The sequence below is a fragment of the Lewinella sp. IMCC34183 genome, from assembly GCF_003390915.1.
GTDB lineage: Bacteria > Bacteroidota > Bacteroidia > Chitinophagales > Saprospiraceae > Neolewinella.
On the sequence record NZ_QMEM01000003.1, the window covers coordinates 115,343 to 229,859 of the forward strand.

At 63.1% G+C, this 114,517-nt stretch carries 102 protein-coding genes and 1 pseudogene (2 of these 103 cut by a window edge); 66 read left to right on the forward strand and 37 right to left on the reverse strand.

All coding sequences use genetic code 11. The features are described 5' to 3' along the window. On the forward strand, positions 1-1,839 hold the 3' portion of the coding sequence (locus tag DQG19_RS07995; RefSeq protein ID WP_157974393.1) for a ComEA family DNA-binding protein. 201 nt of this gene lie to the left of the window's left edge; only the last 1,839 of its 2,040 coding nucleotides appear in the window; its start codon lies off the left edge, out of view; it ends in the stop codon at positions 1,837-1,839. A 46-nt stretch (positions 1,840-1,885) separates the two neighbouring features. Next, positions 1,886-3,553: an AMP-binding protein gene (locus DQG19_RS08000; protein WP_116125737.1), complete on the forward strand. Its 1,668-nt coding sequence runs from the start codon at positions 1,886-1,888 to the stop codon at positions 3,551-3,553. 4 nt (positions 3,554-3,557) lie between these two features. Here the strand turns inward: DQG19_RS08000 and DQG19_RS08005 are convergent, their stop codons facing one another. Both DQG19_RS08005 and DQG19_RS08010 read right to left on the reverse strand, forming a co-directional pair. Next, positions 3,558-4,019 (reverse strand): VOC family protein, encoded by a 462-nt coding sequence (locus tag DQG19_RS08005; RefSeq protein ID WP_116125738.1) that lies wholly within the window; start codon positions 4,017-4,019, stop codon positions 3,558-3,560. Positions 4,020-4,453: 434 nt separating this feature from the next. Beyond that, positions 4,454-5,656 (reverse strand): acyl-CoA dehydrogenase family protein, encoded by a 1,203-nt coding sequence (locus DQG19_RS08010; RefSeq protein ID WP_116125739.1) that lies wholly within the window; start codon positions 5,654-5,656, stop codon positions 4,454-4,456. A 114-nt stretch (positions 5,657-5,770) separates the two neighbouring features. On the opposite strand from DQG19_RS08010, the gene DQG19_RS08015 reads away from it, so the two are divergent. After that, positions 5,771-6,625: a DUF6624 domain-containing protein gene (locus DQG19_RS08015; RefSeq protein WP_157974394.1), complete on the forward strand. Its 855-nt coding sequence runs from the start codon at positions 5,771-5,773 to the stop codon at positions 6,623-6,625. A gap of 92 nt (positions 6,626-6,717) precedes the next feature. On the opposite strand, the gene DQG19_RS08020 is transcribed toward DQG19_RS08015, so the two are convergent. Genes DQG19_RS08020 through DQG19_RS08030 form a run of 3 tightly spaced genes read right to left on the reverse strand, consistent with a single transcriptional unit; the run spans position 6,718 to position 9,235 of the window. Beyond that, positions 6,718-7,335, reverse strand: a complete 618-nt coding sequence (locus DQG19_RS08020; protein ID WP_116125741.1) for a hypothetical protein — start codon at positions 7,333-7,335, stop codon at positions 6,718-6,720. Positions 7,336-7,381: 46 nt separating this feature from the next. Beyond that, positions 7,382-7,927 (reverse strand): hypothetical protein, encoded by a 546-nt coding sequence (locus DQG19_RS08025; protein WP_116125742.1) that lies wholly within the window; start codon positions 7,925-7,927, stop codon positions 7,382-7,384. Positions 7,928-7,933: 6 nt separating this feature from the next. Beyond that, complete coding sequence (locus DQG19_RS08030) at positions 7,934-9,235, reverse strand: hypothetical protein (RefSeq protein ID WP_116125743.1); 1,302 nt, start codon at positions 9,233-9,235, stop codon at positions 7,934-7,936. A 400-nt stretch (positions 9,236-9,635) separates the two neighbouring features. On the opposite strand from DQG19_RS08030, the gene DQG19_RS08035 reads away from it, so the two are divergent. Further along, positions 9,636-11,162, forward strand: coding sequence for a hypothetical protein (locus DQG19_RS08035; RefSeq protein WP_116125744.1), 1,527 nt, complete (start codon positions 9,636-9,638; stop codon positions 11,160-11,162). Between the two features lie 46 nt (positions 11,163-11,208). Here DQG19_RS08035 and DQG19_RS08040 read toward each other — a convergent pair whose 3' ends face one another. Together DQG19_RS08040 and DQG19_RS08045 are read right to left on the reverse strand one after the other, a co-directional pair. After that, the gene (locus DQG19_RS08040; protein WP_116125745.1) at positions 11,209-12,240 is read right to left on the reverse strand and encodes a phosphotransferase family protein; all 1,032 of its coding nucleotides are present in this window, start codon (positions 12,238-12,240) and stop codon (positions 11,209-11,211) included. 50 nt (positions 12,241-12,290) lie between these two features. After that, positions 12,291-12,956, reverse strand: a complete 666-nt coding sequence (locus DQG19_RS08045; RefSeq protein WP_116125746.1) for a hypothetical protein — start codon at positions 12,954-12,956, stop codon at positions 12,291-12,293. A 69-nt stretch (positions 12,957-13,025) separates the two neighbouring features. Here DQG19_RS08045 and DQG19_RS08050 point away from each other — a divergent pair, with 69 nt between their 5' ends. Genes DQG19_RS08050 through DQG19_RS08060 form a run of 3 tightly spaced genes read left to right on the forward strand, consistent with a single transcriptional unit; the run spans position 13,026 to position 14,570 of the window. After that, on the forward strand, positions 13,026-13,544 hold the full coding sequence (locus DQG19_RS08050) for a CIA30 family protein (RefSeq protein WP_116125747.1): 519 nt from the start codon (positions 13,026-13,028) through the stop codon (positions 13,542-13,544). Between the two features lie 33 nt (positions 13,545-13,577). Next, the gene (locus DQG19_RS08055) at positions 13,578-14,075 is read left to right on the forward strand and encodes a hypothetical protein (RefSeq protein ID WP_116125748.1); all 498 of its coding nucleotides are present in this window, start codon (positions 13,578-13,580) and stop codon (positions 14,073-14,075) included. Positions 14,076-14,102: 27 nt separating this feature from the next. Next, positions 14,103-14,570 carry a hypothetical protein gene (locus DQG19_RS08060; RefSeq protein WP_157974395.1) on the forward strand — a complete coding sequence of 156 codons (468 nt, stop codon included), beginning with the start codon at positions 14,103-14,105 and terminating at the stop codon, positions 14,568-14,570. Between the two features lies 1 nt (position 14,571). On the opposite strand, the gene DQG19_RS08065 is transcribed toward DQG19_RS08060, so the two are convergent. Next, positions 14,572-15,816, reverse strand: coding sequence for an ADP-ribosylglycohydrolase family protein (locus DQG19_RS08065; RefSeq protein ID WP_232826461.1), 1,245 nt, complete (start codon positions 15,814-15,816; stop codon positions 14,572-14,574). Between the two features lie 680 nt (positions 15,817-16,496). On the opposite strand from DQG19_RS08065, the gene DQG19_RS21180 reads away from it, so the two are divergent. Both DQG19_RS21180 and DQG19_RS21185 read left to right on the forward strand, forming a co-directional pair. Then, positions 16,497-16,718, forward strand: coding sequence for a hypothetical protein (locus DQG19_RS21180; RefSeq protein ID WP_198661687.1), 222 nt, complete (start codon positions 16,497-16,499; stop codon positions 16,716-16,718). A gap of 27 nt (positions 16,719-16,745) precedes the next feature. Next, a complete protein-coding gene (locus DQG19_RS21185; RefSeq protein WP_198661688.1) occupies positions 16,746-17,171 on the forward strand; it encodes a DUF1080 domain-containing protein in 426 nt (141 codons plus the stop codon). 72 nt (positions 17,172-17,243) lie between these two features. On the opposite strand, the gene DQG19_RS08075 is transcribed toward DQG19_RS21185, so the two are convergent. Further along, on the reverse strand, positions 17,244-17,720 hold the full coding sequence (locus DQG19_RS08075; RefSeq protein WP_116125751.1) for a DUF1572 domain-containing protein: 477 nt from the start codon (positions 17,718-17,720) through the stop codon (positions 17,244-17,246). 202 nt (positions 17,721-17,922) lie between these two features. On the opposite strand from DQG19_RS08075, the gene DQG19_RS08080 reads away from it, so the two are divergent. Then, positions 17,923-19,374, forward strand: a complete 1,452-nt coding sequence (locus DQG19_RS08080; protein ID WP_116125752.1) for an arylsulfatase — start codon at positions 17,923-17,925, stop codon at positions 19,372-19,374. Positions 19,375-19,378: 4 nt separating this feature from the next. On the opposite strand, the gene DQG19_RS08085 is transcribed toward DQG19_RS08080, so the two are convergent. Beyond that, the gene (locus DQG19_RS08085; RefSeq protein ID WP_116125753.1) at positions 19,379-20,485 is read right to left on the reverse strand and encodes a hypothetical protein; all 1,107 of its coding nucleotides are present in this window, start codon (positions 20,483-20,485) and stop codon (positions 19,379-19,381) included. 183 nt (positions 20,486-20,668) lie between these two features. Further along, positions 20,669-21,352 carry a porin family protein gene (locus DQG19_RS08090; RefSeq protein ID WP_116125754.1) on the reverse strand — a complete coding sequence of 228 codons (684 nt, stop codon included), beginning with the start codon at positions 21,350-21,352 and terminating at the stop codon, positions 20,669-20,671. A 189-nt stretch (positions 21,353-21,541) separates the two neighbouring features. Here DQG19_RS08090 and DQG19_RS08095 point away from each other — a divergent pair, with 189 nt between their 5' ends. The 3 genes from DQG19_RS08095 to DQG19_RS08105 are packed head-to-tail and all read left to right on the forward strand — an operon-like array spanning position 21,542 to position 23,406. After that, positions 21,542-22,492: a carbon-nitrogen hydrolase family protein gene (locus DQG19_RS08095; RefSeq protein WP_116125755.1), complete on the forward strand. Its 951-nt coding sequence runs from the start codon at positions 21,542-21,544 to the stop codon at positions 22,490-22,492. Continuing rightward, a complete protein-coding gene (locus tag DQG19_RS08100) occupies positions 22,480-22,986 on the forward strand; it encodes a hypothetical protein (RefSeq protein WP_157974396.1) in 507 nt (168 codons plus the stop codon). The genes DQG19_RS08095 and DQG19_RS08100 overlap by 13 nt, the downstream gene beginning before the upstream one ends. Before the next feature lie 51 nt (positions 22,987-23,037). After that, positions 23,038-23,406, forward strand: coding sequence for a hypothetical protein (locus DQG19_RS08105; RefSeq protein WP_116125757.1), 369 nt, complete (start codon positions 23,038-23,040; stop codon positions 23,404-23,406). 20 nt (positions 23,407-23,426) lie between these two features. Here DQG19_RS08105 and DQG19_RS08110 read toward each other — a convergent pair whose 3' ends face one another. Next, the gene (locus tag DQG19_RS08110; protein WP_116125758.1) at positions 23,427-24,203 is read right to left on the reverse strand and encodes a transporter; all 777 of its coding nucleotides are present in this window, start codon (positions 24,201-24,203) and stop codon (positions 23,427-23,429) included. A 483-nt stretch (positions 24,204-24,686) separates the two neighbouring features. On the opposite strand from DQG19_RS08110, the gene DQG19_RS08115 reads away from it, so the two are divergent. The 8 genes from DQG19_RS08115 (at position 24,687) to DQG19_RS08150 (ending at position 33,559) form a co-directional block, all read left to right on the forward strand. Further along, on the forward strand, positions 24,687-27,065 hold the full coding sequence (locus DQG19_RS08115; RefSeq protein ID WP_116125759.1) for a TonB-dependent receptor: 2,379 nt from the start codon (positions 24,687-24,689) through the stop codon (positions 27,063-27,065). Between the two features lie 77 nt (positions 27,066-27,142). Next, complete coding sequence (locus DQG19_RS08120; protein ID WP_116125760.1) at positions 27,143-28,255, forward strand: PepSY-associated TM helix domain-containing protein; 1,113 nt, start codon at positions 27,143-27,145, stop codon at positions 28,253-28,255. Positions 28,256-28,363: 108 nt separating this feature from the next. Then, a complete protein-coding gene (locus DQG19_RS08125; protein WP_116125761.1) occupies positions 28,364-29,308 on the forward strand; it encodes an alpha/beta hydrolase in 945 nt (314 codons plus the stop codon). A gap of 24 nt (positions 29,309-29,332) precedes the next feature. Further along, positions 29,333-29,764, forward strand: a complete 432-nt coding sequence (locus DQG19_RS08130) for an FKBP-type peptidyl-prolyl cis-trans isomerase (RefSeq protein ID WP_116125762.1) — start codon at positions 29,333-29,335, stop codon at positions 29,762-29,764. A 156-nt stretch (positions 29,765-29,920) separates the two neighbouring features. Next, the gene (locus DQG19_RS08135; protein ID WP_157974397.1) at positions 29,921-31,105 is read left to right on the forward strand and encodes a PQQ-dependent sugar dehydrogenase; all 1,185 of its coding nucleotides are present in this window, start codon (positions 29,921-29,923) and stop codon (positions 31,103-31,105) included. A gap of 36 nt (positions 31,106-31,141) precedes the next feature. Continuing rightward, positions 31,142-31,705, forward strand: coding sequence for a hypothetical protein (locus tag DQG19_RS08140; protein WP_157974398.1), 564 nt, complete (start codon positions 31,142-31,144; stop codon positions 31,703-31,705). 173 nt (positions 31,706-31,878) lie between these two features. After that, positions 31,879-32,739, forward strand: a complete 861-nt coding sequence (locus DQG19_RS08145) for a hypothetical protein (RefSeq protein WP_116125765.1) — start codon at positions 31,879-31,881, stop codon at positions 32,737-32,739. A gap of 67 nt (positions 32,740-32,806) precedes the next feature. Beyond that, on the forward strand, positions 32,807-33,559 hold the full coding sequence (locus DQG19_RS08150; RefSeq protein ID WP_157974399.1) for a hypothetical protein: 753 nt from the start codon (positions 32,807-32,809) through the stop codon (positions 33,557-33,559). 54 nt (positions 33,560-33,613) lie between these two features. Here DQG19_RS08150 and DQG19_RS08155 read toward each other — a convergent pair whose 3' ends face one another. Continuing rightward, positions 33,614-33,799, reverse strand: coding sequence for a hypothetical protein (locus DQG19_RS08155; RefSeq protein ID WP_116125767.1), 186 nt, complete (start codon positions 33,797-33,799; stop codon positions 33,614-33,616). Between the two features lie 191 nt (positions 33,800-33,990). Here DQG19_RS08155 and DQG19_RS08160 point away from each other — a divergent pair, with 191 nt between their 5' ends. Continuing rightward, a complete protein-coding gene (locus DQG19_RS08160) occupies positions 33,991-34,494 on the forward strand; it encodes a MarR family transcriptional regulator (protein ID WP_116125768.1) in 504 nt (167 codons plus the stop codon). On the opposite strand, the gene DQG19_RS08165 is transcribed toward DQG19_RS08160, so the two are convergent. Beyond that, positions 34,491-34,742 (reverse strand): YgjV family protein, encoded by a 252-nt coding sequence (locus DQG19_RS08165; protein ID WP_116125769.1) that lies wholly within the window; start codon positions 34,740-34,742, stop codon positions 34,491-34,493. The genes DQG19_RS08160 and DQG19_RS08165 overlap by 4 nt on opposite strands. A gap of 204 nt (positions 34,743-34,946) precedes the next feature. On the opposite strand from DQG19_RS08165, the gene DQG19_RS08170 reads away from it, so the two are divergent. From DQG19_RS08170 to DQG19_RS08195, 6 genes are all read left to right on the forward strand, one after another. Further along, complete coding sequence (locus tag DQG19_RS08170) at positions 34,947-35,453, forward strand: DUF4262 domain-containing protein (RefSeq protein WP_157974400.1); 507 nt, start codon at positions 34,947-34,949, stop codon at positions 35,451-35,453. Between the two features lie 72 nt (positions 35,454-35,525). Next, positions 35,526-36,428 (forward strand): formylglycine-generating enzyme family protein, encoded by a 903-nt coding sequence (locus tag DQG19_RS08175; RefSeq protein ID WP_116125771.1) that lies wholly within the window; start codon positions 35,526-35,528, stop codon positions 36,426-36,428. 224 nt (positions 36,429-36,652) lie between these two features. After that, positions 36,653-37,966, forward strand: a complete 1,314-nt coding sequence (locus DQG19_RS08180) for a Gfo/Idh/MocA family protein (RefSeq protein ID WP_116125772.1) — start codon at positions 36,653-36,655, stop codon at positions 37,964-37,966. A 40-nt stretch (positions 37,967-38,006) separates the two neighbouring features. After that, positions 38,007-38,921 carry an FAD:protein FMN transferase gene (locus DQG19_RS08185; RefSeq protein WP_157974401.1) on the forward strand — a complete coding sequence of 305 codons (915 nt, stop codon included), beginning with the start codon at positions 38,007-38,009 and terminating at the stop codon, positions 38,919-38,921. A gap of 34 nt (positions 38,922-38,955) precedes the next feature. Then, a complete protein-coding gene (locus DQG19_RS08190) occupies positions 38,956-39,486 on the forward strand; it encodes a DUF7010 family protein (protein WP_116125774.1) in 531 nt (176 codons plus the stop codon). A 143-nt stretch (positions 39,487-39,629) separates the two neighbouring features. Next, complete coding sequence (locus DQG19_RS08195) at positions 39,630-41,429, forward strand: acyl-CoA dehydrogenase family protein (protein ID WP_116125775.1); 1,800 nt, start codon at positions 39,630-39,632, stop codon at positions 41,427-41,429. 267 nt (positions 41,430-41,696) lie between these two features. Here DQG19_RS08195 and DQG19_RS08200 read toward each other — a convergent pair whose 3' ends face one another. Then, a complete protein-coding gene (locus DQG19_RS08200; protein ID WP_116125776.1) occupies positions 41,697-42,086 on the reverse strand; it encodes a hypothetical protein in 390 nt (129 codons plus the stop codon). 207 nt (positions 42,087-42,293) lie between these two features. On the opposite strand from DQG19_RS08200, the gene DQG19_RS08205 reads away from it, so the two are divergent. From DQG19_RS08205 to DQG19_RS08230, 6 genes are all read left to right on the forward strand, one after another. Next, the gene (locus DQG19_RS08205) at positions 42,294-43,964 is read left to right on the forward strand and encodes an AMP-binding protein (RefSeq protein WP_116125777.1); all 1,671 of its coding nucleotides are present in this window, start codon (positions 42,294-42,296) and stop codon (positions 43,962-43,964) included. A 31-nt stretch (positions 43,965-43,995) separates the two neighbouring features. Further along, a complete protein-coding gene (locus tag DQG19_RS08210; RefSeq protein ID WP_116125778.1) occupies positions 43,996-44,373 on the forward strand; it encodes a hypothetical protein in 378 nt (125 codons plus the stop codon). Positions 44,374-44,412: 39 nt separating this feature from the next. Continuing rightward, entirely contained in the window at positions 44,413-45,036 is a 624-nt protein-coding gene (locus tag DQG19_RS08215) for a DNA-3-methyladenine glycosylase (protein ID WP_116125779.1), read from the forward strand. Next, entirely contained in the window at positions 45,033-46,415 is a 1,383-nt protein-coding gene (locus DQG19_RS08220; protein ID WP_116125780.1) for a DUF5103 domain-containing protein, read from the forward strand. Before DQG19_RS08215 ends, DQG19_RS08220 begins: the two co-directional genes overlap by 4 nt. A gap of 92 nt (positions 46,416-46,507) precedes the next feature. After that, positions 46,508-47,956, forward strand: coding sequence for a TolC family protein (locus tag DQG19_RS08225; protein ID WP_157974402.1), 1,449 nt, complete (start codon positions 46,508-46,510; stop codon positions 47,954-47,956). 24 nt (positions 47,957-47,980) lie between these two features. Then, positions 47,981-49,327: an efflux RND transporter periplasmic adaptor subunit gene (locus tag DQG19_RS08230; protein WP_116125782.1), complete on the forward strand. Its 1,347-nt coding sequence runs from the start codon at positions 47,981-47,983 to the stop codon at positions 49,325-49,327. A 325-nt stretch (positions 49,328-49,652) separates the two neighbouring features. Here the strand turns inward: DQG19_RS08230 and DQG19_RS08235 are convergent, their stop codons facing one another. Continuing rightward, positions 49,653-50,084 (reverse strand): phosphoheptose isomerase, encoded by a 432-nt coding sequence (locus DQG19_RS08235; protein ID WP_099105161.1) that lies wholly within the window; start codon positions 50,082-50,084, stop codon positions 49,653-49,655. A 116-nt stretch (positions 50,085-50,200) separates the two neighbouring features. Here DQG19_RS08235 and DQG19_RS08240 point away from each other — a divergent pair, with 116 nt between their 5' ends. Further along, positions 50,201-51,001: an SDR family NAD(P)-dependent oxidoreductase gene (locus tag DQG19_RS08240; RefSeq protein ID WP_116125783.1), complete on the forward strand. Its 801-nt coding sequence runs from the start codon at positions 50,201-50,203 to the stop codon at positions 50,999-51,001. 45 nt (positions 51,002-51,046) lie between these two features. Continuing rightward, positions 51,047-53,827: a 2-oxoglutarate dehydrogenase E1 component gene (locus tag DQG19_RS08245; RefSeq protein WP_116125784.1), complete on the forward strand. Its 2,781-nt coding sequence runs from the start codon at positions 51,047-51,049 to the stop codon at positions 53,825-53,827. An 18-nt stretch (positions 53,828-53,845) separates the two neighbouring features. Here the strand turns inward: DQG19_RS08245 and DQG19_RS08250 are convergent, their stop codons facing one another. From DQG19_RS08250 to DQG19_RS08275, 6 genes are all read right to left on the reverse strand, one after another. Then, positions 53,846-54,973: an energy transducer TonB gene (locus tag DQG19_RS08250; protein WP_116125785.1), complete on the reverse strand. Its 1,128-nt coding sequence runs from the start codon at positions 54,971-54,973 to the stop codon at positions 53,846-53,848. An 8-nt stretch (positions 54,974-54,981) separates the two neighbouring features. Next, positions 54,982-56,706, reverse strand: coding sequence for an ABC transporter substrate-binding protein (locus DQG19_RS08255; RefSeq protein WP_157974403.1), 1,725 nt, complete (start codon positions 56,704-56,706; stop codon positions 54,982-54,984). A gap of 612 nt (positions 56,707-57,318) precedes the next feature. Next, a complete protein-coding gene (locus DQG19_RS08260) occupies positions 57,319-58,290 on the reverse strand; it encodes a septal ring lytic transglycosylase RlpA family protein (RefSeq protein ID WP_116125787.1) in 972 nt (323 codons plus the stop codon). A gap of 202 nt (positions 58,291-58,492) precedes the next feature. Continuing rightward, entirely contained in the window at positions 58,493-59,125 is a 633-nt protein-coding gene (locus DQG19_RS08265) for an inorganic diphosphatase (RefSeq protein ID WP_116125788.1), read from the reverse strand. Positions 59,126-59,174: 49 nt separating this feature from the next. Further along, a complete protein-coding gene (locus DQG19_RS08270; protein ID WP_116125789.1) occupies positions 59,175-60,365 on the reverse strand; it encodes a hypothetical protein in 1,191 nt (396 codons plus the stop codon). 39 nt (positions 60,366-60,404) lie between these two features. After that, on the reverse strand, positions 60,405-61,253 hold the full coding sequence (locus DQG19_RS08275; RefSeq protein ID WP_116125790.1) for a zinc-dependent peptidase: 849 nt from the start codon (positions 61,251-61,253) through the stop codon (positions 60,405-60,407). 132 nt (positions 61,254-61,385) lie between these two features. On the opposite strand from DQG19_RS08275, the gene pepT reads away from it, so the two are divergent. From pepT to glgB, 4 genes are all read left to right on the forward strand, one after another. Further along, a complete protein-coding gene (gene pepT / locus DQG19_RS08280) occupies positions 61,386-62,618 on the forward strand; it encodes a peptidase T (RefSeq protein WP_116125791.1) in 1,233 nt (410 codons plus the stop codon). 35 nt (positions 62,619-62,653) lie between these two features. After that, positions 62,654-63,049: a hotdog fold thioesterase gene (locus tag DQG19_RS08285; RefSeq protein WP_116126078.1), complete on the forward strand. Its 396-nt coding sequence runs from the start codon at positions 62,654-62,656 to the stop codon at positions 63,047-63,049. 220 nt (positions 63,050-63,269) lie between these two features. Then, the gene (locus DQG19_RS08290) at positions 63,270-64,043 is read left to right on the forward strand and encodes a helix-hairpin-helix domain-containing protein (protein WP_116125792.1); all 774 of its coding nucleotides are present in this window, start codon (positions 63,270-63,272) and stop codon (positions 64,041-64,043) included. 206 nt (positions 64,044-64,249) lie between these two features. Continuing rightward, a complete protein-coding gene (gene glgB / locus DQG19_RS08295) occupies positions 64,250-66,241 on the forward strand; it encodes a 1,4-alpha-glucan branching protein GlgB (protein WP_116125793.1) in 1,992 nt (663 codons plus the stop codon). A 10-nt stretch (positions 66,242-66,251) separates the two neighbouring features. Here glgB and DQG19_RS08300 read toward each other — a convergent pair whose 3' ends face one another. From DQG19_RS08300 to DQG19_RS08310, 3 genes are all read right to left on the reverse strand, one after another. Beyond that, positions 66,252-67,346 (reverse strand): lactonase family protein, encoded by a 1,095-nt coding sequence (locus DQG19_RS08300; protein ID WP_157974404.1) that lies wholly within the window; start codon positions 67,344-67,346, stop codon positions 66,252-66,254. Positions 67,347-67,403: 57 nt separating this feature from the next. Next, positions 67,404-69,389 carry a TonB-dependent receptor family protein gene (locus tag DQG19_RS08305; RefSeq protein WP_116125795.1) on the reverse strand — a complete coding sequence of 662 codons (1,986 nt, stop codon included), beginning with the start codon at positions 69,387-69,389 and terminating at the stop codon, positions 67,404-67,406. Between the two features lie 333 nt (positions 69,390-69,722). Continuing rightward, positions 69,723-70,979 (reverse strand): arginine deiminase family protein, encoded by a 1,257-nt coding sequence (locus DQG19_RS08310; RefSeq protein ID WP_116125796.1) that lies wholly within the window; start codon positions 70,977-70,979, stop codon positions 69,723-69,725. Between the two features lie 138 nt (positions 70,980-71,117). On the opposite strand from DQG19_RS08310, the gene DQG19_RS08315 reads away from it, so the two are divergent. The 6 genes from DQG19_RS08315 to DQG19_RS08340 all read left to right on the forward strand — a co-directional run bounded on the left by DQG19_RS08315 (position 71,118) and on the right by DQG19_RS08340 (position 77,049). Then, positions 71,118-72,476, forward strand: a complete 1,359-nt coding sequence (locus DQG19_RS08315; RefSeq protein ID WP_116125797.1) for a glucosaminidase domain-containing protein — start codon at positions 71,118-71,120, stop codon at positions 72,474-72,476. Positions 72,477-72,485: 9 nt separating this feature from the next. Next, positions 72,486-73,265, forward strand: coding sequence for a hypothetical protein (locus DQG19_RS08320; RefSeq protein WP_116125798.1), 780 nt, complete (start codon positions 72,486-72,488; stop codon positions 73,263-73,265). 1 nt (position 73,266) lies between these two features. Further along, complete coding sequence (locus DQG19_RS08325; protein ID WP_116125799.1) at positions 73,267-73,965, forward strand: ComF family protein; 699 nt, start codon at positions 73,267-73,269, stop codon at positions 73,963-73,965. 65 nt (positions 73,966-74,030) lie between these two features. Next, positions 74,031-75,512 carry an IMP dehydrogenase gene (gene guaB, locus DQG19_RS08330; RefSeq protein WP_116125800.1) on the forward strand — a complete coding sequence of 494 codons (1,482 nt, stop codon included), beginning with the start codon at positions 74,031-74,033 and terminating at the stop codon, positions 75,510-75,512. A 552-nt stretch (positions 75,513-76,064) separates the two neighbouring features. Next, positions 76,065-76,538 (forward strand): FKBP-type peptidyl-prolyl cis-trans isomerase, encoded by a 474-nt coding sequence (locus DQG19_RS08335; RefSeq protein WP_116125801.1) that lies wholly within the window; start codon positions 76,065-76,067, stop codon positions 76,536-76,538. Beyond that, positions 76,510-77,049 carry a TrmH family RNA methyltransferase gene (locus DQG19_RS08340; protein WP_116125802.1) on the forward strand — a complete coding sequence of 180 codons (540 nt, stop codon included), beginning with the start codon at positions 76,510-76,512 and terminating at the stop codon, positions 77,047-77,049. The genes DQG19_RS08335 and DQG19_RS08340 overlap by 29 nt, the downstream gene beginning before the upstream one ends. Here the strand turns inward: DQG19_RS08340 and DQG19_RS08345 are convergent. Next, positions 77,026-78,441: a tetratricopeptide repeat protein gene (locus DQG19_RS08345; RefSeq protein ID WP_116125803.1), complete on the reverse strand. Its 1,416-nt coding sequence runs from the start codon at positions 78,439-78,441 to the stop codon at positions 77,026-77,028. The two genes, DQG19_RS08340 and DQG19_RS08345, sit on opposite strands and share 24 nt — an antisense overlap. Before the next feature lie 244 nt (positions 78,442-78,685). Between DQG19_RS08345 and DQG19_RS08350 the strand changes: the two genes are divergently transcribed. Continuing rightward, positions 78,686-80,032, forward strand: coding sequence for a peptidoglycan-binding protein (locus tag DQG19_RS08350; protein ID WP_157974405.1), 1,347 nt, complete (start codon positions 78,686-78,688; stop codon positions 80,030-80,032). Between the two features lies 1 nt (position 80,033). On the opposite strand, the gene obgE is transcribed toward DQG19_RS08350, so the two are convergent. The 3 genes from obgE to DQG19_RS08365 all read right to left on the reverse strand — a co-directional run bounded on the left by obgE (position 80,034) and on the right by DQG19_RS08365 (position 82,377). Next, positions 80,034-81,071, reverse strand: coding sequence for a GTPase ObgE (gene obgE / locus DQG19_RS08355; RefSeq protein ID WP_116125805.1), 1,038 nt, complete (start codon positions 81,069-81,071; stop codon positions 80,034-80,036). 36 nt (positions 81,072-81,107) lie between these two features. Continuing rightward, complete coding sequence (locus DQG19_RS08360) at positions 81,108-81,692, reverse strand: adenylate kinase (RefSeq protein WP_116125806.1); 585 nt, start codon at positions 81,690-81,692, stop codon at positions 81,108-81,110. A 61-nt stretch (positions 81,693-81,753) separates the two neighbouring features. Next, a complete protein-coding gene (locus DQG19_RS08365) occupies positions 81,754-82,377 on the reverse strand; it encodes an NUDIX hydrolase (protein ID WP_157974406.1) in 624 nt (207 codons plus the stop codon). 20 nt (positions 82,378-82,397) lie between these two features. Between DQG19_RS08365 and pyrE the strand changes: the two genes are divergently transcribed. Genes pyrE through DQG19_RS08380 form a run of 3 tightly spaced genes read left to right on the forward strand, consistent with a single transcriptional unit; the run spans position 82,398 to position 84,984 of the window. Then, entirely contained in the window at positions 82,398-83,045 is a 648-nt protein-coding gene (pyrE, locus tag DQG19_RS08370) for an orotate phosphoribosyltransferase (protein WP_116126079.1), read from the forward strand. Positions 83,046-83,074: 29 nt separating this feature from the next. Next, on the forward strand, positions 83,075-84,160 hold the full coding sequence (locus tag DQG19_RS08375) for a M42 family metallopeptidase (protein WP_116125808.1): 1,086 nt from the start codon (positions 83,075-83,077) through the stop codon (positions 84,158-84,160). Positions 84,161-84,171: 11 nt separating this feature from the next. Next, on the forward strand, positions 84,172-84,984 hold the full coding sequence (locus DQG19_RS08380) for a hypothetical protein (RefSeq protein WP_116125809.1): 813 nt from the start codon (positions 84,172-84,174) through the stop codon (positions 84,982-84,984). Here the strand turns inward: DQG19_RS08380 and DQG19_RS08385 are convergent. Then, positions 84,981-86,315: a gluconokinase gene (locus DQG19_RS08385; protein WP_116125810.1), complete on the reverse strand. Its 1,335-nt coding sequence runs from the start codon at positions 86,313-86,315 to the stop codon at positions 84,981-84,983. The genes DQG19_RS08380 and DQG19_RS08385 overlap by 4 nt on opposite strands. A gap of 92 nt (positions 86,316-86,407) precedes the next feature. Here DQG19_RS08385 and DQG19_RS08390 point away from each other — a divergent pair, with 92 nt between their 5' ends. Then, on the forward strand, positions 86,408-89,152 hold the full coding sequence (locus DQG19_RS08390; RefSeq protein ID WP_116125811.1) for a prolyl oligopeptidase family serine peptidase: 2,745 nt from the start codon (positions 86,408-86,410) through the stop codon (positions 89,150-89,152). Here DQG19_RS08390 and DQG19_RS08395 read toward each other — a convergent pair whose 3' ends face one another. Next, a complete protein-coding gene (locus tag DQG19_RS08395) occupies positions 89,153-89,914 on the reverse strand; it encodes a biotin--[acetyl-CoA-carboxylase] ligase (RefSeq protein WP_116125812.1) in 762 nt (253 codons plus the stop codon). It lies immediately after the preceding gene. Between the two features lie 83 nt (positions 89,915-89,997). On the opposite strand from DQG19_RS08395, the gene rsfS reads away from it, so the two are divergent. The 8 genes from rsfS (at position 89,998) to aceK (ending at position 101,044) form a co-directional block, all read left to right on the forward strand. Then, positions 89,998-90,390, forward strand: coding sequence for a ribosome silencing factor (gene rsfS, locus DQG19_RS08400; protein WP_232826464.1), 393 nt, complete (start codon positions 89,998-90,000; stop codon positions 90,388-90,390). Positions 90,391-90,455: 65 nt separating this feature from the next. Further along, positions 90,456-92,447, forward strand: a complete 1,992-nt coding sequence (gene ftsH, locus DQG19_RS08405) for an ATP-dependent zinc metalloprotease FtsH (protein WP_116125814.1) — start codon at positions 90,456-90,458, stop codon at positions 92,445-92,447. Positions 92,448-92,563: 116 nt separating this feature from the next. Continuing rightward, entirely contained in the window at positions 92,564-95,143 is a 2,580-nt protein-coding gene (locus DQG19_RS08410; RefSeq protein WP_116125815.1) for a sigma 54-interacting transcriptional regulator, read from the forward strand. Positions 95,144-95,206: 63 nt separating this feature from the next. Further along, positions 95,207-96,271, forward strand: coding sequence for a zinc-binding alcohol dehydrogenase family protein (locus tag DQG19_RS08415; protein ID WP_116125816.1), 1,065 nt, complete (start codon positions 95,207-95,209; stop codon positions 96,269-96,271). A gap of 42 nt (positions 96,272-96,313) precedes the next feature. Next, entirely contained in the window at positions 96,314-97,108 is a 795-nt protein-coding gene (locus DQG19_RS08420; protein ID WP_116126080.1) for an SDR family oxidoreductase, read from the forward strand. Positions 97,109-97,115: 7 nt separating this feature from the next. Next, positions 97,116-98,450 carry an L-fucose:H+ symporter permease gene (gene fucP / locus DQG19_RS08425; RefSeq protein ID WP_116125817.1) on the forward strand — a complete coding sequence of 445 codons (1,335 nt, stop codon included), beginning with the start codon at positions 97,116-97,118 and terminating at the stop codon, positions 98,448-98,450. 11 nt (positions 98,451-98,461) lie between these two features. Further along, positions 98,462-99,289, forward strand: a complete 828-nt coding sequence (locus tag DQG19_RS08430) for an MBL fold metallo-hydrolase (RefSeq protein WP_116125818.1) — start codon at positions 98,462-98,464, stop codon at positions 99,287-99,289. Between the two features lie 18 nt (positions 99,290-99,307). Further along, positions 99,308-101,044: a bifunctional isocitrate dehydrogenase kinase/phosphatase gene (gene aceK, locus DQG19_RS08435; protein ID WP_116125819.1), complete on the forward strand. Its 1,737-nt coding sequence runs from the start codon at positions 99,308-99,310 to the stop codon at positions 101,042-101,044. Between the two features lie 4 nt (positions 101,045-101,048). On the opposite strand, the gene DQG19_RS08440 is transcribed toward aceK, so the two are convergent. After that, a complete protein-coding gene (locus DQG19_RS08440; protein WP_157974407.1) occupies positions 101,049-101,885 on the reverse strand; it encodes a DUF4380 domain-containing protein in 837 nt (278 codons plus the stop codon). A gap of 276 nt (positions 101,886-102,161) precedes the next feature. On the opposite strand from DQG19_RS08440, the gene DQG19_RS08445 reads away from it, so the two are divergent. Further along, complete coding sequence (locus DQG19_RS08445) at positions 102,162-103,433, forward strand: hypothetical protein (RefSeq protein ID WP_116125821.1); 1,272 nt, start codon at positions 102,162-102,164, stop codon at positions 103,431-103,433. On the opposite strand, the gene prmC is transcribed toward DQG19_RS08445, so the two are convergent. Then, on the reverse strand, positions 103,430-104,275 hold the full coding sequence (gene prmC / locus DQG19_RS08450) for a peptide chain release factor N(5)-glutamine methyltransferase (RefSeq protein ID WP_116125822.1): 846 nt from the start codon (positions 104,273-104,275) through the stop codon (positions 103,430-103,432). The genes DQG19_RS08445 and prmC overlap by 4 nt on opposite strands. Positions 104,276-104,309: 34 nt before the next feature. Beyond that, positions 104,310-104,846: a dCTP deaminase gene (dcd, locus tag DQG19_RS08455; protein WP_116125823.1), complete on the reverse strand. Its 537-nt coding sequence runs from the start codon at positions 104,844-104,846 to the stop codon at positions 104,310-104,312. Positions 104,847-104,931: 85 nt separating this feature from the next. On the opposite strand from dcd, the pseudogene DQG19_RS08460 reads away from it, so the two are divergent. Next, positions 104,932-106,326, forward strand: a pseudogene (locus DQG19_RS08460) (Nramp family divalent metal transporter); the annotation flags it as partial. Between the two features lie 205 nt (positions 106,327-106,531). Beyond that, positions 106,532-108,496, forward strand: coding sequence for a hypothetical protein (locus DQG19_RS08465; RefSeq protein ID WP_116125825.1), 1,965 nt, complete (start codon positions 106,532-106,534; stop codon positions 108,494-108,496). On the opposite strand, the gene DQG19_RS08470 is transcribed toward DQG19_RS08465, so the two are convergent. Continuing rightward, a complete protein-coding gene (locus DQG19_RS08470; protein WP_116125826.1) occupies positions 108,493-109,185 on the reverse strand; it encodes a hypothetical protein in 693 nt (230 codons plus the stop codon). The genes DQG19_RS08465 and DQG19_RS08470 overlap by 4 nt on opposite strands. Before the next feature lie 154 nt (positions 109,186-109,339). Between DQG19_RS08470 and DQG19_RS08475 the strand changes: the two genes are divergently transcribed. The 3 genes from DQG19_RS08475 to DQG19_RS08485 all read left to right on the forward strand — a co-directional run bounded on the left by DQG19_RS08475 (position 109,340) and on the right by DQG19_RS08485 (position 112,039). Continuing rightward, the gene (locus DQG19_RS08475; RefSeq protein WP_116125827.1) at positions 109,340-110,617 is read left to right on the forward strand and encodes an asparagine synthetase B; all 1,278 of its coding nucleotides are present in this window, start codon (positions 109,340-109,342) and stop codon (positions 110,615-110,617) included. A 264-nt stretch (positions 110,618-110,881) separates the two neighbouring features. After that, the gene (locus DQG19_RS08480) at positions 110,882-111,370 is read left to right on the forward strand and encodes an asparaginase domain-containing protein (protein ID WP_198661690.1); all 489 of its coding nucleotides are present in this window, start codon (positions 110,882-110,884) and stop codon (positions 111,368-111,370) included. Positions 111,371-111,382: 12 nt separating this feature from the next. Then, positions 111,383-112,039, forward strand: coding sequence for a 1-acyl-sn-glycerol-3-phosphate acyltransferase (locus tag DQG19_RS08485; RefSeq protein ID WP_116125828.1), 657 nt, complete (start codon positions 111,383-111,385; stop codon positions 112,037-112,039). On the opposite strand, the gene DQG19_RS08490 is transcribed toward DQG19_RS08485, so the two are convergent. Together DQG19_RS08490 and DQG19_RS08495 are read right to left on the reverse strand one after the other, a co-directional pair. Beyond that, positions 112,040-112,441 carry a GxxExxY protein gene (locus DQG19_RS08490; protein WP_116125829.1) on the reverse strand — a complete coding sequence of 134 codons (402 nt, stop codon included), beginning with the start codon at positions 112,439-112,441 and terminating at the stop codon, positions 112,040-112,042. A 136-nt stretch (positions 112,442-112,577) separates the two neighbouring features. Next, complete coding sequence (locus DQG19_RS08495) at positions 112,578-113,777, reverse strand: acetyl-CoA C-acyltransferase (protein WP_116125830.1); 1,200 nt, start codon at positions 113,775-113,777, stop codon at positions 112,578-112,580. Positions 113,778-114,085: 308 nt separating this feature from the next. Between DQG19_RS08495 and DQG19_RS08500 the strand changes: the two genes are divergently transcribed. Continuing rightward, positions 114,086-114,517, forward strand: the 5' portion of a protein-coding gene (locus tag DQG19_RS08500) for a hypothetical protein (protein ID WP_198661691.1). It continues 96 nt past the right edge of the window; 432 of the gene's 528 nt are visible here — the first part of the coding sequence; its start codon is at positions 114,086-114,088; its stop codon lies off the right edge, out of view.

Sequence of the window (114,517 nt, forward strand, 5' to 3'; positions counted from 1 at the left end):
GCCACGGCCGAAGAACTGGGTGCCCTCTACCTGCTGTCGCCCCCGCAGATCGACCGCCTGATCGACCACCGCGACCGGGTCGGCGGCTTCCTCAGCATCTATGAACTGCAGGCCGTGGAGGGGCTGGACCTGGAAACGATCCGGCAGCTTCTTCCCTACGTGACCATGGAAAAGGGGCTGGACGACGTGAGTGTACCCTTACGCACCCTGTTTTCCGCAGGTACGCGGGAAGCCTACCTGCGCGGCACCACCCGACTGGAAACGGCCCGCGGCTACCGGGCCCCCGACCCCGCCTACGCGGGCGATCCCCTGCGCCTGTACGCCAAATACCGCCAGCGCTACGGCGACCAGCTCAGCCTGGGCGTAGTAATGGAAAAGGATCCCGGGGAGGCCCTCTTCGCCGATGGTCGGCCCGTGGATTACTACAGCGCTCATCTCTTTCTGCGCCGCCTTAACCGAAGAGTACGGGCCGTAGCGCTGGGCGACTTTACGGTGAGTTTCGGACAGGGACTGATCCTCTATACGGGCTTCGGCTTCGGCAAGAGCAGCTACAGCACCAGCGTAGCGCGGCGCTCCTCTACCCTGCAGCCCTACGCCAGCGTCAACGAATTTAACTTCATGCGGGGGGCCGGCGTGACCCTGGCCCTGGGAGACAAGCTGGAGGCCACCGTATTCGCCAGTCGCCGCCGCCGGACGGCCAACCCGACCCGCGACTCCCTGGGCGTGACCAGCCTCAGCCTCAGCGGTTACCACCGCACCGCGGGCGAGCGCGCCGACCGGAACGCCCTGACCCAGTCGAGCTACGGCGGCAGCCTGCGCTACCGCCCGCTACGCCGCCTGGAAGTGGCCGTGAACGTGCTGGGGGAGCACCTCAGCCGGCCGTTGCAGCCCACGCCCCGGCCCTACAACCGGTACTACTTCCGCGGGGCGGAGCTGCTCAACGCGAGCGTCGACTACCGGTACCGGCTGCGCAACTTTTCGTTCTTCGGCGAGGTCGCGGGCAGTCCCGGCCAGCAATCCGGCAGGGCCATGCTGCACGGGGTGAATATTGGGCTCGATCCGCGTGCCGACGTGGCCCTGGTATACCGGAAGTACGACCGCGATTACCGCGCCCTCAGCGCCCGCCCCTTCGGTGAGACCAGCGGGGGACGCAACGAGGAAGGCATCTACGTGGGAGTGGACCTGCGCCCCGCCGCCCGCTGGCGGATCAACGCCTATTACGACCTGTGGCGGCACGACTGGCTGCGCTATCTCGTCGACGCTCCCAGCAGCGGTCGCGAAGCCCGCTTGCGGGTGGGGTACACCATCAAACGCAAGCTGGACAGCTACGCAGAGCTACGCCACGAAAACAAGGGGCGGGGGCTGGCGGGCGAGCGCACCGATCCGGTGGTGCCCCGCACCCGGACCCAGCTGCGCCTGCACGCCGGCTACCACCTTACGCCGGCGCTGGAGTGGCGTAGCCGGCTGGACCTGGGCCGCACCGCGGACCGCAACGACGGGGTGCAAGCGGGCGTCATGCTCTTTCAGGACCTGCACTACCGCCCGACCGGCCCGTTCAGCTTTTCCGCACGTCTGGCCGGCTACCGTACCGACGGCTACGACGTACGCTTCTACGAATACGAAAACGGGCTGACCTACAACGCCTTCGTGCTTCCCTACTACGGGGAGGGTATGCGCGGATACCTGCTCCTGCGCTACAAGGGACTGCGCGGTCTGACCGTCGAAGCCCGGATCGCCCGGAGTCAGCGTTTCGACGGGGGCACCTTCGGGAGCGGCCAGGAGGCTACGGGCCTGAGCCACCGCACGGAAGGGGGAACCCAGCTGATCTACCGCTGGTGACCACCCCCGCACCTGCGGCCCCGCCCCAGTAGCTACCTTGCGCACCATGTACGACCGCACCACCTTGGAATCCTTCTACGCGAAGGAGGCCGCCCAGCCCGATAAGCCCTTTCTGCACCAGCCCTTCGGTGAACGCTGGGAAACCTACTCCTGGGGGGAGACCGGACAGATGGCCCGCCGGATCGCGGCCTACCTGCGGGACCAAAATCTGGCACCGGGCAGCCACATCGGACTGGTGTCCAAGAACTGCCGGGAGTGGATCATCGCCGACCTGGCGATCATGATGGCGGGCCACGTGAGCGTACCCTTCTTCGCCACCCTGACCGGCGAGCAGATTGCCGAGGTGCTCGAACTGGGCGACGTAAAGCTGCTCTTTGCGGGCAAGACCGAGGTATGGGACGGCATGAAATCCGGTGTGCCGGACGACCTGCCCGTGATCCGCTTCCCTCACTACGCCGACAACTCACGGGTGGAACGCGGCACCGCCTGGGAGGAGATCCTGGAGCGGTACGAACCGATGTCCGGAACGCCCGTGATGCCCCGTGACGGCCTGTGGACACTCATTTTCACCTCCGGCACCACGGGTACCCCCAAGGGCGTGATGCTCACGATCGAAAACCAGATCGCGCTGATGCGGGAGCTCTACGACCGCAACCCGCTGGAGAACGACTACCAGGGCAATAACCGCTACTTCTCCTTCCTGCCGCTCAACCACGTGGCCGAGCGCGGTACCGTCGAGACGATGTGCCTGACCCACGGCGGTGAGATCTTCTTCACGGAGAGTATCGAGCGCTTCGCGGCCAACCTGCAGCACGCGCGGCCGACCTTCTTCTTCGCCGTGCCGCGCATCTGGACGAAGCTGCAGCAGGGCGTGCTGAAGAAATTGCCGCAGGAAAAGCTTGACACACTACTGAAGATCCCGGTAGTGAGCTGGTTCATCAAGCGCAAGATTCGCAAGGGACTGGGCCTGGATCAGTCGCGCTGCAACGTTAGCGGGGCGGCCCCCATCGCCCAGGGGACCAAGGCCTGGTTTGCCCGCATGGGCATTCCGATCTCCGAGGCCTATGGCATGACCGAAAACGGAGCGGTGAGCCACATGATCTTCGCCGACCAGGACCGCCCCGGCTCCGTGGGCCAGCCCCTGCCCGGTACCGAGTGCCGCATCGATCCGGAAAGCCAGGAGGTGTTGACCCGCTCCCCGAACACCATGCCCGGCTACTACAAAGAGCCGGAGAAAACCGCCGAAACCATCGACGCCGACGGCTGGCTGCACACCGGCGACCAGGGGCGGATCGACGACGGCTTCCTCTACCTTACCGGTCGGGTGAAGGACACCTTCAAGACGGCGAAGGCCAAGTTCATCGTCCCGAACGAGATCGAGGAGAAATTCGCCGGCAACCCCGACGTGGACCAGCTCTGCATCCTCGGACTCGGCATGCCGCAGCCGCTGCTGGTGGTCTCGCTCTCGGAGACGGGCCTGGAAAACGACCGCGAGACGGTTCGCGCCCGCCTGCAGCAGCAACTGGACGCCGTGAACGACAAACTACCGAGCTACAAGAAGGTCGCCACCATCGTCGTAGCCGAGGAGCCCTTCAGCGTCGAGAACGACCGCCTCACTCCCACCCTGAAGGTGAAGCGCCCGCAGGTACACACCTTCTACCGCGACCGCATGGAGGGTTGGATCATGGGCACGGAGCGGGTAATCTTCGAGTAGTGGCCTACGTTTTGGCAATGTTCGCAGGGTAGTAGCGATACGGCTCCCCTCCGTAGGCTTTGTCCGTAAAGATCGCCGGATCGATCCCGTCGCGGTCCTCCGGTTCCGAGGTGATCTCCACCAGATTACCCGAAGGATCGCGTACGTACATCTGCAGCGACCGGTCCGGTAACTCGCGGATACGGCCCCAGGGCTCGGAGTCCAGTACGCCCAGGGCTTTCATCCGGTGGAATACGGCGCTGAAGTCCGCTACCCGCAAACAAAAATGGCTCCGGAAAGCCGGCGCGTCTGACGGCAGTTGTGCCAGGTGCAGTTCCTGCCCCTCGTTGATCACCAGGAACGCACCCGGGTAGTCGAGCCCTTCCACCTTCCGCTCGCTGAATCCGAATTCACGGACGTAGAAGTCCCGGGCGGCGGCCAGGTCGCTTACGATGAGGTTGACGTGTTGGATGCGTGGAAGGGCCATTGATGGATTGATGGATAGGTGGCGTGCGCGGCAGCCCGCAATACTCCTGCAACGCAAGTATGCCACCGGGAGGTTCTCACGCAAGACTCATCTCAAGGCTTAAAAAAGCGAGTATGGATGCGGGCAGTCCCGCGGGCCAATTGTAAATGGTACATAGTAAATCGTATATTCAGCACGCAGTACATCGTACTAAGCTGCACTGTCAGGGGCAGCCGGGCCGCCCGAGCCCAGCGAGCAGAGCCGTGCGGTAGCCAGGGAGATATACAATTTACCAAGTACGAGCTACCATTTACAATGGCCCGCGTCCTTCAACCCGCACCGGTATGCAGTAACAGCTACGGTCGTGCCGTACGAGCGAAGCAAGCATACATGCGGGCAAGTCCTGCGGGGCAGTCCCGCGGGCAAATGGTAAATGGTACATGGTAAATTGTAAATTACAACTGCCTAATCACTTCCCGCCCCAACTGATACAAATGCACCTCATCCGGCCCATCGGCCAAACGGATGCTGCGGGCGTAGACGTAGAAGTCCGCAAGCGGCAGATCGCTGGATACTCCGAGGCCGCCGTGCAGCTGGATGGCGCGGTCGATGATCCCGCAGGCCATGCGCGGGCACACGATCTTGATCATGGACACCAGGTCTTTGGCTCCCTTGATGCCGAGCCGGTCGATGTGGTCGGCGGCGGAAAGGGTCAGCAGCCGCGCCTGCTCGATCTCGCAGCGGCTCAGGGCGACCTCCTGCCGTACGCTGCTGAACTTGGCGAGCTCCCGTCCGAAGACGGTGCGCTCCCCCACCCGCTTCACCATCAGCTCCAAAGACCGCTGGGCAGTACCGATCAGCCGCATGCAGTGGTGGACGCGGCCCGGGCCCAGTCGGCCCTGCGCGATCTCGAAGCCCCTACCCTCGCCAAGCAGCAGGTTGGCGGCGGGCACGCGAACGTCGGTGAACCGGATCTCGGCGTGGCCGTGGGGACTGTCGTAGGTACCGAAGGCCGTGAGCGGCCGCACCACCTCCACCCCGGGGGCGTCGGCGGGCACCAGGATCATGCTCTGCTGCCGGTGGCGGGGCGCTTCCGGGTCGGTCTTACCCATCACCACATAGAGGCGGCAGTCGGGGTGCATGGCGCCGGTGCTCCACCACTTGTGGCCGTTGATGACGTAGTCGTCGCCTTCGCGGACGATGCGGGTCTCGATGTTGGTAGCGTCGGAACTGGCCACGGCGGGCTCCGTCATGAGAAAGGACGAGCGGATCCCCCCGTCGAGAAGCGGGAAGAGCCACTCCTGCTGCTGGGCGGGCGTGCCGTACTTCGCCAGGACTTCCATATTGCCCGTGTCCGGAGCGCTGCAGTTGAAGATCTCGCTGGCCCACAGCACACGTCCCATGATCTCGGCAAGCGGCGCGTACTCGAGGTTGGTAAGGCCGGGACTGAGGTCGCCGTAGTCTTCGGGCAGGAAAAGGTTCCAGAGGCCGGCGGCGCGCGCCTTTTCCTTAAGCCCCCCCATGGCGGGGTACACTTCCCACGCGTGCTCGGCGGTCCAGCGGCGGTAGTCGTCCTCCAGCGGGTACACGTGCTCGGCCATGAAGGCCGAGAGGTGGCGGATGTTGTCGCGGGTCGTTTCGCTGTATTCGAAGTGCATGGTCGGAGGTTGGGCGGGGACGCAGGTGCAAGGTACTAGCTGCGCAGCAGTGGTCCCGGGCCGGGGTTGCCCCGTCCTTATCCGGAAAATCCACCACGGACTACCTTCGCCTCCATGCGCGCACGCTTATACCTCTCTCTGTTGCTGTTCGGCGCCTGTGGCGACGAGCCGTCTCCGCCTCCCCCGAACGTTAGCCTGGTAAGCCAGGAAGAAATGATCGCCCGGGCGCTCCGGTTCGACTATCCCGATCCGGACCGGATCACTTTCCTGAATGACCGTGGCGATACCATTTCGTTCGATTCCCTCCAGCGGATCGTCAACGCCGAAGGCTTGTTCCTGGACTACTACGCCGGTGACGACAGCTCCATCGTTCAGGCCGTCGTTCGTGCCTCCACGCCGGCCGATCGGGAATTTCAGGAGCGCTACCTACGCGCCGTCAATGATGGGCCCCCACTGCAGCGGGTGGAGGTGGACTGCGCCGACAAGGTGGCATTCCTGCAGGAGGTGTTCGACCGCGACCAGGCTTCCCGCCGTGCGGGCAAAGTGGATTTCCGGACTGATCACGAAAACCTGGAGCGCATCACCAGTTTCCTCGACAAATGCGGAGTGCCCGTCAGGACGGAGATCAATGAGGAGCAACTCGCCGGCATCTGGGCGGTTCTTCAGCACGGAAACCTGGCTACCCGCGAACAATACCTGCCGATACTCGTCACGGCGGCGGAACGCGGCGACCTGCCCTGGGGCACCATCGCGATGATGCGCGACCGCAATCTCGTGGAGCGGGGGGAACCCCAACTGTACGGCACCCAACTGGGCGTCAGCCCGGCGGGCGAAAACTTCCTGCACCCCGTCGCATCGCCCGAGGCGGTGGATCAGCGCCGCGCGGAAATGGGAATGGGGCCGCTACAGGAATATCTGGACCGGTGGGGGATCGTTTTTGACCCGCTCTCCGGGGGAGCTTCTGATTGAAGACGGTGGGGCCACCGGGCTCGGGTATGGTTCTTATTCTGGCCGGGCAGGTTTCGCTACCGGAGGCAGCATTGAACCGGAGTGGCCGGTGATCAGAAATTACTGCGCAGGCTGACGGAGAACGCCCGGTTCTTGTTCACTATGTCGAAACCGCCATCGTAATTATTGGTCAGCCCGTGGTAGTACAGCCCCTCGATGCCGAAGCGCCCGACGCGAATCGTCCCGCCCAGCGATGCACCTAATTCTAACCCTTTGAAGGTACCGAGGTCCCGGGTTTCATCGACCCCGTCGCCCGTGTATTTGACGTTGGCCGATCCACCCCAGCCTGCCAACAGGTTAACGTCGAGCGCCAAAAAATTTACCGGGGCGAGCCGGGCGCCGTAGTGGGTAAGCACGTAGGTCAGGTTGCGGTGAGCGACCGCGGCGGCGCCATCGAGGTCCGTTTCGTACTTGCTGCCGAACTGCTGCACCGTTACTCCCCCTTTCCACCGTAACCAGGAATCCGAGGCCAGTACGTATTCGTACCCCAGTCGCCACCCCAGGTCGGCTTCCGTTGCGTAGTAGCTTTCCCAGTGGTAGGACAGTCCGGCGAAGATCAGGCCGTATCCGTCGTCATTCGTGTCCTCCTCCGCGTCCGCGGTTTGCGCGGCTAGGGGGAGGGTTAGGGTCGTGAGGATAATTAGTAAGCTATATACGTAAGCGGCACGCATGACGATCGGGTTTTACGGGGAGGGAATCAGGGTCGGGCCTTTGCCCTTAGTCCAGCGTAAGCGGCAGGTTATTGAATACCCCGTCGGTGAGGGTGATCAGCTCACCATTCGTATCGTAGACATTGGCGGAAAAGGTGCCGGAGACGTATCCGTCCTCGCTCTCCTGGTAAGCATCCAGATTTATTTCCACACTGCCGGGATAGCTGGTATTCGTGCTTCGGTAGGCATATGCGGAACCCAAGGCTCCGCTGGCGTAAAAGGCACTGACGCAGGGGGACAGGGCCGTATTCGAGCAACGGCCGCTGGTGGCGTACTGACGCGTGGTGAGCTCTCCTCCCGACTCCGGGGTGATGGCCAGCAGAATGGCGTAGGAATCGGAATTGTCGTCTACATATGTCGCCTCGATCTGCAGGAACCGGTCGCTTTCGTAGTACACGGCGGTAGGCGCGACGGCCTCCAGATCGAGTGTCCCGTCGACGGTGACGCGCAGGAAGGTTTCCCCGCGGTCATCGTTATCGTCGCCACAGGCCAGCAGCAGCAGGGGAAATAGGCAATACAGCAGGTGGTATCGGTAGAAAGGATGGTACTTCATGAAAGCCTATTTTTTGGCGCTGACAATAGCCGGGGCGAAGGTTTGAATGGGCTCGAAGGTTCCGCGTTCCTTAAAGAGGTTGACGGCCTGGTAGCCGGCGTTCTTTCCCAGATCGACGACCGCCTGCTGGCGGCTTTTCTCCGGAGACTCCCAGGCGGGCTCCGGACTCAGGCGTTTACGGTCCCGCTTCTTCAGGGCATCCTTGTTTCCGGTGTAGGTATACCAGTACTGGGTGGTGGTATGGCTGCCGCTCGTGGTCGTACTGAGTATTTCCTGACCGGTGGTTCCGTCCACGACTACTGTCTTACCCTGACTGGTAGCGCGGATGGATTTGCTGTGGGAGATGAACTTGGCCCGTAACACCTGATCGTCGACCTCGGTAGTCCGCTCCTTGACGTCCGGCTCATCTACTTTCCGTTCACTACTGACATCATCCACGATGATGTGGACGGCCAGGTTGCCATCGGTAGTCACCGGCGTGAAATAGGGGGTTTCGGCTAGGCCGGGGCCGATCGTGGCATCGTACCCGCTACGCACCAGCGACGCTACTCCCTTGCCACCTCCTGAGGTGCTGGTTACTCCTTTAAGGTATACGCGACCCGACGCGGAAGGCAGGGAGGCAGTACGCAGCTCGGCCAGGCCCGGATGCGACCGGTCAAAGAACAGCCCCCGGTCACAGGCCAGCACAACCTGCAGATGGCTGCGCCGGCTCCCGTCCACCGGAAGACTGCGGGCGTACCGGTAATAAAGTTCGGCCACCTGCCGGTGAGCGGCCTGCAGCGAGTCGGCGGCTTCAGCAATCCTGGGGGAGTAGTCAATCAGTTCCGCCAGGTGGCGATCCACGACCGGAGAATGGCGGTCGGCGGGAAGGTTCTCAAAGGCCAAACGGATGTCCTCGAACTTCCGGTATTCACAGCCCAGGTGCGCACGGTGGACCAACGTCGATTCCCCGACCACCACGCGGCCCATGTCCAGTAGCCGCTGTAGGCGATCCGATTCCTGGATAGCGTAGGGGAAGAGAGCCTCCAGTTCTTCCGTGGCCTTGTTGATTTGCTTCTTTCGCTTTTCGGTGGCGAGCCGGTACAGGGCATACACGGCTGCATCCTGGTAATCACCCGCCTTAGCGGCCCGCCCCGCGTTGCGCTGGTAGTAGCCGTTCTTTTTGTCGGTGTCCGGCCGCTGGCACGGGTTGCCCGCGTCGTATTGTGCGGACAACGGGACAACCGCGGCGATGATCAGAAGGAGGAAGAAATGACGGAATAGGTGCGGACCCCGCATAGCGGTTCCGTAGCAGTTGATGCGTTTCATAGTGTTCAGTACTTGAAGTAATCCCAAACCCGGTATGCACGATATCTCGCCCTTACCGGTACCTGACAAACTTACCTATTCACGATTGCAGTTCAATGCGACAGAATTTCTGTTTTGACAGCGTGCTCATAAGGTTACTTATTAGCCTATAGCGCATTAAAAGAAGGTACACACCCCATAAAATCGACTCATATCTAGCTGAAAGTGAAGCATTGCGCGCCCATTTTCTATCCATTTCGAAATTTATCAAAGATTAGCTGCGACAGCATATTTATTCAAGCTCCGGTTCGGCATTTTGAATACAATAAATTCTATTGCGATATATCACCCCCGCATATCCAGTACCCATTGACCATAGCATACCGCCCGCCCCACCGTATATAACCCCAATGTCAGTCAAATGCAGTGTATTGAATTCAGATACCGGGACAAAATCATTTGGAGTAAGCAGGCGCTATTACTCCGGGACTGGCTGGACCTTATCCTGCCCGATAGGCTGGAAGCCTTCCGGCGCTACTTGGCTTCACCCTACCTCGTCAACCAGGCAAGTGGCCAAGCCGACCTGCTGGCGACAATCGTCGGGCACCGGAGACGGTCGGATGTGGCAGTGCTTGACGTGGCCGTGCTCCTGCGACACTCATTTGGCCGGGAAGATTTCAGACGCGACCGCCAGAAGCTGCTGAACGGTATCAAAGACCTTCTGGAGCACCTGGCCGCTTTTCACGCCCACGAATGGTTGCGGACCCAACCCGTCGAGCGCTGCCGGCAGCGCGTGGAATCACTACGGCACGCCGTGCAGGGGCGGCTGCGGGCGCGGGCCATCGGGGAATACGAGTCGGCCGCGGCACGCATTTCCGGAGGCAAACACGGCGCCTTTCACCGCTGGGCCGCCGCCGATGCCGCATATCACCACACCCTGGCGCTGCCGGCGCAGCCCGAGCTGGTACGGCTTTCGGCCAGCGCCAGCCGTCGGAAAGCGATGCTCGGCAATATCGCGACCGCGACCTACCGCTGCGAAGGCATCACCCGGCCTCCGGTCCGCAGAAAAGCTGAACCGATGACCCAGGCACCAAACACGGCGGAGGAACTCGACGCCCGACTGCTGCGACTGCACCAGATGATGCAGTCGCTCCGGCAGTCGAAGACCCACGACCCCATTACCTACCGTCGCCTCGTGCGCTCGTTCGTACGCCTCGCCCCCCGACTGGAACGTGACCAACGCGCACTGCTGTACCTGTCTCTACGGGATCATATGCTGCGCCGCTACCGGGACGGTACGCCGCTACCGGCAGCGGAAGTAGCGGCCTGGCCGGTCAGGTTACTCCGGCGGGACGCTTACGCCGAATATCGCCCCCTGCCACCGGGCTTCGTTACCGACGAGTTGCACCTCATGCTCACCGGTGGATTAGCAGCGGAGTCGGTGCCCGTCCGTAAGGCCCTCATCCGGCACCTGCACCCCGATCACCGGGAGCAGACTCGCCGGCTGGCGGTGATTGCGGAGTACTTCCACCTCGGTAAGCTGGAGCGGGCGCTGGACGAAATCATCTCCTTCACCCAGCTTGGCCTGCGGCTCACCGCCCAGGATGATCTCCGGCTGAAGTCGTACAGGCTCCGCATCGGACTGGAATTATTTAGACAAGACCGGCAGAACCAGCACCGCAAACAGGCCAGGGCCGCACTCCGAACCCTCGAGAAACACGTGGAGCGAAAGGCCGGAAAAGAACGACGCGCAACCTCCCCGTCACTCAAACACTTCCTGCGCATCTCACGCCTCCTACTTACCCACATCGACCCCTATTCCCGCCGGCCGCGCCCCCTGGAGGAGATTCGCCGGCTCGTGCAGCAACCGCGGAAACTGTACGCCCGTCAGTGGCTGCAGGACTTCCTGGCTCGTATAGAGGAACGCGGCGCACCTTCGGATCGGTAGTACGGCGTGATGCGGGTAGTACTTCCGGTATACTCGACCGCTTCCCCTATCGCCCTTGGCCCAGTTTCTGCACCCCCAGCGCGGCAAAGGCACGCGCCGCGTCGCCGAATTTGCCCATCCGCTCGTCCTGGGTGCCCCCGTCAACGTACCGCCGGTACAGCTGCTGCGCGATCACGGCCGTTTTGAGGCAGGCAAAGGCCTCGTACCAGGGCATGCGCCCCAGATCGTAGCCGGTGTATTCCGCGTAGCGCGCTTTGAGGTAGGCCTTGTCGGGCCAGTAGCCGCGCAGCAGGGGGATCGGCATGGCCCCGGCGTCGATGGTGGGTTCCGGCCAGAAGCTGAGGGTCCCGGCCAGGTCGACCAGCGGGTCACCCAGGGTGGCCATGTCCCAGTCAAATACCGAGGTGACCCGGTCCGGATTTTCCGGCTGGAACTGGCAATTATCGAACTTGAGGTCGCCGTGTACGATCGATACGGCCTGCGGCTCCGGGATATCGCGCGGAAGTTCCCGGACGAGCATGTCCATATCGGCGTTCGCTTCGGTCCTGGACAATTCCCAGCGCTTGGTCCAACCACGCAGTTGGCGTGCGGCGAAGCCCGTGGGTTTGCCCAGATCGGCCAACCCCACCGCGTCTACGTCTACTCGGTGCAGGTCGGCCGTCGCCCGCATCAGGGCGTCGGTCAGGCGGTATTGCACATCGGATGTTCCTTGGAAGACCTCGGGCAGCGCGTAGCGGACCACCGTCCCGTACCGTCGTTCCATGACCACGAAGTCGGCACCGATCACCTGCGGGTCGGTACACAGCAGGAGGGCGCGGGGCGCGGGTGCGAAGGCTTCCGGCAGGCGCGAAAGAACTTGGTATTCCCGACGCATGTCGTGGGCGCCGGGCGCGATCGTACCGAAGGGCGGGCGGCGCAGTACAAAGGCGCGGTGACCGAAAGTAAGTTCGTAGGTCAGGTTGGCGTGACCACCGCGGAATTGCGTGACGGAGAGCGCACCTTCCGCCCCCGGTAGGTTTTGGCGCAGGTAGGGTTCGAGTGATTCGAGGGGCAGTTCTTCTCCGGGGCGGGTGTCCATTTTGGAAAGGTCGGAAAAGCCCGCGGTTTTCGCCGTGGGCCCCCGCGCCCCTATTCCGCGCCGTAGCGGTCGGATACCCATTCCGCCCCCGCCTGCCGCACCGCCCGTCGCAGGTCCACCAGGTAGCCGCGGGTAAAGCGACGGGTAGACAGGCCCGGATTCAGTACCGGGTCCAGGCCGGTAGCGAACAGGGCCCGTCCTGCTCCATGGCTATCCGCCATTGTGTAGGAGAACTCTAGCGGCGCCTCGCCGGGTATGATTCCCTCCACCTCGCTCGTAGTGTAGGCAACCAGCAACACCAGCACCGCGCCGCGGTCCGTAAAGACGAATCTTGCGGGCAGCTGCTCGAAACGGACGGTCACCCCACCGTCCGGCCGGTCGCGAATGCCTAGGCTATCGGCCGCCGCGGTCGCCCCCTCGGCGAACCAGTCCGCCAACAGGGGGGCCGGCAGGGTACAGTCGAGGGTAGCGTTCCAGCCCCAGTACAGTACGGCGGGGATGAAGCGCGCGTGGATGACTTTCACGTCTAGCTCTGAGGAGAGGCTATCGGGCAGGGATAGGGATAGCCAACTTCCTTCCGCCCGGCCTACGGGAACGGACAGGGCCGCCACTTCTTCCTCTAGAATTCGGGTATACTTCTTATGCCCTACACAACCGAACAGCAAGAGTGGCAGGTACAGGCAGATAACAGCGATAGGGGGGTAAAAACGGTCCATGGGCGCACGAAGGTACTCCGTGCAGGTTACCGCGGACAAGGGGAACTTTAGCCGGTAACACGACCTTTTATGCGGTACCAAAAACAGTACATCATGCAGCCACCCGTCGAACTCTACGTATTCAATGCCTACTCCGTTGCCGCCCTTTGGAAGGTGGTAGACGACATCGTCATGGGCGGCCACTCCGAGGGTCACTTCGCGGTGACCGAAGAGCACCACGGGCGCTTTTACGGCGACGTATCTACGGACGGAGGTGGTTTCTCTTCCGTGCGGCACGCCCTGCGCGAGCCGGTGGATGCCACGGGGCGCAAGCAGCTGTTCCTCCGCGTCAAGGGCGACGGTAGCGAGTACCAGTTCCGGATACGTGAGGACGTCAATGCCGAATTCTCCTATACCTATCCCTTTACGACCAGCGGCGACTGGCAAATCATCGAAATCCCCTTGGAAGAGATGTACCCCGTGCGGCGGGGCGACCGCCTGGACCGCCCCAATTTCGCGGATGGGAGGATCGCCGAGATCGGCTTTCTGATCGCCAACGGCCGCGATCAGGCGTTTAGCTTACTCGTCGACCGGATCGAAATTTTGTAGCGCATTTATCTCGGGGAACGTGTATATTCGGCTATGCCCACCCGCCAGACCCTCCATTCATACCAGCCTTTCCCGCGCGCCTGCGTCCGGTTTTTGGTGGTGGGCTGCGTCGTATATTTTATCAGTTTATTCGTCGACGGTGCGTTTACCCTGTACGACCTTCTCCGGGCCTCCACCGTGTTCGGGGTATCCGGGGTGATCGTCTATCACTGGCAGCACCTGCTCACGACGGGTATCGGGCTTACGACCGAGCATGTCTATCATCACACCTTCCTGCCGGGTAGCCTGTGCCTGCGGCTCGACCGGCTGCGGCTGGTAACCGTCCAAGAAGAATACACCGCCTTTAGCGATAGCAAGACAATCCTCACCCTCTATACGCCCGACGGTCCGGTGCGGCTGCGGATTTCTCATTTAGTCGACCCGGAGAATTTTCTCGACGTACTCGGCGAGCGGCTGAGCGCCTACCCGGTGGAACTCAGGTTTCTCGAGGGCGACACCGTATCCACGCGCAGTCTGCGTGAGGGGATCTGATATGCCGGGGCCAACCGCGCACGGGGTATGAAGCGGTCCGTAGGTTGGATCCTCGGGGCACTATTCTTTGTGGCCCTCCTGTGGATCGACGGAGGCCTAGATGTACAGGACCTGCGCCGCATCCTGATTGTATTCACTCTCGTAGGCGTATGGTGGTACTTTGTAGGACGCCAACCGTCCGGCCCCATTCGCCTGGAAGCCCGGTCCATTGTGTGGAAAGAAGTTTCGGGCACTACCCGAAGAGTCCACCTGTCGACCATCCGCCGGGTGATCGTACAGCAGGAATTTGATGATTCCTCGGGGGCACACCGCCGCTTGTACCTCAAGCTCTTCACTCCGGAGCGGGTGTACAAGGTTCCTATTCACCACGTACAGAAGTTCAACCGCTTCATCCACAAAGTAGAAATACAGCTGGCGGCGCGCGATATCAACGTCCTGTATCTCGACCCCGGCGGCAGGATCGCCAAGTCGGCACGGGAGGACCGCAGCCAGTAGGCTAGCGCGGCGCGGGTACGATCCACCTTCCCCGGTCGCAGTCTACCTTGCCGCCCGCCGCAGAGGTGACCACCCGGTCGACGATCCCCACGCCCTCCGCGGCCATGCGGGGGAAGGTATCCAGGCCGCCGCGCGGAAAGCCCCGGCGGGTCCGGTGGATATTAAAGCGGTCGGAAAAGGTGCGACCGAAGGCCTGCTCCACGCCTCCCCGCCCCAACAGGAATCCGAGCAGGCCTCCCCAGGTGGCCGTGGGATTATCGGAGTCCCAACCGGCCAGCGTCCCGATTTTGATGGTTTCCACAATATCCCCCTCGCCATAGAACAGGCTCACCATTCCCGCCGCGAAGTTGATACCCGCCGCAAAGCAGCCGTTGCAGTAAAGTCCGCGAGAGGTAACGTCGTATCCGTCGGCCTGCCGTACCTGGTAGCGTTCGTACAGGGAGTCACGCGTCGCTTCCCACGGAGTGCCCGCCAGGTATTCATCCAGGACGAAATCATACATGGCCGCGGCGTAGCCGGTATCGGGCAGGACGGGGCGGGCCGCGGCGGCCAGTTCAAGGACTTGGTCGCGCGGAGACAAGCTATCCGGCACCACGGCCGCCAGAGAATACATCGTTACGTAAAGCTCGGCAATGTGGGCAGCCTCGCCCGACGCTACGGTCCGGATAGGCAGGTACGCCATACTGCGCGCGATGTCCGGCCGGCCGGGGGCGAAGAAGCCGAACACCTCCGTGGTGAGTTGGGCGTCAATCATGTCGTAGTGCTCGTTGTTTACGGGTGACCCCGTGTCGGGGGGAAGCATGCCTTCCCCCAGCAGATCGAGGGCCCGCTGGTTGGCTACCCAGAGGTAGTTTTCCTCGTCCGGGCGGATGTGGGTCAGCCATCCTTCGCGGATCATTTCCGGCGTGAGAAAAGCAGTATCGTACCGCGCCAGCAGGTGCTGGTACATGTACTCGATATCGGTGTCATCGTCGGCTCCCCATACCTCATCCGCCCCGCGGAAGACGAAGTCTATGGTCGGGGAAAGGTCGCTCGGCACTCCCTCCGCCCAGATACTCGGTTGGTCCGGTTGTCCCCAGTCGGCGCGGGTGTAGAACGCGCCGGTCTTCACCTCCCCCACGTTACCGATTTTGTCCATCTCGGTGACCAGACCGGTCCAGTTGGCAATACATTGTCCGAGCCAGAACCCGTACAGGCGGTCGGCGTAGCGGGTACGGTCAATGGTGACCCAGTCGGCTTGGGCCACGATCGTGCTGGTGGGTGGGCAGGGGGGCACGGAATCCATCGCGGGCGAACAGAACGGCAACAGAGATAGCAGGAAACATAACGACGACATAAACAACGGGCAATGATCAAGTACCCAAGGTAATTCCCGCCGGGCCAAGGGCGAAGTCGCCGGTGCAGGAGTCGCCGGTGCAGGAGTGGCCGGTCGACTAGTCGACCGGCCACTTAGCGTACGGACCAGTTTGGGATCCTTAACCTGCAGTTAACATCACTCTACGGATAATGGACCCGTAGGGCGTAAACCTGCCCCGATAATGGCGCGGCGAATTGTTCGTCCCGCGTCACGGGGAAGCGAGCAATGGCGTTGTTTGAGCCATCGCGGGTGTTACCTGCCCTCCGAAGTACCGGGCAATGGTAAATCCTCGCCGCCGGACACCTACTATCGGCACAGCCGAACTCCGTGATCTACACCCAACAAATATCCCCCCGGCCAGTGCTTTAAAGTATGTCCCGGCTCCTTCGTGGGTCGGATATACTCCGTATGCGGCACGTGTACCTGCGCGTCCCCCCTGCCCTACCAGCGTAGCCGACGAGACAGTACAGCGAAACGATCAACCCCGGCGGCCGGGCCGAATCACCGCAACCGGGCTACCGGCGGCCATCTCCTACCTTAGGGGGGGCACCGTACCCTCCGGCTCTCCTATGCTCCGTCCTCTTGTCTTCCTGCTCCTGCTCTCCATCTCTGCCTGCTCCGCCGATTCGCCCTCCGGGTCATCGATCCCCGGCGGTGGCACAGAGATCTTCAACGGTACCGACCTGACGGGCTGGGAGGGCGACCCCACCTACTGGCGGGTTGAGGACAGCGTGTTGATCGGGGAAATCACCCCCGAAACGGTAGTCGACCGCAATACCTTCCTGATTTGACGCGGCGGCCGACCGGAGGATTTTGCATTGCAGGTAACCTACAGGATCTCCCCGGGCGGAAACAGCGGGATCAACTACCGCAGCGAAGCGGTAGCCGGATTGGCGTACGCTCTGCGCGGCTACCAAGCGGATATCGACTACGCCAACAAGTATACGGGTATGAACTACGAGGAACGGGGGCGTACCACCGTGGCACGTCGCGGCGAGCACGTAGTGCTGCCGCCGGTGGATACCTCCGCACCTGCCAACGGGCCGGAAGATAACCGGTGGCCGGCCCGCCAGGTGGTAGCTTCCTTGGGTGACGATGGGGCACTCCGGGCGGCCATCCGCGACAACGACTGGAATACGTACCGGATCCTAGCCCGCGGCAACCGGCTCCAACACTACGTGAACGGCGTGCTGATGAGCGACATCACCGACAGGGACCCCGTCCACCGCCGCCGGGGGGGCTGATCGGGGTACAGGTACACGTAGGCCCGCCCACGAAGGTGGAGTTCCGGGACTGGCGGCTGTCGGTCGATACCCCTAGCCGGAGGCCTGCGCGCGTATCAGTTTCTTAAGCAGGGATATCTGCCCCAGGTGGTAGTAACAGTGCTCGAGGATACCGTGAAAGTTGCGGTGGTAATCACCATACTTTTCCTCCGTAAATACTTCCGACAGCTTCTCCGGGGGATAGGCCGCCACCAGGTCCGCAAAGGTGGTAGCGTGCAAGTAGGTATCTCGTAGCAATTTCTGCCAGTCGTCTTCGTCGGAGATGATGGGATGATCGAAAGAAAATTTATCGCGAATCTCCAACTTCCCGCCGCGCAGCACGGGGATTACGCCGGCGAAGTAGTAGTCGACGTGGTACACTAAAGCCGCAATGGAATGGTGATCGCCAATGCGGGTAGTGGCCTCCCGCCAGGTGACGTCGGCGAGTTTTTCCTTGAAGGATACGGAGGTCCAGTTGCCGCCTTCGAAGGCTTCGCGGACTTTTTGGGCGAGGGTACGGGAGAGGTGCATGAAGCGAAAAGTACCGCATTGTCCGGTAGCGGGCAAGATGGATTGCGTCAGCTTTGCCGGCCGGGCGGTAGACGGGCCCGCCACCCCGTGAAGGTATACCGGTCGGGATCTAAAACGGGTATACCCCGGCTATCCTGCCCCAGACAGCGGTCGGGCGGGATTCCCGGCCCAGCAATGGCGTATTCGATATATTACGGAGGATATGCCCACCCCTACCGACCCGTTATTGGCCTGCTTGCTGCTTTTGTACTTGGCGTGCGGCTCGCCGGAAACCCCGGGGCCCACGGAAGACGCGCCCGCCAGACCGCCCAACGTCGTCTACATTCTGGTCGACGACCTTGGCTACGGCGACCTGAGCAGCTACGGCCAGCGGCGCTTCACCACGCCCAATATCGACCGGCTGGCGGAGCGCGGGATTCGTTTCACCCAGCACTATGCGGGCAGTACGGTCTGCGCGCCCTCCCGCGCTTCCCTGATGACGGGCCTCCACACGGGCCACACCCCTATCCGCGGCAATAAGGAAGTGCAGCCCGAGGGGCAGTGGCCGATCCCCGACAGTATCCGTACCCTGGCCGAGCTGATGGCGGAGGCGGGCTACGCCACCGGCGCATTCGGGAAATGGGGCCTCGGCTATCCCGGCTCCGAGGGGGCGCCCGGCCGACAGGGGTTCGGGGAGTTCTACGGCTACAATTGCCAGCGGCTGGCGCACAATTACTACCCCTACTACCTCCGGGAGGATCAGCAGCGGGATTCGCTGCCCGGCAACGCGGGCACCGGTACCGCCACGTTCGCCCCTACCCGCATTCACGAGCGGGCGCTGGCCTTCATTGAGCGGCACCGCGACCGGCCCTTCTTCCTGTTCTACCCCAACGTGATGCCCCATGCGGAACTGGCGGCCCCCGATTCGCTCGTTACCCACTTCGCGGAACAGTTCGGCCCGGAAGAAGCCTGGCAGGGTCGCGACAGCGGGCCCGGCTACAAGGACGGAGCCTACGGCTCGGTAGCACGGCCGCACGCCACCTTTGCCGCCATGGTCTCCCTCATCGATCAACAGGTCGGTGAGATTGTCGACAAACTGGACGATCTCGGGCTTACGGAGAACACCCTGGTCATCTTCACCAGCGACAACGGGCCGCACGTGGAGGGCGGGGCCGATCCGGATTTCTTTCTTAGCAACGGTCCCTTCCGGGGCTACAAACGCGATCTCTACGAGGGCGGCATCCGCGTGCCGATGATTGCCTCCTGGCCGGGAACCGTTCCGCAGGGGCGGACCTCCGATCACATATCCGCGTTCTGGGACGTCTACCCCACCCTGGCGGAGCTAACGGGCCAACCCGTCGACAAAAACCTGGACGGCATCTCCTTTTTGCCCGTACTGGAAGGCCGGCCGGCCGAACAGCGGCAGCATGGCCACTTATACTGGGAGTTCCACGAACGCGGCGGTCGTGTCGCGGTACGGGAAGGACGGTGGAAGGGAGTTCGCTACGGGGTGCTGGAAGACCCTGCCGCCGCCCTGGAACTTTATGACCTGCAGACCGACCCCGGCGAACAGCACGATCTGGCCGGCCAGCACCCCGCTGTGGTGGCGCGGCTGGATTCCCTCATCCGGGTAAGTCATTCGGAGTCGTCAGTCTTCCCCTTTGTCGCCAGGTAGTGGTCTACTCGATCACGTCTACCTCGAGGTAATTGTCCGCCCCCGCCAGGCGCCCTCCCTTCAGCTCGACCACGGATACGGGAAGCGTGAAAGTGATCCCGTCCTCCACGTCGATAAAGACGTGGTAGGTAGTCCAGTCCTTTCCGGAGACGGTCAGCAACCCCTTATCGAGGTCCAGCACGTAGCTGCCTTCCAGGATGATGTGGTCGTCGGACAGGAACATGACCGTACCGTCATCCAGGAAGCTGGCACTGATCAGCCCCAGGTCGCCCGGGTCAATGTAGCTGCGGTTGGGGATGCGCTTGGGTTCGTCGAGGATCCGCTCGGGCTCCGGCTCCAGCAGCAGCCGGCTCTGGGAATATCCGCTGTTGACCGCAGCTACAAAGGACTCCGCCGTATAGTCGCCCGGCAGCAGCGGCGCGGCACGGAACAACAGGGTATCCGGAAAATTACTGTCCGCTCCCTGGAACGTCCGCCCACCGAAAAAGTCGGTCCCGACCGTATCGATCAGCACCGCTACGGTGCGGCCGTAGGTCAGGCCGTTGCGTTCGCTGAGCATCAGGATGGGCTGTTCGTATCCGGTATAGAGGGAGTACTCCGAAAATTCAAGTCCCGGTTCGGTACCGGCATAATCCTTGATGTGATTGACGAAATCGAGCGCCTTGTCTCGCTTGCGGAAATTGTCGCCGCTGTAGGATGGCTCGAAACTGGTCCAGTAGGTCCGCCCCTCCGCCGTGTACGTGAACGGGCGCGAGAGCAGTAAGGCGGTATCGAGCGGCTGGTTGGGGGGATCAAGGTGGAGCAGCTGCGAGGGATACTGTCCCAGCTGGCCGGTACGGAGCAGCAGGGTCTCGATGGGCAGCAGCAGCAGATTGTCTTCGATATGATCCAGGTTGATGACGGAGTCCCGCCGCTGCACCAGATTATGCAGGACCAGCAGCTTGCCCTGCAGGCGGAGCAGGTCGCCGTGGACCAACTTGCCCTCGCCCATACCCGCCCCCATGTAGAGCCAGGTGCCGCGCTTGGCCGCCGTCCCGCCCCGGGGGCGGTCGCAGCTCGCAAGGGTAAGGGCGCAGAGGAAGAGGATATAACAAAGGAATCGGTAGGGCATATGCGCGGTTTCGGGCCCGTACGGGTCGGGCCACCGGTCTGTAAGGCGCAGCGGGCGGCGGGGTTCAACCGTGGGACGTCAGATTCCCATCATAATCGCGCCCGCCGCCCGGTACCCCTATGCAACACCCGGCGGGCCGCTGGGTTAACCCCCGACATCGGATGTGCGGTGTCGGGGTGGAGTTTACAGAGCGAAACTTACGCCGGCACCTACGTTCCAGCCCTGAAATCCGACCTTGTCCTTGATCACGGGCACGTCGTACGGCTGGCTGAGGCCGTGCTCGTAGCGGGCCTCCAGAAAGAGGCTGCTGAATTCGCCCAGCCGGGCCTTCAGGCCCGCCCCGCCGATCAGTCCCACGTTGAAGCGGTCGTAGCGGATCGCATCCAGGTCCACTGGGGTGGAATACAGGTTCAGTTCGATGATGGCCTTGGCCGACGTGGTCAGCTTACCGCCCGTGGCGTAGCCGACGGTTGGCCCGGCAATCAGGTAAGGACGTACGCCACGCTCCGTGGGCAGGGTATACTGGAGCAGCAGGGGTGCGTCAATGTAGTTGAAACGCGTCTTGGCGCGGGCACCGATCGGTAGCTTCACGCCGAGGAGCTCGACGTCGTCGGTAAGCCCCACGCTCGTTCCGCGGCTGCTGTACTCCAATCCGGGCCGCAGGGTCAGGTCGGGGGTTAGGGGTACTTCCACAAAGGCCCCGAAGGAAGTGGTTCCAATGGCGTCCATCCGGTCCGTCAGCATGTCAAAGGTTTCTCCGGAGCGAATGTCGGTTTGACCGGCACCGACGCGAATGCCCCAGCTGGTCTGGGCCGCAACGGTTCCGGTGAGTAATAAAGCAAAGAGAGCAAGCAGTTGGGTTTTCATGGTAGTCAATTTGCTTCCTCAAACGGACAGCGATGACGGACTGGCGCAAAGGATTGGTTAAAGCAGTGGTTAAGGTTAGTTAAGGGGCCGGTGGCGCGCGGGTGCGGGGTCCGTCCCGTTCCGAAAGGTCCCTGGGTTCGTGACCCAAGGATTGCTGACCCGGTCTTACCTTGGTCAACAAAAGCAGGTATGCCACCCAGGATGGTCAAAGTCGGCGTCGTACAGGCCACCCCCGAGTTGTTTGACCTCGCGGGGTCGGTCGCGCGCGTGTGCACCTGGATCGCCACGGGGGCGGCCGCGGGCTGCGAACTGTTGCTTTTCCCCGAATCCTTTATACCCTGTTACCCCCGCGGACTCACCTACGACGCCACCGTAGGTCAGCGAACCGCTTCCAGCCGGGAGCAGTGGCTGGACTACTGGACCAACAGCATCGAAGTACCCTCCCCGCACACCGACACGATCGGACGGGCGGTTCGGGCGGCGGGCATCTTCGTAGCGGTCGGCGTCACCGAACGCGAGCCCACCGGCGGTTCGCTCTACTGTACGCTGCTGTACTTCGCCCCCGACGGCCAACTGATCGGAAAGCACCGAAAACTGAAACCCACCGGACTGGAACGCTACCTCTGGGCGGAGGGCGACGGCAGCACGTTGACCACCTTCGCTACGCCGCTGGGCCGGGTGGGCGGACTGATCTGCTGGGAAAACTACATGCCCCTGGCCCGGATGGCCATGTATCAGCGGGGGGTTCAAATTTACCTGGCGCCCACCGCCGACGCGCGGGAGTCGTGGCAGGCCACGATGCGGCACATCGCCCTCGAAGGCCGGTGCTTCGTACTCGCCGCCAATCAGTACGTACGCCAATCCGACTACCCGGAACGGTACCGCACTGCACTCGCGGAAGCGCCCGATATAATGAGCGCCGGCGGCAGCGTGATCCTTTCCCCCCTGGGGGAGGTCCTGGCCGGTCCACTCTGGAACGCCGAAGGTTTGCTGACCGCCGACCTCGACTTCGGCCTGCTCGCCAAGAGTAAACTGGATTTCGACGTAGTGGGCCACTACGCGCGCCACGACGTATTCGCCCTCACGGTGAACGGTCAGCCGCCGCTGCAGCACATAGAATTTCCACCGTGCAACGAGTGATGGTCATCGGCTGTTGCGGAGCGGGCAAGTCCACCTTCGCTCGCCGACTCGGCACCGCGACGGGCCTTCCCGTAGAACACCTCGACCGGCACTACTGGCTCCCGGAATGGACGGCCGCCGACCCCGACCGGTGGCGGAGCACCGTCACCGCGCTGGCCGCACGTGAGCGCTGGATCCTCGACGGCAACTACGGCGGCACTCTGGACCTTCGTCTCGCCCGTGCGGATACAGTCGTATACCTGGATTATTCCACCGCAACCTGCCTCTGGCGAATTACGAAACGAAGTCTCAGCTACTTCGGCCGCGCCCGCCCCGACGTGCCCCCCGGTTGCCGGGAACGCTTCGACCCGGACTTCTACCGCTACGTAGCTACCTTTAACCGCCGCCGCAGAGGCCCGCTGCTCGACAAGTTGGCCCGCCACCGGCCTGGCCAATCGGTCCGTATCTTCCAAAACGACGGGGAAGCGGAGCGTTATCTGGCCACTCTCCGGTAAGTCGGCCGCGGTCGGCGGCAACCCGGACCCGCGGCCGGGGGTTACGGATGCATGCAACAACGCGACCTACTCAAGGAAGAAGCCGAACGGCTGGGCAAGGTGCTGGGTAAGCTGATGACGCTGCTTTTGCGCCACGCCGACGAAGCGGGCGGCGGGGCGGCGGTCGACGCGGCCGACGCCGAGGTAGCCACCGAAACGAACCTCGATATCCCGCATCTCCTGACGCTTGACAAGCCGGCTGTACAGGCTTACCTGGAGGACCGGGTCATTCCGGTCGCGGCCTACTCCCCACTGGCCGACTACCTGGAGGCGGCGGGAGTACGCGTGCCGGGAAAAAGCGATCGCTACTGCACGGCCGCGGAGTGGATCCGGCAGTTGCGGGATGAGGAGCTCGGAGAGATACCGTTGTATCGTATCTGAACGACAGGAGTGGGTAAGGTCTATTCCGGCAGCATCGACCTCCTGCCGTTGATCCGAAAGGAAATGCCGAAATCGAGGAAGTAATCGTTGAGGCCGTCCTGACCCTGCCAGCCCGCGGATACGTCCGCGGCCACGTCGTCGGCGATCAGAAAGGCGAAGCCGCCGTCGTAGTTGGCGGTCACGGTTTCGCTGAGGGCCCCGTAGACTTCCATATAGGTGCTCCAGCGGTCGGATAGTTCCATCCCGAGGGTAGTCACGTACTCCGTGTTTTGAGTGCCATCTCCATTGTAGCTGCGCAGCAGATTGGCGGTTACGAGCAGGGCTTCGGAGAATTCCCAATCGGCGATCAGCGTAAAGCTGCTGCCGGTGCGGGGCCGACGGAAGTCCTCGTCCTGGGCGGTCAGCAGCAGGTGGCCCTGTACCGCCAGGGCGGGTCGCCACCCCCGTTGCTCGAAAACCTGGTAGCGGATGCCGATCTCGGTGTTATTGATGCCCCGGTCGCGGTGGTTCGGCCCATCCGCCGGAGCGAGTACGCTGGCCCCGGAGACGTCGACGTTGACTTCCAGCCGCTCGAGGACGCCGACGCGGATGGTGGTGGTTTCCGCGTAGTCGGCGATCTGGTTGCCCCCCTCCCCTATCCAATTGATGCTAAGGCCCGTTTCGAGCTGGTAGATATCTCGCCCGACCGGAACCGCCCCGATCGACTGCCCCGGCCGGCCGGAGTTGATTGTTTCGCTGTACTGTCCTGCCAACAACGCCGGCAGCGCAAGCAGACCGAACACGTACACGTGCTGCATACTAAGTATATCCGCCCGACGAAGGAGCCGGGGCTTTCCCTATAGCAGTGGCTAAAAGCTATTTGTTTGGTGTAGTTCATGGAGTATCGGTTTGCCATTGTGGGGTGGCCAACGGCATGGACATAACAGTGTCCAGTGCTTCGGAGGGCAGGTATACCCGGAATTCGCTAGGCTCCTGGTTACTCGCATCCGCTCAACGAGGCAGGGCGAATACACGGCGGCCAATCCTTGGATCGTAAAGACACCTTAGGAGTCTACTCTCTGGATAGTGATGTTAACTGTAGGTTAAGAATCGGCAACTGGTCCGTACGGTAAGTGGCCGGTCGACTAGTCGACCGGCCACTACTCCACCGGCCACTCCGGGCACGTCCTGCGGAACAGCCTCTTTAGATATTTTCTAAATAAAATATTCCCTCAGGCTGGCATAGTCAGGATGGCACTTCTACCTTTGACCTATCTGTAATTAGTCTAAATAAATCCAGCGTGACCCGTCGTTTACTTCTTGCCGTCCTCTCTCTTACCTCTGCGCTCCTCACCGGACAGACCCACACGGTTCGGGGAACGATTACTACCTCCGGGCAACAGACCATTCCGTACGCCAACGTCTGGCTGGAGCCCCTGGGCCGCGGCACCTCGGCCGACGTGGATGGCCGCTTCTCTCTGGCGGACGTCCCGGAGGGAAAGTACCTGCTGCGCGTTTCGGCGGTGGGTTACGCACCGACCCAGGACTCGTTGACGGTCGCCGCAAACGCCGCCCCGCTTACCCTGCACCTGCGCTCCGGCGCCAACCTGCAGGAAGTGGAAGTATTTGGTTCGCGCTATGGCCACCCCGATAAGATCGAGGCCCTCACCCGACTGCCGCTGGAGACCTACGAGCAGATCCAGACCATCAGTGTGATCTCGGAAAAGGTGATCGAGCAGCAGGGCGCCCTGACCATCGCGGATGCGACGCGCAACGTGCCCGGGGTGTACACCTTCGCGACCTACGGCGGCCGCACCGAGAGCATGTCGGCCCGCGGATTTCGCGGTATTCCGATGCTGAAGAACGGGGTGCGGGTCCACAGCGACTTTCGCGGGCAGGGCTTCCTGACCGATATGCAGGGCGTAGACAACATCCAGGTACTGAAGGGCGCCGCGGCGATCACCCAGGGAGTCGCTACCGACCTGGGCAGTCCGGGCGGGGTCATCAACATCGTGACGAAAACGCCGCAGTACGTCCCCGGCGGGCAGGTCAGCCTTCGCGCCGGCTCCTTCGGGCAGGCCCGGCTGACCTTCGATACCTACGGCCCCCTGAACGAGGACAAGACCCTCGCCTTCCGCGTCAACGGTGCCGTGGAACGGGCCGATGGCTACCGCACGGGTCTTTCTTCCCAGCGCTTTTACGTCAATCCCTCCGCGGAGTACAAGCTGGATGCCCGCTCCACCCTGACCCTCGAACTGGAGTACTTCGACGACAGCCGCACCCCGGACCTGGGGACCGTCAACCTCGCGGAAAACGACATCAACGCGATCTACGATCTGCCCACCGACCGCTTCCTCGGCTACGCTAATGACCGCAACGTGCTACGTACGCTGAACTATTCCGCCCGCTTCCGCCGGGAGCTGAGCGATCAACTGAGCCTGCGGGCCGCCTGGTACCGGTCCAAATACAACTCCGACAACAAGGGCGCCAGCCTGGGCGACGCACTTGACGTAGCCGGTGAAGTGCGGTACAACCTGCGCGGACGCGGGTACTCCACCTCCACCCGCGACGACCGCAACAGCGTCCTGCAACTCGACCTGATCGGCACCGAATTGCGCACCGGACGCTTGCTGCACACCTTCCAGATTGGTACCGACTACCGGACGGCCGACTTCAGTACCGCTTCGCGCAGCGCGTCGGGACTGGATACCATCGACGTATTCGGTGCGGTGAACAACCAGCTACCGGACGGTCTGGCCCTGGGGGGGCCCCGCACCGGCGGATCGGAGTCGCGCAGCATCGGCGTGGTGGCGCAGGACGTCATCACCATCAACGGCTGGCTGAAGACCTTCCTCGGGGCCCGCTACAGCGTGACCGAATCGATCACGGAAGACGAAACCACCCACCGCGGCGCCCTCAATCCTCTGGCGGGCGTGATCGTAACACCCATCGAGCAGGTAAACCTCTTCGCTTCCTACACGAACAGTTCCTACCCGCGTACGGCCACCCGGCTCGACGCGGACGGCCGCGAACTCGGCAACGAGCGCTTCGACCAGCTGGAGGCCGGCGTAAAGACCCACTTCCGCGACGGTCGTTTCCGGGCCAACCTCACCCTGTACCGCATCAACAACCGGAACATCAACCTGCCGGTCTACGACGAAAACTGGGTAGCTACCGGCTTCTACGCCAAGGGCGGCAACGACCAGCGGCAAGGGATTGAACTCGAACTTACCGGCCGCCTGACGCGGCAGCTGGAGGTCATCGCCGGCTACGCCTACCTGGACGCGCAGTACCTGGAGCACACCTCCTTCGTTTACGGCTCCGCTCCGCTGAACACGCCCAAGCACACCTTGAACGTGTACGCGAACTACGATCTCGCCCCCCTCGTGGAGGGACTGACCGTGGGCGGTGGCATCTACTACACCGGGGCGCGGCCCATCAACGACTGGAGCGCGGGGCCCGTCACCCACGAGGGCATCGTACCCAACCAAGAGCCCTTCAACGTAGCCGCCTACACCACGGTTAACGCTCAAATTGGCTACCGCCTCAACGACCACTGGCAGGCCCGCGTGCTGCTCAACAACCTGACGAACACCATCGGCTACAACGCCTACCGTACCCGCTACATCAACCAGACGGACCCGCGCAACTTCGCAGCCGTCGTGAGCTACCGCTTTTAGATCTACGTATCCGTTACCAGCGTGTCCCCTACCGGCCTACGGAGTCGGTCGGGGCACGCGTCTTTACCCTCCCTGCCATGGCAAAGAAAAAATCCTACACCTTCCGGTCGCTGATGAACGACCTCCACCTCTGGCTCGGCCTGGCCAGCGGCATAATTCTGTTTCTCGTCTGCCTGAGCGGCACGGTACTCACCTTCGAGCACGAGATCAAGGCCGCCGGCGCGGAACCGGTAACCGTCACGCCTGAGGGGGAACCGCGCGCCGTGGCCAGCCTGATCGAGCTGCTGGAGACCGCGGACTACGGTACGGTCACGGGCGTGGCCCTGCCCGCGGAACCCACGGAGCCGTGGTCGTTCACGGTCAAGCAGGACCCCGGCGAGCGCCGCGGACGCACCGTCCTGGTCGACCCCTACACCGGCGCCATCCACGAAGCGGGGGAGAGTGCCTACGCCGGGCTCTTCCGCAGCATGTTCTTCCTGCACCGGTGGCTGCTGCTGGACACGGAGGTCGGCCGGCCGATCGTGGGCGTAGCGACCGTCATCTTTCTCTTCCTGGCCCTATCGGGCCTCGTGCTGTGGTTCCCCCGCCGGCTGCGGTGGAAGAACCTGCGGCAGGGCCTGCGCGTCAAGACCGACGGCAGCCGCAAGCGGCTCAACCACGACCTCCACAATACCCTGGGTTTCTACGCCTGTGGCCTGCTGATCGTGATGTGCCTCACGGGCCTGTGCTGGTCGTTCGAAGGGTACCGGGAGGGACTGAGCCGCGTCATCGGTGCGAAGGTGTTCGACCGCGGCGGCCCTGAATTACCGACGCTGACCGGCGAAACGGCTGTGGGGCCCGCCGGCGCCATCGCCCTCGCGCAGGCGGCCTTCCCCTACCCCGGCGAGTTGAATGTCAGTTTTCCGGGGGCAGCCGATGAGCCCTACCGCATCCGCAAATACGATGCTGCCTCCTGGTCGCCCGTCGTCTACGACCAGCTTTACCTCTCGGCGAGCGGGACCGAACTAGCGCGGGTGAACTACGCCGACAAGTCCCTGGGCGAGCGCATCGCCGGGGCCATCAAGCCGCTACACACCGGTGAGATCTTCGGCTGGTGGTCGAAGGTGCTGTATTTCCTAGCCTGTCTGATCGCAACCAGCCTGCCGGTCACCGGTACCCTGATCTGGTGGGGTAAGCTGCGGCGGCGGTAGCCCAGGTGCCGGTTGCGACAACGCGCTTAGCAGAAAAAGTAGCTGCGATAAACCGTACAGTCCCGCAGGTTTCAGCTATATTTAGCGCAACACTATCGATTGCGCAAAATGAAATCTTCCCTCCTTATCCGCTCTGCGGTCCTCTTCTTCCTACTGGCCACGGCCGCCCCGGCTGCTGCCCAGGACGGCACCATCTACCCCCTCGACGCGCCGGACGAGCCCAACGCCATTCCGCTCAATACGGGCGGGGTCGACGACCAGCCCGCATCCGAAAGCTGGTTCCGGCAGTGGGGCGATCCCATGGCGCGCAACATTACCACCGCCACGCTTACTCCCTTCCTCCCGGACCCGGATAAGGCCAACGGCACGGCGGTCATCGTAGCGCCCGGCGGCGGCTTTATGTGGCTGTCGATGGGCAACGAGGGCTGGGAAGTTGCCGAAGCACTGGCCGAGCAGGGGATCGCCGCTTTCGTACTCAAGTACCGCCTCCACCCCACCCAGGAATCGCTGGATGATTTCTCGGCCTGGATGAACCGCCCCCGTACTCCTGCCCCCTCCGATTCTTCGTCCACCGACGCGCCGCCGGCACGCCGGCCGCAGCGCGACCTCTCCGACCAGCTGGAGGATGCCGAGGCCGCTTACGCCATGATCGTGGACCGCGCGGACGAATGGGGCGTGGACGTGAACCGCATCGGCATGATCGGCTTCTCGGCGGGTGCCGGCCTGACCATGCACGCCACCCTGAATTCCGAGACGATGAAGCTGGCCTTCATCGGCCCGATCTACGGCGGTATGGGTCCGGTCGACGTGCCCGCGGATGCCCCCCCGATGTTCAGCGCGATCGCCTCCGACGATTTCCTCTTCGGCGGTCAGTTCGGGGTGATCGAGTCCTGGTACAACGCGAAGATCCCCGTAGAATTCCATCTCTACCAGAACGGCGGCCACGGCTTCGGCCTGGGCAACCCCGACCGGACCAGCAACCAGTGGTTCCCCGCCTTCACCCACTGGCTGGACGTCAACAAGTTCCTCACGCCCGCCACCACCGGTAAATAGGTACCGGCCCGACCGGCCGACCCCGTGAAGAAGCCTACCAAAGCCAAGCTCCGGGCCCGCGCTACGGACCGTATCGCTTTCGCCCAAACTGTCCGCCAACAGTACCTGGACGGGGAAGTGGAACCTATCCGCACCCCTTCCGGGCTCGGCTACGTTATGCACGAATCGGGCGAGGGTCCGGCAACCAAGCGCGGACAGCGGGTGGAGGTCCACTACGTCGGACTGCTGGCAGATAAGCCGGTGGTCTTCGAGGAATCCTTCAGTACCCCCCGGGGCGTACGTTTCCTCCTGGGCAAAGGTGAGGTAATGGCGGGCTGGGAGGAGGCTATTGCACTTCTTCGCCGGGGCGACGAAGCCTCCCTCTTCATACCCGCGACCCTAGGCTACGGTCCGAAGGGCCGGGGGCAGGGCATTCCCCCGAACAGCGACCTGATCTTCTACGTCGAGATCGAATAATCAGCATGGTGAGACTACCTCCGGCGGCGCGATTCCGTGCGCCAACCGGATTTTGGTCAGTTGCGGCGCGGCATCGGTCGAAGGAACTTGCGGCGGGGCGGTTCGCCGCTGACCTTCGTCCCCGATACCGATATTGACCTGTAACACTTCTCAATCGTGATTCGCTTACTTATCCTGCTAGCCCTGCCGATGATCCTGGGTACACTTGCCTGTCAAAACAGCCGCGTCGAAGTCCCGCCCTCCCCCTACCCCCTTAGTGCGGACCGCTTCACGGTAGATACCCTTGCCGGGGGGTTCGTCATTCCCTACGGCGCGGCCGTCATCGGGGATGATGAGTACCTGATCACCGACCGGGTAGGTAAACTGTATCACTACACCAACGGAACCCTCCAGGAGATTCAGGGAATGCCGCAGGTCGGCAGCTTCGGTATCGACGGCATCCCGGCCATCCTCCACGGCGGGTTGATGGAGGTGAGCCTGCACCCCGATTACGCCAGTAATAAGCTGGTCTACCTCTCCTACCTCGATCCGGACGGGCTGGCCCGGGTGGTTCGCTTCACGTTCCGCAACGACACGGCCACGCGGTTCGACACGATCTTCACGACGCGCAACCTCAGCTGGACGGGCAACGGTATGCGGATCGTGTGGCAGGACAGTAGTCACCTCTTCCTCGGGGTGGGCAACGCCGACTTTTCCACCGCCGATCAGCCCCTGCTGTACGCCCAGGACTTCGAAAACGACGCCGGAAAGATCCACCGGCTGCTGGCCGACGGCAGCGTCCCCCCCGACAATCCCCTGATCGGCAACAGTGCCGCGCCTACCACCATCTGGAGCTACGGCCACCGCGACGTGCAGGGGCTGGTGTACGATACCGTTACCCACACGCTGCTCGGCATCGAGCACGGTCCGCAGGGTGGCGACGAATTCAACGTCATCGAAGCGGGAAAGAACTACGGATGGCCCCTCTTCAGCTACGGGATCAACTACGACGGACGCCCCGTATCTACCATATCGGAGGATTCGGCGGCCACCTTTACCGTCCTGCCGGAACACTACTGGACCGTGCCTACCGACTACGGCGGACAGGCGGTCGCCCCCGCCTCTCTGCTAAAGGTGGAAGGCAGCAAAGTGGCGGACTGGAACGGCAATTACCTCTTTGGTTCCCTGGCTTACCGGCGGCTGATGAAGTTCAACCGCGAAACGGGAGAAACCTTCGGAACGGAGATCGAAGGGCGGGTGCGGACCCTGCGGCAACTGCCGGGCGGCGACATCCTCGCGCTGGTCGAGCGCAACGATCTCACGCAGGCCAACGGAATGCTCCTGCGGATCGGGCGCCAATAAGCCGTAGATTCGGCAGTGGGTCCACCGGCCCCGAATATGGTAAAGAAACTCCTACTTACGGTCGCTTCTGTTTTTTTGCTCTGGCAATCGCTAAAGCTCACCGGTTCGTTGCTGCATTTGCGGCCCGACGGTGTTCTCGGCCTGCTGTTCCTGGCCTGGGTGATCAATATGTTCATCACGGGCGTGGTGGCCTTTGCGGGCTTCGCCTGGCCTACGCAACGCCTGCTGCCCGAGACCTACTACCATATACACCGCCCCGCACGGCTGATGCGCGTGTACCGTCTCCTGGGGGTAGGCCTCTTCCGGCGCATGCTATTGGCTACCCTCTGGAGCAGCGCGGCGCAGCGGGCGCGCTACTTCGACGGCCGGCGCGGGGGAATGAACAGGCTAGACGTGCAGTCGCGCAAGTCCGAATTCGGGCACCTGCTCCCCCTTATCGCCATTACCGGGGTCGCGGGCTATCTCCTTCTACACGGCAGGTACCGGCTGGCGATCCTGACGCTCATCGTCAACGTGGCGGGTAATTTTTATCCCATACTGCTGCAGCGCTATCACCGCCTCCGGATCGCCCGGTTACGGGCGCGATTTCCGCGGGGTTGATCGGCGGCGGTGCGGAACTGTCCTGTGTTACGTACGCACTGGGTTGCGAAAATCCCCCCGCGTCGCTCCGGACGCGATCCGGAGAATGTCCTTCCCCGGTCCAATCGCAACGGGTATAGGGTGGCTTCGGGGGACATCGGTAACTTACGCGGGCTCACAAAATTGTCTCTCTGGTGATCTACCTGCTCTCCCTGTTGCTGCTGGCCAGCCTATCGGCCTGTTCCCCCAAGGTCGTCGCGACCCCCCTAGCTCCGGAAGCCAGCAGCCGCGCGCACCTCGACTACGCGCCCTTTGCCCTCTTCGAACGGGACACCCTGGACCGCTCGCGGGTGACGGTGCTCGGGCGGGTGGAGATCAAGGACGGCAGCCTGTCCCTCAACTGCGACTACGCTACCGCCCTGCAACTGGCCAAGGCGGAGGCCCTGCGGATGGGGGGAAATGGCCTGATCGTGACCCGACACCAGCCACCGAACGCCTGGAGCACCTGCCACCGGATCACCGCCGACGTCATCTCCCTTCCCGACCCGGGACGGTACGAGGACGAGATCCTCTGGCACCCCGCCCGGCGGCTCGCCATTACGGACTTCAAGGGGGGCACCGAGAAGCGCCCGGCCACGGCGGCTACCTTCAGCACCTTCCGCTACCGGACAGAGGGGAGCCCCGTTTTTCCGAATCGCTATACGGTCGTGGCGGAAACTTACTTCGATACGCGTTCCTCCTACTTCAAACCGTCGGAACTCGACAGCTTCGTCCTGGCCCACGAGCAACTTCACTTCGACCTCTCGGAACTGTACGTGCGCAAATTTCTGGCGCGCGTAGACAGCAGCGGGGCCAACCTTCCGCAATTTGTGGCCCAGGCCGATGCGCTCTTTCAGGAGGTCAGTCGCGAACTCCAGCGCAAACAGGACGCGTACGACGCCGAGGTGTACGACGCGCCCGACCGGCAGGCAGACTGGGCGGAGTGGGTGGCCACGCAGTTGAGGGCGTACAAAGCATACGCCGAGAAGGTGCTGCAGGTCGACCGCCGTCCCTGACACAACAAGCAGGCCCGTAATCGTTGTTAGTCAGCATGCGTGCCCTTCCATGTCTCACCCTAGCCGAATGCTCACCCCCTTTCTTCGCGCGTTGTCCGCCGCCGTCTCCCTCTTGGTGCTGAGTCACTGCGGCACACCCGCCGCCCTCTACGAGGAACCTTACGAAAGCCCCCTCGCGGAATACCGCTACAGCTGTCGCCCCATCGATTCCGCGATCGTGGCCGCCGTACTGCCGGAGCTTGAGGAACGCTTCGGGCGTAATCTGGAAGCCGACATGTACCGCGACAAGATTCTGGCCGCGCTCTCCTTCTACCCCAAACTACGCACGCAAAAGATCCGCCTGGTCCGGAAGAGCTTGCGCACCTCCATGGCGGCCCGCCCCAAACTCCTCAGCGGAGGCCGGCGGCGGCGTACGTACACCATCTTCACCGACGATGTGAGCGACAAACCGTCCGACTTCCGCAACGCGTCTTACGCCGCCCAGGTGGGGTGCTTCATTCACGAGCTGGGCCATATCTCCTATTATGCGGACCGCTCGGACCTCCAGCTGACGGGAGACGGCCTGGCCTACGTCACCAATCAGCGCTTCAAGAACCGCTACGAACGGGTAGCCGACAGCCTGGCCATCCGCAATGGCGGCGGGTACTATGTTTATCTATATCGAACGTTCACATTCGAGGAGGCGGATCTGCCGGACACCTACCTCGCCTTCAAACGGAGAAACTACACCGACAACCGGCGGCTGCTGGTGTTGCACCTACGCTACTTGCGGGAAAACAGCGTGGACAAGTGCCAGGACCTGAAGCCCTACACCCCGTAACGATGGCCACAACCGGGCAGGGCGCGGACGCGGGTGCAAGGGTTTCCGGGGGGGCTACCCGGCTACTTCCTCCTTGCCGAAGAGCAAAAAGAAGGAAAAAGCGGCAAAGGTGCCCAGGAGGCCGCCCCCGAGAAGCAGATCGGTCCACACCGACTCCTGACCGGTCGTCGCATGCAGGGAGGCGCCGGAAATGATGAGCAGAACGGAAATCAGAAAAAGGAGTTGGTAAATTTTTTTCATACTAGTGGGATCGGGTCAGGTGGGAAGAATAATCACAATGACCAACAACGCTTCCCGCAAAAAAGGTCTGCTTCCGGCCCCCAAAACCAACTTTTTCTCGGCCAGCACCGTGTTACACGGTACGGGCCCGGGCGAGTTGTCTGCGGTCTGTCCGGGGCTGCGTACATTCCCGTAACCAATTACTTAATTTTATGGACGAGGACTTTATGGCCGAGATGGGCTACAACGGGGTGACCGCCCGGCTGAAGCGGCTGAGCGACGCCTTCCTGTACCAGACCAAGGACTTCTACAACGTCCGGGAAGCCGGCATCGAACCCAACTGGCATATGGTCTTCCTGTTGCTGGAAAAGCACGAACAGCTCACCGTTACCGAGATGGCCACCAGCCTAGGCCTCTCCCACCCCGCGCTGGTGAAACTCACCAAGAAGATGAAGCGCAAAGGCTACCTCACCTCCGTCGAGGATCCCGACGACGGCCGCAAGTATCAGTTGACGCTGTCCAAAAAGGCGCGGGCCGAACTTCCCCGCCTGCATGCGTACTGGGAAGCCAGCGAACGAGTACTCGCGGAAATGATGGGCTATTCGACCCGATTGCTTGAAGAACTCAGTATCGTGGAAGGACAGATGCGCGACGCCGACTTCCACGAGCGGATGGTGGCGGAGTTATCCACCGGCGACTATCCCGATGCCGGCTAGGCGCCGCGGGGGCGTCGGGGCCGGCGAACCGTAAAGCAGCCGGCCCGCTGCAGGTGGTACCCGTGCACAAGTACGAAGATCACGCCGGAAATGATCAGTGGTCCCGAGGCAAGCAGGATGCCATAGAAGATGTAGAGGAAATTGGAGAGGAGGTGCCAGAGGCGAAAGCCGTTCATGGCTTTACGGGTGATGGCAAAAAATCCGGCGGCGATGGCCAGGTATCCCAGAAGCTCGGTCAGTTCGTGCATAGCGGATGCAGTTTAGGAACGGGGACTGCCGCAGACCCGGAGGCAACCTCCGCTGATCTACGTAACCAGTTACACAAAGGTAAACCCACAACTACGTAACCCGTTACATGGTTACCTGATTTTTTTTCGCTGCCCGATCCTTGTTGTTTAAACAAGTTACCTTGTAGGGTTCATTGACCAATAATCGCTCAGCCTATACCTCCCGTGGACGAAGCCCCTTACCGACACCATCGCGCCGCGGAGGCGCACATTCAGAATTACGTAGCGCGCTTCGGCTGGTTCATCGCGGTGCATCCACCGAATCATTCCTACCCAACCCGGGCGTACACGATTGGTCTCTGGAATAATTCCCGACACCCCGAGTTCTTCGCCGCCGGCCTGTCGCCCGACGAACTGCACGGGCTGCTCTCGCAGCTGGCCGGGATGGTCCGCGCGGGCACGCCACCGCCCCGGAAGGAATTTATGCCGGGCTTGCTCAGGAATCGCCTGGTTGACCTGCGCGAGTTGACGTCCCCCAGCACCTGGGAACGCCTGCCCTATGCCGCCGGTTACCACGGCTACGTTGGGTTTACCGCCGTCGAAGTGGCGTGGTCGGATAGCGAAGACGGCCGCGGCCCGGATTTGTCCGGGACAAGCGTCGTAACTGAACAGCCGCAGTGGCCTGGCGACCCCCGAAGGTCGGGCAGGTATCAGGCATTTGGTATTAGGTAAATCGATTTAGAATTGGGACATTCTGCCCGGAAGTGGTATTTTGGCTGGCCGCGCTGAAACCCCGCCCCATTCATGCATATCCTGACGTCCCTTACGTTCCTGCTTTTCCTTGCACCCGCGCTTGCCGCCCAGTCCGATCCGGAAACGGTGAACATTCCGGGTACCGAGATCTCCTTTACCCTGGTGCCGCTGCCGGGGGGTACCTTCTCCCCCAGTGGGGAGGAAGCGACCGTTACCCTTTCCCCCTTTGCCATTTCGGCCCACGAGGTGACCCACGACGCCTACCGAATCTTTCAGGAACGGGAAAACGACACGCCCCTGGCCGCCGCCGAGGGCTGGGACGCCGACGCTGTGAGCCGCCCGTCCCCACCCTATCTTGACTTCACCTACGGCATGGGCACCCGCGGGGGGTACCCCGAGGTCAACATCACGCAGCAGGCCGCCCTGCGGTACTGCGAGTGGCTCTACGAAAAGACCGGCCGCTTCTTCCGCCTGCCCACCGAGGCCGAGTGGGAATACGCCTGCCTGGCTGGTGAGGAACCCGACCCCGCCGACCTCCAAGACCTCGCCTGGCTCTACGAAAACGGCGAAGAGACCTACCATAAGACGGGGGAAAAAGCCCCGAATGCCTGGGGCCTCTACGACATGATCGGCAACGTCAGCGAGTGGACGCTTGACGAGTACTACGACGATTACACCGCCCGCCTCGGCGACGGACAGGACCCCTGGATGCGCCCCGACGGAAAACATTCCCGCACTGTCAAGGGCGGCTCCTTCGACACCTACACCGAGGAGGCCGGCTGTACCACCCGGGAAAAATCCAGCCCCCGCTGGCAGGCCCGCGACCCGCAGATTCCCAAAAGCAAGTGGTGGAACGTGGACAGCCCCTTCCTGGGCTTCCGGCTCGTCTCGCCCGAAAAACAACCCTCGGAAGAGGAAGTCGAGGCCTTCTTCGCAGAAGCTATCGTTGATTAGTGACTAACCCGCACTGCATTCCCGCAACCGAGCGAAGCGAGCATCCCCCGCAGGACTACAGAACTACAGAACTACAGAACTACAGAACTACAGAACTAAAAGACTACCATTTCCCCCCCCCCACGAGCACAGCGAGCAAAGCCGCCAATTTCAAATGGTAAATGGTAAATTGTAAATCGTACTTCCATCCACTTACCAAAACCCAAAAAAAATAACTCCCGATCATGCCATTAGATAGAAGATCCTTCCTGCAGAAGACCACTGCCCTCGCCGGCGGCTTGGCCATTTCCTCCCAGCTGCGCGCCAACGCGCACATCGACGGAGCCGACGTAATCCGCATCGGCCTCATCGGCTGCGGCGGGCGTGGTACGGGAGCCGCCACCCAGGCGCTTTCCACCGAACAGAACGTAAAGCTCGTCGCCATGGCCGACGCCTTCCGCGACCGCCTCGACCAGGCCTACAACGGCATCAAGGGGCAGCTGGCCGATAACGAACTGGACGCGGACCGTCTCGACGTACCCGAAGAGCATAAGTTCGTGGGCTTCGATGCCTACCAGCAGGTGATCCCACTGGTCGACGTGGTGCTTATCGCCACGCCCCCGGGCTTCCGGCCGATCCACTTCGAGGCGGCCGTGGATGCCAATAAGCAGGTCTTCATGGAAAAACCCGTGGCCGTAGATGGCCCGGGCGTGCGCCGCGTACTTAAGGCCGCCGAAAAAGCCAAGGAGAAAAAGCTCAACGTCGTGGTCGGCCTGCAGCGCCACTACGAGAAGCTCTACACCGACGGCTGGATCGACATGCTGCAGAACGGCGCGATCGGTGACATCACCACCAGCTACGTCTACTGGAACAGCGGCGGCGTGTGGGTACGGCCGCGCGAAGAGCAACAGACCGAGATGGAGTACCAAATGCGCAACTGGTACTACTTCAACTGGCTCTGCGGCGACCACATCAACGAACAGCACATCCATAACCTCGACGTAGGCAACTGGGTGAAGCAGGACTACCCCGCCACGGCCAGCGGCTTCGGCGGCCGCCACATGCGCAACGGCAAGGAGCACGGCGAGATCTTCGACCACCACGCCGTTGAGTATGTCTACGCCGACGGTAGCCGCATGATCAGCCAGTGCCGCCACTGGCCCGGATGCGCCAACAAGGTGACCGAGGAGTTCCAGGGTACCAACGGATCGGCCCCCGCCCCCGGCAAACTGATGACCAAGTCGGGCTACGTACTGCTCGACCACAACGCCCGCCGCGACCCCAACCCCTACCAGGCGGAGCACGACATGCTCTTCAAGGCTATTGCCGACGGCGAGTACAAGTTCGCCGACGCGGAAAACGGCGCCAAAAGCACCCTCACCGCCCTCATGGGCCGCATGGCTACCTACTCCGGCCAGGTCGTGAGCTGGGAGGAGGCGATGAATTCCGACCTCGACCTCTCCCCCGCCACCTACGCCTTCGACGCGCCGCCGCCGATCCTGCCCCTGCCCAGCGGCTACTACCCCGTACCGGTACCCGGTGAAACCAAGGTGATGTAGGGCCCCGCACTTCGGGGACGAGTAAACCGACTACACAATCGTGAGAATTACGCTGGTGGCCCTGCTCCTGGTGTGCGCACCGTTCCTGGTCGCCCAGCACCGCGTCACGGTCGAGCGGGCGGCCATGGGTACGCCGTGGGCGATGACCGTCTACGCCCTCGATACGGCAGCCGCCCGGCGTGCGATCGATTCGGCCTACGCCCGCGTGGAGCAGATCGAGCAGTCGATGAGCGACTACCGGGCCGACAGCGAGATCAACCGCCTGGCGCGCCTGCCCCCCCGCCGCTTTTATCCGGTGAGTGCCGACCTGTACCGGGTGCTGCGCTTCTCCCGCACCCTCGCGCGTCGCAGCCGGGGTGCCTTTGACCCTACGGTAGGGCCACTGACCAAAGTCTGGCGGCGCGCTTTCCGGCAGCAACGCTTCCCCGGAAAGGAAACCGTTCGGGCGGCACGGGCGCGGGTGCAATGGCAGTGCCTGCGGCTGGGCCGCGGTGACCGGGTTTGGCTGGGCCGGGATAGTATGCAACTCGACCTGGGAGGCGTAGCCAAGGGGTACGCCCTGGATGCTGCCGCGGCCGTCCTGGTGGAAGCCGGACTGCCCCGCTTCCTGATCGACGGCGGCGGTGACCTCCTGCTCGGGGATCCGCCCCCGCAACGGGCCGGCTGGCGGATCAGGGTACCCGCCGGCCCGGTGGATACTTCACGGGTAGCCGTAGCTACCTCCGGGTCGCGGTTCCGGTACCTGGAGCACGACGGCCAGCGGTACAGCCACCTCATCGATCCACGGACGGGCTACGGACTCACCGATCCGCGGGAAGTAACGGTCGTGGCCCCTACCGCGATGGTGGCCGATGCACTGGCGTCGGCGGCCAGCGTGATCGGGGAGGGGAAGAAGAGGCGCGTGGCGGCCCTTTTTCGATCCGCCAGGGTATATTGGTTTCTGCCCGAACGATAATTTCGGGTAACCCGCCCCACCTAACCGTCTGCCTATTGAATTCAACGCGGCCCAGCGCGACATAAATGACGCCTTTCTCGGGGGCGCGCCCGGTGTGCTGGCTTCCGGGATCGTTTGGCTGGTGGCGGGCCTGCTGGCGTACTGGACCATCCCCACTACCAGCCTGCTTGCTTTCTTTTTCGGGGGCATGCTGATCCATCCTGCCGGAGTTGCTCTCTGCCGCCTCGGTGGGCGCAGCGGGAAGGCGGATGCCGAAAATCCCCTGACGGGCCTGGCGATAGAATCGACGGTCCTGCTCTTCGTGGGACTCTTTCTGGCCTGGCTCGTCTTTCAGCTCCGGGAACCGTGGTTCTACCCCACCATGCTGCTCGTCATCGGAACGCGCTACCTCCTTTTCCGGAGTATGTACGGAAACCGCACGTATTGGGCGCTCGGCGGTGTACTGATCGCCCTAGGAGTCGTGTGCCTAGTGACCGGCGTGCCGCTGTACGTATCCGCGCTGCTGGGTGGGGGTACGGAAGTACTATTTGCGGGCTACCTCTACCGGAGGCAGTCCAGCCGGTAACGGTTCCCGACGGTATCGCGGTGCTTCCCGAGTAGCGCTGGAAAGCGAAAATTCGCTAAAAAGGCAACTCCGCCTTTCTTCCCTCGTTATTAGGGAGTAACTTCACAGCGAATTTTCGCTAACCATATTCAATCCCACCGCTTATGTCCGCCACGCTCACCCGTGAGAACGTCCTGAAAGGAGGAGAATTCCTCATTGCCGACGCCGATTACCAGACCACCTTCGTTCCCGAGGAGTTCAACGAGGAGCAGCAGATGGTACGGCAGATGGTGCAGGACTTCATCGATCAGGAGATCAAGCCCAATCTGGACAAGATCGAGAAGCAGGAAGACAACATCGCCCCCCGCCTGCTCGAGAAGATGGCCGAATTGGGCTTGCTCGGCAGTCACATGCCGGAGCAGTTCGGCGGCATGGAAATGGATACCAACTCCAACACCCTGATCTGTGAGGTCATGGGGGGCAGTTCGGGATCCTTCACCGTATCCTATGCGGCACACACGGGCATCGGCATGTTGCCGATCCTGTACTTCGGCACGGAGGAGCAGAAAGAGAAATACCTGCCCCGCCTGATCAACGGCGAGCTCAAGGCCGCCTACTGCCTGACCGAACCGGGCTCCGGGTCGGACGCCATGGGTGCCAAAACGACCGCAAGGCTGGACGGTGACGCCTACGTCCTGAACGGTCAGAAGATGTGGATCTCCAACGCCGGCTTTGCGGACGTATTCATCGTATTCGCGCAGGTAGACGGCGACAAGTTTACGGGCTTCATCGTGCCCCGCAACCTGGAGGGGCTTACCCTCGGCGCGGAAGAGGACAAGCTCGGCATAAAGGGCAGCTCTACCCGACAGGTGTTCTTCGAGAACGTACGCGTACCGAAGGGCAACAGCCTCGGAGAGATTGGCAAGGGCCACCTGATCGCCTTCAACGTCCTGAACGTCGGTCGCTTCAAACTGCATGCCCTCAGCGTGGGCGGCGCCAAGCGCGCCTTGGAAGTGGGCATCCGGTACGCCAACGAGCGCGTACAGTTCGGACAGCCCATTGCCAACTTCGGGGCCATGAAGTACAAGATCGGCGAAGCGGCCATCCGCATCTTCGCCGGCGAGAGCGCCCTGTACCGGGTCAGTCAGCAGATCCAGGACATGAACAAGCAGCTCATGGCGGAGGGCAAGACCTTCAGCCAGGCCAAGCTGCTGAGCGCGGAGGAGTACGCGATCGAGTGTGCCCTGCTCAAGTTCCTTGGCTCCGAAACGCTCGACTATACCGTAGACGAGGTCGTGCAGATCCACGGCGGCATGGGGTACAGTGAAGAAACCCTGGCACCGCGCATGTACCGCGACAGCCGCATCAACCGCATCTACGAGGGTACCAACGAAATCAACCGGCTACTGAGCGTCGACATGCTGCTGCGCCGCGCCATGAAGGGTGCCCTGGACATCGTGGGTCCCGCCTGGAACGTGCAGAAGGAACTGAGCGGCATGCCCAGCCTGGAACGGCCGACGGGAGACTACGGCGAGGAGATCAAGGCCGTAGCTGACTTCAAGAAACTCATCCTCATGGTCGCCGGTGCCGCCGCTAAGCAGCAGATGGAGGGCAAGCTCAACCTGAAGAGCGAGCAGGAGATCGTGATGAACGTCGCCGACATGCTTGGTGAGTTGCTCCAGGCCGAAAGCACGCTGCTGCGCGTGCGCAAGCTGCGGGAAGCCGGCACCGGCCAGCACCCGCAGGACATCTACGACGCCATCCTGCGCACCTACCTGCACGACGTCACGGCCCGCATGGCCAAAAACGCGACCGATGCCGTGGCCAGCTTCGTAGAGGGCGACCTGCTGCGGACCTTCACCATGGGCATCAAGCGCTTTACGAAGTATCCCCCGCAGAACGTGAAGAAGCTGCGCCGGATGGTGGCGGACTTGCTGATCGACGGTGACGCTTACAATCTTTAGAGACACAAGCTTGCTGCGCTCGCTATGCGGTAGACGCGCTGCGCGCTGTGTTAGTGAAAAACTCGCTCCGCTCGTTTTTTGGTAGAGCGCTTCGTTCGCGGGAGACACGCCCAAACAACGAGACCCGATTTGCTTCTGCAAATCGGGTCTCCTTGTTTGGGCTCTACTGGCCGCGAGCGAAGCGAGCAGCTCTCTACCGCGCGAAGCGCTCTATTCCAGGTCAAAGGCCGTCTACCGCACAGGAACGTAGCGACCGTGCCTCTAATCCTAGATCTTAACCACTTCCGCCTGGATCGGGTAATCGGCCAAAATGCGGTTCGTGAAAGCCATGTGCCCCCGGGGGACGGCCAGGTACAGCTTACCGTGCTTATAGGCGGCCAGGCTGCTGAGGAGGCGCCACTTGGTGACGAGTTCGCGTTCGTCGTCGGTCTTGAGGCCGAGTTCGAAATAGCTTTTGCGGCCGTTGACCTCACCGGTGACATCGGGAATGAAGTATTCTTCGGTGTCTTTGCTGCGTCGGATCTTGGCGGGGGTTTCGTAGCCTTCCGCGTTGGCCTTGATGTTGTCAAAGCCCTTTTTGGTGACGATCTTATCGAGCAGGGTCTGGATCAACTCAGCGTCTTTCTGCTGAGCGTCGGTGAGGATTCCATTTTCCATTGTAGGTAGGGAAGTTTAACTAGATTGTGTGGATAGCGAATATGCGCAAAAATCGCGAGAGCTACGGTTACGTACCACCGTTTCGGGGCGACCGCCGTTTCTCGGATGCTTTATGTAGAACGCTTTGAGCGGTCCCGGGGTTGTCCCTACACATAATTCAGCCATCCGCGTTACTTTACCACTCACCTAGCTTAAAATCGAATTTCCATGACTACCGACCAGCGCCCGTGGCTCGCCCATTATCCCGCCGGCATCCCCGCGAACGTCGATACCGACGCCTACCCCACCCTCGTAGCGATGCTGCGAGCCAAGATGAAGGAGTTCGGGAAAAAACCTGCCTTCTCCTCCATGGGCCGTGATATGAGCTTCCGCGAACTGGACGAACTCGGCGACGCCTTCGGCGCCTATCTCCACTACCGCGGGTTACAACCCGGAGACAAGGTGGCCGTCATGATGCCCAACCTGCTGCAGTACCCGGTGGCCCTGCACGGCATCCTCAAGGCGGGGCTCGTCATCGTAAACACCAACCCGCTCTATACCCCGCCGGAAATGAAGCACCAGTTCAACGACAGTGGGGCCAAGGCCGTCGTGATCGCGGAGAACTTCGCCAGCAACCTGCAGCAGATCATCAAGGAAACCCAGATTACCACCGTGATCACCACCAGTATCGGCGAAATGCTGGGCTGGATGAAGGGCGGGCTCACCAACTTCGTAGTACGCAACGTCAAGAACATGGTGCCGAAGTACGACCTGCCCGGCGCCGTCACTTTCCAGACCGCCCTCGACGAAGGTAAAAAGCACCAGCTCCCCACCTTCAACGGCCAGCCCGACGACACCATCGCCCTGCAGTACACCGGCGGCACCACCGGCGTATCGAAGGGGGCCATGCTCACCAATGCCAACCTGGTCGCCAACGCCCAGCAGATGTACGCCTGGCTCACCCAGAAACTGGAAGTCGGCAGCGACGGCCGCATGCTGTGCCCCCTGCCCCTCTACCACATCTTCGCCTTTACGGTTAATGCCGTAGCGGGCTTCGGCCTCGGTATGTGCAACGTGCTCATCACGAACCCCCGCGACCTGAGCACCGTAGTTAAGGCATTCAAGGACAACCGCATCGAAGCCATGACGGGGGTCAACACCCTCTTCAACGCCCTGCTCAACGACGCGGACTTTCAAAAACTTGACTTCCGCCACATGAAGCTCACCGGCGGCGGCGGTATGGCCGTCCAGCGCGTGGTAGCCGAGAAGTGGCAAAAGATCACCGGCACCCCCCTGAGCGAGGGCTACGGACTGACGGAAACGAGCCCCGTCGCCACCATGAATCCCTTTAACGACAAGATGCGGATCGGCACGATCGGATTACCCATACCCAATACGGCGGTCCGCATCTGGCACGAGGAGGAAAACCGGGTGGCTACCTCCGAAGAGCGGGGAGAGATCCAGATCAAGGGGCCTCAGGTGATGAAGGGCTACTACAACCGGCCGGCCGACACCGCCGCGGTCCTTGCCGACGGCTGGCTGAGTACCGGCGACATCGGCATGATGTCGGAGGATGGCTTCTTCCGCATCGTGGACCGGAAGAAAGACATGATCCTGGTCTCCGGTTTCAACGTCTACCCCAACGAGGTAGAAGACGTAGCGGCCGCCCACCCCAAGGTACTCGAGTGCGCCGCCGTGGGCATCCCCAGCGAACGCTCCGGCGAGGTAGTAAAACTGTACGTCGTCAAACGGGACAAATCGCTGACCAAGGACGAGCTGGTCGCCTACTGCCGCGAACACCTTACCGGCTACAAGATCCCCAAGGAGGTAGAATTCCGCGACGATCTGCCCAAAAGCAACGTGGGCAAGATCCTGCGGCGGGAACTGCGGGAAGCCTGATCGCCACGTCCTACCCAGACAAAGCACCGCAGTGGATTGGAAAAGTACCCTGCTTTACCTTGCCGCCGCCGCGCTGCTTGTCGAAACCGTTAGCCTGATCGCGCCCCTAACGGAGCGCTCCCTGGAGCGGGAGTGGGAATCGTACACCTGGATTACGACGGCCGACTCGCTCAACACGACAGTTGAGTCGCTCCGGTTTCAGAACGGCGTGGGCCTGGTCAACGGATACCTGGCCTTCCCGCTGTGTAGGGTCTGCGTCGACCACCGGGAATGCTACAGCCGCTGCATAGACGACGTGATCGCCGTGGGAAACCGACTAGTCAAGCGGGGAGATACCATCTTGCTGTACGCATCTCCGGCCGTCCCCCGCGCCGATACCTTTTTCGCCCAACCCTACTTTTCGCGGTGAGCCGCCGCCCACCGTCCCGTATTTTCTCACTCCCCCACGATGGACCCGTCCAACTTCAGAAAATTCCTGCGCGGAGCCGATCCGGTGGCGATCGCCCGTGGCCTGCTCGGTGCGGAGATCGTGACCCAGATCGACGGCACGGAAACCGGCGGCCGCATCACCGAGACCGAAGCCTACTGGGCGCCCGACGACCGTGCCAGCCACGCCTACGGGCACCGCCGCACGCCGCGAACGGAGCCCTTCTACGCCGACGCCGGTACCAGCTACGTATACCTGTGCTACGGGATCCACGAACTGTTCAACGTGATCACCGGACCCCGGGAGACGCCCCACGCCGTCCTGATCCGGGCGGTCGAGCCCACGCGGGGCCTCCCCGCCATGCTGGCCCGCCGTCATATGGAAATCTTAAGGCCGAAACTAAGCGCGGGACCCGGCGTTGTGACCAAAGCCCTGGGGATATCGCGGGCCCACAATGCCCTTGACCTGCTCGATCCGACCGGGGAGGTGTGCCTGCTGCCACCGAACGAACGCGTGCCGGAGGCGGAAATCGCGGCCACTCCCCGCATCGGGATCGACGGAGCCGGACCCGACTGGGCCGCCCGCCCGTGGCGCTTCTACCGACGGGGCACCCGCTTCGTGAGTCGACTTAACGCTTTTTCATGAACCAACGGATTGCCAACTTTCCCCTGCACCTGCGCACCGCCGCCCTGCTGCTCTTCCTGGCGCTGGCGGGCGGGCTGACCGCCCAGCCGAGCGAGTACTTCTTCTACGATAATACCTACGTAGACAACATCAAGACCGTACGGCTGCACATTGCCGGCTTCCCCCACTCCTACCCCGTCATCGACCTCAACGGCGGGGCCCGGCTCCAGCTTACCTTCGACGACCTGGCCCCGGAAGTGCACCGCTACGCCTATATGTTCATTCACTGTAACCGCGACTGGCGGCCGTCCAACCTCGGCCAGCTGGAGTACAACAGCGGCTACGCCAACGACTACCTGGAAGACTACGACTTCAGCCTGCGGACGCTGATGCAGTACACCCACTATAATCTCACCTTCCCCAACCGCAACATGCGCCTGGAGAAGAGCGGGAACTACCTCCTCGTGGTGTACGACACCCAGGACAACGACCGCCCCATCATTACCCGGCGCTTTTTGGTGTCCGAAAACCTGGTAGGAGTGACTGCCCAGGTGACCCGCCCCTCGGTGGTCGACAAGATCCAAACCCACCAGGAGGTCAGGCTCACCGCCAATACCAAGCAGCTGCAGCCGCGCTCGCCGCTGCAGGAGCTGTCGGCCACGGTCCTCCAGAACGGCCGCTGGGACAACGCCGTCACCGACGTGCCCCCGAATCTGCTGGGCCGTGAGAACGTGCAGTTCACTTACCAGGACCGCATCATCTTCCGCGGCGGAAACGAATTCCGCAACCTGGACGTGCGCTCCGTCCAGGCGCCCCGCACGCAGGTGAGCAGCATCACCAACGAAGGAACCTTCTACGCCATGCTGCTCGCCCCGGAGGAATCGCGGGCCAACAGCGTCTACCTGCAGTACTTCGACCTGAACGGGGACTTCGTCAACTTCCGTACGGACCGGCCGGTGGTCAACCTGGCGGACGAATTTCTCCAGGAGAACTACGAGCGTTTCGGGCTGGACTATACGGGCGAGTATATCGAGGTGACCTTCATCTTTAAAACCCGCAACGGACTGCCCATTGACCGCGATCTCTATCTCTTCGGTTCCTTCTCCGAGTGGCAGACGAAATACGATTACCGCATGGTCTGGAATCCGAGCATCAACGCCTACGTCGGGCGGGTGCTCCTAAAGCAGGGCTTCTACAACTACTACTACGTGACCGACCTAGCCAAGGAGGCTCCGGCCGGCCGTCAATTCGCGCGCCCCGGCGACCGGGTAGGCTACGACGAAACCGAGGACAGTTTCGACGTTACCGAAAACGATTACCTGGGCCTGATTTACTACCGTCCGTTGGGCGGACGCTACGATCGGTTGGTCGGCTCCACGGTGACCAACAGCAACCTGTAGCGGCGGCCGGTCTAGGAGTTTCGGCCGTTGATAGATTAAATTTGGCTCCCCTGCCCGAAACCGTAGTTTTGCTGACCGATAAAATCAGTAGCATGCGGTTCAAAGCTCACCTCTGGATAGTACTCTTTTTCCCTCTTGGCCTGGCGGCCCAGTCGACGGATACCTGGACCCTGGAGCGGGCGGTTACCTACGCCTGGGAGAATAACCTTCAGGTCCGCCGGTTGGACAATGCCACTTCCCTGGCGCGGCTCAACCTGCGGCAAAGCCGGCTGAGCCGCCTGCCGACGCTTAGCGGCGGTACGGGCTTCAACCTCCAGCTCGGCCGGACCATCGACCCCACCACGAACACCTTCGAGGCCCAGAACATCCTGAGCCAGGGGTACCAGCTGCAGGGGGCCGTGACCCTGTACAACGGCGGGCTCATCCGCAACAACCTGCGGCAGGCCGAACTGGACGTTCAGGCCGCCGAGACCGACGCCGAAGTGACCGCCAACGACATCGGCCTGATGGTCGCCAACAGCTACCTGACCATCCTGCTCACCCGCGAGCAGCTCGCCAATGCGCGGGCCCAGCTGCAGCTCACCACCGACCAGCTCAACAACACCGAGGCACTGATTGAGGCCGGCAGCGTACCCGCCGGGCAGCGCTACGACATCGTAGCCCAGGAAGCCGCTAACCGCCGCACCGTAGTTGAACTGGAAAATCAGGTGCGCCTGGCGTTGCTGGACCTTCAGCTCATGCTGGAGCTGGAGCCCGATTCTTCCTTTACCGTCGCTACGCCCAGCCTGGACCTCGAGGAGGAGGTGCTCTTCAGCGACTACAACCTGCAGGAAGTACTGGCCGCGGCCCGGCAGACGCAACCCACCATCCGCGCCGCCGAGCTGCGCCGGTCCGCCGCGGAAGTGGGGATCGACATCGCCCGGGCGGGAATGCGGCCTTCCCTCCAGCTGTACGCCAACGTCAGTACGAATTACTCCAACCTGGCGCGGGACTTCAACAATCCGGATGCTTCCCAGGTCGAAATCGTCCAGGCCCCTCCGGTTCCGGTGATCATCAACGGCGAGGAGTCAACCCTGTCGACCTTTTCCCAGACGGGGCTGGTGTTTCCGAAGCTGTCCTACTTCGAGCAGCTCGACCAGAACTTCGGCCAGTCGATCGGCCTCAACCTTTCGGTGCCCATCTTCAGCCAGGGCCGCAACCGCATCAACGTGCAGCGGGCCGAGCTGCAACGGATCAACGCGGGCCTCGACATCGCCCAGGCCCAGAACCAACTGCGCTCCGACGTAGAGCGCGCGCTCGGCGACCTGCGGGCCGCCCGCGAAACCTACCGCGCCGCCCAGGTGAGCCTCGAAGCGGCGCAGAACGCCTATGACGTGACCCAGCGGCGCTACGGCGCCGGCGCGGCCAACAGCCTCGACCTGATCACGGCCACCAACCGGCTGGAACAGGCCCGCGTGGAATTCACCCGGACCAAGTACCAGCTCATCTTCAACCGGGAGGTGATTCAGTTTTACCTCGGTGAAGGCCTCTCCCTCCAGTAATTTAACCCCGCAAAACGTTTTTCCATGTCTCGCAAAGCGATACTCTTACTCGTAGCCCTGGTCGCCCTCGTCGTGGTACTTATCATCGTCTTCTCCGGAAGAGAAGAGGAAGGTACCCGGGTATTCGTCCAAGAAGTAACCTCCCGTGATATCCAGGAAATGGTCAGTGCCAGCGGCAAGATCTTCCCGCAAACGGAGGTTAAGATCAGTTCCGACGTTTCGGGCGAGGTCGTGGAGCTCTTCGTCGAAGAGGGCGACAGCGTGGTACCCAACCAGCTCCTCGCCCGGATCGACGCCGACGCCTACCAGTCGCAGGTGGCCCGGGGCGTGGCCGGCGTGAACAGCAGTCGCGCCCAGCTGGCCAACGCCCGCGCTCAGGTCAATACCCAGCAGGCCCAGAAGGAGCAGATCGTGGCCCAGTTGGAGAACGCCCGCGACATCCTGAAGCGCAACCAGCAGCTCTTCGAGGACGAGGTGGTGAGCCAGGCCGAACTGGAGACCAGCCAGTCCAACGTCCGGGCCCTGGAGGCCAACCTCTCCGCCGCCGAAAGCAATATCCGGGCCGCCGAGGAAAGCGCCCGGGCCGCCCAGTACGGCATCGAATCCAGCGAAGCTACCCTCAACGAGCTGCGCACCAGCCTGCGGCGCACGACCATCTACGCGCCCATGGGTGGGGTCGTATCGCTGCTGAACGTCGAGCAGGGCGAGCGGGTGGTAGGTACCATCCAGATGACGGGTACCGAACTGATGCGGATCGCCAACCTCAACGCGATGGAAGTGCGGGTGGAAGTAAGCGAAAACGACGTGCCGACCGTCAACCTCGGCGACAAGGCCGAGATCGAGGTCGACGCCTACCTCAACCGGACCTTCATCGGCACCGTCACCCAGATCGCCAACAGCAGTACAACGGCCGGCTTGGCCGACAACGTCCTCAACAGCGATCAGGTGACCAACTTCGAGGTGCGCATCAGCATCAACCCCGAAAGCTACGCCGACCTGGTCTCCAGCGGCAACGCCTACCCTTTCCGTCCCGGCATGTCGGCCAGCGTCGACATCCTCACCGAGCTGGCCCGCAACGCGGTGACCGTTCCCATCGAATCGGTAGCCACCCGCGAGCCCGAAACGGACAGCACCGCCACCGGTACCGCCGAGTTGCAGGAGGTAGTATTCGTAGTTACCGGCGACAGCGTGCACCAGGTTTCCGTCCGCACGGGATTACAGGACGCACGCTTCATCCAGGTGATCTCGGGCGTGAAGGCCGGGGAACAGGTAGTAGCGGGACCCTACGGCGCCCTGTCGCGCACCCTCTCCTCCGGCGAGAAGGTAACGGTGGTCGAGAAGGATGCTTTCTACCAGGGCGAAGCGGAATAAAAAAATACCCCGCCGCATAGGCGGCGGGGTACCTTAAAATAGAGTCAAAACGAATTACGAACGTGGATCGCAAGCCGATCCGAGCTAATTGTGGTTGTGTAGTAAGTCTCTTTAGATTGAAATGATAGGGGGTCTTATCCTAAGTTAGGCTTTTAGGTGATAACATGCAACCGCCGGGTGATAAAATCCACACCCGCAGAAACTGAGTTGCCGCATGCGGTGCACCGAGGGTGTCTCTTCCCGGTATTCGTAAGCACACCTGTCCCGTGATCGCCGCGAAAGCGAATTCAATCGAAAGCTGGAAGAGGGGGGGGCAGCCGGTGGGCTAGTCGTTGAAGACCTCTACGTCGCGGTTCTTTACAATGAGGTCGGTGAACTTGCCCTTGAAGCGGGTAGCCTTCACGATGTGGTTATCGATCCAGTGGTAGTTGCCGCCGCGGGGCTTGCCCATGAGCATGCCGTGGTACTTGAAGTTGTGGCGGTTGAGCCATTCTTCGGTGATCTCGCGGTGCTCTTCGGTGCGTGACGTGAAGAACGTGATGATGTGCCCGTCCTCGTACCACTTGTTGACGATGCGGAGGGCATCGGGGTACGGCAGGCAGGTGGACATGCGCTCTGGCTCCTCATTCGGGATGTCGTCGCAGACGGTTCCATCGATGTCGATGAGGAAATTCTTAACGCCGGCGGGAAGCACGGGGCTGATGAGTTCGCCTTTTTCGTTGAAGGTAGTTTCCAGGTCTTTTTCGGGGGTAGCCATACGGTTATATTGGAATTCCGGGTCAGTATTGTTAGACAAAGGTACGTTTCCTTAACGCATGGGGTCGGTCGTTTGCTTCATTTGTCCCGTAATTTGGCCCCACCAAATCCAGTTTCATGCCCAACGTCGCACTCGTGACCGGCGCTTCTTCCGGCGTCGGCGAAGCCCTGGCCCCCCTGCTTGCCACCCGCGGGTGGATGGTCTTCGGCCTCAGTCGCCGCGCCGTTTCCCTGCCGGGGGTTACCTCCCTGCAGGCCGACATCGGCGACGCCGCGGCGCTCGACAGGGCCATGACCGAATTACTCGGGATTTCCGACGGCCGACTCGATGCCGTACTCCACTGTGCGGGCGTCGGGGGCGCGGGTGCGGTGGAAAGTATGCCCGCGGAGCGGGCGCGGCGAATCATGGATACCAATTTCTGGGGCAGCTGGAACCTCTGCCAGGCCACCCTGCCCGCCCTGCGCCGCAGCCCGCGCGGTCGCCTGCTGCTGGTGAGCAGCATCGCAGGCCACATGGGCATCCCCTTCCGCTCGGCCTACTGCGCCAGCAAGGCCGCCGTGATCGCCCTGTCGGACAGCCTCCGCCTGGAACTGCGGGGCTCAACGACCCAGGTGGCCTGCGTCAGCCCGGGAGACATTGCCACCAACTCCATCGCCACCCAGTACCGGCAGCCCGCCGCGGAACTCGATGAGCTGTACCGGGAACGGTACCGCCGGGCCGACGACGCCATGGCCGGTAACGTCGAACACGGCATGTCGGCCGCATTTGTAGCGGGAGAGATGGTAAAGATCCTGGACAAAGACGACCTTGGCCCTCACTACGTTATTGGTGCACCGGTGCAGAAGATCAGCACCCTCGCGCAGCGGCTTCTTCCCGGCCGGGCCTGGGAGTGGGTTTTGAGCCGTTACTATGGCTGATCGGGGTTGAACAACCCCTTTACGCAGGCGTTGAAAAAAACTATTATGAGCAATTATTCCCACCTAGCGAATGCCCATCCGGGTTATATCGAACAGCTGTACCGGCAGTACGCCGAATCGCCCGACTCCGTAGACGAGAGCTGGCGGGATTTCTTTTCCGGCTTTGACTATGCCACCGAGACGTCCCCCGAAGGGGGCCTTCCCGCCACCGCCGGCGGTGAGATCGACTGGGATCACGTGCGGAAGGAACTCGGCGTATTCGCGCTCATCAAGGCGTACCGCATGCGCGGGCACGTCGCCTCCAATATCGACCCCATCCAGGAGTTCGAGGATCCCGACGCGGGGCTCGCCCTGGCGGATTTCGAACTGGGCGAGGAGGACCTGGACAAGGTGTTCAAGGCCGCCCACCAGTTCTTCATGCCCGAAGGCAGCACTCTACGGCAGATCGTCGCCAACCTTAACCGGATCTACCTCGGCAGCATCGGCTTCGAAACCGACCACATTTTCCATCGCGAAAAGCGGCGGTGGCTGCGCGAGCGCATCGAAAAGCACCACCCCGAAGAGGCCTACGGCCTGCAACTGGAGGATAAGCGCCACATCCTGGATACGCTTAACGACGCGGTTGGCTTCGAAGACTTCCTGAAGACCAAATACCCCGCCCAGAAACGGTTTGGCCTCGAAGGCGGCGAGGCGGCCATCGTTGCGCTCGATACCATCATCGACGAGGCGGCCCGCGACGGCGTTGACGAGGTCGTCATCGGTATGGCCCACCGCGGGCGGCTGAACGTGCTGGCCAACATCATGGGTAAGAGTTACGAAAGCATCTTCCAGGAGTTCGAGGGCGTCATTCCCGACGACATCAAGGGCGACGGCGACGTCAAGTACCACATGGGCTATAGCTCCCTGATCGACACCCGCCCGGGCAAGCCCGTGAACGTAAAGCTGGCCCCCAACCCCAGCCACCTCGAGGCCGTAGGCCCCGTCGTGGAAGGGTTTGCGCGTGCCAAGGCCGACGTGCTTTACGGCAACGACTACGACAAAATCGTCCCCATTCTGGTACACGGCGACGCCGCTATCGCCGGTCAGGGAGTAGTCTTCGAAACCGCCCAGATGAGCGGCCTGGACGCCTACACCACCGGGGGCACCATCCACCTCATCATCAACAACCAGATCGGCTTTACCACCGATTACGAGGACGCCCGCACGAGCATCTACGCCAGTGGTGTTGCCACCGTGATCGAGGCGCCCGTCTTCCACGTCAACGGCGACGACCCCGAGGCGGTGTATTACGTGGCCAAGCTGGCTATGGAGTACCGCAATCACTTCAATTCGGACGTCTTCATCGACATGCTCTGCTACCGGAAGAACGGTCACAACGAAGGCGACGACCCCGGCTACACCCAGCCCGGTATGTATGAGCGGGTAAAGCGCCACCCGGACGTGCGTCAGGTATACACCGACCGCCTGGTCAAGCGCAAGGACGTGCAGGCCAAGATGGCGAAGGAGCTGGCCAAAAAGTTTAAGTCGCAGTTGCAGGATCTCCACGCCAAGGTGAAGAACAGCGACCTGCCCTACACCCACCAGCCCCCCGAAAAGGCCTGGAGCGCGCTTAATCGCGATCACTGGAAGTACGATTTCTTCTCCGAGTCACCGGAAACCGGCGTACCGCTCGAGCAGATGCAGGCGATCCTCAACCACGTCACCACCCTGCCGGAAGGCTTCGACCCCGTCAACAAGGTCAACCGGCTATACAATAACTACGAACAATCGGTCAGCAGCGACCAGCTGGACTGGGCACTTGGCGAACTCAGCGCCTACGCCACCCTCCTTATGGAAGGCCACGACGTACGTATGTCCGGCCAGGACGTACGCCGCGGCACCTTCAGCCACCGGCACGCGGTCCTCAAGAGCCAGGACGGCGAAAGCGTGTACAATCGCCTGGATGGTCTCAGTGAAGACCAGGGCAAGATGCGGATCTACAACTCGCTCCTCTCGGAATACGCGGTGCTCGGCTTCGAATACGGCTACAGCACGGCCAGCCCCGAGAACCTGGTGATCTGGGAAGCCCAGTTCGGCGACTTCGCCAATGGTGCGATGACCGTTTTCGACCAGTTCATCAGCAGCGGAGAGAGCAAGTGGGGCCGGATGTCCGGCCTGACGGTCTTCCTGCCCCACGGCTACGAGGGCCAGGGACCCGAGCACAGCAGTGCCCGACTGGAAAGGTTCCTGCAGCTCTGCGCCGAGTTCAACATGGTCGTCGCGAACGTCACCCTGCCCGCCAACCTCTTCCACCTGCTGCGTCGCCAGCTTACTTGGAACTTCCGCAAGCCCCTTATTCTGATGTCGCCCAAATCGGGACTGCGTCACGAGATGGCCGTTAGCTCGATCAACGATTTCGGACCGGGAACGCGCTTCCAGGAAGTAATCGACGACCCCACCGTGGAAGATGCCAAGAAGGTGAAGCGCCTGCTCCTCTGTTCGGGTAAGGTCTACTTCGACCTCGCCAAGCACAAGAGCACGGAAGAGCGGGAGGATGTCGCCGTCGTACGGCTAGAGCAGCTGTTCCCGCTTCCCCTTCGCCAGTTGAAGGATCTCGCGCAGAAGTATCCGGAGGCCGAATGGATCTGGGTTCAGGAAGAAAGCCGCAACGCCGGTGGATGGTCGTACATCTGCGACCAGTTCCTGTACAACACCGCGCTTGGCTTCGATACCCGCCTGCGCTACGTGGGCCGGCCGGCCACGGCTTCCCCGGCAACCGGTTACAAACCGGTGCACGTGCGGGAGCAGAAGCGCCTGGTCGAGGAAGCCTTCGGCACTAAGTCCTGATAGAAGCGCGGGCGGGGGTCAGTTTCCTTCCGCCCCCACTTCGTCGGTTTCGGTTTCGGGTTCCCGGCAGATGAGGGGCAGGATCGCGTCGTACCAGTCGATGAGGGCGATTTCTTTGGCCAGGCTCAGGTCCTCACAGGCTCCGGCGAGCAGGTTGTTATCGAGGCGGGTCTGTCCCCGAAGTATGCGGAACCGCCCGTCCCGGGGGAAAAGGTCCACGGCTTCGTCCATCTTGCCCAACCCCGCTTCCAGGCTCGTACTGTCGGCCGTAAGTAGTTGGGCCTCCTGCATCAGCGCCAGGGCCCGGTTGTAGTCTTCGATGAGGTAGGCGCACCCCGGGTCGGTCGGAGCAAAGGTGACGCTCACGTCGTACGCGCTGGCTACCTTGCGGCCCTGGTACTCCGCGGCCACCCATTTGCCGTAGGATCCGGTGGCCACGTCAATCGCCTTCGAAGTAAAGTCCAGACCGAGGTCGTTGTAGTCGGTGATATCGTTTACCTCCACCAGTCCGTTAGGCTTGATGATGAGCTGCATGTCGAGCTGCCCGGTAGCACAGCTGTCCTGCGGAATATTGGGATAGGTGAGGTGCTGATCGAAATAGGTCGAAACGTCGCCGTCCGCCCCCACGAAGGACACTCCCTTGGTGAGCTCCGTATAAACGGTATCCCGACCGATCAGGACATAGGGCTTGGGCTCCTCCAGGCGGAACCGCAGCGGCAGTACCACACGGTAGCGGACGGGCTTCCCGTCCTTGATTGCCGGCCGCCAAAGCACTTCCCGGGCCATGCCGACCACGCTACGCAGTGCGGAGAGGCCTATTCCCCCGCCGGGGTCACGCAGGACCTCGGGCCGGTTAATCATCCCGTTTCGCTCCACAATGAAGGCGACAACGGCCGTACCGCTGATTCCCTGCTCCCGCGCCTCGGCCGGGTACAGCGCCCGTTGGTAGACGTATTCCAGCAGGTACTGTTGCGCGCACTGTGATTTGGCCGCCGCGGTCGTATCGTACCGTTCGCAGGGACTCGGAAAGCGCGCCGCCTCGTCGGCGAAGGTATAAATGGTCGTGTCTCCGAGGGCAACGGCGGTCGTGTCCTGTCCGCAGACCACCAGGGGGAGGAAAAAGAGCAGGGCGAATAAAGACTTCATGGCAAAGGTTAGAGCGTAGGCGGGCCGTCCGACGGGACGACGGCCAGGGCGTTGAAGTTGAGGTTGGGAGCCAGCGAGCTCACCTGGTACTGCAAACGCTTCGAAACCACCAGCCGGTCGTAGGGTGAATACAGGAAGATCATCGGCTGGTTGTCGTAAACGATTTCTTGGAAGCGCCGGTACAGCGGCACGCGCTCGGCGCCATCGGTGGTCAGAGCGATACGATCGATCAGGCTGTCCGCTTCGAAATTCTGGAAGTTGCCCCGGTTGCTGCCGGCCGGTGGAATGGAAGTGGACGACCAGAGCTGGGAAAAATCGTCCGGGGTCGGCTCGAAACCCTGCCCGTAGAACGACGCCACGTATTCGCCCCCGTTCAACCGGTTCATGACCTTGTGAGGGTCCTGCAGGACCACACGAATGTCGAAACCGACCTTTTTAGCTCCCTGGGCGGTTACGATAGAGACCGCTTCACTCGTGGGCGTCGGAAAAGAGAGCAGGTCAAACCGCAGGTCACGTCGTTCACCATCGATGACCTTCTCCAGCACGTTGTCGCCGTCCGTGTCCTCCCATCCGGCCTTGCGCAGCAGTTCGCGGGCCTTGGCAAGATCATAGGGAATTGGCGGCAACTCCCGGTTGTAGTACTCCTTGGTGGGTAAGACGGGGCCGATCACGCGTTCGGCTAGGTTGGGAAGCAGGTTCGAGAGAATTTTGTCGACGTTTACGCTGTGGGCTAACGCGCGACGGGTCAGGCTATCGGCCAGGAGCGGGTCGTCCTGGTTGAGCAAAATATTGAAGTACTTGAAACTGGGTACGGTGATGAAGTCATACCGTTGCTGTAGGAATTCCTCCTTCCGAAGATCCTTAAACTGCTCGACGGGCATGTCCACCACCACGTCCGCGAGGTTGCTGCGCAGGGCATTTGCCGTAGCCGTATTGTCGGTTATGATGAGGAAAGTCAGGACCTCGGGGATTGCCATCAACCAGGGCTCGGATCTGCCGGAAGCCCAGTAATCGGGCCGGCGTTCCAGGCGGACCTTACTGCCCGACTCCCATCCCGTAAGCCGGTAGGGGCCGCTACCTACGATGCGGTCGGGATCCGTACTCGTGCGGCGATCGTTGAACCGATCGGCAAAGCGCAGCAGGGGTTTGCTCTCTTTCTCCAGACGCTTGGCCGTAGCGGAATCGGTCAGTTCGCTCAGGGACACCGACCGGAGGTCTCCCGCAGGATCATACGCGTATTCCGGATAAATGTACAAGTCACCGATCGCCTCTGCGGCAAGCAGGTAGGGCTCCTTGGTGAGTACCCGAAAGCACCCGCTTTCCTCCTCGGGCACGATGTCGCTGATCATACTGTAGTAGGAACGGTAGGGCCCGGCATTCACCCGCAGGTTCAGCATCGCCTTCAGACTGAAGATTACGTCCGAGACGCGCACCGGTTCGTTGTTCGGCCAGCGGGCAGCGGTGTCCAGGTGGTAGCGGTAGGACAAGCCCCCGGTCGGTAAGGTATCCACTTCCGGCAGGGAGGCCAGGCAGGGGCGGAGCTCGAAAGTTTCCGGATCCTTTGCGTTCAGTGTCTGAAAAATCTGCTGCGACACGTACCGCGACAGGCTGTGCGTCGACAGGATAGGATTCAGCCCCGGCGGATCGGCCTTCAGCACGATACGAATCTCATTCTCGGAGGGAAGCCGCTCACCGTCGTTTTCCTGAGAATCGGACCTGGTACAACCAAGCATAGCGCTTAGCACGGCTGTCCATATCAGGTAACTAAATCTCATACAGAAGGTGACTGTCGCGAGGCGATATATTTAATGCGAAGGTACCCAATTTACGGCGTACCCCCACCGGATGCCCAGAGAATCAATAAATTAATGTGGTAACGTAGATGGCAGACAAATTGGGGGACGTAAGCAACTATGTCTCCCGCAACGCTTCAACCGGGAGCGGTCAATACGCAAATACGATTACTTTGCTTGTCCCGGGCGGCTGCAGCGATCGTACGGTAGGTCCGGTGAATTCCAGGACGGTTATCGTGTACCGGAATCCTACCCAGCGGGGCGTAATCGCACGTCGCATCAGGTATCCTAGCCGTAGGCGAGGAACAGGATGACCCCGAGCATAAACAGAATGGCAGCGGGGGGGTATGAGTTAGTGGTGTGGTTGTGCATGAGACGGAAGACTTACTGGGCTAACGTGCCGCAACTGGCTGAAATTGTGAAGGTGAGGTTCTGACCGTACGCACCCGGGCCCGCACATGGTCCGGCGGGTACATCGTCGACCAATACTAACAAAATACGCGCGAGCTACCTAGCTCACGCCTGTTTTTATAACCACTTTTGCTCTCCCGATCACTTTTTGGCAACGATTCCGGCAATATTGTAGCTCGAGCGCAGCGCCTCGGCGGCCTGCTGGGCCTCGGTGACGGTACCGTAATTTCCACTGTACACCCGATTGATGACCTGCCCGTCCTCCCGGGTTACGCTACGGTAATAGACGTCCGTGAGGCCTTGCTCCTTGAGCTCTCCTACGCGGCGCAGGGCATATGACTCGTTGGTGTAGGCAGCAAGTTGAATGGCGTAGGCACCCTGTTCGGCGGGGGCCGCGGCGGTCGTTACTTCTTCAACGCCCCGTGCCTGCTGGGCACCCGAAACGGTAGGGGCCGGAGGAGTGACGGCGTACCGGTTGTAGGTTTCCGGAGCGGGCGCGTTGGTCTTTTCGGCGGGCACTACCTCGCGGGTGATCACCGCGGGACGCGGCGAGGCGGCGGTGGAAGTACCGGCAGTCGGCTTGGGCGGGGCTATGACCCCCTTTGGCTCAGCGGGCTCGGGAAAGTTACCGGCGTAGGTGGCGGGGGCGGGTACGGCATCTCCTTCAGGGGGAAGGGGATTCCAGTTGCTGAAGCCGGTGCGTTCCAGGCTTACGGAGGACCGGTCGGAAATACCCAGCTTTTCGGCCGCTACCTGGCTGAGCGTAATCAGGCAGTCCGTGCATTCCTTGCCTTTATCGGTGACGCGTACCACCACGCTGCGGCCGTTTTCGGTGTTGGTTACCCGCAGTAGGGTTCCCAGAGGAAGACCGGAATGACTGCTCGTCATCGCGTCGGCACTGTAGGTTTCCCCGTAGGCGGTGGTGGAACCGTCGGCCTCCGGAGCATACACGCCAGCCAGCCCGTCCTGCTTGTCCTGGTCGGCGGGGGCATCGAGCTGGACCTCTTTCGGGTGGGCCGTGGGCCGCGGAGCCTTGTTCCACTCGAAGCTTTGGGCCTGAAGACCGGCGACGGAGAACGGCAAAAGAAAACTGATGGAGAGTAGGCGTTTCATGATAAGCGGCAAGATTACGGTTTGTGGACTGGTGTATATAGAACGCGCAAACCTGTTAAAAAGCTGTGGGACGGGGTAACGTCCGCTGCTAGCGATTCATTACGGCCTGGTGAAAATTATCCCCTCCAGGCACACGAGTATAACGGATAAGCCGCTAAAATGCTCACGCGGGCGCAGTTTCCCGGCAACTTTAACGGTTCCTTTAGTCGCCTTGCGTCTGCCATTTACGTACCTCCCGCCAGGCGTAGCCTTCATCTTCCCACCGCAATAATTCGGTAACCCCCGCCCCCTTGTAGTTCAGGAACCACGTCTCCACGATCCGTTTGGCGGCGTCGTTGCCCAGGGAGAAATCGAGGAAATTCTCTACCTGCAGTGTCCGGGCCGCCGGATCCGCCGGTACGGCAATGATCTTGGTGTCGATCTCGCCGCGGTCGCGCAGCATGAGGGTGGCGATGGGCAGGGCCCGCAGCGTGGTACCGGTGGGCAGGGCTTCCCCGATAACGAGTACGTCCAGGGGGTCCCCGTCCCCGCCCCTACCCTCGTCCATCAGGGTGGAGGGCACGAAACCGTAGTTGCCGGGATAGGGAAGAAAATTGACGATCCGGGTGGCACCGTCCGCCAGCGTATCGTTCAGGTAGCCGGCTCCCGGGTGGTACTCGATTTTGTGGTTGGTGCCCGCGGGTATTTCGACGACCACGTTCAGGGCGTCGCCGTCCGTACTGGGCAGCAGGTAGGGATCGGCCGTGGCGGAGGCGGCGGCCGGCGAGGCGGCTTCCGGTCCGTCGGGGGCACAGGCGAAAAGCAGCATCACGATAAAAACGGGCAGCGGGCGCATGCGGGCTTAGTTAAGTCCGGGGAACTTCGGAGGTGCAAAAGTAACGAGCCTAGGGCTCAAAGTACCCCAGCGTGCCGCCCACCCACGTTTTTCCCTTGTTGTAGCGCACGCCGATCATTTCCCCCTTGGAAAGCCGCACAAGATTATTGACCAGTACCGGCCGCTCCCGGTCCGGGGGCCAGAGGTACATCATCCGCAGTTCCACCCGCGCGGGCTCGTCGGGGGTCTCCACGATCGGCACGTATTCCACCTTTCGTTGCAGGATGAAGTGCTCCGGCCGCTCGATCGCGTCCAGCGTCGCGGGGGTGGGGTGCAGGTCCACGCCCTGCCCCGCGAAGCTGTACAGCGGCTTCAGCACGTAGGCCGATAGGTCGGCGGGGTACGCTTCCAGGTCGGACAGAAAGTGGGTCTTGGGTACGTAGGGGCTGTCGATGAAGGGCAGGCTGTACTTACTAATGAGGAAGAACCAGTTGGGGTGACCGGCCCACTCCACGTCCACCTGCTCGATCAGGTTGAACTTGCGCTGAAGATCGGTGCGCGCCTTCAGTTCGTCAAAGATGACCCGATTGAAGATGCGCTTCACCGGCGTGCGCTCTCCGTCGCGGTCGTAGTAGAGTTTGTCCCCCTCCAGGTCCACTTCACTGATGCATACCTCCCGGATACCCAGCTCGGCGCAGGCGACCACGAAGTCGATGCGGGTGGTCTGCCCCTTGGGGTCCACCTCCAGCAGAATGACGTGTTCCGGTGCGTGCCCCGCCAGGATCGTCTCCCGCAGCAGCTGCATGTACTCCTCGTAGGTCGACCCGTCGAAGCGGGCCGAAAAGCCCTCCGGAATAGTAAAGAACTTGCGAAAGCTACGGTCCAGCAGCCCCTGGAAGTAGTACAATGAGGGAAAGCCCTGTACCTCCACCAGCTGGGGTACGATCTCCCCGGATTCCACGCGGCACACGCCGAAGTCGAGCTGCATGAACAGCGGGCGCTCGTCCTGCCCGGGGACCCGCTCCCCCGGGGGGATGGCCGCCGCCGCACGTTCGGCGTAGCCCGGGTCGGTCACCACGTCCAGCACGTCCTTGCACGCGCGGAAGACGTGCTCGCGGAACGCGCGCGGGAAAAAGACGGGGGTCTCCCCGACGTGGAATTTGGGGTCGTGTCCGTACTGCCCCCCGAGCCACGCGAGCATGGCTTGGTAGGTCTCGTTGGTAAAGGTGTCGTTGTAGCGGCGGCGTATGGCAGGTATCATCGGTAAGCGTAACCGTACGCCGCGGCACATGTTTGTCCGCTATTCCTTCGGGGCGACGACCGCCACCGGATCGGCGTGGTCGACGGTTCCTACCCCACCGTCGTGGTCCAGGTCCTGGTGAAAGATCCGCTCCATCAGGGCGAAAAGCTCGGGGTGCTTGCTGGCGAAAGCGCCGGGGCGGTTGAAGAAGTATTCGGCGGTGACGGCCAGGAACTCGGCCTTATTCGTGAGGGCGTAGTCGTCGATGTCCGAGTTGCCCTGCTGGATGGCCGCCATCTCGGAGCGGATCATTTCCATCCAGGGAATGAGGTACTGCTTATCGAGGAAGTAATCCGGAATGCCGTCGGTATTGCCGTCGGCCTTGTCCAGCAGGTGGGTGAACTCGTGGATGCCGGTATTGTTGCGGCCGTGGTTCTCGAAGCCGGTGCGCAGGGCGTGCTGCGAGAGCAGCAACTTGCCGTTCATGTAGCCCCCGCCGACCATCCCGGCGATCGTGCGGTCGCCGCCCTCGGTAGCGAAGGTTTCTTTATTGAAGGTGTTGGGGTAAAGCAGTACCTCCCGGAGCTTGGGGTACTGGTTCCAGTCGTCAAACCCGAAGGTGGGGATGATACCGCTGGCCGCGACCAGCACGCGGTCGAGCTCGGTTACCTCGGTGTCTATGCCGGTGATCTCCACCCGCTGGAAGAAGTAGCGCATCCGGTCCTGAAACCGCTTCTTCTCCTTGCGGTCGAGGGTCTTGTAGTAGGTCACTTTCTTGCGCAGGATTCGCCGCCACGTCTTGCGGAACTCGGGCAGGGCCCCCAACGGCTCATCGCGGAAGATGTAGTACAGCAGACCGCCGGCTAGGGCTAACACGAGCAGGGCGACGATGACAGCGGATTGATCCATATATACAGGTGACTTTTGGGGCGGGAACGCGGGTGCGATGTAACTGACTACATGTTGTGTGTTCCGGCAAATGTTCGACCCGGCAAACTCCGCGGACGCGCACCGGACGGAACCCGTACCGTACTTTGCGGCATGAAGGTACTCGACCGTTTTCTTCGCTACGTACGGGTGGATACCCAGTCCGACCCCCACTCCCCTACCCAACCCAGCACGAGCAAGCAACTGGACCTCGGCCGGATGCTCGCCGAAGAATTGCGTGAGCTTGGCCTGCCGGACGCCGCCCTCGACGCGCAAGGTTACGTCTACGCCACCGTGCCCGCCACCCCCGGCCAGGAGGACCTTCCGGTCATTTGCTTCTGCGCGCACATGGATACCAGCCCCGACGCCAGCGGCACCGGCGTCAAGCCCATCGTACACGAAAATTACCAGGGCCAGGACCTCGTGCTGCCGGACGACCCCAAGGTGGTCCTGCGCGCCGCCGATCTGCCGGGACTGCGCGGCAACATCGGTCACGCCATCGTGACCGCCAGCGGCACTACCCTGCTCGGCGCCGACAACAAGTGCGGCCTCGCCGCCATCGTAGCCGCGGTGGAGCACCTGCTGGCCCACCCCGAGATTCCCCACGGGCGGCTGCGTATCCTCTTTACGCCCGACGAGGAGATCGGCCGCGGCGTCAACGCCGTCGATATGAAAAAGCTGGCCGCCGATTTCGGCTACACCATCGACGGGGAGGCGCGCGGCAGCCTGGAAGACGAGACCTTTAGCGCCGACGGCGCCACCGTGACCATCGCGGGCGTCAGTGCCCACCCGGGCTTCGCGAAGGGCAAGCTGGAGAACGCCGTGAAGATCGCCGCCGAGATCGTGGCCGCCCTGCCCCGCGGGGGCCTCAGCCCGGAGACGACCGAGGACCGCGAGGGCTTCCTCCACCCCGTTGAGATCACCGGAAAGGCCGAGAGCGCCCGCATCGACTTCATCGTTCGAGACTTCGATACCGCCCAACTCGCCGACCACGTCGGAATACTGGACGCGATCCTGGACGAGGTCCGCCAGCGGTACCCCAACAGCTTCATCCACCTGGAAACGAACGAGCAGTACCGCAACATGAAGGAGGTGCTGGACGACCATCCTCGCGTCACCCGACTGGCCGAGGAGGCCATCCGTTCCGTCGGGTTGGAATTGCGCCGCGCCCACATCCGCGGGGGTACCGACGGCTCCCGCCTCAGTTTCATGGGGCTGCCCTGCCCGAACCTGTTCGCCGGGGAGCACAACTTCCATTCCCGCTACGAGTGGGCCAGCGTATACGAGATGCAGAAGGCCGCCGAAGTGATCGTGGCCATCAGCCGGCTTAACACCGAGCTGTCGTGAGCGCGATCTGGCACACCACCCCCACCCTGGAAGTCATGAACGCGATGGGGGAAGGCACCCTGGGCGAGGCCCTCGGCATGCGGTTCGTGGACTTCGGCGACGACTACCTGGTAGCGGAGATGCCGGTAGACCACCGGACGGTACAGCCGTTCCGCCTGCTCCACGGCGGAGCCTCCGTTGCCCTGGCCGAAACCCTGGGCAGCGTAGCCGGCTTCCTGGCACTCGCTGAACCCGAAGACTACCTCGTCGTAGGCGTGGACATCAACGCCACCCACCTCCGCAGCGCCCGGGAAGGAGATACCGTGCGGGGTACCGTGCGGCCGGTGCGCATCGGGCGTACGGTACAAACCTGGCAGATCGACATTGCCGACGGGCGCGGTCGCGCGGTGTGCAGCTCGCGTCTAACCTGTCAGGTGATAAAAAGACGGTAAAAAAACCGAAAAAGATTAGCCCCGGGTAAATGCGTAGATAATTGGGTTTACGCAGGCTTTCGCGTGGGAAGTGCCGCAAGACACTAAATCTGCCAGCACATATTAGGATTGTAAACCTGAGCCCGGTGTGTACGTTGCATCCATAGCACCTGCGTGCCCGCCCAACGCTTTGACGGTCAGGCAGTATGACTATAATTTCGCAGCACAAAGACACCTTCTTATGATTACCTCCAACTACGTCAAATCGAAAAAGCAGTATAAGGTCTCCTTCGAGCTGTCCCCGGAGCGGGTCGGCAAGGATCGCGACGTCCGCGTACTAGGTTCCTTCAACGACTGGAGCTGGGAAGACGGCCTTAAACTCAAGTCCGGCAAGCAGGGCTACACCGGCGCTACCCAACTGCCCGCCGGGCACTACCAGTTCCGCTACCTGGTCGACAAGCAGGAGTGGCACAACGACGATCACGCCGAAGCCTACACCGACAGCGGTCACGGTACCACCAACTGCTGCTTCTCCCTGGAGCAAGTAGAGGAAAAGGCCGCGCCCAAGAAAGCCGCCGCCAAGAAGCCCGCCGCTAAAAAATCCGTTGCCAAGGCAACGGCGGACACCATCGAGTCCGCTACCTCCGCTCCCGCCACCAAGCCGGTCGTGACCCCGGAGAAAAAGGCCGCGGCCAAGAAGCCCGCCACCAAAAAGCCGGCTGCCAAGAAAACCGCCACCCGCAAGGCCGCCGCCAAGAGCAAGGGTGACGACCTGAAGAAGATCGAAGGCATCGGCCCGAAGATCGCCGGCCTGCTCAACGAGGCCGGCATCAATACCTACTCCGACCTCGCGAAGGCCAAGGAAAAGCAACTCGCCGACGTGCTGCAGAAAGCCGGGGCCCGCTTCCGCCTCGCCAAGCACGACACCTGGCAGGAGCAAGCCAAACTGGCCGCCGACGGCAAGGTAGACGAGCTCAAAAAACTGCAGGACCAGCTCAAGGGCGGCCGCAAGTAAGCCCGGACCTCCACATCCGACGTACATCAACCCTGAATCCGGGTCGCCTGTGGGTGGCCCGGATTTTTGTATTGGCCCCACATCGGATGTCCCCGACATCCGATGTGGGGCCCGGGTCGGAAGTTGGCGGGTAGCAAGAACTACGGTATGGAATTAACATCCCATGCCTTTTCCCGTTACCACAACTCATTCCAACCTTAAAATCCATGCCGTCCGTGCCATCATCCGTTACTGCCTATTCCCGTTTCACCGACTACGACATCAATCTTTTTCGCGCCGGCAAGAACTTCCGCATCTACGATAAGCTGGGAAGCCACGTCATCGAGGTGGACGGCAAGAAGGGGACCTACTTCGCCGTCTGGGCCCCGAGCGCCAAGGCGGTCAGCGTGATCGGTGATTTCAATTCCTGGGACCGCACCCAGCACCCGCTTAATCCCCGCTGGGACAGCAGCGGTATCTACGAGGGCTTCATCGAGGGCGTCGAAAGCGGTGCCATCTATAAGTACGCCATCGAAGCACAGAGCGGTGACTGGCTGGAAAAGGGCGACCCCTACGCCCGCCTGTGGGAGACCCCCCCGAAGACCGCCAGCATCGTATGGGATACCTTCTACGAGTGGGAGGATGAGGACTGGATGAAAAACCGCTACCAGCATAACGCCATCGACCGCCCCTACTCGGTCTACGAGGTGCACCTCGGCAGCTGGAAGAAGAACGAAAAGAACGAAAGCCTCAGCTACCGCGAGCTGGCCACCGACCTCGTGGAGTACCTGCAGAAGATGAACTACACCCACGTGGAGTTCCTGCCGGTGATGGAGCACCCCTACTTCCCCAGCTGGGGCTACCAGATCACAGGCTACTTCGCCCCCTCCAGCCGCTTCGGCGGTCCGCAGGACTTCATGTACCTCGTGGATAAGCTGCACGCGGCCGGCATCGGCATCATCCTCGACTGGGTTCCCAGCCACTTCCCCAACGACGCCCACGGCCTGGCACAGTTCGACGGCACCCACCTCTACGACCACGCCGACCCACGCAAGGGCTTCCACCCCGACTGGAAGAGTGCCATCTTCAACTACGGACGCAATGAGGTACGCTCCTTCCTGATCTCGAACGCGCTCTTCTGGCTCGACCGCTACCACATCGACGGACTGCGCGTAGACGCCGTAGCCTCGATGCTGTACCTCGACTACAGCCGCAAACAGGGCGAATGGATCCCCAACCAGTACGGCGGCAACGAGAACCTCGAGGCCATCGACTTCATCCGGGAATTCAACGAGATGGTCTACCGGGAATACCCCGACACCATGACCATCGCCGAGGAAAGCACCGCCTTCAGCGGCGTGAGCCGCCCCACCTACGTAGGGGGCCTCGGTTTCGGCCAGAAGTGGATGATGGGCTGGATGCACGATACCCTGGGCTACTTCAAGAACGACCCCGTGCACCGGAGCTACCACCACGGCGAGCTTACCTTCTCGCTGGTGTACGCCTTCAGCGAAAACTTCATGCTGCCGCTGAGCCACGATGAGGTGGTACACGGCAAGGGACCCATCATCGACCGGATGCCCGGCGACGAGTGGCAGCGCTTCGCCAATATGCGCCTGCTTTACGGATACATGATGACCCACCCGGGCAGCAAGCTCAACTTCATGGGCGGCGAATTCGGACAGAGTACCGAATGGAGCATCGAACGGGGCATCGACTGGAGCCTGACCCAGTACAAGCCGCACGCCACGCTGCAGGAGTACGTCGCGAAACTGAACGATATTTACCGAAACACCACCGCCCTCTACGAGTATGCCTACGATTCGCAGGGATTCGAGTGGATCGACATCGGCGATCACCAGAACAGCGTACTCAGCTACCTGCGCCGGGGCAAAGACGAGCAGGACGTAATGGTAGTGGTCCACAACTTCACCCCTGCCGTCCGCACGAAATACCGCGTAGGCGTACCCTTCGAAGGCACGTACGAAACGGTGATCAATAGCGACGACGAGAAATTCGGCGGCACCGGCAACTATACCCAGGAGACCGTTGCCTCGGCTCCCCAGGAGTGGAACGGCCGGGCCAATCACATCGAACTTACCCTGCCGCCCCTGGCCACCATGGTATTCCGCCTACGCCAGGAGGGCAAAAAGCAGGAAAAGAAAGCGACCAAGGCATCGGCCGCCAAGCCGAAGGCCAAAGCCGCCAAGAAGAAGTAGGGGTACCGACCTAGAAAAGGATGCAGACCGGGATGGGGGCCGTCGTACTCGTTACGAAGTCCAACATCCCGGTCTTTGTATTTCTACGCAGTGTGGTGATGTTTTTCGACCGCTGGTTGGCCACCAGCAGGAACTGCTCGTCGGGCGAGAGTGCGAAATTGCGGGGCCAGTCGCCGGCAACTGGCTCGTACTCCAAAGGCGTAAGGGCCCCGGAAGCGGCCGAGATGGCGTAGACCACGATGGAGTTGTGGCCGCGGTTGGAGCCGTAGAGGAACTTCCCGTCGCGGCTCACGTGAATATCGGCGCAGAAACTCTCCCCGGTGAAGTCTTCGGGCAGGGTCGACCAGCTATCGACGACGGACAGTTCGCTGCCGGAGCGGCTCACCTGGGTGACCGTGCTGTTAAGCTCGTTGATGACGTAGAGCCACTTGCCGTTGGGGTGAATGCTGAGGTGGCGGGGACCGGCGCCGGGTTCCATGCGCAGGCTGGGCGGGGTGTGGGGGACCAGTTTGCCGTCTTCCTTATCCAGGTTATAGTGCCATACCTCATCGGTGCCGAGGTCAACTGAGAGCATCTCGGTGCCCCCGTTCAGGAAGTAAGAACTGTGGGCATGGGGCGTCTCGCCGCCGCGCGAACGGTGATTGCTGACGTCGAGAGGGGCGGAAAGACTTCCGTCGGCGGTAAGGCGCAGGAGTTCCGCGGTGCCACCGCCGTAGTTGGCGACGCCCACGTAGCCGTCCTGGCTGACGTTGACGTGGCAGGGTCCGCCGCCACCGCTGGGCTGACTGTTGAGGTACTCCAGGGAATCGCCCTCTACGCTAAATGCCGCTACACTACCGGTCTCCGTTTCCTCGACGGCGACCAGTACGCTGCGGTCGGGATTGTAGGCCAGAAAGCTGGGGCTGTTGATCTCGGCCACGCGGCCACGGCTGTCGAGGGTGCCGTCGGACCGCAGGGCGTAGCGATAGATACCGGGCGCGTGAACGCCGTCGTCATTGTAGGTGCCCAGCAGAAAGGTGGTCTCATCGGCCCCCTGCTGGGCCGTGGTACTTGGCGTGGAGCAGGCAAGGAACAGGATGGACAGGAGAGCAAGGTAGTAGCGCATGCAGGAAAGGTACATCGGATGTGGGGGACATCGGATGTGCTCTACATCCGATGTACCTTACCCGCCGACCCGCACGCCGAAGAAGCCCGTCCGCCCCGGCGCCGGCTGGTAGTAGCGGCCGCCGAACTGCGGATTGAGGTCGTTGCCGAAACTCATCGTCTCATCCAGCAGGTTGCTGCCGCCAACGAAGAGGTCGACGGTCGTACGCCCCCACGCACCCCGCCACCCGGCCCGGGCCCGTACTAGGTGATAGGCCTCGCCGTAGACGGTATTAGGGTCGTTGAGGGGGATGGCGTCGGTATAATTCTCGGTGACGGTGGCGTACCAGCCCGCGCCCGACCGCAGGGTCGCCTCCAGGTTCACGACGTGGGGGGCGGTACCCGGCAGCCGGTTGCCGGAGTAGTCCTCTCCGTCGCGATCGTACCGGTCGTACGCGAAGTCGTGCCAGGTATAACTACCGTAAACTTCCAGCCAGGAGGCCGGCTGGTAGGTGACCGCCAGTTCCGCGCCCCGCTGGTCGGTACTGCCGGCGTTGCGGAAAAGTTGGGTACCGCGGGCGTCGGAGTAGGTGCTGATGGCGTTGTTGAGCCGCAGGTAGAACAGGGCCAGCTCGTAGCTGAGCGCGCCGCGGCTGCCCTTCGTGCCCACCTCGTAGTTGACGCCGCGCTCCGGGGCCAGGCCCGTATTTAGGCTGCCCTCGTTGGTGCGGAATTCGTCGAGCGTAGGCGGACTGAAGCCGCTGCTCACGCTCGCGTACACGCTGTAGCCGCCGAAGTCGCGCAGGATAGAGGCCCGTGGAGCCAGTACCGTGGCGATATTGCTGCGGGTGGTGGCCGGGGCGGCAGCCGCGTCGTAGGTCCGGTCCACGTAGTAGCTCAGCCCGCTCAGGCTGGCGCCGGCCGCGAACCGCCACGCCCCCAGATCCCACGTGGCTTGTCCGAAGAGCAATTGTTGCCGGCTGGTGATCTCGTCGCTGAAATTCAGCTCGCCGGGCGCCCCGTCTGCGTTACCGAAGTTATTGGCCATGCGGTACTGCAGCTGGGCCTCGGCCCCCACCGACACCTTCAGAACGGATCCGGCCAGGGGCACCGTGTAGTCGAAGGCGGTGCGGCCGCCCGTTCCCAGGTTGGCCTCCCGCTTGTAGTCGAAGTTGAAGGGGTGGTCGAAGTAGAAGCCGGTACCGTACACCGTTGTCTGGTTGCTCCAGCGGCCGCGCGCCCAGTCCTGGGTGATGCCCAGCAGCAGGTTGTCGTAATTGATGCTCGCGTTCGTTGCCACGCTACCGGGCCGCGCCTGCCGCCGGTCGGTCGCGTACTGCTCGGCGTTAAGGCCGCCGGGCAGGTCGTAGCCGAGGCGGCTATAGAGGGCGTGCAGGCTCAGGGTCCGCTCGTGGCCGGCCTTCCAGCGGGTAGACACCTGGGCCGTCTGCCGGCGCAGGGCACTGTGCTCGCGGTAGCCGTCGGTCTGCTGGTGGGCCAGCCGGACCTGGTAGCTGCCGTTGCCGGCCCGCCCCTGCACCTGCGTCCCCGCCCGGAAGAAGCCGTAGGAGCCCCCCTCGGCGTAGCCCTCCCCCACCCCCGCCAGTGTATCGGTCGACAGCAGCAGGGTGCCCGCCGTGCCCGCCCCGTACACGCTGCCCGCCGGACCGCGGATCAGCTCCACCCGGTCGACGTTGGTGACATCGAGGAAATTGAGGTTGGTATCTCCGCCCGGCTCCGTAAAGGGAATACCGTTCCAGTAGATCTTGATGTTGCGTACGCCGAAGGGGCTGCGCAGCGTACTGCCCCGTACGCTGATCCGGTAGCTGCCCGGCGCCCGCTGCTCGAAACGCACTCCCGGCAGGCGGTTCATGGCGGGCAGCAGGTCGCCCGTCGGGATCAGCTCCAAATCGCGGGTACCGAGGGTGCTCACGCTGGCGCCCACCCGGTAGCTCGGTGCCTCGTCGCGGAAGCCGGTCACGGTGGCACCCGGCAGGTTGTAGAGGGTATCGGTCTGGGCCGACAGCGAGGCGGTCAGTAAACAGAAAAGAAGGGTACGGTACATGCGGCAGGGTTACCCAACGGAAATGATCTAACGGGGGAAGTTGTTCCCCAGTCATCCACTCATCCACTCATCCACTCATCCACTCATCCACCCATTCAGTCATCCACTACCCATACAGTCAGCAGCTCGCGCTCCGCGCTCAGGGTTTCTCACAGATGTACACAGATCGCTGCGCTAGCCACAGATTCACACGGATTTTGCCCGCAGGACATTTGGATTTCATATATTATCGATGCACGCTGCGCTTAACTCCATGAAGAATCACCCGAGCGAAGCGAGTGTCCTGCGGGCCCCTTCACTCCTTCACTCCTTCACTCCTTAACCCAATCACTCCTACCCCCGCTCCACCGGGCACGTCATACAGTGGCTGCCGCCGCGCCCCCGGCTAAGCTCGGCGCTGGGCAGGGTGATGATGGTTTTGCGCAGGTCTGCGGGCTTCCAGTCGCCGGCGACCGTTTCGTCGAGCAGCTGCTGGGCGGCCACGATCCGGTAGCCGTGGGCGGCCAGGGCCTCGGCGGTCACCGGATTGCGGTCGTAGGTGAGGGCTACGCCGGGGGCCAGGGCGACGAGGTTGCAGCCGTCGGTCCACTGCTCGCGCTCCTGGAAGGGGCTGCGGCCGTTGCCGGCGGCGATAAACTGGGCCTCCGGGTCGATTTCGGCCAGGATGCATTCCTGCAGGCTGGCGTAGGTGGTGGTATCGCCCTCGGCGCGCCACACTTCCACGCCGGCCTGCCGGCCGCCCTCGGCGATGATGGGCTGGTAGCACACGTAGTCGTGGACGTCGATCTGGGTAAAGATGGTATCCAGGTGCATGAAACTGCGCTCGGCCGGCACGCTCACCCGCACCACGTTCTTCACCACCCGGTCGGCGAAGAGCCGGTCGGCCAGTTTGCGGATGCTGTAGGTATTGGAGCGCTCGCTGTCGCCGATGAGCAGGTAGTCGCGGTTGAGCAGCATCACGTCGCCGCCCTCCATGTACACCTTCTCCCCGAGGCGGCTGGGCGGGAAGGCGTCCACGTCGTTGAGGTTGATTACCCGGTCGCTCTGCCACAGGTCGGCGAACATGGGGTGGGCCACGATGAGCAGGCGGGTGAGGTAGTTTTCGCGGCTCCGCGCCTGTTTGGCGGCCTTGGTGACGAGCACGTGGTCGTTGATCGTCACGGCGATGTCGCGCGTGAAGATGAAATTGGGGATCGGGTCGAAGAGCACGTGCCCATCGTTGGGGTCGAAGCCCGTCACCAGTACGCTGCTCAGGGTATCGGGCGGCAGTGCCGCCAGCTCGGCGGCGTAGCCGGCGGGCAGCTCTTCCCAGTTGACGATCAGCTCGAGCATCTTCCGCGTCACGTCGGGGGCGGCCCCGATGGCCTCGGTCAGTAGGGTACGGATCTCGAGTACGCCGCCGTCGCCCAGTACGGCCCGCAGTACGGCGGTGAAGACATCGTGCTCCTCCTGGAGCCGCGGCAGGTAGACGATATCGTCGAACAGCAGTTCTTCCGCCCGGCGGGGCGTGATGGTCGCGGTGCCGGCGTCGGGGCGGTGGACGATCACGCGGCGGAGGGGGGCAATTTCGGAATGGACTTGGATGGGCATGGGGGCAAAGGTAGGGCGGGGACGCAGGTGCGGGGTAAATCCAAAAAAAAGCTAAAATTCTTGGCTTCTATCTACCAACCACCTGATTTTAGCCGTTAGCGAGGTAACGCCCCCTGACCCCCCGACATAGACTGCATTATGAAACCAATCCTTTTTGGCCTACTCTGCCTGTTGCACCATTCCGCGCTGATGGCCGCGGCCCCCGCCGACCTGCCCTTCACCTGGACCGCCGAGGAAATCACAGACCAGGAGGTCTACATCGAGCGCTACCGGACCATCGCCATGCAGGAAATGGAGCGCACCGGCGTGCCCGCCAGCATCAAGCTGGCGCAGGGCATTCTGGAGAGCGACTCCGGCCGCAGCTACCTGGCCCGCACCGCCAAGAACCACTTCGGGATCAAGTGCGGCAGCAACTGGAACGGCGACAAGGTCTACCGCGAAGACGACGATTACGACGAGCGCGGCCGGCTCACCAAGAGCTGCTTCCGCCAGTACCGCAACGCCGACGCCAGCTACGTGGCCCACTCCGAGTTTCTGCGCGACCCCAAGAAGGCCTTCCGTTACGGGTTCCTCTTCCGCCTCGAGCCCACCGACTACAAGTCCTGGGCCCGCGGCCTCCGCAAGGCCGGCTACGCCACCAACCCCCGCTACCCCGAACTGCTCATGACGCTCATCGAGCGCCACAACCTGCACCAGTACGACGTGCCCGGCGTAATCGACCCCGTCGACATCGAAGTACCCGTCGAGGAGGCGATCACCGGCATCCTCAATACCAACGACGTCAACTACTTCGTCAGCGAGGCGCCCGTCAGCCTGCAGCAGGTGGCCCGCGAAGTGGACCTCAGCGTCCGCCGCCTGCTCAACTACAACGAAGCCCTGGTCAGCGAGAATCAGACCGTGCCCGCCAACGAGCGCATCTACCTCCAGAAGAAGCGCCGCGCCTACCGCGGCGGCGACAAGTACCATACGGTGGCGCCCGGGGAAGACCTCTACGACATCGCCCAGCGCTACGGCGTACGGCTCAGTTCCCTCGCCCGCCGCAACCGGCTCGGGGAGCAGGCCGACCCGGCCACCGGTGAGCAGATCAAGCTGCGCGGCTGGTTCAAGGTGAAGACCCCGCCCCGCCTCGAGCGCGACGGTGGCGGCGATCCCACCGCCCCCTTCACACCGTCTCCTACGCCCTCGCCCACGGGCGACCCCGCCCGCGAGACCGATGACGGCTACCTCGACATGGGTGAGCCCATCTCCCCGAATACCCCGACCCCGCGCCCCGATCCCCGCCCGGTGACCCGCCCCGAGCAGCCGGTGGTCCCGACTCCGCCCGCGGTGCCCGCGACCGACCCCAACCGCCCCGCGGCGGTCTACCACGCGGTAACCGCGGGCGAGACCCTCTACGGCATCAGCCGGCGCTACGGGGTCACGGTCGACGACCTCAAGCGTCTCAATGCACTGAACGGCAATACGATTTCGGTTGGCCAGCAACTGCGGATCCGCTAATTTGGCGGTATGTCACGACCGGTCGTTCTGCTCTTCCTGTGTTTCGTCTGCCTGCCCACCCTCGGCTTCGCCCAGCTTCTCGATGAGGAGGGCGAATACGGCGAGGACTGGGGCGGCTACTTCTTTGGTACACGCGGCGGACTGAGCCTGGGCAGCCAGGATTGGTCGAACATCGAGACGGAGCTGAACCTCGGCTTTCACGGGGATATGTTTCTGGAGACGATCCCGAGTCAGGGGCGCTTCAGCTTCTGGGGCCAGCTGGGGTACCACCAGCGGGGCAGCCGCATCAGCCGCCAGCGGCTATTTACCTTCCAGGGCAACCGCGTCACCCTGCCTGCCGACAATTTCGTCTTCAACAACGCTTCCCTCGCGATCGGCGGCAAGCAGGTGGTCAGCTACCTCGGCCTCGCGGACCTCTACTACCTCATCGGCGTGCGGGCCGAGTACAACCTCAGCACCAACCTCGGCGAATACGATGCCCTGTCGGCCTTCGGGGCGGGAGTGCGCCGGTCCTACCCCTTCGACTCCTACGAATTCATTAACCGCTTCACCTACGGCGCCACGGTGGGCGGCGGTGCCGTGATCCCCCTTTCGGAGAGTATCGGCGGGTTCGTGGAACTCACGGCTCACCCCGACCTGAGCTTCCAGTACAACCAGGGTGCCATTGCCAACGTCATCGATCCGCTTGGCGGCACCAACACCAGCATTGGGGAGCGGGCCATCCGGAACTTTACCGTCGAGCTGTCCGTGGGCCTCCGTTTTCTCCGCAAGTGGCGCTACATCGACTGATATGTCGCTGACTACTTATCTCCGTGGCCTGGGCCAGCTGTTCTTCCCGGCCCTGTGCCTGAGTTGCCGCCGCGCGGTTGGCGGCCACGACCAGCTGCTTTGCGTGGCCTGTGAAGCGGAATTTCCCCCGCGCACCGACCTGTCGCTGCCGGAGAATGAGGTCACCGACCGCCTCGCGGGGCGCCTGCCGCTGACGTTCGGCGGGGCGGCCTATACCTTTCGCGACGGTACCGTATGCCAGCGCCTGATCCACGCCCTCAAGTACCACCACCGCCCCGACGTGGGCCACGCCCTCGGCCACCGGTTCGGCCACCGCCTGGCGGACGTTCCCGCCCTGGCGGACCTGACCGCGCTGGTGCCCGTACCCATCCACCGGCGGCGGCGACACGAGCGCGGCTACAACCAGGCCGAGGCGATCGCCCGCGGCCTTTCCGAAGCGCTCGGCGTTCCGGTACGGCAGCACGCACTCCGGCGGGTGGATTTCCGGGGCTCCCAGACGCGCCGCGGCAAACTCGAACGCCTCGACAACGTGCGCCACTCCTTTAAGCGTAGTCGCGAGGCAGTGGCCGGCGGTCACGTCCTGCTGATCGACGACGTGCTGACCACCGGGGCCACCCTCGATTTTTGCGGACAGGTGCTGCTGGAAGCGCGTCCCGACCTGCGGGTCAGCGTGGCTACGCTGGCGCTCGCGGAGCGCTAAGCGGCCCGGCGACGAGATCGCGCGGGAATACCGTGAAAATCCGCGCGGTTTACATACCTTTGCGCATGGAAGACAACAAAAGCATCCCCGACCGATTCGCCGTCCAGGGCCTCACCTTCGATGACGTGCTGCTCCTGCCGGCCTACTCCGAAGTCCTGCCACGCGAGGTCGACCTTTCCAGCCAGCTCACCCGCGGTCTTCGCCTCAACGCTCCCATCGTTTCCGCCGCCATGGATACCGTCACCGACGGCCGCCTGGCCATCGCCATTGCCCGCCAGGGCGGAATCGGTATCGTTCATAAGAACATGACCATCCAGCAGCAGGCCGAGCAGGTCCGGATGGTCAAGCGATCGGAATCGGGCATGATCGTCGACCCGGTCACGCTGCGGCACAACGCTACCGTCGAGGATGCCAAAAGCCTTATGGCCCGCCACCGTATCGGGGGCATCCCTATCGTCGACGACGATTTCAAGCTGGTGGGTATCCTCACCAACCGCGACCTGCGGTTCGAGACGGCCTCGGCCCGTCCGATCAGCGAGCGAATGACCACCGAAAACCTGATCACCGCCCCCGTCGGCACGAACCTGGAACAGGCCAAGCAGATCCTCCAGGGCTATAAGATCGAGAAGCTGCCGGTGGTCGACGACACCAACAAGCTCGTGGGCCTGATCACCTATAAAGATATACTCAAGGTGCAGAACTACCCGAACGCCTGTAAAGACAGCTACGGGCGGCTCGTCGTCGGCGGGGCCATCGGCGTAACGGCCGATATGCTGGAACGGGTGCAGGCCCTCGTCGACGTGGGCGTCGACGTCATCACCATCGATACGGCCCACGGGCACAGCCGCGGCGTACTGGAGGCGGTACGGCGCACCCGCGACGCCTTCCCCGACCTGCAAATCATCGGCGGCAACGTCGCTACCGGCGCGGCGGCCAAGGCCCTGGCCGAGGCCGGTGCCGACGGCGTGAAGGTAGGCGTGGGACCGGGCTCCATCTGCACCACCCGCATCGTGGCCGGCGTGGGCGTGCCCCAGCTTTCGGCCATCGCCAACGCCGCCGAAGCCCTGAAGGGTACCGGCATACCGGTCATTGGCGACGGCGGCATCCGGTACTCCGGCGATATCGTCAAGGCGCTGGCGGCCGGCGCCTCCACCATCATGGCGGGTAGCCTCTTCGCCGGTGTCGACGAGAGTCCCGGCGAGACGATCCTCTACGACGGCCGCAAGTTCAAGGTGTACCGCGGCATGGGCTCCCTCGGAGCCATGAACAAGGGCAGCAAGGACCGCTACTTCCAGGACGTGGAAGACGACGTCAAGAAGCTGGTACCGGAGGGCATCGAGGGCCGTATCCCCTACAAGGGCAGCCTGGCGGAAGTGGTGAACCAGTACCTGGGCGGCCTCCGGGCCGGCATGGGCTACTGCGGAGCCGCTACCATCGGCGACCTGCAACGGGCGGAGTTCGTACGGATCACGGGGGCCGGCATGTCGGAAAGTCACCCGCACAATATCACGATCACCAAGGAGGCGCCTAACTACAGCCGGCGGTAGTCGGACCAAGTTGGTTTCCGGGAACCAGCGGGATACGACCTGACGATGCTTGTCCGTAGGGCACGGCGGCCGGCACTGCCGAAGGCAGCGTCGTACCTGCGCGAGGGTGAGGCGGAGCGACCGGGAGGCCAAGTCAATACCCAGCGCCCCGCAAGTACGCGGAGGTCAGGGGCACGGCAACTGGCGCCCGCCCCAGGTATCGCCGCCGTTATGCACCGATGCAAAGCGGAGCAGAAGTACGGGCCGGGCGGCGGTCAAGTAAAACAGGTACACCCGCAAATAAAAAAAGGCCCGCCGGATAACCGACGGACCGCTTACATACACTCACCTTATCTTATACGCTTAGTTCATACAAGCTTAGAAACCAGCTTTATATAAGGGTGTTCACGATTGTGAATAATAATTGAATATTTTTCTGTCCCAGCATAGTTTAGCGCGATACAGACACACTATGCCAAGACACCAGGGCTATTGTGAATAAAATTAACGCATTTTGTTAATTGCCACTCCCGGCCGCCTGCTGTACTTTTGCCGTTCAATTCCACTATCCAGATGAAACCCCTCCCCCTCTGCCTGGCAATCGTGCTGGGCCTGCTGGCCGCCGCCGGATGCAACAAGAACGATTGCCTGTCCAGCGACATCAGCATCGAGAACTACGTCCAGGATAGTATCGGCAACTTCACCCAGTACCTCACGGGGCCCGACGACACCACGAGCACCGGCCTGTACTACCGCATCGTCACGCCGGGAGACACGGTGCGCCCCCAGCTCACGGATACGGTAGTGTTCACCTACACCGGGCGTACTACGGGAGATGACATTTTCGGACAGACGGGCGATTCCCCCCTGGCCCTGCCCCTCGCCGGGCTTATCCGCGGTTGGCAATTCGGTCTCCCCCTGATCGGCCAGGGCGGTCGCATCATGCTGTACATTCCTTCCCGCCTGGGCTACGCCTCCAGCCAGGCCGGCGAGGTCTGCCCCGACACCGACCTTATCTTTGACGTCACCCTCCAGGAAGTCCGTTAGTCAGGCCATCAGACAACTCAAACACCACGAAAGCAAGAACGGTACGCGGGTCTTTCCACTTACCCTGCTGTGCCCGGACTGGACCGACCCCCGCAACGTCGGATCGGCCTTCCGGTTGGCGGACGCCGCCGGCCTGCGTGAGCTCGTCCTCGCCGGCACCACCCCGCGACCGCCCCACCCGCGGATCCGCAAAACGGCCCGGGCCACGGAATCCACCGTGCCCTACCGCTACGTCACGGATTCCCTGGCCTACCTGGAGGAAGCCCGCCGCGGCGGAGCCACCATCCTGGCGCTCGAAATCACGGATACCAGTATCCCACTATTTGATTATCCGCTTCCGGCCGGGGAGATCGTACTGGTAACGGGGGCCGAAGCGGCGGGCGTAGCCCCGGAACTGCTGGACCGCTGCGACGCGGCCGTGCACCTGCCGATGTACGGAAAGAACACCTCGATGAACGTAGCGGTGGCCGCGGGGGCGGCGGTGTACCTATTCCTTATGAAGCTCCAGTAGGGACCGTACGTCGCTGTCATGCTCCAGTTCGGGGTGCCAATTGAAGAGCAGGTCGTGGTCCTCGTAGTAATCGTGCAGGGTATCGTGCAGCAGGGCCAGGGCCTGCTTACGGCGACCGCAGAGCATCAGGATCGCCACGCGACCGTAGGACAGGGCGGAATCCTCGAAGGATTCGGCCACGTCGTCGAGCATGGTCAGGGCATCGGCTTCCCGGCCCGTCTCGACCAGAAACAGCGCGTAGGAAACGTAGGCGTCACTGAACTGCTCGTCGAGCTCGATGGCCTTCAGGAAAGCCTGCTCGGCCTCCAGGGGGGCGTTGGTCGCCGAGCTGCAGAGGGCAAGGCCCAGCCAGCAGTCAGCGGTGTGGTTGGGTAGCTCGACGGCGCGCCCGTAGTAGTAGGCGGCCAGGCCCCATTTTTCTTCGGCTACGCTGCATTCGGCGATGTACTGGTAGATATCGTACATCTCGGGATCGAGCTCCAGGGCACGGAAGTAGGCCTTTTTGGCGGGGCCCAGTTCGTCCAGCATCTGGTAGCTGCGCCCGATGCGCATACAGGTTTCGTAACTCTCCTCCGCCTCGTCCGCCTCGAAGTAGGCATTGTAGGCCCGCAGGGCCGGCTCGTACATCTCGAGGTCGAAGAGCTTATCGGCGTACTCGAGGTCGTAGTTGCTGCGGACCTCATTGAGGGAGCGGGCGTTGGCGAAGGCATCGAGTGCCTCCAGGTCGTCGCCACCATCGTCGTACCACAGGCCGAGGTAGAACCAGGTCAGGTCATTGAAGGGGTCCGCGTCGGTCTGCCGGCGCAGCAGCTCACCGATCTCGCGGCGAAAGCCGGAAAGCTCGGGCGCATTGAGCAGCTCGTCGTAGGCGGGTTCCTGGTAGGGGTCGAGACGGATGGCCTCGCTGAGGGCCGCGAAGCTTTCCCGGAAGCGGTTCTCCTGCATGCAGAGGAGCCCGTCGAAGAAGGCTAGCAGGCTTAGTTTTTCGTCCTCGTCGACCACATTGTACAGCTGATCCAGGGCCGCGCGGGCGGCTTCGTGGTGCTCGAAGTGGACGAATACCTCGAGGCGCAGCATCATGACCTCCTCGTCGTTGGGGGCGTAAATATTCAGTTGCTCAAGGGTGGAAAGGGCCTCTTCCTCCTCCAGATTGATCTTGTGGATCAGGGCCTTCCATTTGTAGAAATCGGGGGTGTAGTGGTGCTGGCTGATGGCTAGATCGGCTACCTCGAGCGTCTGCTCGTAATCGTGGTGACCGAAATAGTGCGACAGCAACTCCTCGAACTCCTCTTCCGCCAAAAATACGGTTTCCCCGCTTTGAGCCCCTTTTTCGTACCTGGCCACGAGGGCCATCAGCGCCTTCTCGCGCTGGTCGTTGCTCTTTCTATTCATACCGTGCATCCGCCCCCGGCTTAGTCACCTGGGCCATTGGCTGGGGATCGTGGTAAAAGTACGGTTTTCGGGCCATAAAGTTTCATCCGCTCCCCGGCTTAACGTGCCGGTAGCGCGGCCGCGCGCGAGCCCCGGGCAAACCTTACCTTGTGCACTTTACGTTTAGGATAACACCCCGCACGATACCAAACTTTTCGGCGTGCCGTTCCGGGAACCGGTACCCCGCCGCTCAAGCCAAATCACTATGCTACGCCTCCTTTTCCTCCTGTTGCTTCCCCTCCTGCCCGCCGCCGCCGCCGCCCAGGCCCTTTACAACGTACGCGTGGGCACCTTCCAGGACGTAAAGGCCGACGATTTCACCGAACTGCGTGAGCTCGGCTTCGTGTACGGGCAGGCACGCGACGGCCAGCTCACCGACGTCTACCTCGGCAACTACAGCAGCCGCGAGCGGGCCGACGCCGTCACCGATGAATTGAAGGAGAAAGGCTTCCGCAACGCCGCGCCCTTCGCGGTGCCGGTTGGCGATACCGGCGAGGCGGCCTTCATCCAGATCGCCCTGCGCGGCCGGAACCGCAACCTCGACTGGACGGCACTCGAGCGCGCCGGCAGCCTGTTCGTCGACGCGGCCGACGGCGTCACCAAGGTCGTCACCGGCCCCTACGCCACCACCGAAGCCGCCAACGCCGCCCTGCCCGCCGTCCGCGGTCTCGGGTACACCGATGCCTTCGTCCGGACCATCCCCAAAGGCTCCCTGATCCCGGCCGGCACCTTCGAAACGGGGATCAAAAAGCCGCTGATCCCGATTTCTCTCGATAAGGTACCTCCCCCCGCACCCGCGCCCCCGCCCGCCCCTTCCCCCGCGCCCGCTCGCGCGGACTCTGCGACCGCTCCCGCCCCACCACCTCCGCCGACCACGCGCCCCGCCCCGACACCCCCCGCAGAGCCCCTGGGTGAGGAGGCCGTGGCCGCCGCCGAATCACGCCCCGCCCCGCTGCGGGCCGCCGCTCCCAACCTGCCGGAGATCGACGGGCGTACCAAACGGCACTCCGCCGCCGAGCTGCAGCGCGTCCTTAAGGAAAAAGGGTACTACACCGGCAGCATCGACGGCTACTACGGCCCCGGCACCCAGGCCGCCTACGACCGCGCCTGGCGGGATATGTCCGAATTGAAAAAATACCAGCTCCTGGCCGACGCCCGCCCCGTGGGAGGCTCCGTACTCGCCTGGCCCGGCGTCCGCCTCGCCACTACCATCTCCGACGACCTGGCCGCCGGCACGGGCAATGCCGACCGGGCGCGGACGCTCGCCAACGCGCGGCCCGCCCTGCTGGCCGCCACCGCTCCCCTGCCCGCGGCGGCCGCTACCCAGGCCCGCGACTGGGAAAACACCGTCTGGGAAAGCCTAGGTGCCTGGGCCACCGAAGACCCCCTGCACGCGCGCATCCTCAGCGCCTTCCGGGTCGCTTACTATCAGTCCCAGGTCCGCCTGGAGGCCATGTACCAGGACCGTGGGCTCGCCCCCATAGCGGCCCGTGACCTGGCCACGGCCGCCCTGCAGAATCTCCTGGCCGCCGACCTCGAACGTTTCCGGTAAGTTACTCTTCCTCCATGGCCAGCTGCCGGCCCTCGTGGGCGGCGCGGCCCTCGATGATAAGCCCGTACAGCAGGTCCTTCAGGGCGGTGATACCTTCACCGGTGACGGCCGATACGTAGAGATGCGTCAGGTCGGTGGGGATCTCGTGGGCCCGCAGCCGCTTCAGTTCCTCGTCTACCATATCGGCGCGCGTCAGGGCCAGTACCCGGGGCTTGTCGAGCAGCTCGGGGTTGTACTGCTGCAGTTCGTTGAGTAGGGTACGGTACTGCCCGCGGATATTGTCGGCGTCGGCCGGGATGCAGAACAGCAGAGTGGCGTTGCGCTCGATGTGCCGCAGGAAGCGGTGTCCCAGCCCGCGGCCCTCGTGGGCACCCTGGATGATACCGGGGATATCCGCCATGGCAAAGGACTTGCCGTCGCGGTACTGCACCATGCCGATGTTGGGCACGATGGTCGTGAACTCGTAGTTGGCGATCTCGGGCTTGGCGGCGGTGACCACCGACAGCAGGGTACTCTTGCCCACGTTGGGCAATCCTACCAGGCCGACGTCGGCCAGCACCTTCAGTTCCAGGATGTACCAGCCCTCGATGCCCTCCTCGCCGGGCTGGGCGTAGTCGGGGCTCTGGTTGGTGCTCGATTTGAAGTGGCTGTTGCCCAGTCCGCCGCGACCGCCTTCGAGCAGGATATACTCCTCCTCGTGGCGGGTGATCTCGAAGAGAAACTCGCCGGTCTCCGCGTCGCGGGCGATGGTTCCCAGGGGCACGTCGAGGATCACGTCTTCCCCGGTAGCCCCGGTGCGGTTGTTTTCGCTGCCCCGCTGACCGTGCTCGGCGCGGATATGCTTCTTGTACTTGAACTGGAGCAGGGTCCACAGATTGCGGTTGCCGCGCAGGATGATGTGGCCGCCACGGCCGCCGTCGCCGCCGTCGGGTCCGCCCTTGGGGATGCCCTTCGCGCGGTAGAAATGCTTCGAACCCGCCCCGCCGTTGCCGGAGGTCAGGTTGATCTTAACGTAGTCTACAAAATTTGCCTTTGCCATACGGATACTGCAACGGTCAGGACGGCCGCGTGTGCGCTAGGCCTCCTGCAGCCGACGGCCGATGATGGCGTCGATGGCCGCGGCGACCTGTTCGGGGGTCTGGGTACCGTCGACGCGGTGCGCCAGGCCTAGGTTTTCGTAAAAATCGAAGACGGGCGAGGTGTAGTTGAGAAAGTTCTCGTAGCGGGTACGGATCACGTCCTCCTTCAGGTCGTCCGCGCGCCCGCTGGTGGCGCCCCGGCCCAGGATACGCTGCACCACCGTATCAGCGTCGACGTCGAGCAGGATGAGCGCGTTGATCTGGCTGTCCTTTTCCCGCATCAGGTCGTTCAGTTCCGCGGCCTGGGGATCGGTACGGGGAAATCCGTCGAAAATGATGCCCGTGACGTCGGGGTGCTCGTCCACGCGCTTGCGCAGCATGGCGATGGTGACTTCGTCGGGGACCAGGTGGCCGGCGTCCATGTAGGCGCGGGCTTCCTTCCCGAGGGGCGTATTGCGGCTAAGCTCCTCGCGGAACATGTCACCCGTACTGATGTGCAGAAAATCGTGCTGCTCCACCAAGATACCGGCCTGTGTCCCCTTGCCAGAGCCCGGGGGGCCAAATAAAATCAGATTGTACATAGTGACGTTGAGGTGGGTGGGCGGCAAATATAGAAAAATTGACCCGGGGGCCAACCGCCGCCTACGCGCGCAGCAGCAGCGCGCGCAGGTTCTCGTACAGCGGATCGTCGGCCGCCAGGACGGAGGCGACGGTGCGCCACTCGGCCCGTTCGATTCCCTCTCCGGTCTCGGGGACGAGGTCGTCCTGGGCCGTCGTCATCCGGAACCAGTAGGTAGGCTTGAGGATGCGGTGTTTTTTGGTGCGGTAGGTGTGGAAGGTGGTGGGCAAGCGTTCGCCGAGGGTGACATCCTCCAGGCCGGTTTCCTCGCGGACCTCGCGGAGGGCGGCGGCGGCGCGGTCCTCGCCGGCGTCGAGCTTGCCCTTGGGCAGGTCCCAGTATCCCCGCCGGAAGATGAACAACTGCTTGCCGTGGCCGGTATGGGTGACGAGGCCGCCGGCGGCCTCCACCCACTTGTAGTGGGACTGGAAGTCGTCCCAGAGGCCGGCGAGGTCATCGGTGAGCAATTCCACGCTGCTTACCTTCTGGCTGCCCTTTTCCAGGGTATCGGCGTAGTTGAGCAGGCTCTTGCGCTTACCGCTGTAGCGGGCGACGAGGTGGGTGTCGGGAGCGGTGTCTCCGTAGGGCCCGGGGGTACCGGCTTCGCGCAGGACCAGCGGCCGGTCGTTGATATAGATTACGTACATTGGCGCGAAATTTACGACGTATGGACACATCCCGGCAAATCGCGCGTAGCCTCCTGGAAGTGGGCGCCGTCAAGCTCCAGCCCAGCGACCCCTTTACCTGGGCAAGCGGGCTGCGCTCCCCCATCTACTGCGACAACCGCGTACTCCTCTCTTTTCCCGCCATCCGCGACCAGGTCGTGGAGGCTCTCGTCGCGGCCGCAGGTGCGGTGGAAACCATCCAGGGGATAGCGGGTGTGGCTACGGCCGGTATCCCCCACGGGGCGCTCCTGGCCGACCGGCTCGACCTGCCCTTCATTTACATCCGCAGCTCGGCCAAGGAACACGGCCGCCGAAACCAGATCGAGGGACGGCTGGAGCCCGGCCTGCGGTACCTGGTGGTGGAGGACCTGATCTCCACCGGCGGCAGCAGCCTCAAGGCGATCGATGCCCTCCGCGCGGCCGGCGGCGAGGCCGCCGGTGCCCTGGCCATTTTTACTTACCAGTTTCCCTCCGCGGAGCGGGCCTTCCACAATGCCGAGGTACCACTGCATACGCTTTCCGACTACGCTACCCTGGTCGAAGAGGCCACGGCCCTGAGACGCATTACCGACTCCGAGGCCGCTACGCTGGCCGACTGGCGCACCGACCCCCGCGCCTGGAGTGAAGCCTACGAACATCCAGAGCGCTGAACGCTCCCACTTTCACACGAACAACACAAATGTCCATTCTAACCAAATCTTCTGAATCCTTTCTTCACCAATATCTAAATAACGCTTCCCCGACCGGCTTTGAAAGCGCCGGGCAGCAACGCTGGATCGAATACGTCCGCCCCTTCGTCGACGAGATCGGCCTCGACACCTACGGCACCGCCTACGGCGTCATCAACCCGGGCCGCGACTACCGCGTGGTCATCGAGGGGCACGCCGACGAGATCAGCTGGTTCGTCAACTATATCACCGACAGCGGTTACCTCTACGTGGTACGTAACGGTGGCAGCGACCACATGATCGCCCCCTCCAAGCGGGTCAACGTACACGGCGACAAGGGAGTAATCCGCGGCGTTTTCGGTTGGCCGGCCATTCATACCCGCCGCGGCGACGACGCCAAGCTGCAGCCCAAGATTGAGAACATCTTCATCGACGTCGGCGCCAAGGACAAGGACGAGGTCCTCGAGATGGGCATCCACGTCGGCAGCGTCATCACTTACCCCGACGAGCTGGAGGTGATGAACGACCGCTACTACTGCGGGCGCGCCCTCGACAACCGCATGGGTGGCTTCTGCATCGCCGAGGTGGCCCGCCTGCTCCGCGAACGCGAGATCGAGCTGCCCTATACCCTCTACATCGTCAACTCGGTACAGGAGGAGGTCGGCCTACGCGGCGCCCAGATGATCACTGACCGCATCAAGCCGCAGGTAGCCATCGTGACCGACGTGACGCACGACACGAACACGCCGATGCTCGACAAGAAGAAGGTCGGCGACGTGAAGACCGGTAAGGGACCCAGCGTGACCACCGCCCCGGCCGTACACAATAAGCTGCTGAACCTCATCATCGACGCGGCCAAGGAGAACGGCATTGACTTCCAGCGGGAGGCCAGCAGCCGTGCCACGGGTACCGATACGGACGCCTTTGCCTATTCCAACGGCGGCGTGGCCTCGGCCCTGATCAGCCTGCCGCTGAAGTACATGCACACCACCGTGGAGATGGCCGCCAAGAGCGACGTCGAGGGTGTCATCGAGTTGATCCTGCAGAGCCTGCTGAAGATCGACGACGGTATGAGCTTTAACTACTTCGAGGTGTAGAACCCCCGCCCATGCGCAATCCCGTACTCAACTGGCTCTTCTACGGCCACGGCTGGATTGCGCTGGCGGCGGCGGCCCTTGCCTGGCAGTCCACCTACCTGGCTACGGGTGACCCCGGGTTGCACGCCGCCCACCTCTTCGTGGGCTGCGCTACCCTGGCCGTCTATACCCTGCACCGGCTGCTCAGCTTCCGGCGGGCGGGCGGGCAGCCCGACGGCCGCCGCTACCGCGTGGTCGCCCTTCACCCCGGCCTGTCGCTGGGCGTGGGCGTGGTCGCCCTGCTGGCCTCGCTCGCACTGGTCTTCACCTTTCCGCTGCGGGCCTTCTGGCCGGTGGTATTCGCCCTGCCCTTCACCTGCTTCTACCTCATCCCGCTGTATCCAGGCGGACCGCGGCTGCGCGACCTGCCCTTCCTCAAGGTGGTGTGGGTAGCACTGGCGTGGACCTTCATGACCGATCTTTTTCCCGCCTTTTCGGTGCACGCCCGACCGGTGGAACCTTTCCTTCGCTTTGCCTTCACGCTTGCCGTGGCCCTGCTCTTCGACCTGCGTGATGTCGGCCTCGACCGGCGACAGGGCGTCCGTACCCTGGCCGGCGCGCATCCGGCCCTCAATCGCGGGCTGGCGCTGGGACTTCTGGTGGCCTGTGCCCTGGTTTCCTTTGCCCGCTACCCCGCCGACGCGGGCGCGGGCCTGGGGGTCGCCTATCTCGCAGCCGTGGGCATCGGGGTGGCGACGACCGCGGACCGGGGAGAAGATTTCTTTGCCGTGGCCGTCAACGGTATGCTCTTCCTCCCGCCGTTGGGGCTGTTGCTGTTCACCTAATCGCGATCCGCCATCCGCGCCATCAGGGCGGCGCCGTAGGCGCTGGCCTGGGGGGTATGCGCGATCTCCACGTGGCGATCGGCGCGGGCCGCCAGCAGCTCTACCCAGCCGCGCGAGCGGGTGAACCCCCCACTGGCGTAGATGACCTCCGACCGGCAAGTGGCCTGCTCTACCTGCTTGAGGATCTCGATAATGTTGTCGGTCACGCCCAACAGTACGGCGCGGGCCAGGTCGGTGGGGGTATGGTCGCCGCGAAGTCCCTCGAAGGCGGCGGTCGCCAGGGCGTCCCAGATGGGGGCCCGCTCGCCGTTCAGGAAGGGCCGGAAGCGTAAGCTCGAATCGGGGGCCGCGGCGGCGGCCTCGATCATGGTACCGATGTCGTCGAAGTGGCCGCGGAGCAGCTCGTAGGTCCACTCCAGTACCTTGCCGCCGTTGTTGGTGGCCCCACCCAGTACGAAGTAATCGTCGTAGAGGAGGTAGTTGAACAGCTGCACGCCGCCCGTATTGCTGTCGCCCCGGTGGGTAGCGCGTACCGCTCCGCTGGTCCCGATGGTTAGTGACACCTTGCCCGGTTCGAGCAGCCCGCTGCCGAGGTTGGCCAGGCAGCCGTCGGAGCCGCCGATACAGAGAGGCAGGTCGCGGGCACCGAGGCGCTCCGCTACCTCCGGACGCCAGTGCAGGCGGCGGCGGGCCGGTACCAGTCCGGGGAGGCGGAGGGGGAGCCGCTGGCCGTCGCCGGCCAGGCGGAGGGCTTCCTCGTCCCAGTCCCGTCGCCGGAGATCGAGCAGGCCGGTGGCACTGGCCAGTTGTTCGTCGAGCAGCGGGCCGTCGGTGGTCCAGCGGTCGACCAGGTACGACTTGATATCCGAGAGGTAGGCAGCCTGCGCGATCCGGTCGGGGTGAAAGCGCGAGAGCCAGCGCAGCTTGACCAGGGGCGACATCGGATGTACGGGGGTACCCGTGCGGCGCAGCAGGGCCTGCCGCTGGTCCGTATCGAACTCCCGCATCACGGCCTGGGCCCGGGTATCGGCCCAGGTGATGGCCGGCCCGGTGGGGCGGCGGTCGGCGTCGAGCAGCAGTACGCCGTGCATGGGGCAGCTAATACCCAGGCCGGCAGGCGCGTCGGGTAGTTCGGCGAGCAGGTCGGTAAGGATCCGTTCGGCCACGGCCACAATGCCGTCAGCGTCCTGCACGGCCGCCCCCGGTTCCGGCTGCAACAGCTCGTAGCCGCCGCTGCGCTCCGCCACGAGGCGGCCGTCTTCGGCGAAGGCACATACTTTGGCAGAGGTCGTCCCCAGATCGAGTCCGAGGTATAAAGGGGCAGCGGGCATGGGCCAAAGGTAGCGAAGTGACAGACACCCGCCGCCGGGCGTGGCTTCCCTGCGGGGCCGGCGTATATTTACGGGCAACCAACCCCGCTGCCGTGCGCTACCCGATTCTTTTCTGCCTTGCCCTGTTACTCTGCACCCGCGTCACCGCCCAGAAAGCCATCAGCGTAGCCGATATGCAGGCCTGGATGGAAATCGAGCGCGAACAGTTGAGCGCCGATGGCTCCCACGTGCTCTACACCCTCACCCCCGACGTGGGCGACCCGGTGGCCGTCGTGCGCTCGGTAGCCGACGGCAGCGAACGCCGGTTCCCGCGGCTGCACGGCGCTACCCTCACCTACGACGGCAATTACCTGGTTGGTACGCTGAAGCCCTCCCGCGACACCGTCCTGCACTACAAACGGGCGGAGAAAGGCGACGAGCTTAAAAAGCGGGATACACTGCTGGTCTGGGACCTCAACTCCCCCGCGCCGACCTACTACCCCGAGGTGTACGACGTGAAACTCAGTGAGCGGTCTTCCCAGGTATTCGCGTACACCACCGCCTCCCTGCTGCCCGACAGCCTGCGCAAGGACCTCGACAAGGACGCGCGGCGGCTGGTGGTGCGGCGGTTCACCAAGCCGGACAGCTTCTACCTCGAGGGGGTGATGGAATTCCGCGTGGCCCGCGACGCGCCCATCGTGGTGGCCCGGCGCACGGCCAAGGACAGCACCTGGTCGGACGGCATCTTCCGGGTCGACCCCAACCAGCTCGAGTGGCAGACCCTGAGCGAGGGGCCGGCCCACTTCGCGGGCCTCAACGTCAGCTACGACGGCGACCACGTGGCCTTCCTGAGCAGTGAAAAAAGCAAGAAGGAGGAAAAGCAGCCCCCCTTCCACCTCCACTACTGGTCGGCCGGCAGCGACTCCGCCTACATGGTTACCGGACGCGACATGGCCTGGCTGCCCCGGGGCTACCGCATCAGCGACGACCGGCGGCCCGAATTCAGCGCCGACGGCAAGTACCTCTTCTTCGGCACCACACCGCGGCGGCCCGAGCTCGACAGCAACGATATAGCCAGCGAACTGGCCGACGTAGAGGTCTGGACCACCGAAGACCCCCTGCTCTACACCCAGCAGAACAATCAGCTGGCCCAGGACCGCAAGTTCACCTACCTAGCCGTCTACCGAACCGGGGTCGACAAGTTCCAGCAGCTGGCCACCCCCGAATATCCGGAGACCAGCCGCCCCGCCGAGGGGCGCGGACACTACGTCCTGCTGTACACCGACACCCCCTACAGCAAGGAAACCATGTGGACCGGCGGGCCCGCCGCCCGCGACGCCGTGGTGGTGGACCTGGAGAACGGCCGGCGTACCCCCGTGGCCACCGCCGAGCCGGGCTTCTTCCAGTGGTCGCCGGAGGGGAAGTACGTGAGCTGGTACAACCCCGTGGACAGCCTCTACCGGGCGTTCAGCGTGGCATCGGGGGAAGTCAATGACCTGACCTCGAACGAACTGGGCACCTTCTACGACGAACTCAACGACCGCCCTATGGATCCCTACCCCTACGGCGTGGCCGGGTGGACCGAGAACGACGACGCCCTGGTCATCTACGACCGCTACGACCTCTGGCTCCTCGATCCCGACGGCGGGCAGGCCGAGCGCCTGACCCGGGGCCGGGAAGACAGCACCAGCTACCGCTACTACGACCTCAACCCCGAAAGGGAGGCCCTCGAGGAAACCCTGCTGCTGGGCCTGCAGCGCGACAGCGACTACTACGGCGGCTACGCCCGCCTCGACGCCGACGGGGAGCTGGAGGTCCTGGCCACCGGCCCCTACACCTATGGCAACTTCCGCAAAGCCCGCACCGCCGACCGCTACCTCTTCACCCGCGAGAGCTACGCCGACTTTCCCAACCTGCGCGTGACCGACGCCCTCGGGCAGCCGGGAGAGGTGATCTCCGACGCCAACCCGCAGCAGGGTGACTTCGCATGGGGGTCCATCGAAGAGTACCGCTGGATCGACCACGAAGGGCGGGAGCTGCGTGGCCTCCTGGTGAAGCCCGCCGGATTCGACTCCACGAAGCAGTACCCGATGATGGTCAACTTCTATGAGCGCAGCAGTGAGGGTGTGTTCCGTCACCGTACCCCGGTTCCCGGACGCTCCTCGATCAACTACCCCCACTACGCCAGCCATGGCTACGTGATCTTCAACCCCGACGTGATCTACCGCGAGGGCTACCCCGGCGAAAGCGCCTACAACTGCGTGATGAGCGGCATCAGCGCTTTGCTGATGGAGGGTTTCGTGGACAAGGACCGCATCGGCCTGCAGGGGCACAGCTGGGGCGGGTACCAGGCCGCTTACCTGGCCACCAAGACTGATCTGTTCGCCGCCATCGAGGCGGGCGCCCCGGTCGTCAACATGTTTTCGGCTTACGGCGGTATCCGCTGGGGAAGCGGGGCCAGCCGGCAGTTCCAGTACGAGCGTACGCAGAGCCGGATCGGCGGCACCATTTGGGATTACCCCCTCCGGTACCTGGAGAATTCCCCCCTGTTCTTCACCGACAAGGTGAATACGCCGGTACTGATCCTGCACAACGACGAAGACGGTGCCGTACCCTGGTACCAGGGCATCGAGTGGTTCACCGCCCTGCGCCGCCTCGGCAAGCCCGCCTGGTTCCTCAACTACCGCGGCGAGCCCCACTGGCCGGTCAAGGCCCCAAACCGCGCCGATTTCCAGACCCGGATGAGCCAATTCTTCGATTACTACCTGCTGGATGCCCCGATGCCCAAGTGGATGAAGGAGGGCGTTAGCCCCCTGGAGCGCGGTATCGAGCAGAACCTCGAGCCCGCCCGCGAATAACTAGCGGAAGCGCAGGCTCTGGAGCGTAAACGTCTCACGGCGTCCGTCGGGGTGCTCGAGCACGAGCTGCCCGTCAGCGTCGACGCCGCGTACCGTCGCACGGAAGCGTACGTCGTCCGCCACGCGGAGGAAGGTGTGCGGGCGGTCGCGCAGGTAGAGGCGGTCGTGATACGGTGCCTGAAGCTCGGCGAAGCGCCCGGCATCGAGGGTATCCAGCCGCCGGCCCAGGTAGGTCAGCAACCGCTCCAGTACCCCGTCAGTGTCCAGCGGAGCGCCGTGTAGCTCGTGCAGGGCGGTGGCGGTGGAACGGAGCTCGGGGGGAAAGTGCTGCTCGTTGACGTTGAGGCCGATGCCGATCACGCTCCAGGATACGCGGCTCCCCCGCAATCCGTTCTGGATCAGGATCCCGGCGACCTTGCGGTCGCCCACGTAAACGTCGTTCGGCCATTTGATGCGCACGTCCGCGGCGGCGGCCGGGGCCAGCTCCAGCACGACGTCGGCCACAGCCAGTGCAGTGGCCCGGGTAAGCGCGAAGATCCGGTCGGCTGACAGATCGGCCGGCCGAAAGAGGGCGCTGAGCGTCAGGTTGTCACCCGGCGTGGCGTGCCATCCGTTGCTGCCCTGTCCGCGACCGGCCGACTGGTCGCGGGTGAGGTAGACGGTACCCGAAGGAAGGTCGGGCTGTAGGCCCAGGTCGCGCAGGAGCGCGGCGTTGGTGGAGTCGACCCGGGCGAAGCGGCGGGCAACTTTAGGAGTGAGCAACGTGTTTTATTTACACTTGGGTAGCCGGGCGGGAAAGATTTTCGGTACGCTTTTTGCTACCTTCATTATACTAAATTCCTGATTTGAATACATCCACAAAATCAGCACGTAACGCCATTGGCCCGGAGATGGGGCAGCGGCTCGACGTGATCCTGGACAGCATCCGGGACATCAAAGGTAAAAACATCATCCGCCTCGACCTGAGGAAACTGGACGACCGCCCCGCGGAGTTCTTTTTCATTTGCGAGGGGGAATCCACGACCCAGGTGCGGGCCATTGCCGAAAACGTCCAGAAGCGCATGAAGCACGAGCTGGGCGAGTACACCAAGAACACTACTGGCAGCCGCCCTGCGAACTGGGTCTGCCTCGACTTTTTCGATACGGTAGTGCACGTGTTCTACCCCGAAACCCGCGCCTTCTACCAGATCGAGGATCTGTGGAGCGACGCGGTTGCGACAGAATACGAAACCCTCTAGGGCGCCCCAGCCTAAATGTGTGCGGACAGCCAACGAAAACCCCTTCCGCACGTTAGCCAATACATATGAGCGCAAAGAATCAGAATAACAAGCCCGACGACAGCGGAGGACCGAAGTTCCAGAGTTACTGGATCTACGCAATCATGTCCGTAGTCCTGCTCGCCCTCGTGCTCACCAACTGGGGCACCGGGACCTCGAGCAAGATCGACCTGGACCGCCTCAACAGCATGATTAAGGATGACGCCGTAGCCTCGATCACCCTGGTCAACGGCGAGCGCGCCGAGATCTACCTCAAGGACGACAAGAAAAGCCTGGAGCAGTACCAGGACGCCTCCCCCGAAAGCATGGGCGGCAGCCGCTACGACTACTACCTGGAAGTCACCGACGCCAGCACCTTTACGAATTTCGTGGACCGGGCCTACGACGAGGCCGGCGTGGCCTTCGGCGATCGCGTCCGCGTCAACTCGGAGAAACAAGCCGACTACATCGGCACCGCCCTCCAGTGGCTTCTCCCCCTGGCCGTCATCGCTTTCATCTGGATCATCCTGATGCGGCGCCTCGGTAGTGGCGGCGGCGGCCCCGGCGGTCAGATCTTCAACATCGGCAAGTCCAAGGCTACCCTCTTCGACCAGAACAGCAAGGTGAACATCACCTTCGCCGACGTGGCCGGTCTCGACGAGGCCAAGGAGGAAGTGATGGAGGTCGTCGACTTCCTGAAGAACCCCAAGAAATACACCGCCCTCGGCGGCAAGATCCCCAAGGGCGTACTGTTGGTAGGCCCTCCGGGTACCGGTAAAACCCTGCTCGCCAAGGCCGTAGCCGGTGAGGCAGGCGTACCCTTCTTCACTATGTCGGGCTCCGACTTCGTGGAGATGTTCGTCGGGGTCGGCGCAAGCCGCGTCCGCGACCTCTTCAAGCAGGCCCGCGAGAAGGCCCCCTGTATCATCTTCATCGACGAGATCGACGCCATCGGCCGCGCCCGTGGCCGCGCCAACATGCAAGGCGGCAACGACGAGCGGGAGAATACCCTCAACCAGTTGCTGGTAGAGATGGACGGCTTCAGCACCGATAAGGGCGTCATCCTTATGGCCGCGACCAACCGTCCCGACGTACTCGACTCGGCCCTGCTGCGTCCCGGCCGCTTCGACCGGCAGATCGGCATCGACCGCCCCGACTTGCAGGGACGGGAGGCCATCTTCAAGGTCCACCTCAAGACCATCAAGGTCAACGACACGGTCACCGCACCCGTGCTCGCCGAAATGACCCCCGGCTTTGCCGGTGCCGAGATCGCCAACATCTGCAACGAGGCCGCCCTCATCGCCGCCCGCCGCAACCAGGACTCCATCGGCCTGGACGACTTCAACTACGCCCTCGACAAGGTCATCGGCGGACTGGAGAAGAAAAACAAGCTCATCAATCCCGAAGAGAAGAAGATCATCGCCTACCACGAAGCGGGCCATGCCATCTGCGGCTGGTTCCTGGAGCATGCGATGCCCCTCGTGAAGGTGACCATTGTCCCCCGCGGTGTCGCGGCTCTCGGCTATGCCCAGTATTTGCCCAAGGAGCAGTACATCACCCGTACCGAGCAAATGCTCGATATGATGTGCATGACCTTCGGGGGTCGCGCGGCCGAGGAAGTGGTCTTCAATAAGATCAGTACCGGTGCCCAGAACGACCTCGACAAGGTCACCAAAATGGCCTACGACATGGTCACCGTTTACGGCATGAACAAGGACGTCGGCCAGGTAAGCTTCTACGGCATGAGCCGCGACACCTACCAGCGGCCCTACTCCGACGATACCGCTACCCTGATCGACGATCAGGTACGCGCCCTGCTCGACAGTCAGTACCAGCGTGCCAAGCAGCTTCTCATGGCCAAACGGGAACAAGTCGGTCTGCTGGCCGAGGCCCTGCTGGAGAAGGAGGTGCTCAGCCGCAAGGACCTCGAGGAGATGATCGGCCCCCGCCCCGCCGACGCCGAGGAAGGCTTCCAGGAGTGGGCCGGTGTGGTCGACAACTCACACGATCCCAACAACAACGGGAAAGTGATGCCCTAGAGACCGGCGGCATACAGGAATTTGTCACAATGGCTCCCGGACTCGGTTTCGGGGGCCATTGTGGTATTCCTTTTTGTTATCTTCACCAAGCCTAGTCATTTGTAGTCGTCTTTAACTTGAACCTAGCAGAACAAGCTTCCTCCGTCGACGCCCTGTTGCAGCTGCACCAGGATGCCTTCAACATGGTCAGTGAGGGCGTGCTGTGGGTTGACGAGACGGGTCGGGTACAGTACGGCAACGAGAGCGCCGCCAAGCTGTTGGGCTACTCCACCAAGGCGCTGCAGCGGACCAGCTACTTCGAGATCAACCCCCACTTCAGCATGCTGGGGTGGAAGCGCTTCTGGACGCGCCTGCAGGAGAATAACTCCGAGGTGCTCGAAACCGAGTTCGTCAACCAGGATGGAAAGCTCTTCACCGTCCGCGGCCGGGCCGGCTTCGATATCTACAGCATCGACCCGGAGCTCTGCCTCATCGTCTTCACCGCCACGGAGGCCGGTCGCCGCGACGCCGACCTGCTGGAGGCCGTACAGGAAGACGCAAACATCGGTGGCTGGGAGGTCAACTTTACCACCAACCAGGTTTACCTCTCTTCCCAGATCCGCGCCTGGCTGCAGTTGCCGCCCGACCGGAGCTTCTACGGGGCCGCCGAATTCCTTAAGGTGTTGCAGGGCAAGCTGATGGGCGACGTCTACGAAGAAGTTCGTAGCAAGTACAAGCGCCTCAAGCGTGCCGCCGGCCAGGAAGAGATCAAGGTGATCCTGGACCTGGCCACCTTCGACCACCACAGTGAGCCCGCGGAGTACCTGATCCGCGCCCGCTCGGTCGAGAATGAACTCGAGGTCTATAAAATCTACGGTACGCTGACCAGCGCGGACGGCCCCCACGGACAGCCCGCGGTGGTCCGTAGCCCGGGCGAAGAACTCTTCCGGCAGGCACTCGACCAGCAGCTTGAGAGCACCTTCGTCGTATCCTTTGCCGACCGGAAGATCATTTACGCCAACGACAAGGCCCTGGAGCTGACGGGCTTCTCCCGGAGGGAGCTCGTCAACGCCCCCACCTCCCTGCTCGTCAATCCCGAGCAGCGGGAATCACTGGAAACGGTCTACGCCAGACTGCGGGACCAGCGCTATTTCGAAACGGTTGCCGACATCCGCGTCAAAGATGGCGGGTACCGGCAGGTAGCCGCCCGGATGCATTACTTCCGCAACGAGGAGGGGGAGTACATGCTCGTTATTCACCGCGATAGCAGCCACCAGGACGAGTATTCGGAAAACCTCCAGCTACACGCCACCACCCTCGACGCCCTGGACGAGTGGGTCATCTGGCTGGATTCCAACAACCGGGTAGCCCTCCTCAACGAGGCCGCCCGCCGTAAGCTGAGCCGCAAGACCAGCCTGGATATCGAGGGCATGCCCATCGAGGAGCTGATGTCCGACCTGCAGATCCCGGCCCTGGCCGACATCCGCCAGGAAAAGATCGACGGGCGCACCCGCGCGGCCACCGACTACATCTACACCACGCCCAGCGGCGACGACCGTACCCTCCAGGTACGTTTCGCGCAGGTGGAGGCCGGTAGCCAGCGCTTCCTCTGCCTCATCTGTCGCGACGTGACCCTGCAGTACAATAACCGCCGCAAGCTGCAGAAGACCAAGCGCCGCGTCGACGAGCTCACCAAGCAGCTGAAGAGCGAGAACGAAACCCTCCGCGAGCAAATCGAGCAGGTGAATACCGGCGGGGCCATCATCACCGTCTCCCGCAAGTACCAGCGCATACTCGCCCAGATCGCCCAGGTGGCCGATACGGACGCCACGGTACTCGTGACCGGCGAAACCGGTACCGGTAAGGAGCTGCTGGCCCAGTCGATCCATAAGTTCAGCAAGCGCAGCCGCAAGCCCATGGTCAGCGTAAACTGCGCGGCCCTGCCCGAAAACCTCATTGAGAGTGAGCTCTTCGGGCACGAGCGAGGGGCCTTCACCGGCGCCTTCGCCCAGAAGAAGGGCAAGTTCGAACTGGCCGACAGCGGCACCATCTTCCTCGACGAGATCGGCGAGCTGCCCCTCGACATGCAGGCCAAGCTGCTGCGCGTGCTCCAGGAAGGGGAAATCCAGCGGATCGGCTCCACGGATTCGATCAACGTCGACGTGCGGGTGGTCGCCGCCACCAACCGGAACCTGGAGGATATGATCACCAAGGGAACCTTCCGGGAGGACCTCTTCTACCGCCTCAACGTTTTTCCCATCCACAACCTCCCGCTGCGCGAACGGAAGGAGGACATCCCCGTGCTGATCAAGCACTTCGCCAAGGTGTATTCCGACCGCATGGGCCGCAACATCACCCACATCAACCCCCGCGACATCGAGGTGCTCGAAGCCTACGACTTCCCGGGCAACGTCCGCGAGCTCATCAACCTGGTGGAACGGGCGGTCATCACCTCTACCTCGAGCACCCTCAACCTGTCGGCCAGCCTACGGGCCCTTCGCCGGACGGACCGGGGCGAGGAAAACATTTCCTTCCGCAACGACCGCATCGTCCCCTTCGAAACCATGCAGAAGCAGTACATCATCGAGGCCCTGAAGCGTACCAAGGGTAAGGTGACCGGTCCGGGTGGCGCGGCCGAGCTGCTCGACCTCAACGGCCGTACCCTGATGTCGAAGATGAACAAGCTCGGCATCGACCGCAACAAGTTTACGGGCTAGCGGCGCGGAGCGCAGGTGCGGTGTTCCCTCCCCATTCCGGGAAGCGATCGGTACCTTGCCGGTATGAACGTAATCGTCTGCCGCGAACCCGGCCATTTCGAACTTCAGTCGCGCCCGGTACCCACTCCGGGCCCCGGCGAGGCCCTGCTCCGTATCCGGCGCGTCGGCATCTGCGGCACCGACCTGCACGCCTACGCCGGCCGCCAGGCCTATTTCACCTACCCCCGCATCCTGGGCCACGAACTCTCCGCCGAGATCGAGGCCATCGGCGACGGTACCGGCTTAGCGGTCGGGGACCGCGTGATCGTCATGCCCTACATCCACTGCGGGAACTGTATCGCCTGCCGGGCCGGCAAAACCAACTGCTGCCGCCACATGCGGGTACTCGGGGTACACGCCGACGGCGGTATGCAGCAACGCATCGTGGTCCCGGTGGACCTGCTACTTGCCGCCGGCCCCCTTAGTCACGACGAGACGGCGATCGTGGAGCCGCTGGCCATCGGCGCCCACGCCCTGCGCCGCGCGGCGGCCACGGCGGGGGAGACCGTAGTGGTCGTAGGCTGCGGCCCCATCGGCATCGGCCTGCTGGCCCTGGCGCGGCTGCGCGGCTGCCGGGTGATTGGCATCGACACCAATACCGACCGGCTGGCCTTCGCGCGGGAAGCCATCGACGGCGTGGAGACCGTCGTAGGCGGACCCGACGCGGTCGCCCGCGTCACGGAACTGACCGACGGTGAGCTTGCCCCCGTGGTATTCGATGCCACCGGCCACCCGGCGGCACTGGAGAGCGGTGTCCGTTACCTCGCCCACGGCGGCCGCTACGTGCTGGTGGGGCTGAGCCGCGGCGACCTCACCTTCAACCACCCCGAGATCCACGCCAAGGAAACCAGCCTGCTCTGCAGCCGCAACGCTACCCGCGACGACTTCATCTACGTCCGCGACCAGCTGGCGGAGGGCCGTTTCCCCACCGACCGCTTCATTACCCATTCGGTGCATTACTCAGAGCTCATCGGCCACTTTGACGCCTGGCTGCGGCCGGAAACCGGCGTGGTAAAGGCTATGGTCCACTGGGACGACCGCGACCACCCGGTAGCGGGGGCGGAAGTCGGGGGAATTCCCCTACCTTGACGGACCCGCCGTATGGCGGAATCAGCGCGTAAGGCTCACCCGATGGATACCAAACTGGACGGAAAAGTAATCGTGATCGCCGGGGGTGCCGGCAAACTCGGCAGTATCGGCGAAGTGATCGTCCGCACCCTCGCCCGTGAGGGGGCCCGACCGGCGATCATCGACCGGAGCGACCGCGGCCACGCCCTCGTCCACGAATTGCAGGACGCCGGCGCCGACGCCTGCTTCGTAGCCGCCGACGTCACCGACGAGGCCCAGCTGACCGCCGCCGTGGCCACCATCGTGGAGCGGTACGGCCGCCTGGACGGGCTGGTCAATAACGTAGGCGTGAACGACGGGATCGGCCTGACGGGCTCCCTGGACGACTTCCTGGACAGCCTCCGCCTCAACCTGGCCAGCTACTGGCTGCTCACCAAGCTCTGTTTTCCCCACCTGCGCGAGCGGGCGGGGGTGGTGCTTAACATCGGATCGAAGGTGGGCCTCACCGGCCAGGGCGGCACATCGGCCTACGCCGCGGCCAAGGGGGGCGTGCTGGCCCTGACGCGGGAGTGGGCCGTAGATTTCGTGCCCCACGGGATGCGGTGCAACGCCATCGTGATCGCCGAATGCTACACCCCCGCCTACCAGGAGTGGATCGAAACCCTCGACGACGGCCCGGAAAAACTGCGCGCCATCTCCGACCGCATCCCCCTCGGTAACCGCATGACGACCCCGCAGGAGATCGCCAATACGGCCGTGTTCCTGCTCTCGGAACTGTCTTCCCACACCACCGGGCAACTGGTCTTCGTCGACGGGGGATACGTCCACCTCGACCGCGCCCTTCTCACCCAAGCCTAAGTCGTACATGTCCACTTCCGCCCCCGTAGTCGCCCGGTCCGTACTTGTTCCCTTCATCATCGTCACCTCCCTGTTTGCCCTGTGGGGGTTCGCCAACGACATCACCAATCCGATGGTGTCGGCCTTCAAGAAGGTACTGGAGCTCGATAACTTCCGCGCCTCCTGGGTGCAGTTCGCCTTCTACTTCGGCTACTTTACCATGGCGCTGCCGGCCGCCATCTTCGCCAAGCGGTACTCCTACAAAAAGAGCATCATCCTGGGGCTGGCGCTGTACGCCACCGGGGCGCTCCTCTTCTACCCCGCCGCGGCCTACGCCAGCTACACCTTCTTCCTGCTGTCGCTCTACATCCTGACCTTCGGTCTCGCCTTCCTAGAGACCACCGCCAGTCCCTACATCATGTCGCTGGGGGCCGAGGAGACGGCTACCCGCCGCCTCAACCTCGCGCAGGCCTTCAATCCCATCGGAGCCCTCGGGGGCCTCATCGTGGCCAAGCAGTTCATCCTGTCGCGGTTGCAGGTGGAGGAGCTGGGCGGCGAAGCCTACGCCGCCCTGGACGCCGGCGCGCAGGCGATCGTACGCAACGCCGACCTGCAGGTGATCCGCGACCCGTACGTTCTACTCGGCGTCACCGTCATCGCCATGCTCGTGCTGTTCCTGGTGGTCGACATGCCGGAGAAGGCGCACACGCAGCGGGAGCTCGGGATCATGCCGGCCATCCGGCGCCTGTGGCGGCAACCCCGCTTCGCCGGTGGCGTGGTGGCCCAGACCTTTTACGTGGGCGCCCAGATCATGGTGTGGACCTACATCTACCAGTACGCCGAATCGATCGGCATCTCCAACGCCGACGCCGTGCCCTACGGCATCTCGGCGCTGGTGATCTTCCTGGTCGGCCGCTGGGTAGGCACCTACGCCCTAAAGTTCCTGAGCGGCGGCCACCTACTGTTCTACTTTGCGCTGGGGGCCATGGCGATGACCCTGCTGACCATCTTCGTGGTAGGGCAGGCCGGGCTCTACAGTCTCGTGGCGATCAGTTTCTTCATGTCCATCATGTTCCCGACCATTTACGGCATCGCCCTCGAGGGGCAGGGTGAGGACGCCAAGTTCGGCGCGGCCTTCCTCGTCATGGGTATCGTGGGCGGCGCGCTGATGCCCACCCTGCAGGGCCTGATCCTGGACGTGGGCGGCGATGGCTACACGGATGCCCGCCTGCTCGGCGTCCCGGAAGTGAACTTCAGTTTCGTGCTGCCCCTGCTCTGCTTCGCGGTCGTGGCCGGCTACGGCTACCGCGTATTCCGTCACTGGCCGAACGCTCCCGTACCGGCCCCGCCCGATCCGGGCTGATCGCCACCGCCATGCCCCTCCTGCGCCGTACCGCCGATTACCTGCTCTTCGAGAGCGCCCTGTTCCAGACCGTCAGCCTACTGATCACCGGGCCGGACCACCTGCTCCTGGTCGACCCCACCTGGCTGCCCGGCGAGGTGGAAGAGATCGCCGCGGCCGCCGGTGAACTTGCAGCCGGGCGCGAGCGCTACCTGCTCTTCACGCACTCCGACTACGACCACATCATCGGCTACGGGCGGTTTCCGGGCTACCGTACGCTGGCATCCGCCGCCTTCGTGGCCAACCCCGAACCCGATGACCCCCTGCGGCAGATCCGCGAGTTCGACGATGCGTACTACGTCACCCGCCCCTACCCGACCGAGTACCCCCGGATCGACATCCCGCTGCCGGCCGCGGAAACCAACCGCCGGCTCGGCTCCGACGACTATGTCTTCTACCCCGCCCCCGGCCACAACCCGGACGGCGTGATCACCCTCAACCGGACGCGCGGCATCCTGGCCGTGGGCGATTACCTGAGCAACGTGGAGTTCCCCTACGTCTACCACTCGGTCGCGGAGTACCGGGCCACCCTCGACCGGCTGGAGACGATCATCGAATCGGGCGTCGTGCGCACGCTGGTCCCCGGGCACGGCGACAGCACCGACGACCCGGCGGAGATGCGCCGTCGCCTCACCGAATCCCGCGCCTACCTCGACGAGCTGGAAGAAAGTATCCGCCGCGGCACGCCCTTCGACCTCGACCGGCTGTTTACCCGCTACCGCTTCCCCGGGGTCATGCGCACGTTCCACGCCGGCAACGAGGAGCTGATGCGGCAGCACGTGGCCGCCTTCCCCCGCTGAACCCAAGTCACGCCCCCCATGGACCCCTCCGCACCTGCGTTCCCCGCCCTCCTGCACTACGAAGTCGCCCACCGCATCCTGAAGGGCTACATGGACTACTACTACCGCTTCAAGCTGATCACCAAGCGGGCGCGGCTGCGCTTCGAGGCCCGCGACTGGCACGGTACCCAGGCCGACGCCCGCAGCCGCATTGCCCTGTACCGCGAGGAGGTAAGCCGGACCACCGGAGAGCTCAATCATCTGACCACCGGCACGGCGACCGGCCATGCCTTCTGGGGCCGGGTGCGCGAGGCCTTCGCCGAGGAGATCGCCCACTTCAATACGCGCAACATCGCCGAAACCTTCTTCAACTCCGTATACCGCTTTGCCTCCGGTATCGGGGCGGACCCGGCCGTGATGTTCGTGTTGCGGACGGGCAGCTACCGCGAGCACCAGGGCCTGTCGGCCATCAGCTACGACTACGCGCTCACGGGGCGCGACCTGGCCGACGTGGTGGAGGAAGTCCTGGACCGTTTCCCCTTCGACGCGCCCTGGGACGACCGCGCCCGGGACGTCCGGCTGGTCGCCAAGCGTTGGGCCGCCCACCCCACCCGCGGCGCCGACCGGCTGGAGATACTCACCTCGGTGTTCTACCGCAACAAGTCGGCGTATGTCGTGGGCCGGCTGCTCGATGGAGAGGAGGTCCACCCCTTCGTCCTGCCCGTCCGCCACCCCGACGGCCGCGGCATCCTCATCGACGCCCTGCTGCTCGAGGCAGATCAGGTGGTGTCGATCTTCAGCTACCACCGCTCCTACTTCCTGGCCGATATAAGCGTGCCGAGCGACATGGTCGACTTTCTGAACACCTTCATGCCGAGTAAGCAGGTGAGCGAACTCTACAACGCCATCGGCTTCGAGAAGCACGGCAAAACGGTCTTCTACCGCGAGCTGCTCCGTCACCTCAAACGAACGCGGAAGGAAGAGAGCGAGCGCTTCGTGAGCGCACCGGGCATCGCGGGGATGGTGATGTACGTATTCACCACGCCACAGCTCAATATGGTATTCAAGGTCATCCGGGATCACTTCGCGCCGCCCAAGCAGGTCACCGCCGAAACCGTACGGCAGAAGTACGAGCTCGTCAAGCACCACGACCGGGTGGGCCGCATGGCCGACAGCTACCTCTTCGAAAAACTGGCCCTGCCCCGGGAACGCTTCAGCGCGGAATGCCTGGAAGAACTGCAGCGGACCGCCCCGCAGAAGGTGACCGTAGCCGGGGATACCGTCCTCCTCTCCCACGTCTACGTGGAGAAGAAGATGACGCCCCTCAACCTCTACCTCCAGACCGCGGAGCCGCCCATGGCGGAAAAGGCCCTGCGCGACTACGGCCGGGCCATCAAGCAGTTGGCGGCCGCCAACATCTTCCCGGGCGACCTGCTGCTGAAGAACTTCGGCGTGACCCGCGTGCACCGCGTGGTCTTCTACGACTACGACGAGATCGAGCTGGTCACCGACTGCAACTTCCGCCACCTGCCCGAACCCCAGACCCCGGAGCAGGAGATGGCCTCCCACCCCTGGTACTACGTCGGGCCGCGCGACATCTTCCCCGAGGAGTTTCCCGGCTTCCTGATGCGCGCCGGCCCCTACCTGACCTACCTGCGCGAGCAGCACGGACAGATCTTCGACGCCGACTTCTGGAACGACGTGAAGCGCCGCCTGCAGGCCGGAGAGATCATGGACGTCTTTCCGTACCGGACGGACTGGCGGTTTTTGCAGTGACCCCCTACTCCCTCCGCACCACCCACCGCGTACGCAGCGTAGTCGTCTCGCCGTAGCCCAGCGTACGCAGGTCTCCCTGCAGCTCGAATTCGGCGAAGCCGCGGGCGGGGTCGATGTATATCTCCAGGGGAGCGTGCTCGGGTGCCACCCGGTAGAAGTCGGTGACCACGGTATGCTTCTCCAGGACCAGTCCGTCGCGGACGTACACCGCCGGAATGCTGTCGAGGGAGGCGAAAAGTTTGCCCTTAGCGGTGTGGCGGTCGTCGAGGTATAGGGTATGGAGCGAATCGCGGCTTTCCAGCAAGTCGGCCGGCGGCTCGAAGCGCACCGAATCGGAGAAGAAGGTGAGGGTGCCGGCGTAGGGCAGTCGCGTCACCTCCCAGGGCGCTGCGGCGATGGTACTGTCGCCCTGGTTGGTGAGCCAGTAGGTGAGCCCCACGTCGGAATCCGGTCCCAGGCGGTAGCGCTTCTGCAACTGGAGGCCGGTCAGGGAATCGCGGGCGCTGATGAGTAGCACGGAGTAGTCCTCCACCTGCTGCACCGTATACGGGTCCCGGTCGAAGGTGGCGGGTGGGGGCCAGTTCCAGTCCCGCTGGGGAGAGGTCCAGGCCACGCTGCCCGTTGTGTAGCCCGCGCTGTCGGCGTCGGTTTGCAGCAATTCGGTAGTACCGTAGCGGAGGCTGACGATGCGTCCCCCCCGGGCCGGATCGACGGTCAGCGACAGGGAGTCGCGGGTGAGGGTGAGGGGGCCGTCGGTGCGCTCTCCCGCCGGCGGGGCGCAGGTGCAGAGGGGCAGCAGAAACAGTAACAGCCACGGGTAGTGGAGAGCGGGTGTCGTCACGGGGCCGGGATTTGGAGGGGTTGATGCATGGCGATCTTTTGCCAAATATAGCAGCCGGAACGGGCTACGGCCCCGCCCCCGCCCGCGATGTGTAACGAATCGCGATCTCCGGGTATAAACCGCCAAATGAGTGCCCTGGCTGGCCGGTATGTGCCGCCAGCCGGAGCGCGTTTGCCACACCACTCCTTTGATAGCAATGATGCTTTGTTCTCGGGCGTTTCCTCCTTTCAGGCGGGGACGCCCCTTTTGTGGGGCAGCCGCTATCTTTCCCGCCCCATGATCGACGACCTGCTTCAGCTCTCCCCCGACGCCAAGACCCTAGAGGCCGGGCGCCGGCTGTTCTACAGCCGGCGGTGGCGGTTGCTGGGAGGCGACGGCGAGTGGATTTGGGGCGAGTTCGACGTGGGCGGCAAGCGGCCCGTGGAATCGGCGGTGCAGGTCGTACGCGGCCGATTCGTATGCAGCTGCCGGGCCCGGGCGCGGCCCTGCGCCCACGGGCTGGCCCTCGTGCTGCTGCTCAAAAACAACTCCGACCGCCTCACCGTCGGCCAGCCGCCGGACTGGGTACGGACGGTGCAGTTCCGTGCCGAGAAGGCGCCGCGCGTCGTCAAGGATGCCCCCAAGGCCGACGACCGGCTGGCCGCCCGCCTGGAACTGATGACCGAAGGGGTCGACGAGCTGGAATTGCGCCTGCTCGACGTGGCCCGCCGGGGCATCGCCGATACCGTCGGACAGGGCGAGGATGCCTGGCTGGACATGGCCACCCGCCTGACGGATGCCAAACTGCCCGGCCCGGCCGGTCGCGTCCGACGCCTGGCCGGCATCGGCACGGAAGGCACCGAGGCGGAAATAGCGCGCACCCTGGCCGACCTCTACCTCTTCGTGCGGGCCTGGCGCATCCGGGAGGAGTTTTCGCCCGAGCGGCGCGACGAGCTCTACCAGTATGCGGGCATCACGACCAAGAAGGACGAGCTACTGGGCCGCCCGGCCCGGGAAGATCACTGGCTGGTGCTCGGTACGGTCTCCGGCGTGGAGGATCGCCTGCGTTACCGGCGGGTGTGGCTGCGGGGCGAGCGGAGCCGCCGGTACGCCCTGCTGCTCGACTACGCCTTCGGAGAGTTCCCCTTCGAGCAGTCGTGGCCGCTCTCGGCCAGCTTCACCGGGGGGGTACACTACTACCCCGGCAGCTACCCGCAGCGGGGAGTCTTTCCCGATCCCCGTCCCGGCGGGCGGCCCTACGACGGGCTCACGGGCTACCCCAACTTCACGGAAATGGTCGCTAACTACCGCCGGGCGCTGGCCGTAAACCCGTGGCTGCAGCAGTACCCGGTGTACCTGGGGGCCGTCCGCCCGGTACGCGACCGCCCCGGGGGAGCTACCTTGGTGGACGCGGAAGGCTACGCCCTGCCGGTGACCCCGGACTTCACGGGATTCTACCGCCTGCTGGCGGTCAGCGGGGGGGCACCGCTGTCGCTCTTCGCCGAATTCGACGGCTACCGGCTCCGGCCGCTGAGCGTCCTGACGGACCTGGGCCTCGTGGAAGCCTAGGCCTCCGCGGCACGCGCGGCGCGGACCATACGCCACTTCTTCTGCAGGTCGCGGCGGCGGATAACGCCGTCGAAACCGGCCTCCTGGAACAGCCGGAGGACCTGCTCGCTGTTGTATTCGTTGGTCTCGCAGTACAGTTGCCCGCCGGGGCGGAGGGCCGTGGCGGCCAGCTCGGCCAGGCGGCGGTAAAACAGCAGGGGGTCCTCCTCGGGCACGAAGAGCGCCAGCGAAGGCTCGTGCTCGAGGGTGGAGGCATCCATGCGGGCACGTTCGGAGGGCGGTATGTAGGGCGGATTGGACACCATGACGTCGTAGCGGTCGCCGGTGAGGGTTTCCTCCAGCACGTTGCCGCGGGCGAAGGTCACGGGCAGCTCGAGCATCTCGGCGTTCTCCCGGGCCACGGCGATCGCTTCCTCACTGAGATCGATACCGAGGCAGTCCCATTCCGGCCGCCGGGCCTTCAGCGCGAGGGGAATGCACCCCGACCCGGTGCCGAGGTCGGCTACGGTGCAGATGGATTCCGGGGGGTAGTCTTCCAGGATCCACTCTACCAGCTCTTCGGTTTCGGGACGCGGGATGAGCACGTCGGGCGTCACCTTTAGTTGCAGGCCGTAGAAGTCGGCGATGCCCGTCACGTACTGTACGGGCTCCCCGCGCTGCAGGCGGTTCAGGATGGTGTACGAAAGGATTTCCTCCTCCTGGCTCAGGATGCGGGAGCGGTTGCCCTGCCGGTACCCGAAGACGTCCTCCATGACCAGGCGGGTGACGGAGGCGGCCTCGCCCCCGCCGAGCAGGGGTTTGAGTTCGCGGGCAATGTGTTTGGTCAGATCGTCGGTGCGCACGTAAATTTTAAATTCTACATTTAAAATTTGTGATTCAAAACTCGTTCTTCCACATCATCGACTCCATCGGCCGGTCGCTCACGCGGTTGTACTTGGCGTTGGGCTTCTTGTTGTAGTAGTTTTCGATGTCGCCCTCGACGGCGAAGTAGATCAGTTGCCCGATGGGCATGCCTTCGTAGACCCGCACGGGGTGGGTACAGGAGATCTCCAGGGTCCAGTGGTTGCAGAAGCCTACGTCGCCCTTGCCGGCGGTGGCGTGGATGTCTATCCCCAGCCGGCCCACGCTGCTCTTGCCTTCCAGGAAGGGAACACTGCTGTGGGTTTCCGTGTATTCCTGGGTGACGCCCAGGTAGAGGGTATTGGGGTGCAGGACGAATCCTTCGGGGCCGATCTCCATCTCCTCTATCTCGTTGTGGCGGCGGGCATCCAGGATGTGATCCTTGTAGCGCGCCAGGTGGCGCCCCAGGTGCACGTCGTAGCTGTTGGTACCCAGGTTGGACCGGTCGAAGGGCCGGATCACGATGTCGCCCAGCTCCATGGCGGCCAGAATCTTTTTATCGCTCCAGATCATGGCGCAAAGGTAAGACAAGCGAATCTGGTTCCACCGGTGACCGATTCGCGCCGGCGCGTCTGAGCAGAAATTCCGCTTTCCGCGCATGCACCCCGATACCCGGCAATCGCTTCAGGAGGTCCACGCTTCCGTAGACACCGACGGTAAAAAGTCGCCCTTCCGCCGCCTCCTTGCGTTCATGGGTCCGGCCTACCTGGTCAGCGTCGGCTACATGGACCCCGGCAACTGGGCCACCGACATCGCCGGCGGCTCCGCTTTCGGGTACCGGCTCATCTGGGTGCTGCTGATGTCCAACCTGATGGCCCTGCTGCTGCAGAGCCTCAGCGTCCGGCTCGGCCTGGTCCGCAAGCTCGACCTGGCGCAGGCCTCCCGGGCCACCTACCCCCGCCCCGTCAACCTCGTACTGTATGCCCTGGCCGAGGTCGCCATAGCGGCCACCGACCTGGCGGAGATCCTCGGCATGGCCATCGGCCTGCAGCTACTGACCGGGCTACCGCTGCTCTGGGGGGTCGGGCTCACCGTCTTCGATACCCTGCTCTTCCTGCTACTGCAGCGGTCGGGGATGCGCAAGATGGAGGTCTTCATCATCGTGCTGATCTCCGTCATCGGCGGCGCGTTCGTGGTGGAGATGTTTTTGGCCCGCCCCGACGTGGGAGAGATCGCCCGGGGCTTCGTGCCGGGGATCCCCAACGCTGCCGCGCTCTACCTCGCCATCGGCATCATCGGGGCCACGGTGATGCCCCACAACCTCTACCTCCACTCCGCCCTCGTCCAGACCCGCCGGTTCGGCGGCGAACCGGAGGCGCTGCGCCGCGCGATCCGCTTCAACTTCTACGACTCGGCCATCGCCCTGAACCTGGCCTTCTTCGTGAACGCCGCCATCCTCATCCTGGCGGCCAGCGCCTTCCACCGCAACGGGCTCTACGACGTGGCCGAGATCCAGGACGCCCACCGGCTGCTGAGCAACCTGCTGGGCACAGAGCTCGCCCCTACCCTTTTCGCGATCGCCCTGATCGCCGCCGGCCAGAGCTCGACCATCACCGGTACCCTGGCCGGACAGATCGTAATGGAAGGGTACCTCCACCTGCGCCTCCAGCCGTGGCTACGCCGCCTGCTCACGCGCTTGCTTGCCGTGGTGCCGGCCTTTCTGGTCATCTATATTTACGGGGAGGAGGAAACGGGTCCCATGCTGATCTTCAGCCAGGTACTCCTGAGCCTGCAGCTGGGCTTCGCGATCGTCCCGCTGATTCACCTCGTGTCGGACCGGGCGACCATGGGCGACTTCGCGATCTCCCTGCCTGTGCGGGTGCTGGCCTGGCTGATCACCGCGGTGATCGTGGCCCTCAACGTCCAGCTGGTCCTCGGTGAGGTCGCGGGCTGGCTGGCGGCGGCGGGCCCGCGGGCGTGGGTGCTCTGGGTCACGGTGGTGCCTGCCCTGGCTGCGTCCTTGGGGCTGCTGCTGTACCTGATCTTCCGCCCGGTAGACGGCCGCGCGCGCCGCCCTTCCTGACCCGCGGGCCCTGCCCTGCCCTGCGCCAACCGGCGTGGCCCGGTTCGGCTTTACCTCGCACCCGCGCGCCGCCGCCGTACTACCTGGGCGTATTGTGCGTTAACACTTCAGGTTTTGGCAGCGGTCGTCCTGTTTGACCCGCCGCCCGTCTCTCATCTGAAAAATAACTGCCGTAATGCGTTTCGCGCTATTGCTGGTCCTGTGCACCGCCGTGCTCACCGGACAGGACTCCCTTTCCGTCAACCCCACCCACATCCTCCGCGACGTACGCTCCGTGCCCCTGGGCCTCAACCTCAACACCTTCACCGACGACGACGCCAACCGACCGAAACGCGCCGGTACCCTAGCCGAGGCGGTAAGCGCGGGGGGCTTCCGGGCCCTGCGCTTTCCCGGCGGGGAGAAGTCCGACGTCTACGCCTGGGCCGCGCCGCCCTACGACGACCCCGCCACCTCCGGGCTGCTCCGCACGGGCCCCGACGACTGGCCCGCCAACGATTCCCGCTTCTGGGACCGGGCCGCCGGTACCTGGTCCGCGAACAACTATAATTTCGATGACTTTATCGCCGATTGCCGGGCCACCGGCGCCGAGCCAATCATCGTGGTGGCCTTCGACGGCATGTACAAGCCGGCGGGCGCCGGGGGCACCGCGCTGAGCCGCGAGCAGGCCCTCGATATGGCCGTGAAGTGGGTGGAGTACGCCAACGTGACCCACGACTACGGGATCAGGTACTGGACGCTCGGCAACGAAACCTGGAACGGCACCACTTACGCCGGCGACAACCCCGGCTTCACGACCTACGGCAGGGACGCCGCGGAATTCGCCCGGGCCATGAAGGCCGTGGACCCCGACATCCTGGTCGGCATCAACGGACACACCACGAACGACTTCCGGCTGGCGCTGGCCGAGTGCGCCGACGACGTGGACTGGCTCGACGTGCATACCTACCCCGCCTACGGCTTCCGGACCTACGCCGACTACCGCGACGGCAACCTCGACCCGCGCCGCGCCGTGGACCGCGCCCAGGATGCCATCGACGAACTGCCCGACGCCGACGTGCGCGATAAGCTGTTCATCATGATGACGGAAGTATCGGCCTACGCCTTTGACCAGAATAACCCCTGGGACAGCGGCAACAACCTGGGACAGGCCCTCGCCAATTTCGACATCATGGGGCAGATGCTGGAGGACGACCGCGTGACGCAGACGCTGTTCTGGAATTCGCGGTGGATCGATCCGGACGTAGCCGGCCACCTGCCCACCGACCTCTTTACCGACCTCAACGAACTGAACGCCAGCGGCACCGCCCTCTCCCTGCTGACCCGGGAACTACTGGACGAAACCGTAGCTACCGTCTCCTCCGCCCGGGTCCGCACCTTCGCCACCCGCCGGGAGGACAACAGCGCCCTGACGATCTTCCTGGTCAACAAGGACACCGACGACCGGCCGGTCGTCCTGAGCCTGGACAACTACTTCGCGCCTCCCCAAGCCGAGCACCTTGTCCTTGCCGGCACCGACCCCACGGCTACGGAGGTGGCCATCACCGAGGAGGATCCCGTTTCCTTCCGGGCCTCCACCGCCAACCTGACCCTGCCGGCCACGTCGATCACCGTGCTCCGCTTCGTGCCCACCTTCGCCCCCACCACGGCGCTGCCGGTCACCCTGCTGGAGTTTAGGGGGACGGTAACTACTACCCACAATCTCCTGCACTGGACGGTCGCCGGCGAAGCGGACTTGGCGGGTTACCAGGTGGAGCGCAGCACGGACGGCCGCGAGTGGTCGTTGCTCGCCACGGTCACCCCGAACGGAGGCCCGACCTACGCGTACCGCGACCCCGCGTCCGCCACCTGCCACTACCGGCTGCGAATGGTAGAGCGCGACGGCAGCAGCAGGCTATCGGAAGTGATCGTCCTGGAGCGGGAGGGCCCCGCACACGGCGTCTTCCCGAACCCGACGCCGGGCCGGGTCAACCTGCCACGGGAGTACCGCGGACGTAGCTACACCATCCTTACGGAGGCGGGCCGTGCCGTGGCTTCCGGGCGCATTCCCGCCAACGACCGGCTCACGCTCCCGGACGAGGAAGCCGGGGTGTACTACGTGCTCGTCGACGGCGGGGCCCGTTACCGCATAGTGAAGTACTAATCCGCTTCCCCGTCGGGTGCCGCGGTTACCTCGTAGGGTCCGGCGGGATTGAAATCATCCAGCCAGTAGTCGGTACTATCGATCGTCAGCCGGTGGGCGCCCTCGCCGGTCGGCTCCGAAGCCACCCGGTAGAGGATGTGCCGGGCCGCCGGAAAGTCCGTCCCCGCGAGCTCGTCCTCGTACAGCCGGTGCAGCAGGGCGTGACCGTCCATGGCCGGTGCGAGCAGACGCAGGACCAGGGCGGGGTCCGGATCGGCCAGCAGTTCGGCGGCTTTACCGGGGCCGGCCACGTCGACGATCAGGCGGTGGCCGTCGGGCTTGGGGTGGCCGCCGTTGTAGGCCGCGTAGAGAAGGCTGCCGACGCGGAAGAAATTGCGGTGGTGCTTAGGCTCGGGGTACTCTTCCCAGAGGCGCTCGGTATCCATCTCGTGGCTGGAGTTCTGGATCTGTCCGGGGGTGAGCGCGTCTTCGGGGAAGACGTAGCGGATCAGCAACTCGGCGGCTTCGGGTTTCGGCAGGTCGGCAAGCGACATATACGCCATCTCCTTGAGTTCGGCATCGGACAGGGCGGTGGTGTCGCCGTATTCGGTGAGGTCGAGCAGCTTGCGGTAGTCGTCGGTCGTCCAGTCGCCGGGCAGTTGCAGCAGCGGTTCGGAGGTCACGGAGGTCAGGTGGAAAGTAAGGTTCATGGTATGCAAACGGGCAGTCGCATCGCTTGTGCGGGGCCGCGGGTGCGGCGGGGGTTACGGCAAGGCGCGGCGCGGTAGGTGTGCCACCGGACATCCGGGCGATCCCCTACACCTAATTGGCGGCTCGTTCGTTACTTGGGTGAAAGCTTTCCGTATGCGCCGTAAACTCACCCTCCTCCTCCTGCTGCTGGTGTTCGCAACCGCCGCCCGCGCCTCCACGATCCTCATCCCGATGGACGATACCCAGACGGATCACCTAAAAGCCTACGGCATCACCTACTGGGTGCTCAGCAACGAGATCGAGGCCTGGTGGCTCCTGAACTACCGCGGGGGCAGCTTCGCCTTTCCCCACAGCCGGGCCTTCGAGCGGGAGTGCCTGACGCGGGGCGTGAAGTACGAGGTAATCGCCGACAGCCGTTTCAACGGGATCCTCGAGGAGATCGCCGACCCGGAGCGCAACATGGACGCGATGAAACTGGAAAAGGCCCCGAAGATCGCCGTCTACACCCCCGACTACAACTTCCGGGAGGGCACGGAGGTCCAGCCCTGGGACGACGCCGTGACGATGGTACTCACCTACGCCGAGATCCCCTACGAGACCGTCTACGATACCGAGGTCCTGGAGGACAAGCTGGTCGAGTACGACTGGCTGCACCTCCACCACGAGGACTTCACCGGACAGTTCGGTCGCTTCTACCGCAGCTACCATACGGCCCCCTGGTACCGCCGGCAGGTGGCCTACCAGGAGGAGCTGGCCGCCAAGAACGGCTACGCCAAGGTGAGCCAGCTGAAGCTCGGCGTCGTGAAAAAGGTACGGGAGTACGTCGCGGGCGGCGGCTTCATGTTCGCCATGTGCTCGGCGACCGACAGCTACGATATCGCCCTGGCGGCGGACGGCCTAGATATCAATGCCCCCTACTACGACGGCGACCCCATTGACCCGCAGGCCCAGTCGAAGCTGGACTTCAGCAAGACCTTCGCCTTCGAGAACTTCCAGCTGGAGCGTAACCCCCTGGAGTACGAATTCAGCGACATCGACCACAACCCCCGGGCGGTGACGCAGGAGCAGGACTACTTCACCCTCTTCGACTTCAGTGCCAAGTGGGACCCGGTGCCCACCATGCTGACCCAGAATCACGTACGCACCGTCAAGGGCTTCATGGGGCAGACCACGGCCTTTACCAACAGCCACATTAAGAGCAGCGTACTCGTCTTGGGCGAAAACAAACCCGCCAGCGAGGCCCGCTACCTGCACGGACAGGTGGGCGAAGGCTTTTTCACCTTCTACGGCGGCCACGACCCGGCCGATTACCGCCACCTCGTCAACGATCCGGAAACCGACCTCAGCCTGCACCCCAACAGTCCGGGCTACCGCCTGATCCTGAACAATATTCTTTTCCCCGCGGCCAAAAAGAAGGAGCGGAAGACGTAGCAGCGCAGCCTACCCGATCGCGGGAACCCCCCTTACCGTCTCCGGTGGCAGAAGTCACACTTGTTTATTGGCCGCGCCGCGGTATTCAAGTGGCGGCCCCGCAATAGCACCGCGACAAAGGCAGCGGACAGGGTGAGCCGGTGAAGCTTGTCCAGCAGGCTCATCTTTCGATGACAGCGCGGACAGGCCGCCGGCCAGATATAGTCTCGAAGAATGGAGGTCATGGAGGGGGAATTGATACTTTTGCGCGTACAACTCTATACCTTGATTCAGCTCTTCGTTACCGGCGGCACCTTCGACAAAGAATACGACTTCGTAACCGGCAAGCTGTTCTTCCGCGACAGTAGCCTGCCCAAGATGCTCGAGGTGGGCCGCTCGACCCTGGACGTCAACATCCGCACGCTCATGATGGTGGACAGCCTCGATATCGGTCCGCAGGACCGCGAGAACATCGCCAACAACTGCCGCGCCGCGGAAACCGACCAGGTCCTCATTACCCACGGCACCGATACCATGACCGATACGGCCGAGTACCTGGCCAAGGCGGACATTCGCGGCAAGACGATCGTGATCACGGGAGCCATGATTCCCTACGCCTTCGGCAGTTCTTCCGATGGATTTTTTAATTTGGGCAGTGCGCTTGCGTTCGTGCAGTCCCTCCCGGCTGGGGTATACGTCGTGATGAACGGCCGCTACTTCACCTGGGACGGCGTCCGCAAGAACCGCGCCACCGGATTATTTGAAGCTGTCTAACCCTCTCCTCCTATGATGCCCGCCTGGCTGGCCCGTTTTATGCTGCGCCTCAACGGGATGCGCGTCGTCGACCGTAATCAGGGCAACTGGCCGCCGAAGGCGGTAGTACCCACCGGCCCCCACACCAGTAACCGGGACTTCCCCTACGGGATCTACGCCCGGGCGGTGGTGGAAAAATACATTCAGTTCGCCGCCAAGTCGAGCCTTTTCAAGGGGCCCCTGGGTTGGGCCATGCAGACGATGGGTGGGGTACCGGTCGTCCGCGAGAAACGGACCAACTTCACCCAGGCCGTGGCCAACATCTTCCGCGAGCGGGAAACCTTCTACCTCTGTATCGCCATGGAGGGCACCCGCAAAAAGGTGGACCGCTTCAAGACCGGCTTCTACTGGATCGCGCGGGAAGCCAACGTACCGATGGTCTTCGCCAAGTTTGATTTCGGCAACCGCGTCATCGAGTTCTCCAAGCCGTTCTACCCTACCGGCGACGTACGGGCCGACTTCGACTTCATCTACCGCCACTTTGACGGGGTGGAGGGGTTGGTGGCTGAGAATAGTTTTGATTATGATGCTGGGGTGCTGGAGGAGCTTCCAGAAGAGGGAAATGAGGGTGGCAGAGGACCCGGAGATTCACCGCAGAGGGACGGAGAAGCGCAGAGTTTCGCGGAGTGATCAGCCGGTCATACGGAAATCCGTAGCGCTGTTAATGACTCGCTTTATGCCCGCCGTCATCTTCGTTGCATTAAAATTTAGGAGCAGCCCTAAGTTGAGACCGGACAACTTCAGGTAGGTCAACAGTTGCGCCGTATCCAAGGGAGTAAGTCGCTCTATGGCTTTTAATTCAATGATCAACTGGCCTTCCACTAGAATATCTATCCGGTACGCGTTTTCAATTAGCGTACCCTTGTAGCGAAGCGGGAGGGAACGCTGACGCTCTACCGTAAGCCCCGCCTGATTTAGCTCGATCATAAGGCATTTTTCGTACGTCGATTCCAGCAGTCCGGGACCTAGCGCACTATGCACACGTATAGCCGCGCCAATGACGGCGTAACTAATTTCATTAAGGCTCTTCATAAGTTTTCTCTAAGTGAGCGTCGAAAATAACACCGAAGATAATATAAAACAAATTGTTTTAATCCACCTCTGCGAACCTTTGCGGATCTCTGCTTCTTTGCGGTTCACTCTGCGCCCTCCTTCTACTCTATACCCTCTACTCTCGAATCGCCTCCAACACCACAGCAGAAGCCCCCCCGCCCCCATTACAAAGCGTAGCCAATCCATACTTCCCCCCCCGGGAATGCAGCACGTTGATCAGCGTGACGAGGATACGGGCGCCGGAGGTACCCAGCGGGTGACCGAGGGATACGCCGCCGCCGGTGACGTTCATGTTATCGCCCTTGAGGCCGAGCTCTTTGGCGAAGGCCATGGGTACGACGGAGAAGGCTTCGTTGACTTCCAAGTAGTCCATGTCGGCGACGGTGAGGCCGGCACGTTCGGCGGCGAGGGGGGCGGCCTTGGTGGGGGCCGTCGTGAACCACTGCGGCTCGTGGGCGGCGTCGGCGAAGGAGGCGATCTTGGCCAGGGGGGTGAGCCCCAGCTCGTCCAGGGCCTTCTGGCTCACCAACACTAGGGCCGCGGCCCCGTCGTTGATGGTGCTGGCGTTGGCGGCCGTGACGGTGCCGTCCTTGGAGAAGGCGGGGCGCAGGCTGGCCATCTTGTCAAACTTGACCTTCTTGTACTCTTCGTCCTCGCTGACGACCACGTCGTCGCCGCGGCGTTGGGGCACGCTGACCGGTACGATCTCCCGCTTGAAGGTGCCGTCGTCGGTGGCGGCGGCGCTGCGCTTGTAGGAATTGGTGGCGTATTCGTCCTGCTCCTCGCGCGAGAAGCCGTACTTGGTGGCGGTGGCATCCGCGCAGGTACCCATGGCGTTCTGGTCGTAGGCGTCGGTGAGGCCGTCTTTAGTGAGGCCGTCGATGAGCTTGCGGTCGCCGAACTTGGCGCCCCAGCGGGCGTCGGCTACGTAGTAGGGGATGTTGGACATACTCTCCATCCCTCCGGCCACCACCACGTCGCTGTGACCGAGCATGATCGTCTGGGCGCCAAACATCACGGCCTTCATGCCGCTGCTGCAGACCTTGTTGACCGTGGTACAGGGCACCGTATTCGGGATACCGGCCCCGAGCGCGGCTTGCCGGGCGGGGGCCTGTCCGAGGTTGGCACTGACCACGTTGCCCATGAACACTTCCTGTACCCGGTCGGCGTCAACGCCGGCGCGCTCCAGCGCACCCTTGATGGCGGCGCTGCCCAGCTGGGTAGCCGAGAGCGAGGCGAGCGCGCCTCCGAAGGAGCCGATGGGCGTACGTACGGCGGCGACGATGTAGACGGGTGGGTGGTTGTGCTTGGGCATGATCGTGATTTTTGGCTAAGATAGTTGTCTGGCTAACAGTCAGCTGCCGGCAAAAGATTAGCCACCGACATCGGATGTCCCCCCCCCGCAGACACTCCGGCCGGCAGCGCGCAGGTGCGGTGCAGCGCCAATTACCGGTAATCAGTATGTGGAAGGGCCCGAGGCCACACTTCCCACTCCGACGCTCCTGCGTTACCGGGACGGCCGGGCGCCCGTGGTAGCCCGATTAATTAATGATTGCGAATTACAGCACCCGCTAACTTGCTAAGGCAAATCATACCTCCATGGGCAAGTCGACCTTACTTCTTGTGCTGTTTGTGCTAGGAACTGCGGGACTCTGGGCGCAGTCCTCCGCACCCGTCCGCTGGGAATACGACGTACTGCAAGTCGGCGTCGCTCACGTCGATGTCGGAGAGCTGGGAGTCCTGCTGGGTACCGAATACCGCCGGCTGGTATCGCCAAGGGGCGCCGTGGGTCTGCGACTTACCTCTACCCTCTACGGCGACACTCCCGAGTACCAGCTCGCGCGGGCCGGTGCGACCACGTCCCTGCTGCTCACGGGCGACCGGTACCTCCGCGCAACCAACGGATACGGTCTCTTTGCCGGCGGTGGACTGGGCGTGGCCCGGGGTTCGCACCTCAGACTGACCTCTGGCGGTGGCAAGGGTATCGGTCTGGCCTCGGATGGCCGCATGGGTGCCGTCGGGGAGTTGCACGTAGGCTACCGGTTTCGCTACCTG

What these genes read in the sequence shown, in the direction of transcription:
- DQG19_RS08000 (WP_116125737.1), top strand. Translation starts at nt 1,886, where the DNA reads ATGTACGACCGCACCACCTTGGAATCCTTCTACGCGAAGGAGGCCGCC.
- DQG19_RS08005 (WP_116125738.1), bottom strand. Translation starts at nt 4,019, where the DNA reads ATGGCCCTTCCACGCATCCAACACGTCAACCTCATCGTAAGCGACCTG.
- DQG19_RS08010 (WP_116125739.1), bottom strand. Translation starts at nt 5,656, where the DNA reads ATGCACTTCGAATACAGCGAAACGACCCGCGACAACATCCGCCACCTC.
- DQG19_RS08015 (WP_157974394.1), top strand. Translation starts at nt 5,771, where the DNA reads ATGCGCGCACGCTTATACCTCTCTCTGTTGCTGTTCGGCGCCTGTGGC.
- DQG19_RS08020 (WP_116125741.1), bottom strand. Translation starts at nt 7,335, where the DNA reads ATGCGTGCCGCTTACGTATATAGCTTACTAATTATCCTCACGACCCTA.
- DQG19_RS08025 (WP_116125742.1), bottom strand. Translation starts at nt 7,927, where the DNA reads ATGAAGTACCATCCTTTCTACCGATACCACCTGCTGTATTGCCTATTT.
- DQG19_RS08030 (WP_116125743.1), bottom strand. Translation starts at nt 9,235, where the DNA reads ATGAAACGCATCAACTGCTACGGAACCGCTATGCGGGGTCCGCACCTA.
- DQG19_RS08035 (WP_116125744.1), top strand. Translation starts at nt 9,636, where the DNA reads ATGCAGTGTATTGAATTCAGATACCGGGACAAAATCATTTGGAGTAAG.
- DQG19_RS08040 (WP_116125745.1), bottom strand. Translation starts at nt 12,240, where the DNA reads ATGGACACCCGCCCCGGAGAAGAACTGCCCCTCGAATCACTCGAACCC.
- DQG19_RS08045 (WP_116125746.1), bottom strand. Translation starts at nt 12,956, where the DNA reads ATGGACCGTTTTTACCCCCCTATCGCTGTTATCTGCCTGTACCTGCCA.
- DQG19_RS08050 (WP_116125747.1), top strand. Translation starts at nt 13,026, where the DNA reads ATGCGGTACCAAAAACAGTACATCATGCAGCCACCCGTCGAACTCTAC.
- DQG19_RS08055 (WP_116125748.1), top strand. Translation starts at nt 13,578, where the DNA reads ATGCCCACCCGCCAGACCCTCCATTCATACCAGCCTTTCCCGCGCGCC.
- DQG19_RS08060 (WP_157974395.1), top strand. Translation starts at nt 14,103, where the DNA reads ATGAAGCGGTCCGTAGGTTGGATCCTCGGGGCACTATTCTTTGTGGCC.
- DQG19_RS21180 (WP_198661687.1), top strand. Translation starts at nt 16,497, where the DNA reads ATGCTCCGTCCTCTTGTCTTCCTGCTCCTGCTCTCCATCTCTGCCTGC.
- DQG19_RS08075 (WP_116125751.1), bottom strand. Translation starts at nt 17,720, where the DNA reads ATGCACCTCTCCCGTACCCTCGCCCAAAAAGTCCGCGAAGCCTTCGAA.
- DQG19_RS08080 (WP_116125752.1), top strand. Translation starts at nt 17,923, where the DNA reads ATGCCCACCCCTACCGACCCGTTATTGGCCTGCTTGCTGCTTTTGTAC.
- DQG19_RS08085 (WP_116125753.1), bottom strand. Translation starts at nt 20,485, where the DNA reads ATGCCCTACCGATTCCTTTGTTATATCCTCTTCCTCTGCGCCCTTACC.
- DQG19_RS08090 (WP_116125754.1), bottom strand. Translation starts at nt 21,352, where the DNA reads ATGAAAACCCAACTGCTTGCTCTCTTTGCTTTATTACTCACCGGAACC.
- DQG19_RS08095 (WP_116125755.1), top strand. Translation starts at nt 21,542, where the DNA reads ATGCCACCCAGGATGGTCAAAGTCGGCGTCGTACAGGCCACCCCCGAG.
- DQG19_RS08105 (WP_116125757.1), top strand. Translation starts at nt 23,038, where the DNA reads ATGCAACAACGCGACCTACTCAAGGAAGAAGCCGAACGGCTGGGCAAG.
- DQG19_RS08110 (WP_116125758.1), bottom strand. Translation starts at nt 24,203, where the DNA reads ATGCAGCACGTGTACGTGTTCGGTCTGCTTGCGCTGCCGGCGTTGTTG.
- DQG19_RS08120 (WP_116125760.1), top strand. Translation starts at nt 27,143, where the DNA reads ATGGCAAAGAAAAAATCCTACACCTTCCGGTCGCTGATGAACGACCTC.
- DQG19_RS08125 (WP_116125761.1), top strand. Translation starts at nt 28,364, where the DNA reads ATGAAATCTTCCCTCCTTATCCGCTCTGCGGTCCTCTTCTTCCTACTG.
- DQG19_RS08140 (WP_157974398.1), top strand. Translation starts at nt 31,142, where the DNA reads ATGGTAAAGAAACTCCTACTTACGGTCGCTTCTGTTTTTTTGCTCTGG.
- DQG19_RS08150 (WP_157974399.1), top strand. Translation starts at nt 32,807, where the DNA reads ATGCTCACCCCCTTTCTTCGCGCGTTGTCCGCCGCCGTCTCCCTCTTG.
- DQG19_RS08155 (WP_116125767.1), bottom strand. Translation starts at nt 33,799, where the DNA reads ATGAAAAAAATTTACCAACTCCTTTTTCTGATTTCCGTTCTGCTCATC.
- DQG19_RS08160 (WP_116125768.1), top strand. Translation starts at nt 33,991, where the DNA reads ATGGACGAGGACTTTATGGCCGAGATGGGCTACAACGGGGTGACCGCC.
- DQG19_RS08165 (WP_116125769.1), bottom strand. Translation starts at nt 34,742, where the DNA reads ATGCACGAACTGACCGAGCTTCTGGGATACCTGGCCATCGCCGCCGGA.
- DQG19_RS08175 (WP_116125771.1), top strand. Translation starts at nt 35,526, where the DNA reads ATGCATATCCTGACGTCCCTTACGTTCCTGCTTTTCCTTGCACCCGCG.
- DQG19_RS08180 (WP_116125772.1), top strand. Translation starts at nt 36,653, where the DNA reads ATGCCATTAGATAGAAGATCCTTCCTGCAGAAGACCACTGCCCTCGCC.
- DQG19_RS08195 (WP_116125775.1), top strand. Translation starts at nt 39,630, where the DNA reads ATGTCCGCCACGCTCACCCGTGAGAACGTCCTGAAAGGAGGAGAATTC.
- DQG19_RS08200 (WP_116125776.1), bottom strand. Translation starts at nt 42,086, where the DNA reads ATGGAAAATGGAATCCTCACCGACGCTCAGCAGAAAGACGCTGAGTTG.
- DQG19_RS08205 (WP_116125777.1), top strand. Translation starts at nt 42,294, where the DNA reads ATGACTACCGACCAGCGCCCGTGGCTCGCCCATTATCCCGCCGGCATC.
- DQG19_RS08215 (WP_116125779.1), top strand. Translation starts at nt 44,413, where the DNA reads ATGGACCCGTCCAACTTCAGAAAATTCCTGCGCGGAGCCGATCCGGTG.
- DQG19_RS08220 (WP_116125780.1), top strand. Translation starts at nt 45,033, where the DNA reads ATGAACCAACGGATTGCCAACTTTCCCCTGCACCTGCGCACCGCCGCC.
- DQG19_RS08225 (WP_157974402.1), top strand. Translation starts at nt 46,508, where the DNA reads ATGCGGTTCAAAGCTCACCTCTGGATAGTACTCTTTTTCCCTCTTGGC.
- DQG19_RS08230 (WP_116125782.1), top strand. Translation starts at nt 47,981, where the DNA reads ATGTCTCGCAAAGCGATACTCTTACTCGTAGCCCTGGTCGCCCTCGTC.
- DQG19_RS08235 (WP_099105161.1), bottom strand. Translation starts at nt 50,084, where the DNA reads ATGGCTACCCCCGAAAAAGACCTGGAAACTACCTTCAACGAAAAAGGC.
- DQG19_RS08240 (WP_116125783.1), top strand. Translation starts at nt 50,201, where the DNA reads ATGCCCAACGTCGCACTCGTGACCGGCGCTTCTTCCGGCGTCGGCGAA.
- DQG19_RS08245 (WP_116125784.1), top strand. Translation starts at nt 51,047, where the DNA reads ATGAGCAATTATTCCCACCTAGCGAATGCCCATCCGGGTTATATCGAA.
- DQG19_RS08250 (WP_116125785.1), bottom strand. Translation starts at nt 54,973, where the DNA reads ATGAAGTCTTTATTCGCCCTGCTCTTTTTCCTCCCCCTGGTGGTCTGC.
- DQG19_RS08255 (WP_157974403.1), bottom strand. Translation starts at nt 56,706, where the DNA reads ATGCTTGGTTGTACCAGGTCCGATTCTCAGGAAAACGACGGTGAGCGG.
- DQG19_RS08260 (WP_116125787.1), bottom strand. Translation starts at nt 58,290, where the DNA reads ATGAAACGCCTACTCTCCATCAGTTTTCTTTTGCCGTTCTCCGTCGCC.
- DQG19_RS08265 (WP_116125788.1), bottom strand. Translation starts at nt 59,125, where the DNA reads ATGCGCCCGCTGCCCGTTTTTATCGTGATGCTGCTTTTCGCCTGTGCC.
- DQG19_RS08270 (WP_116125789.1), bottom strand. Translation starts at nt 60,365, where the DNA reads ATGATACCTGCCATACGCCGCCGCTACAACGACACCTTTACCAACGAG.
- DQG19_RS08275 (WP_116125790.1), bottom strand. Translation starts at nt 61,253, where the DNA reads ATGGATCAATCCGCTGTCATCGTCGCCCTGCTCGTGTTAGCCCTAGCC.
- pepT (WP_116125791.1), top strand. Translation starts at nt 61,386, where the DNA reads ATGAAGGTACTCGACCGTTTTCTTCGCTACGTACGGGTGGATACCCAG.
- DQG19_RS08285 (WP_116126078.1), top strand. Translation starts at nt 62,654, where the DNA reads ATGAACGCGATGGGGGAAGGCACCCTGGGCGAGGCCCTCGGCATGCGG.
- DQG19_RS08290 (WP_116125792.1), top strand. Translation starts at nt 63,270, where the DNA reads ATGATTACCTCCAACTACGTCAAATCGAAAAAGCAGTATAAGGTCTCC.
- glgB (WP_116125793.1), top strand. Translation starts at nt 64,250, where the DNA reads ATGCCGTCCGTGCCATCATCCGTTACTGCCTATTCCCGTTTCACCGAC.
- DQG19_RS08300 (WP_157974404.1), bottom strand. Translation starts at nt 67,346, where the DNA reads ATGCGCTACTACCTTGCTCTCCTGTCCATCCTGTTCCTTGCCTGCTCC.
- DQG19_RS08305 (WP_116125795.1), bottom strand. Translation starts at nt 69,389, where the DNA reads ATGTACCGTACCCTTCTTTTCTGTTTACTGACCGCCTCGCTGTCGGCC.
- DQG19_RS08310 (WP_116125796.1), bottom strand. Translation starts at nt 70,979, where the DNA reads ATGCCCATCCAAGTCCATTCCGAAATTGCCCCCCTCCGCCGCGTGATC.
- DQG19_RS08315 (WP_116125797.1), top strand. Translation starts at nt 71,118, where the DNA reads ATGAAACCAATCCTTTTTGGCCTACTCTGCCTGTTGCACCATTCCGCG.
- DQG19_RS08320 (WP_116125798.1), top strand. Translation starts at nt 72,486, where the DNA reads ATGTCACGACCGGTCGTTCTGCTCTTCCTGTGTTTCGTCTGCCTGCCC.
- DQG19_RS08325 (WP_116125799.1), top strand. Translation starts at nt 73,267, where the DNA reads ATGTCGCTGACTACTTATCTCCGTGGCCTGGGCCAGCTGTTCTTCCCG.
- guaB (WP_116125800.1), top strand. Translation starts at nt 74,031, where the DNA reads ATGGAAGACAACAAAAGCATCCCCGACCGATTCGCCGTCCAGGGCCTC.
- DQG19_RS08335 (WP_116125801.1), top strand. Translation starts at nt 76,065, where the DNA reads ATGAAACCCCTCCCCCTCTGCCTGGCAATCGTGCTGGGCCTGCTGGCC.
- DQG19_RS08345 (WP_116125803.1), bottom strand. Translation starts at nt 78,441, where the DNA reads ATGAATAGAAAGAGCAACGACCAGCGCGAGAAGGCGCTGATGGCCCTC.
- DQG19_RS08350 (WP_157974405.1), top strand. Translation starts at nt 78,686, where the DNA reads ATGCTACGCCTCCTTTTCCTCCTGTTGCTTCCCCTCCTGCCCGCCGCC.
- obgE (WP_116125805.1), bottom strand. Translation starts at nt 81,071, where the DNA reads ATGGCAAAGGCAAATTTTGTAGACTACGTTAAGATCAACCTGACCTCC.
- DQG19_RS08360 (WP_116125806.1), bottom strand. Translation starts at nt 81,692, where the DNA reads ATGTACAATCTGATTTTATTTGGCCCCCCGGGCTCTGGCAAGGGGACA.
- DQG19_RS08365 (WP_157974406.1), bottom strand. Translation starts at nt 82,377, where the DNA reads ATGTACGTAATCTATATCAACGACCGGCCGCTGGTCCTGCGCGAAGCC.
- pyrE (WP_116126079.1), top strand. Translation starts at nt 82,398, where the DNA reads ATGGACACATCCCGGCAAATCGCGCGTAGCCTCCTGGAAGTGGGCGCC.
- DQG19_RS08375 (WP_116125808.1), top strand. Translation starts at nt 83,075, where the DNA reads ATGTCCATTCTAACCAAATCTTCTGAATCCTTTCTTCACCAATATCTA.
- DQG19_RS08380 (WP_116125809.1), top strand. Translation starts at nt 84,172, where the DNA reads ATGCGCAATCCCGTACTCAACTGGCTCTTCTACGGCCACGGCTGGATT.
- DQG19_RS08385 (WP_116125810.1), bottom strand. Translation starts at nt 86,315, where the DNA reads ATGCCCGCTGCCCCTTTATACCTCGGACTCGATCTGGGGACGACCTCT.
- ftsH (WP_116125814.1), top strand. Translation starts at nt 90,456, where the DNA reads ATGAGCGCAAAGAATCAGAATAACAAGCCCGACGACAGCGGAGGACCG.
- DQG19_RS08415 (WP_116125816.1), top strand. Translation starts at nt 95,207, where the DNA reads ATGAACGTAATCGTCTGCCGCGAACCCGGCCATTTCGAACTTCAGTCG.
- DQG19_RS08420 (WP_116126080.1), top strand. Translation starts at nt 96,314, where the DNA reads ATGGATACCAAACTGGACGGAAAAGTAATCGTGATCGCCGGGGGTGCC.
- fucP (WP_116125817.1), top strand. Translation starts at nt 97,116, where the DNA reads ATGTCCACTTCCGCCCCCGTAGTCGCCCGGTCCGTACTTGTTCCCTTC.
- DQG19_RS08430 (WP_116125818.1), top strand. Translation starts at nt 98,462, where the DNA reads ATGCCCCTCCTGCGCCGTACCGCCGATTACCTGCTCTTCGAGAGCGCC.
- aceK (WP_116125819.1), top strand. Translation starts at nt 99,308, where the DNA reads ATGGACCCCTCCGCACCTGCGTTCCCCGCCCTCCTGCACTACGAAGTC.
- DQG19_RS08445 (WP_116125821.1), top strand. Translation starts at nt 102,162, where the DNA reads ATGATCGACGACCTGCTTCAGCTCTCCCCCGACGCCAAGACCCTAGAG.
- dcd (WP_116125823.1), bottom strand. Translation starts at nt 104,846, where the DNA reads ATGATCTGGAGCGATAAAAAGATTCTGGCCGCCATGGAGCTGGGCGAC.
- DQG19_RS08465 (WP_116125825.1), top strand. Translation starts at nt 106,532, where the DNA reads ATGCGTTTCGCGCTATTGCTGGTCCTGTGCACCGCCGTGCTCACCGGA.
- DQG19_RS08470 (WP_116125826.1), bottom strand. Translation starts at nt 109,185, where the DNA reads ATGAACCTTACTTTCCACCTGACCTCCGTGACCTCCGAACCGCTGCTG.
- DQG19_RS08475 (WP_116125827.1), top strand. Translation starts at nt 109,340, where the DNA reads ATGCGCCGTAAACTCACCCTCCTCCTCCTGCTGCTGGTGTTCGCAACC.
- DQG19_RS08485 (WP_116125828.1), top strand. Translation starts at nt 111,383, where the DNA reads ATGATGCCCGCCTGGCTGGCCCGTTTTATGCTGCGCCTCAACGGGATG.
- DQG19_RS08490 (WP_116125829.1), bottom strand. Translation starts at nt 112,441, where the DNA reads ATGAAGAGCCTTAATGAAATTAGTTACGCCGTCATTGGCGCGGCTATA.
- DQG19_RS08495 (WP_116125830.1), bottom strand. Translation starts at nt 113,777, where the DNA reads ATGCCCAAGCACAACCACCCACCCGTCTACATCGTCGCCGCCGTACGT.